Source organism: Sphingobium sp. LB126 (assembly GCF_002795205.1).
Taxonomy (GTDB): Bacteria; Pseudomonadota; Alphaproteobacteria; order Sphingomonadales; family Sphingomonadaceae; genus Sphingobium; species Sphingobium chungbukense.
Window position 1 is genome coordinate 797,483 of sequence record NZ_NETV01000001.1, and the last position, 111,456, is coordinate 908,938.

A 111,456-nucleotide genomic window follows, 5' to 3' on the forward strand; every position below is an offset into this window, starting at 1 on the left:
GCACAGCGGCATCGCCACCAGGAAGACGACGATGGAGGCCGTGAAGTCGCGGCTGAAAGTGCCGCCGGAAAGCGCCTTGATCATCGGCTTACTCCGCCGCCTCGGCATAGACCATGTCGGCGGCGAGACGCTTGGCATGGGGCAGCGCGACCGGCAGCGGCTGGCCTTCGCGCAGCGGCAGGAAGCGGCCGGTTTCCCCGTCCATGCCCAGGACCTGGCCGGCATGGATGTCGACATACCAGCCGTGCAGCGCGATCTCGCCGCGGGCGATGCCCGACGCGACCGACGGATGGGTGCGCAGATGGGCAAGCTGCACCACGATATTCTCCAGCGCCATGTTGCGCAGTTTCGCAGCGTCGCTCAGATCGTCGGGATAGCTTTCGCGACAGACCTTCTGCGCGGCATGGCTGTGGCGCAGCCAGGCGGCGACGTTGGGCATGGAAGTAAGGTCGGCATTGGTCGACAGCGCCTTCATCGCGCCGCAGTCGCTGTGACCGCATACGATGATGTCGCGCACGCCCAGCACCATCACCGCATATTCGACGGTGGAGGTGACGCCGCCATTCTGCGTGGCATGGGGAGGCACGATGTTACCCGCATTGCGGCAAACGAAAAGGTCGCCCGGATCGGCCTGCATGATATGTTCCGGTACGATCCGCGAATCCGCGCAGGAGATCATCAGCGCCTTCGGGCTCTGACCGTCGCTGGCGAGGCGGTTGTAAAGCGCGCTCTGGTTCGGAAAGACCTGGCTTTCGAAGCTGAAGACGCGACCGATAAGCTCGTTCATGTCACTGCATCCTTCTATGAGGTGGCCGGTCAGGGGGCAGACCAGCCTTGAGAATGAAGGATAAGGATGCGGTTTTGCTGCGGCGCAGCGGCTTTGTTAAATAATATGTCTGAGCGATGGAAAGCGCGGGACGTACGAGGAACCGCCGTATTTCCCAGCCGGATCAAGGCAATGGATAGCGGACAACCGGCTGCGCGAACGGGATTCAGCGCCGATCGACCACGGCACTGAACATATATCCGCCGCCCCGCACCGTGACGATCGGCGCAGACCGGCCGCCATGGCTGAGCTTGCGCCGCAGCCGGCTGACCAGCACATCGACGCTGCGGTCGGACGAAGGCGTATCGCGCACGCCCGCCAATTCCATCAGACGCGGGCGGGCGATCACGACCTGCGGATGATCGAGCAGGACGAGCAGCAGGGAAAATTCGGCAGCGGTCAGTTCCACCAGCCCACCGCCGGGATCGACCACCTCGCGCCGGGAGGAATCGACCACCCAGCCGTCGAAGCGCGCCTCGATCGGACGGCGCGTGCCCAGCGCCCGGTCATTGCGCCCACGGCGAAGCACCGCACGCAGCCGGGCGGCCAGTTCGCGGACAGAATAGGGCTTCGCCATATAATCGTCAGCGCCCAGTTCCAGCCCGACCACCCGATCGACCTCGCTGCTGTCCGCGCCGACCAGGATGATCGGCACGTCGCTGCGCTCGCGCACATCCCGGCACAGGTCCATGCCGTCCGGACCGCGCAGGGCGGCGTCCAGCACGACCGCGCCGACGGCCATGCTGTCCATCGCGGTCCAGATGTCGTTCGCGTTGGCGGCGGATAGGGCACGAAACCCGCTTTGCTCCAGTGACTGGCGCACTTCGTGTCGCACGTCCTGCCGGGCCTCCGCGATCAATATCAGCGGGGGACTCATCCGCCTGTCACGGCCCCTTTCACGGACAGGGCGTGAATGCCGTCCAGTTCATTGACCAGCACGGCGCGGTCCTGCCGCGCAACGGAGACGGCCGCGGCCGAGCGGGCGCTGTCGTGACGGGCGATTTCCGCCGCGATCAGACCGCGCGCGGCGCTGCAGCCGCCTGCATGGCTGCCGGAAATGGGCGCGAAGCGATGGATCGGCTTGGCAAAGGCAGCGACGGGCCGCCCCTGTGCGACCACATCCCGGTTCACGGCCATGTCGGCCTGCCAGCGGCAGACCGGGACTGACGCGCGGTTGGCGAAACGGGCTTCGACCTCATGGAAGCGGACGGTGGATTGCGTCTTGTAACTGGCCGTGTAGGCGTTGGACGCGTGCGCGATTTCGGTGCTGTGGATCGGCGTCGCAACGGCCAGGGCCGCCGCGCTGGACGCAAGCATGAGGAACATGGGCCTTCTCCCTACCGACCGGAAATGGTCGAGCGGGATTTAGGCCCCCTGAATGTCTCCGTAATTTGCCGAGCGTTACAAAATATTGCTGGCGCGAAATAGAATTCAGGTGAGACGCATCAACGCCCGATGCTCCACCACCGGCCGGGCGGATATATGATCCAGCAACGCCGACAGCCAGAGCGCGTCGCTCGCGGCCCGGTGGCGTTCGGCATGACGCGCATCGGCATAGGCGACGGCGGCGCCGATCCGCTGCTCGTCGGCGCGATGTTCGTCCAGCAGGAACGAGACATGATCGATCAGAAAGGGTGTCGGCTGTCCCGCCGCATCGGCCAGCGTATCCAGCCAATATTGGTCGATCATGCTGTCGGCCACCATGCGCCGCCCGTCGCAGGCGGCGGCCAGTTCCGCCAGCACGGTTTCTGCGGGCAGCCCTTCGCGATTCACCTGGTCGAGACTGAGGCCATGCAGCGCCTCCGCTTCATCCGACCAATACCAGCCGGCCCAGTCGTCATGCGGGCGGATCAACCAGCTTCGCGCTTTCCCATCGCATGCGATGCCGACTTCGATCGGGTAGGACAGGCCGTGCCGGGGCAGGCACGACGCCTCGAAATCGATCGTGAGGATCGTCAACTCCACTCTCCATATTTCAAGGCCATGTCCGCCCCTCTTCAGACCGGCCAGCCTGCTTTTCGATGCTCCCTTCCTAGAAGGGGACTATTGCAGTCCCAAGTCAGCCGCGCCAGAAATGATGCCGGCGGCCTCTTTCCGGCGACCAGCCGAACAGGGTCGTTTTCCGGGAGAAATCCGGACATGAAAGGGCAAGTGCCGGGCAAATGGCGCTTGGCATCAGTGGAAATGGCCTTAAATCGCGGGACAATATCAACTGTCGCGCACGAGGATGGAACATGGCAGGAACCGCACTGATCACCGGAGCAACCGCAGGCATCGGCGCGGCGTCGGCGCGGCGTTTCGTCGCGGCGGGATGGAAGGTGATCGTCACCGGACGCCGTGCCGACCGGCTGGAGGCGCTGATCGCCGAACTGGGCGCGGACAAGGTGCATGCGATCAGCTTCGACATGCGCGACGAGTCGGCGATCGACACGGCACTGGCGGGTTTGCCGGCCGATTTCGCCGACATCGACCTGCTGATCAACAATGCCGGGCTGGCGCTGGGCACCGCCCCGGCGCAGCAGGCGGACCTCGACCAGTGGCGGCAGATGATCGACACCAACATCACCGGGCTGGTGACGATCACCCACAAGCTGCTGCCCCGCCTGATCGCGCGCAAGGGCGCGATCATCAACCTGAGTTCGACCGCGGCGACCTATCCTTATACCGGGGGCAACACCTATGGCGGGACCAAGGCCTTCGTCACCCAATTCTCGCTCGGCTTGCGGTCGGACCTGCACGGTACAGGCGTCCGCGTCACCTCGGTCGAGCCGGGCATGGTCGAAACGGAGTTCACCCTGATCCGTACCGGCAGCCAGGCCGCGTCCGACGCGCTCTATGGCAACGCCAATCCGATGACGGCACAGGATATCGCCGAGACGCTGTTCTGGGTGGCGAGCCAGCCCCCGCATTTGAATGTCAACCGGATCGAGTTGATGCCGGTCACCCAATCCTTCGCCGGATTCCAGATCGCGCGGGAGGGATAAGGGCGCCTATCCCTGCGCCTTCTTGTCCTGCGTCATTACGGCGCCGATGGCGGCAGCGATGACGCAGGCAAGCGCCATGCCCTGTCGCCCGGTCAACGTCTCTCCCAGCACCAGATAGGCCGCCAAGGCGCCGATCGCCGGGTCGGCGCTGAGCACGACGCCGAAACTCCGTTCGGGAATATGCCGGAGCGCCACCATCTCCAGCGAATAGGGCAAGGCGCTGGACAGGACCGCGACAACCAGCCCGAGCAGCATCGCATGGGGGTTCAGCAGCCCCAGCCCATTGACGGCCAGGCCGACCGGCAGGACCGCCAGGGTGGCGAAGGCCAGCCCCACGGCCACGGCAGCGCCCGGCGGGAGATGCGCCGCCTTCTTGCCGAAGACGATATAGAGCGCCCAGAAAAACGCCGCGCCCAGTGCGAACAGGATGCCGATGGGATCGAGCGTGCCCTTGACGTCGGCAACGGGCAACAGCAGCGCCAGGCCGGCCACAGCGACGCCCACCCATAGAAAATGGATCGCCCGGTGCGAGTTCATCAGGGCGACGGTCAACGGCCCCAGCAATTCGATGGCGATCGCCAGCCCCAGCGGAATGGTCCGCAGTGCCATGTAGAAACTCAGATTCATGAGCCCCAGCACGATGCCATAGCGGGCCACCAGCATGAATTCGGTGCGGGACCATGACCTGCGCCAGGGCCGCCACATCGCCATCAGCAGCATCGCGCTGAAGCCGACGCGATACACCGTCGTCCCCGTCGCTCCCATGACGGGGAAGAGATGCTTGGCGAAGGAACTGCCGGTGGCGAAGGACGCCATCGCACCCAGGAGCGCGAGATAGGGCCAAAGCGAGCGATTGTCCCTGCGCGTGGCGACGCGCCATGTCACGGCCGCACGGTCAGGAATTGCGACACCGCGCCGATCGGCCCCTCCAGATCATGGATGATCGTCTGGGTCAGCCCCATTCCCGCCGGCCCGATCGAAACCGCACTTTGCAGGCCAAGCCATGGGCCTGCCGGCTCCCGGAAGAAACAGGCGGTCAGATCGAGATTGGGAAAGGCCACGTCCAGCGGCGACACGAGCGGAGCCATGCCATTGGCGACGTCCACCAGTCCCATGACGCGCGCTGTTGCGGAAACATCCTCCCCCGCGACAAGAGGCAGGCCGGCGCGCAACCATCCATTCGCCCGCCCGGGCCCTATGGCCTGACGCCGGGCCTCCAGGCTTTTCAGGAAGCCACCCGGCCATGATGCCGTGATGTCGAATGGGGCCATCTCGTCAGGCGGCGCGATCGACGGCAGCGCCGTCGCTGCAATGGCGTCGGTCGCATAGGCCTGAACGAACCAGCCACGCAACAGGATCGCCGTCCGGCCGGCGTGACTGAGACGTGCCTCCACCAGTTCGATCGTGCGGCCGGCCCGGATCACCTCCACGTCGATGCGGATCAGATCGATCGGAAGCGTGCCCATAATGTCGTAGGACAGGCGACCAAGGCGCAGGGGATCGCCGCCGCGACGGGCCAGATGATCCGTCTCGAGCATATGCGCCATAAGCCCGAGTGCCGGAGCGACGTGCTGCTCCGCAACATTCCACGCGCCGCCGACATGATCGCTGGGTTGAAAATTCCTGTCATCAACGCGTTCGAAATAAGCCATCTTCATTCCATATCCGTTTGAGCATGAGTCAATGCGATGGCCGCTCCGGTCCCATCTTGATGTTCGGGCGACCCGCACATTTTTCTACGCCTTACCCCTCATCGCAACCGCGAAGCGTTCAAGGATGCGGGGTGACCTAACAGCTTGCGATGCGCAATTCGACTCCGCTCATGGCCCGGCGCAGGCACCGGCATGGTCGCATCGTCCGGTTCAGGGATGGCTGGGCGCCCAGGACATAGCATAAGCCGCTCGCACCAATCTGTTCATGCATCGCAAGAGCCTCTAATTTGCGCCCGAATCATTTGCGTGCGGTGCAATGATTGAGGGGGATCTGCAATTGCTCGACGAGGGGAGATATTGGGAAGGAGACGGCCGCGCCGCGGCTGATCCGGGCGATCATGTTCCGGGGTGCCGGAGATGAGTCGATGAGCGTGCCCGATGTATCGCGCCTTACCGACAAGCAGAAAGAATGCCTCCGGCTCGTCGCTCAGAATTTGAACACCAAGCAGATCGCCCGCAGGATCGGCAAGTCCGATCACGCGGTCGACCAGCGCATCCGCCAGGCATTGCGGGCGCTGGGCGTTGCAGATCGCTTCGAAGCGGCGCGCATTCTGGCCGAGGCGGAGGGCCGCCAGACATATCAGCCTTTGATATATCAAACGGATGGTCTTGCCCCGGCCCCGGAAATGGCGATTTCTGGTGGGCAGGAAGCGTCGGCCGCCGACCCCATGCCACCGCATGGCAAGACGCCGCGCTTCCCGCCACTGGGAGGTCGGGACAATGATCTAGACGCGGTTCAACGCATCAAGCTGATCCTGAGCCTGGCGCTCATGATCGGAGGAACGATCGCCGCCCTTGTAGCGGCAGGCCTATGGGTCATGTCCTTCTTTTCCGAAGGGGCATGAATTTCGAACAATCCGACTTTTTTAGGTGACGTCCGTCGCCAAAGGAGATCCTATGCCCAAAGCAGATCATCGTATGCCCCTCAACAGGAACACCGCGCAGGCCGTGGTCGTGGACCTGAACATGGCCTATGCCAAACTCGACGACGTGCTCGCCCATACCTTGCGGGCCAGCGCCAACATGATCGAGGTCGGCCGGACCATGGGGCTGGACCCCCTGAGCGGCCAGAAAATCTATTCGGACCTCACACGCTGCACCAATGCCATGCTGGAAAGCCGCCAGAGCTTGGTCGAGGCTCATGCGAAGGCCCATCGCATCCGCAAGCGTTCGATCGTCGCCGATGAAGATTTCTTCGGTTGTCCGCGCGACAAGCCGACCGGCAAGGTCAGCAGCGCTCCGATCCTGAGGGAAATATCAAGCCGCGCTGTCGCCTGATCGCCGGTCGCGCTGGTGCGCGCTGCGTCCAATCAGGCGCGGACCGCGTTCTTCGGTTTTTTGTTTTCGCATCGTTCATGCGATGCTCTAGTGCAGGCTCGTAATGGACCTGTCCGATGCCTTCAACGCAGCCCTGATCTGCATCACCATTTATGTCTGGCTGCAAGGCGGATGGGTGGGCAAGGCCGGTGCCGTTCTGGTGATCGCCGCGACGGTGGCCACCTATGTCGGCATGGGCCTCCCCCATCCCTTCGGGGGACTCAATCTGGCGGTGTTCGGGGGCGACCTGCTGCTGTTTGCAGGTTTCCTCTATCTGGCGCTGGCGTCACGCCGATGGTGGCCGATCTGGGCAGCCGCGCTCCAATTCAACGGAGTCTGCTCCCATCTGGTCGCCTGGGTCGCGCCAAAGCTGGTTGCGGATGTCTATTACAACATGACGACGGCCTGGGGCGTTCCCATCCTGGTCGTCATGGCTGTGGGCGTGGCCATGGACCAACGAGCTGCACGAACAATTGCACATAGGGAGTCATCACATGACTGCGATGTTCGGCCAGCGGGCGGCGCTGCTGCGGACGGCTGATCTTGAAGCGATCGAAAATGACCTGCTTCGGCTGAGCGAAGCCGTTCGAACGCTGACGATTGCGTCCCAGATCAGCCTGGTCCCCACGGAGGCAGGCTTGTCGTCGCCCGCCGGGACCGCCGAAGAAAAGATGCTTGGCATGCTGGCAAGACGGCTTTTGCGCGAGAGCGAAGCGCGTCAGGCGGTGCTCCCGTTCGACGTCACGGTCGACCCCGCATGGCTGATGCTGCTGGACCTCTATGCTGCCGAGGCTGAGGACAAGCAGATTTCCGTCAGCAGCGCGTGCATCGCTTCGGGCGCGCCGCACACGACGGCGTTGCGCTATCTCAATCTGCTGTGCGACAAGGGCGCGCTGGTACGGTTGCAGGATGCGGCCGACGGCCGACGCATCCATGTCAGGCTGACGGCCGAATATCGGACGCGGATGACCCAATATCTGATGCTGGTGGCGGCGAGCAGGGAATAGCCGCCGGGTCTGTGCCGATGCTATTTGGCGACCATGTTGATCTTGAAGAAGACAAGGGAGCTATTCTCAGTCCCGCTCCCCTTTTTCTTGCCGGAGGGGACATCCCGTCTCCCCCCGGCTGGACCATCAGAATAATTTGCCGCTGTTCAGCTTGACCCCGGCATACCAGAAGCGGCCGACACCCGAAATGGGATAGCTCAACTCCCCAAGGTCCGGCTTCTGGTCGGTGAAATTGTTGACCCCGACATAGAATTGGAACTTTTCGCCCACATCATAGGCCAGGCGTGCATCATGCTGCTTGAGCGATTTGTACCAGACATATTGCGGATCGACGAGATCGGGATTAGCCGCCAGTTGTTCCGTCGTGTAGCGGCGGGTCTTGCTGAAATAGTTGAACGAATAGTTGGCGGTAAGCCCTTTGAGCTTCCACGTCAGGTCCAGCGTACCGCGCCAGCGCGGATTGAAGCCGTCGCCCAGGCCGGGGCCTTCCAATATGTCGTTGTCCAGGTCGGCGCCGGGCGTTGCGATCTCGGTCTTCTTGGCCAGATAGCCGCCCACCAGGGCGATGTTGAACGATCCAAAATCGCCCGGCGTGAAATTGTAGGTGATGGTGAAGTCGGCACCCGCCGTACGTATGGCCGCGACATTGGCCGGCTGGACCCTGAAGCCGACCTCCCCGACATTGCTTCCCAACACCTCGCCATCCGAACCGCGGAAGATATTCTGGCAGAAGACATTGTCGATCGTGGGCTGGTCGACGCACAGCCCGGCCAGTTCCGTGACGGAGGGGGTTCGGACGGCATTTTTGATCTTGATGTCGTACCAGTCGAAACTCAGCGTCAGGCCCCGGATGAAGCGCGGTTGCAGGACGACGCCGGCCGTCCAGGTCTTGGCCGTTTCTTCGGTCAGGTTCGGATTGCCGCTCGCCAGACCGCGCAGGTTGGTGATGCCCGCCGGGCTGAAACCGGCGATCTGGCTGGGTGACAGGCCGAGGCCGGACAGGATCGTCGTGCAATTGGCCTGCCGATATTGGGTTCCTTCATTCAGCCGGCGGACATCGCAGGGATCGTCGACGAAACTGAAGGTTCCCGAGACCGGCTGGAACAGTTCGCCGATGTTCGGCGCGCGCACCGCCTGCGAATAGGAGCCGCGGAACCGGATGTCCGGAATGGGCGCGTAGATGCCGTCGAGCTTCCACGTCGTCGTCTTGCCGATGGTGGTATAGTCGGAAAAGCGGACGGCGCCGGATAGCGAAAGCAGTTCGGCAAGGCGCATGTGCGAGAGGATCGGCGCGTTCACTTCCGCGAAGAACTCCTTCACGCTGAAGCGGCCGCTGCTGGGCGCTACGGCTTCGAAATCGCGGAAATCGCCGTTCTGGATCAGAAGATCGGGGGTGTCCCGGCTTTTTTCCCGGCGATATTCGCCGCCCAGGGCAAATCCGAAGGAGCCGCCGCCGGGAAAGGTGAAGGCGCTGTCCAGATCGCCCGAGACGGAACCGGACACCACTTCCTGCGAGATTTTCGAGCGGCTGAGATTGTCGGCCAGGACGAATGCAAGGGCAGCGGGGTCCGCCACGCCATTACCCAATATGTTGAGGGGGCGGCATGCGCTGCCTGTGCCCGGCGTGAAGGTCGTCGCCGGCCCGTCGAAATTGATCGGATCGATGACGCCGTCATATTCCAGTGTCGACCGGCAGACGATGTTACCGGTGGCAGGATCGCGCACGGCATCGAGCGCGGCAAAATAGCGGTCGCCGATCAGATTGGCGGTCTGGCGATAGCGAACCTTCGTCTCGCCATAGACGTAGGAAATATCATAACGCAGATGGTCGCTTATCTCCCCGTCGAACCCCAGCACGATGCGTTTGGTTTCACGCTTGACGGTTTCGCCACGGATGCCGAAGTCGAAATTGTCCCGCGTGACCAGCGCGCCATAGGGCGCCGTCCCCGCGCCGAAGCGATCGATCAGATAGGCATTGTCGGGCTGAAGATAGGTGAAGAAGTCGAAACTGGGCTGGGACACCGAATAGGCGCGCGTGGCCGCATATTTGCCCTCGGCATAGAAACGCAGGGCAGGCGAGAATTCATAGCTGGTGAGCGCATTGACCACATGGCGGCGTGTGGACGGCTGAAGATCGCCATAATAGCCCGCGACCGGCGTGTTGGAACCGCCCACCGCACGTCCGTTGCTCCCCTCCAGCACCAGCCCCCGGTCGTAGGGCAGGCCGCTGCCGGTGAAATCGGGAATTTCGTCGAAGTCGACGTCGACCGCCCCATCCGGCGAACTGTCGGCCCAGGTCAGATTGGCATAGGGGATGCGATCGGGAACGTTGGGATCGTCGTTCAGATCATCCTGATTTTGCAGGATCTGTCGATATCTGGCCGGATTGCCGGTGAAATCGCGAGCGAAGGAACTCAGGCGGTCGGCCTTGTTATATTCGTAGGAGACGGCGAAATTGCCGCGTCCGTCCGCGAAATTCCGGCCGGCGGTGATGCTGAAATAGCGGTTGGCGGCGTCGCCCTTCGACGAGATGCCCGACTGGGCGCGCGCGGCAAGCCCCTCGAAATTCCGCTTCAGGACGAAGTTGACCACGCCCGAAACGCCGTCCGCGCCGTAAATGGCCGAAGCGCCGCCGGTCAACACGTCGACACGCTCGATCAGATCCTGCGGGATCGAATTGATATCGACCGCCGCGCTGTTGGCGATACCAGCGACATGCCGCTTGCCGTTGACCAGCACCAGCGTCCGCTGCGTGCCGAGATTGCGCAGGTTGAGCAGATTGACGCCGGTTTCGCCGAAAGCCGCGTCCGCGCCGCCGGCGAGCGAACTGCCGGTGGAGGCGGTCAGGGCCGGATTGCGCAGCAATATATCGACGATGTTCGTGCGGCCGGTCTGCTCGATCTGCGCCGCCGTCACCGCGACGATGGGATTGGCGACGTCCAGTTCGGGCCGGGCAATGTGCGATCCGGTGACGATGATGACATTGTCTACGGGCTGGGAGGCATCGTCCTGCGCCTGTGCGAGGGCGCTTCCGCCCGCCAGCGCGACAATCAAGGCGACCGGCGCCGCGCCGGCACGCCAAGGCAGGAATTTTCCATTTTCGCTCATGCGATCCAGTCCCCTGATCTGGCATTAAGGATGGAAATTCGCGACGATAAAGACCCCACGATCGCGCTTCCGGGCGGCGACGCTGGAAAACTGCTCGGGTGAAGTAAAGCCTAGTATTTGGAAAGACGCGATTTTATCTTTTGCCTGTTGCATATATGCCATCCCGTGCCATGACGGACGTCGGACGGCCTTTCTGAGCTACGGCCAAAAGGATGCCCTGCCCGCACGTCGCATCCAGCGACGGCCGGAAGCCTATCGCCGGCCCAAGGGGCTGATGCGGCCCGACGGCGCACAGCGATCGCCTTCCATCTCGATATGCCTCATACGGAAACTTCATCTGCTGCGCCGTCCGCGAGCGGAGCGAGAGACGTCTCGCCGCAGCCTGTGCTGAGGGCGGCGGCAAACTGAAAATATGCAGAAAGCAGGAGCGAAGTGCTGGCAATGACCAGAGCCGTCGCAAGGGGCGCCTGCACCCCCTGCGCTTCAAGCAGATCGCTTGCAAGGCCGACGATGAAGGGGCCGCCCCCCTGGCCGACGATGATCGCGATCAACAGCATTGTCGCACCGGCGAACGCCCGGCTTTCCCCAGGACTTCGTTCCTGGAACAGCGCGATGGTCGGCGCATAGGTGGCACCGGCGGCAAGCCCGAAGATCGCGAACAGCGTCAAAGACAGCGTTCGATCCGCCACCAGGAATGCAGCGGCGCTGGCCGCCGCCGCACAGACCGCCAGCAGGCCGCACAGATGGAGCGCCAGAGGCGCGCTCCTTACGAGCATTCTGCCGACGACGATTCCACCGATGATGATCCCCAGGAGCGCGCCTCCCGAAGAACTGATCGAGTAGGTGGCGCCGACCTCCTTCATGCTCATCCCATGCGTGCGCATGTAGAAGGTCGGCGCCCATTGGGCAAAGCCGGTATAGGCGAAACTGGCCATCGCATAGGCCCCGACCAACGAACGGCGCAGCGGGTCGGCGCCGATGGCCTTCGCCGTCGCCAAGGCCGAAGGCATCTGCATTCGAGGTCCACCGGCGGACTTGGCGGGTCGCTTCACGGTCAGCGCAAAGACGAACGCGAGCAGCAGCCCCGGCGCCGCCATGATCATCATGGTAGGGCGCCAGCCATATTCGGACCCTAGCCATCCGCCCACGGCGACACCCGTTCCGATACCCACCGTCGCTCCTGCGGAAAAGATCGCGTAGGCGATCGGCCGGGCGCGATCTGAAAAGGCGGTGTGGATCAGCGCGAACGACGCAGGCGATGCTCCGGATTCCCCGATCCCCAAGCCCAGGCGGACGAAGAACAGCTGCGTAAACGACCGGGCATAGGCGGTGAGGACGCACATCACGCTCCAGGTCGCGACGGCGGCGACCAATATTCGGGCATGGCCATGGCGATCCGCCCAGCGAGCCAGGACCAATCCCGAGAGGCCGTAGGTCAGCGCAAAGGCGATGCCCGTGATTGCGCCGACCTGGGTGTTGCTGAGATCGAGTTCCTGCTGGATCGCCGGCGCCAACACGGATATCAGCGTCCGATCGGCATAATTCACGATATTGATCGCGACCAATAGCGCGAGGACGTAGCTGTTGCCAAAACGGCTCAATCGCACAGGGCCGGAGAAGGCCGTCACGACTCTCCGCCCATCGTCCCGAGCAACGGCCAGATGACGATATTAGCCATGGTTGAACCACATGGTCTGCCGGCGCTGGTATGTTTCAAGCCCGGCAACGCCGCCTTCCAGCCCGATGCCCGAGAGGCCAGCCGGCTCGCCGGAGAATGCGAAGCCCGGTCCGGCGCTCCCCACCGCATCCGCATTCACGACCGTCACCGCGGTCTGCAATGCGTTCGCGACCCTGAACCCGGTTGCTGCATGGGTCGACCATATATAAGCGGCGAGGCCATAGCTGGTTTCGTTCGCCAGGCGGATCGCATCCTCGGCATCGCTGAACGGAAGCACGGCCACCACCGGCCCGAATATTTCTTCCCGCGCAATCTGGCTATCGGCCCCGGCGTTGGTGACGATCGTCGGCTCGATGAAGAAGCCGCCGGTCTCCTTCAGGATACGCCTCCCGCCATAGACGACTTCCGCGCCCTGGGTCCGTGCTTGCGACAAGAACTTCTCGACCCGCTGCATCTGCCGCGACGAGACGAGCGGACCGTAGGTGGTGGAACTGAGCTGCGGATCGCCCGCGACGATATCCGCAAGACGTGCTGATATCCGTTCGACCAGAATATCGCACAAGCTTTCTTGGACCAGAAGGCGCGATCCGAAGCTGCACACCTGCCCTTGATTGGTAGCGATCGAGCGCGCGATATAGCCGGCGATCACGTCGGGATCGATTCCGTCGTCGAACACGATCTGGGGCGACTTGCCGCCGCATTCCGCGCCGACGACCTTCATATTGGACGCGCCGGCATATTGCATGATCAGTTTGCCGACGTCAGAGGATCCAGTGAACGTCACCATGTCGACGTTCATATGCTCGGCCAGCGCACGGCCGACGGTCCCGCCGCTGCCCGGCACGATATTCAGCACGCCGGGCGGCAATCCGGCTTCATGCGCAAGCCGCCCGAGCATCATTGCCGATTGCGAGGCGAACTCGGAAGGCTTGAGCACGACGCTGTTGCCGGCGGCTAGCGCCGGCGCAATTTTGAGGACGCTATTATAGGTTGGAAAATTCCAGGGAATGATCGCCGCAACAACTCCGCGCGGGCCTCGAGTCTGGATCACGGTGGAGAGGCTGTCACTGCTCAGCACATCGCCAGAAACCTTGTCGATCGCCTCGGCATTGAACCGGACGAGGCCCGCCGCGACCATGGCGTTGTAGACCTGAAGACTGACCGGCTTGCCCATTTCCAGCGCATCGAGCGCATCGAGGCGGACTGCATTCTGCGCGATCAGTTCCGCCCATCGCAGCAGGACCGCCTTTCGCTCGCCCGGCGGAGCCTTGCTCCAGTCGCGCCTGTCGAAGCTCGCCCGGGCCGCCCGAACCGCTCGGTCGGCGTCTTCGGCGGCGCCGCGTGGAATCGCCGCCAGCCTTGCGCCGTTGGAAGGATCGTAGGTTTCCAGCTGGTCGGCCGAGGCCGATGGCAACACTTTCCCGTCGATCAGGGGCGCGACGCGCTCGAGGTCTTCGGCCATGAGTCGGCGCGGAGCGGTAGGAGTGGCTGTCATCTGCTGAGCCATTGGTAGTTCGTCCTTGGTTCGTCGGTTCCGGCACAGGCTTATCAAAAGCCGTGTCGGCACGTTCGGCAGCGCGTCAGTTCGTTTTGGCCATCAGTTCGCGATTGCCTGCCCATGACGCGGCATATTGGTCCGTCGCCTCGATCAGCCGATCGGTGATTCCGGGTTCGGAGAACACATGTCCCGCGCCTTCGACCAGATGGAGCCTCGATCGTGCCCAGCGCCTGTGCAGTTCCCAGGCGTTGCGCGCCGAACAGCAGATATCGTACCGGCCGTGCACGATTGTGCCGGGAATGTCGGCGAGAAGATGCGCGTCCTCAAGCAGCTGTCCGGGCCTGAGCCAACATTTGTTCGCGAAGAAATGCGCCTCGATCTTCGCCACGGCGATCGCATAGTGGGGGTCCTGCGCGCTTCGTTCGCGCGCTGGGTCCGGCAGCAGCGAGACGGTCGCGGCTTCCCATTGGCTCCAGATACGCGCGAGGCGCAGCTGCGCCGCACCCTCGAGCGTGGTCAGGCGCCGGTCATAGGCCGCGACCAGGTCGTGGCGCTCCTCCGGCGGGATGGCCGCGCAGAAGGCCTCCCACTGATCCGGGAAAATTTCCGAAGCGCCGAAGGAATAGAACCAGTCCAGGCTCGCCTGATCGCCCAGGAATATCCCGCGCAGGACCAGCTCGGTGACATGTGACGGATAGGCCTGAGCATATGCGAGCGCCAGCGTAGAGCCCCACGAACCGCCCAATAGGAGCCACCGTTCGAAGCCGAAGCTCGTCCGCAGGCGTTCGATATCGGAAACGAGGTGCCAGCTGCTGTTGCAGTCGACCTCCGCATGCGGCCGCGATCTCCCGCAGCCACGCTGGTCGAAGAGGATGAGATCGTAGCGGTCGGGATCGAACAATCGCCGGTGCAACGGCGAAATGCCGGCACCAGGTCCCCCGTGCAGGAACACCCCCGTGGCTCCACCGGAACTGCTCGCCGGCAGCGATGGACGCCCCCGCCCGAACATATTCGGGATCGCTCCCATCCGTACACAGTCCCGCCTTTGTAGCAGGACTTTGTAGCAAACGCCCCGCCACGGTTCCGGCGTCGTCTGAAAGCCCGGTTTGGCAGTATGTTAGGAAAAACTTGGCTGGGGCGGCAGGAGCCTCATCCAGGTTTTTGCGCCCCAGCAAAACCGCCGCAGTGGCTTGATCGGAGGACGTCGCTCGCCTGTCACTGAAACGCTCGGCAAATGTCGCGGCCTGGCTCCCGCCCGCATTCGCCTCAGATGCACCCAAGAGGGCCGCCTTCTGCGCCATGAATTCTTCGTCGGTTAAGACGCCTTCGGCCTTGAGCTGAGCGAGGCGTTCGAGCCCCGTGATCCGATCCGTCATTCGTTGCCCCCCATGTCCATTCGGGGCAACGGCCGAAGCCGGATGTTGGAAACACTGGCACAGCACAGCGCGCATGCGCCTTTACCGGCAAGCCGGCTGGACATGCGCGCATGCCACCCGGCCGAATATCGACCGAGGTGCTGCGACAAAGAGGTTTCCACGCCCCGCTCCCGAGTATTGCGGGAGCGAGACAACCCTAGTGGATCAATGTTAGAAAATGCAAGAGCTTGGCAGGCCGTCACGCTACGATCCTGCGCGCATAGCGGGCCTCGGCGGCGTATTCTGAAATCGGTTTGCTGCCGGTGAAGGCGGTATCCCGTTCGATAGGTAGGCGCAGGGGACCACGAACGGCAGCCAGTTCGCCCAGGCTCACATATCCCAGTTCGGGCTCCCCAAGCCCGAGATCGCATAGACCAAATGCCCGATCATAGTCCGCAGGGTCGATTTCAGTGAGCAGCCAAGTCGCCCCGGCGTCCGGGGTAAAGAGCTTCACCACCGGCATCGGATCACGGTCCGCGCCCCTTGCGCTGCCCCGACCGTGTTCCAGCATCAGTTCGAAAGCGGCCTGATCGATGAAGGACGGCCTTATCATATCAGGCCGCCTTCCCGATGAGGGTCAGGGGAGCGGACGGCGGCGGCGCGATATGCCAATCTTCGATCTTGGCTCGAAGGCAGGCTTCGACAGCATCAATGACGACACCCCAGTTCAGATAGCGATCGAACAGGGCGTAAGCCTCGTCCCTCGCGCCAGCCCAGCCAAGCGCCTCCACGAGCTGTTCCAGTTCGACATTCAGGAAGGAAGCCTGCTCCGGGCCGGGCGACGCCACGAATTTGCGGTAGAGATCCGCCCCCTGCTGGACGTTCGTATTATGGCGCGGCGCGAGCAGCATGAAGTGCGTTTCCGCCCAGTCGCCGCGCATCATCGCCGCTTGGGCGAGCAGGTGCTCCCGGAACAACTGCTGGAGAGGGTTCACCCGCAAGGCCGCGTGCATGGGTTCCTTGAAAAGGCCCGATGCCGGGGCGAGTTCATCATAGCGGGGGTTCAGTTCCGCAGGAGCGGGCTCAGCCAGGCTCTCCGAATATTTGACCTCGATTCCGATCAGGCCGGTCGCGCCGTCGCTGCGCTGATAGACGACTGCAACGTCAAAGGCCGTCCGGTCGCCGGTCAGGTCCACTTCCCGCCGCCCCGGCGAATGCTCGAACCAGACGTGACGAACGGCTGCAATGTCGACGGTCGGTGCAATCGCCCGCATCACCTTAGCGGCCAGCGCCAGATCGAAACGAAGCGGCGCAAACAGGTTGAATGCCAGCGGCATGGAACTCAGCAGATTGCTGTAGAGTCGCTGTCGGTCGATCAGTGCACCCGCTTCCTGATAGATGACTTCGCGCCGCGCGAGATGCGCCACGGCCGGTCCCAGGAAGTTGCGGCCAACGGCAGCCGCACTCGTGCTGAGCAACGAACCGACCTTCCGTTTGCGTCCGTCGCGTCCCTGGAAGCTGCCGATTGGCAGACCCTGCCGCTCACGCCACAAGGCTTGGAGCAGGCGCGCGCAGGCGCGGAAACGGGTGTCGAATTTCTCCTGGACGAAGTGAGCCTTGAGCAGCTCATCCGGCATGAGGGGAAGCTGGCCGATGGCCTGGCCTGACTCTGGCGTCATGAATCCTCCTTCTTTTGCCGGGTTGCGTCCGGCAGAGAGGATTCACTGAGGCGGCAGATATCTATGCAGCGCCTTGCCCGTCTCCATGTTCGCGGAGAATCAGGAGTAAGGCGTCGATGCCTTTCTGCCGAAACGAGGCCGGAGCGCCATCACGGAAAATTTTGCCGGTCGTTGGATAATAGTTGAAGCCGAGGGGAAGCTTGAGCTGGAAAGGCGCACCCTCCGGACGTCGGACATCGACCCCCTCGACGAATAGCCGATCGATCGCGGCCACCATCGCTGGCCCGTCGCATGGTTGGATTGCGACGACCGGCATATTCTCAAATCTCATATCTTCCTCTTTTGAACCTTCATTGGTTTGGGGAGAGAAAGGGAGGAGGAGAAAGGTGTGGGTATAGGGAAGGTAGATAAAGGGGAAGGCAGTGTAGAGGGGGGAGGTATGGCGCTGGAGCGCCAGAAATTTATGCGCCGTCGCGACCGGCCTGTCCAGCGTTTCGGACGGCAACTCCCCCAGCGTTTCGGCCATTTTTTCATTTTAGAAGCACCTCTCGCTGCCGACCGACCATCAGCATGGCTGGCAATGCGAGGGAGGCTGCTTGTGCTGGGCAGGAGTGGCGGGTTTGACCAGGCTATCTCCTTCAGAAAGTCAGACGCTGGATCGCCGAGCGAGGCTGCACGGAGGTTAAAGTACCCCATTACACCTATAGATATATATAAAACTATTACTGATGGTTGAATGACATATAACTAGCGTTCTAATATATCTACGAAATAAGTAAGCATGTTCCCAATTTGGAACAGTTGAAATGAAGACCTTCTAATCCGTAACTTAACAACCTATTAACTCCCCGATCGGGCGCGAATCATTCAACTTGGTTCGACAGTCATGGCGATCTTAAGCGGCATGGTGCAATCTGGGGGAGTTTCTGCATGTCTCAAAATAAGTTTCTTGTCGCGGCCGTAATGTGCGGAACCGCCTTTTCGGCAATTGCCAGCACTACAGCTTGGGCGGACACCGTTCCGACGCCCAGCGCTCAGCTCGCGAGCCAGGACACGCTTGCGGCCATGCAGGACCAATGCGACATATTGGCCGCCGCCCACGAGACCGGAAATGGTGACAAATGGACCGGCGAAGTGGTCACCGGAGCCGCGACCCTGGTAAGCGGTCCGACGGAAACCGGTTCTCGCGATATTGACGAAGGCACGATTCAGCATGCCGGGACCTACGTTCCCGCAGTGCTCGAAATCCGTGGTAATCCGTTCCGCGTCGGCGGCAGCGTCAACATGTTCGGAGATCAATGGTCGACTGCCGGATACTGGACTGACAGCACTTACAATTTCACGGCAGACTTCACCTCGACGTTCCAGCACGCCTTCAGCTGCAACATCAATCAGGAAGTCTATCATGCCGAGCAGGTGATCCATCACGACGCTGAAGGCCAATATGTTATCGATCCTGAACTGATCGGAACGCCGCAGGCGAATGCCGCCCTGAATGCCTGCAACGCTTTCAACGCCGCGCATGCCGCTGGCGCAAACCAGGGCTTCTGGGGTCAGTCTCCGCAGGGCAACTGCGTTTTCGAAGGCACTCAGGCCTATGACGAGACCATTCCAGAATATTGGGACGGTCCGGTTCTGAAGTTCACTGTGGCCGGAACGCCGGTGAGCCAGGAACAGATCGACAGCATTTACGCGTTTGAAGATCATGGAGGCCCGGTGCAGGTCACGGGCGAATATCATGTTGGCCAGGTGGTCATCTGCATTTCGCCGAACAAGCCCGCGCCGGGCGGCACCTGGCGCACCCAGAATGGCTATACCGGCACCAAGTGCACCACAGACTGGTTCAAGGTCGCGCCCTGGGGCGCTGGCACTGAAGGGAGCAACGGTACCTATATCTCGGTACCGAACTACTCCTTGTAAGTCACTTTTGGACCTGAAGATTGTCTCGCCAGCAGCGTCTGGCGAGACATTCCTTTATTGCTGAGTTCAACCAGATGCCCTCTACCTCGCTTCTGCGCCGGGCTTTGATCGGCGGCTGTTGTCCGGTTGCGATGATGGCAGGCATGACATCCAGCGGGTGGGCTCTGGAGAATGTGGGTACTGCCTCGACGGAAGGGAGCGCGACATATAGCGCCGACCAGACGCTCATCATTGTCACGGGCACGCGAGCGATCGTCGCCGCTCTCCAGGATGTGCCGGTCGAGCAGACATATGACGAAGACAGCGTCGCGTCCTACAATGTCAGCACAACCGGGGAACTGCTCGACGAAATCCGGAATGAGAACGGGGATAGCGATCCTGCGATTCTCGTTAACGGCCGCCCCATTACAGACCCAAGTAACATTTCGGACATACCGGTCGAAGCGATTGCGCGGGTCGAAACGCTGCCTCGCGGCTCCGCCCAGCGCGTCAATGGCGCAGCCGGTCAGCGGACTTATAACATCGTGCTGCGCAACCGCGTCAGGAGCGCCACGCTCACCGCCAGCCGGGAAACGGCAACTGAGGGCGGCTGGAACAACAACAAGGGAGAAATGCTGCTCACCTATATCAAGGGGCAAGACAGAATAAACCTTACTATCAGGGGAGCTCGATCGGGCGATTTGTTCGAATCAGAGCGGGATTTCATTCCCCGCCAGGAGAGCATTCCCTATTCTGTCTGGGGCAACATCACTCCCGTTTCAGGCTTGGAAATCGATCCGCAACTGAGCGCTCTTGCGGGCCAGCGGATCAATTTTCTCGCGCTGCCTCATGGGCAGACGTCATTTCAACTGTCTGACCTTGTAGCCGGAGCCAATCAACTCAATCCAAGCAACCAAAGCTTCTATCGCACTCTGCGCGGTTCCTCTCGTCCGATCGACATCGCCGCCGCCGGCAATAAGGAACTCGCGCCTTGGTTGTCACTCCAATTCAGCGGCAGAGTGAACTGGACCGATACGGAGAATTACAACGGCTTGCCTTCGGCTCGCTTTCTGATTCCTACCAGCAATGCGTTCACCCCCTTTTCCACGCCGGTCTATATCGCGCTCAACGATCCTGACCGGCCGTTGCGCAGCGCGAGCAGTACCAAGAGCCATTCGGTTTCTGCCGCGTTCAACGCCGCATGGGGTGGCTGGCGCGCGATCCTGTCAGGCCGGTGGGATTATCGCCACTTGGCATACCGATCCCAATTGACGGGATCACTTGTCGGCGGATCGACCGTTGCATCCACGCAAAATCCTTTTGACGGATCGCTGGCCGGACTGATCCCGATTGGCACTCGCAGTACGCGGAGCCGGAACAGCACTCCCCAGGTCACGCTCGATCTGGACGGCCCTCTTTTCCAGAACTGGGCAGGAACCGTTCGGGTAAGTGCGGGCTTGGGCGCGACCTGGATCAACTATGACGCTGAAGATAGCTCAGGCGAGCGTGCTTTCAGTCGCCATGAATATCTCGCGAAAGCAGGAATATCGATCCCGCTCACCAGTCGGGAAGAAGGATTTCTGCCGATACTGGGGGACATCGACCTCGCCCTGGATGCAGGTACCGTTGATCTTGGGCGGTATGGTAATTTGAAGCGGCGCGGCATCGAACTGGATTGGGAGATGCTCGACTGGTTGCGTTTCAGCGCTGGCAGCGTCCGGACCGAGCGTGCAATCGCCCCTGAGTTGCTGGCTGCGCCCGAAGTGATCAGCCCCAACGTGCCATATTTCGATCCGCTGACGGGAGAGACCGTCGATGTGACGCTGGTCTACGGCGGCGCTGCTTCGCTGCGGAATGAGAGCCTGAGATCGCGCACCCTTGCTTTGACGGCTAACCCGCTCCGTAAGTATAATTTTCAGTTCGACGTCAGTTATTCAACCGATGATCTGCGCAACCAGTTGGGTGCGCTGCCCTCGCCCAGCACAGCCATCGTTGCTGCATTCCCTGACCGATTTCAACGGAATGCTTCAGGCACGCTGATCCTCGTTGATAATCGCTCCGTCAATTTTGCCCGTCAACAGACCGAGCAGTTGAGGTTCGGGCTACGTTTCGCAATCCCTCTGACGCGTTCCACGCTCATGCCCGGCAAAACTGGCCTTGCGTCCAGTCGACGCACGCCGCCGCTGAAATTGCAGGTCACGGCCTCACATAGCATTCTGCTCAAGAACACCACCGTCATTCGCGAAGGCTTGCCCGAGATCGATTTGCTCAAGGGAGGCGCGATCGGCATCGCCGGAGGGCAGCAGCGGCATGCAACGAACGCAAGCGTCGCATTGAACAGAGGTGGCACGGGGCTGCGCTTTGACTTACGGCGACGCGGGGCAAGTTATCTGAGTGTCGGCTCGCCAACCGATCCCGACATGCTTTCATTCGCGCCTCTGACCACGGTCGATTTTCAACTCTATGCCGATCTCGCGCAAATTTTCCCAAATGGGCGCATGGCGAAAGGTGCCAAGATCACTGTCGCATTTGACAATATTTCAAATCAGCGTCAGCGCGTGACCAATCTTCTCGGGGAAATCCCGCAAGCCTATCAACCTGTGCGAAGAGACCCCATCGGCCGTACCGTCATGATTGAACTGCGCAAGATTTTCTAACCTCGGCGCACTGTTATTGATGGAGAGCAGGCATCTCTCGCGGATGGCAGACAATCTGATCTGCCGGTCTCGGTGTGGAGGTCGGCACATGGTCAAAACCCCTGTGAGGCTTCACCCCAGCTATTTCGATCATCCGTTTCCAAACATTTAACGAGCCATACTTCACCCGGTTTACGGTGATGCACAGCTTCGGCCTGTCCATTGCTAGCCTCATTAAACTTAACCGTTTCGATACCCGTCGGCGGTTAATGCAGCAGAGAGAGAGACCCTCCTTTTTAGCATTATAACTCGCGATAGATGGGCGAATCACCGGCAGCGGCTTAAGATTTGTCGGCGACCCAAATTGGCCCCGTCCGAGGGCGGGGCATTTTCTTTGTCCCTGGAGCCCTCAGGCATCGGTTAAACCGATGTCGGACGTCGTTTCAGCTACCGCGCTGGTGAGGGAGGGGCAGCAGCCACTATAGTCGAGGAAATGGAGGTAGCCGTTGATTTTAAGGATCGGTCGGTCTCCCAATCAGTAATTTTTCTCTCATCACAGTCTGAGATATGGAAATCACATGATCGACGCCTTCAATGGTGATTGCCAACGTTCCGTGCTCAGTGATTTCAATTAAGCTTTTTGCTTTTAAATACCACAGATGAAACTCAAAATGCTCATCTGAACAGTTCAGCATTTTTTGCACGAAATATCGACCTACGCCCGCGTCCTGCGCACTCTCTCTTCGTCTTTTATATAGAAATAGAAGAATTTTCGAGTGAGCGTCTGCATCATCGTATGCCGTTTGTTCGCCATCAACTTCATCATCCGCATGGAACCTGAAGCCTGTCCGGGCAGCGTAGAGAAGGTCGTACTGCGCCCGCTGGTCTGAGTTCCTTAGCGTCTTATACGCCTCGATCACTTCATTGAATTTCGTGACGTCGGCCGTTGCGGCATGGTCGGGATGGTACATCTTTGCAAGCAAACGATAGGCGGTTTCTAGGCCTCTCGCGTCACAGTTGGGGCTGACTTGCAGAATCTTGTAGTAATCAACAAATGCTTGCCCATCAGCCATCACAGCGCCCCCGACCCGTGCCTATCTCCGTATGCCTGCTCGGATAAATTCCAGCAACAACTCTGATGCCCTGAGATCATCGTCCTCAGTGGCGAGCGAGACAACGAAGCGGATCATAGGACTCCCCGATTTACGGGTTTGCAGGAGAGCCCGCCCACGGACATGCAGCCGGCCGCTATCCAGAAGAGGTTACTCGGCGTGCGCCCGGCATCATCGTACAGTCCTGCGGGCCAGCGTTTTCAGGTATATTGATACAGACGCGAAAGATCGACCCCTATGTCGATCTTGTCGACGGCTTCCTTCAGATTTGCGATAGTCAGCCCTTTGTTGTAGCGGGCCGTTTCTCCAGCTGTCTCGTGCCCAGTCACTTCATCGACTACTGAATCGGGCACATTGGCACGCTTCATAAACGTGATCGCATTATGGCGGAAAGAGTGGAAATCCATCCTTTTGACATAAAGCGCCGTGTCTCGCCGATACCGGGTAAACCATTTGGAATAATTATGGCCCAGCCGGTTATCCGCTCCACCCGGATTTAGATCCGGGAACAACAGATTGCCGGGCCGCGCCCGCATCTGATCGGCATAGTCGAGTAGGCCCAGCCGGATCAGGCTATGATGGATGGGGGCCTTCCGGATTGCATTTCTGTTTTTGAGTTGGCGCCCCTCGCCCTCCTTGATGTCGAAAATCCAGATGCCTTCCGCTTTCCGCACATCGTCGAGGCGCAACTGGCAGATTTCCTCCTGGCGCATTCCAGAGAAAAGCGCGATCAGCGGAAGCCAGAATTTATCGTCCCGAATGATATGCGTTCCCGGCTTCGAACGCCGATGTTCAGATTGGCATCCTGCCCAAATTGGCGTCTTGAACAACGCCTGAAGCAACTCAATCGGCCACATCTGCCGTTGGTCGCGTGCTCGCTTCGCAGCAGCGAATTTCCAGTCGTTGAAGATGTTGATAGCCGCCGCGCCTTGTTCGATCGCGCTGTCCCAAAGGGTCGACAAAGCCGCGAAATGCCGCTGTACCGTGCGCGACGACAGACGGAGGACATCCTGTTGGCGAGTCTGCTCCACAATCTGCTGCGCCGTCAGGCCACGGAACTCCACAGCTTTGCTGTAGTTGGCCGGGAGGTCCTCCAATAACGCTTTGAAGCGACCGGCATCGGCGCGAACATAATCACCAAGAGGTCGGTCGCCAGCGAAGTCGCAAAAGATCGAATAGGTCGCCCGCGCCTGAAGGTATGTCTGGCGCTCCCATTTTTTACGGCGCAGTTGCTCTTCTCTGAATGTTTCTGCCGCCTCGGTAAATGTAGGACCTGCAACAATCGGCGGCATTTCGGCAGCGGCAGTGATGGGCACCGAGGCTGGCAGCTCTGGCCTCTCACGAAGAGCCTCCACAAGCAACTTATCTTGCGGCTCATAGTTGAAATCACCCTCGGCCCTCGCGCGCAGAGTTTCGGCGACCTCGACGCCCGCCCGAAGCATCGCATGGCTAACTTTCCGAACGCTCAGCTTGTCGAACTTCGCATCCAGCCCGTAGCGGCGGGCCAGCATAGCGGAGGTGATCTGCCGCACAGTCGCATAGGCATTCTCGGCAAGATGTTCCTTCGCGCTTTCCGCCAGTTGCCGATAGTGATCGGCTCGCGCTGCCCGGAACTGATCTGGCGCGTCCGCCATCAAACGGTGATGATCGTCCTTAGCCAGGATCGTGGAGTAAAAATCCTTCACCAGCGCCGCGATCTCCTCATCGCTCAGCATGGGCGCGCTCTCGACCTCCACGAACAATTCCTCCGACCGCAGATACAGGCAGCGCGACAGGAACCGCGCTTCTCCTGCTTGGTGCGTATGGAGGCTGCATGTCAATTCGCTCCGTGCCAACCGTGCCCGGAGCCCCACCGGAACAGCTCGCCGGAAGTGATAGACGCCCCCACGCCTGACAGTATTCGGGATGCCTCCCATGCCCCCAAAGCCCCAACTTTGTAGCAGGGTTCTGTAGCAAACGCCCCACCACGGTTCCGGCGTCGTCCGAAAAGGCAGCTTTGGCAGTATGTTGGGAAAAACTTGGCTGGGGCGGCAGGATTCGAACCTGCGAATGGCGGCATCAAAAGCCGCTGCCTTACCGCTTGGCGACGCCCCAGCAGAGTGCCGGCGTCGCCGGCGCGGACCGCCATATAACGGCTCCCGCGCGAAAGGAAAGCCTAGTCATTATTTTCCTTAGGCGCCAATATGCCGATCCGTCCGCCACTCATATTGGAACAAGCCGGCATGCCCGTTCAAAGCTCTCCACCGGCCGCTTCACCTTCGCAGATCGCGCCCGCTTCGCCGCTCTTCCTGCGCGAGGATGAAATTCGCCGGGGGATAGAGATGCTCTATTTCGGCTATTCGGCGCTCACCCGGTCGATCGACGAAGGGCTGGTCGCGCAGGGGCTGGGGCGTGCCCATCACCGCGCGCTCTATTTCATTTCGCGCCAGCCCGACCTCACCGTCAAGGATCTGCTGCGACTGCTGTCCATCACCAAGCAGTCGCTGGGCCGGGTCCTCAACGACCTGATCGAGCAGGGCTATATCGAGACCCGGCAGGGCGCGAACGACCGGCGCCAGAAATTGCTGCGGCTGAGCCCCGCCGGTATCGCGCTGGAGGCCGATCTGTTCCGCGCGCTGCGGGAAAAGATGGCGGCCGCCTATGCGCAGGCGGGACAAGGGTCCGTCACCGGCTTCTGGCGGGTGCTGGAAGGGCTGATCCCGGATCAGGACCGGTCGATGGTCTTCGGATTACGCGGCCGCTGACACCCCCGGCGCAACCTTATCGGCTGTGCAACGGTTATTACGGCTCCGTTGACGGCGATGAGGATGAACCATGCGCAAATCATTTCTGGCTGCCCTGTCGGTGCTGACCGTGCTGGGCGTGTCTGCCTGTTCGGAAAAGGCCACGGAAAATCTGGAGAATGCCGGCTCCGCGATCGGCAATGACATGAGCAATGCCGTCGACCAGGCGGGCGACCGGATCGACAATGGCCTCGACCATGCGGGCAATGCGATCGACGAGGGCACGGACCGGATGGGCACCACGATGGACAATGCATCCCGTGATGCCGAACGCACGGCGCGCGATGCCAAACACGACATGGGCGCCGCCATGGAACGCGCGGGCAACGACATGAAGAAGGACTGACCGGGCGCCGCCGCCTCTTTCCGGAAGAGGCGGCGCTTGACCTTGGCATCCAACGGTCGCACCAGCTTGCGTCATGCACGGTGCGGCTTCTTCGACTCCCTCCCCTTCCCGGCTGATGATCGGCCGGCCCGAACTGGCGCTGATCGGCATCACCTTTCTGTGGGGCGGCACCTTCCTGATCGTGCATCAGGCGATGCGGCACAGCGGCCCCTTCTTCTTCGTCGGCCTCAGGTTCGGGACGGCCGCGCTGATGGCCTTGCCCCTTGCCCTGCCGGTGCTGCGCGGGGTGACGCGGCGCGAATGGCTGGCGGGCGGCATGATCGGCCTCGGCATCTTCGCGGGCTATTCGCTTCAGACCTGGGGGCTAAGGACCATTCCCAGCAGCACTTCCGCCTTCATTACCGCCGCCTATGTCCCGCTGGTGCCGATATTCCAGTGGCTGATCCTGCGTCGGCCGCCCCGGCTGGCAAGCTGGGCGGGCGTGGCCCTTGCCTTCATCGGCCTGCTGCTGATCGCGGCGCCCAGGGAAGGCCTGTCGCTCGGCCGGGGCGAGGCGTTGACGCTGATCAGCACGCTCGCCATCGCGCTGGAGATCATCTTCATCAGCCTGTGGGCGGGCCGGGTGAATGTCGCGCGGGTGACGTTGATCCAGCTCATGGTGACCTCGATCCTGGCCTTTTCCAGCATGATACCGGCGGGCGAAACCGTGCCGCCCTTTTCCTGGACGGTCGTGCTGTCGGCCTGCGGCCTGGGGCTGATGACCGCGCTCATTCAACTGGTGATGAACTGGGCGCAGCAAAGCGTCTCCGCGACGCGCGCCACGCTGATCTATGCGGGCGAGCCGGTCTGGGCGGGGATCATCGGCTGGATAGCGGGCGACCGCCTTCCCGCGATCGCCCTGCTGGGCGGCATATTGGTGGTCGCCGCCGTGATCGTCAGCGAAATCCGGTTCGGGAAGACCGATAACAAGGTTCCATGAGCATGACCCATGGCACCTCGGCAAAGCCCGCGCAGCGCCTGAGTATTTCAAGCTGCTGACGCGTCAGCATCACGGCACCTTGGTAGAGCGCCTGAAAACCGGGGCACGTTTTTCGAAGAAGGCCGAAAAGGCCTCCTGCGCTTCGGCGGACTTGAGCGCTTCCCGGAAGAGTTGCCCTTCTTCCTCTATCCGCTGGTTCAGCGTTGCCGGATCGCCCTTCATCAGACGTCGCGTGGCGGCCAGCGCCTGGGGCGGCTTGGTCATCAGCACGGCCGCCTTCTGCCGCGCATGGTCGAGCAGGTTCTCGGCGGGAACGATCGCCGTGACGAAGCCCCCGCGATCCGCGGTTTGCGCGTCCATGGGTTCGCCCAGCAGCAGCATCGCGGCCGCCTTGGCATAGCCGAGCGTCGCCGGCGCGAGCAGGCTGGACGCCGCCTCCGGCACGATCCCCAGATTGACGAAGGGCATGATGAAGCGCGCATCCGGCGTTGCATAGACAAGGTCGCAATGGAACAGCATGGTCGTGCCGATGCCGACGGCCAGCCCCTGAACGGCAGCGATCATCGGCTTGTCGAAGGCAGCCAGCGCACGAATGAAGTCGAACGCCGCCGCGCCGCCTTCGGGGCCTGCCATGAAGTCCTTGATGTCGTTGCCCGCGCAAAAGGCGTCGCCCCTGCCCGCGAAGAGAACAGCGCCGATCTCGGGACGCGCCGACGCATCGGCGAGCGTCGCCGTCATCATGCGGTACATGACGGCGGTCAGCGCGTTCTTCTTGTCCGGCCGGTCGATATGGATTTCGATGACACCGGCATTCTCGACAATCGCGACATCTTCGCTCACGGTCGGTCTCTCCCTTGCTGTACTCCGCGCGTGTTGGCGGATCGGCGGCGGCGCGTCTATCCTTTTCCCGTCATCCTGCCTAAAGGCGATGGCATGAACCGGCTGCGCGACCTTCTCGATCCCTTCTTGCTATTGCTGATCTGCACCGTCGCGCTGGCCTCCGTCCTGCCCGCGCGTGGAGAAGGCGCGCGGATTGCCGGAGCGGCCGCCGATGCGGGGATCGTGCTGCTCTTCTTCCTGCACGGCGCGAAACTGTCGCGCGAGGCGATCTGGAACGGAGCCAGGGCGTGGAAACTCCATCTGGCGGCGCTGACGACGACCTTTGCCATCTTCCCGCTGATCGGCCTGGCCACGCAGCAGGTGACGGCGATCTCGCCCGCGATGCGCGCAGGCCTGCTGTTCCTGACCCTGCTGCCGTCCACCGTGCAATCGTCCATCGCCTTTACCGCCATTGCACGCGGCAATGTCGCGGCAGCGGTGGTCAGCGCGTCCTTTTCCAACCTGCTGGGCATCGTACTCACCCCGCTGCTGGTGGCGCTGCTGATGGAGAGGAGCGGGACCGCCAGCCTGATCTCCCTCTCCTCGATCGAGAATATCGTGCTGCAACTGCTGCTGCCCTTCATCGTCGGGCATATGGCGCGGCCATTGATCGGCGGCTTCGTCGCGCGGCACAGGACCCTGGTCGGCCGGGTCGACCGGGGATCGATCCTGCTGGTGGTCTATACCGCCTTCAGCGCGGCGGTGGTCGAGGGGCTTTGGCACAAGGTATCGCGGGGCGAATTGCTGCTGCTGGCGCTCCTGTGCATCGCGATGCTGGGCGCGGTGCTGCTCTTCACGCTGATCCTGGGGCGCCTGATGGGCCTTGCGCGGGAGGATGCGATCGTGCTGCAATTCTGCGGCTCCAAGAAGAGCCTGGCATCGGGCGTGCCGATCGCCGGCGTGCTGTTCCCGGCCAGCGCGGTCGGGCCGATCCTGCTGCCGGTCATGCTGTTCCACCAGATCCAGCTCATGGCCTGCGCCGTCCTGGCACGCCATTATGGCGCGGCGGCGGAAACCGGCCCCCGGCTGGCGGCGGGCTGACGCCATGGACCAACCGAAATTGACGCCCGTGACGATGGAGACCTTTCTCCATCAGATCGATACACTGGTCGGGGCGATCGGGACTTCGGGATGGCAGGCGGACTATCTGGTCGGCATCGGGCGGGGCGGCCTCGTCCCCGCAACCTATCTCAGCCATGCGATGGACATCCCGATGCTGTCGGTCGATCTCTCGGCGAAACTGCCCGATTTTGGCGAGACGCTGCTGGCCAGGCTCCAGGCGCGAGGAGCGGCGGGCGAGCAGTTGCTGTTCGTCGACGACATCAACGACAGCGGAGGGACCATCAATCTGGTGCGGCGTGCCATGGCGGGGGTGGTTTCGATCCGTTTTGCCGTGCTGATGGACAATATCCGCTCCGACGCGCGGGTGGACTATCGCGCCGAAACCATCGACCGGACCGTGACCAAGGACTGGTACGTCTTCCCCTGGGAAGCGGTGGCCAGGCGGGAAAGCATCCTGGCCGACTGGAGCCATGTGCCCGGACGGACACGGTAATCGGTTCGGCATGCGGCACCTGGCGGAAAATCTGCGTGCCATCCTTATTGTCGCGCGCGGGATTGTCGCGCACGGGCCTTTGTTATACGGTCGTACAAATTTTCTGCGTGGGCGGGGCGCGCGATAATGGGCGAAAACGGGCAACGGCATGATCCTGGGATGGGACCGCAGACGGACGGCGGCGGCCGGCTTGTGGAAACAAGCACCCATCGATCCGTCCGGTCCGTGCATTTCCCGCCGCCCATACCGCATTTGGGGGATGAGCCGCAGCGGCTTTGGACCTATCCGAAGCTGTGCCCCTATACCGCTTCGACATATATCTCCTCCCAGGCGGCATTCACGCGATCGCCGCTCCGCCGGCGCGCGAGGCTCCCTGTGCGATCGCTGAAAGGCGACGGAAGATGAAGGACGCGCGCTCCCTCCATCGACGCACATCCCGACAGGCCCGGCTGCGCGGGCAACCGGCGGCGGGATGGAGCCGCGCCGCATGACCAAACGCTATGACGCGGTCATCATCGGTGGCGGTCATAACGGCCTGGTCTGCGCCTTCTATCTGGCGCGGGCGGGCTACAAGGTCCGCATCCTGGAGCGGCGCGCGGTCGTCGGCGGCGCCGCCGTGACCGAGGAATTCCATCCCGGCTTCCGCAATTCGGTGGCCAGCTATACCGTCAGCCTGCTCCATCCCAAGGTGATCCGCGACATGCGGCTGGCCGATCACGGCTATCGCGTGATCGAGCGGCCGATCAGCAATTTCCTGCCCCAGCCTGACGGGCGCTATCTGAAGCTGGGCGGCGGGATCGAACGGACGCAGGCGGAATTCGCGAAGTTCAGCGCGAAGGACGCCGCCGCCCTCCCCGCTTATTATGACGCGCTGGAGATCGTCGCGGAACTGCTGCGCGACATGACGCTGAAGGCACCGCCCAATGCCGGGGACGGACTGGCGATGGTCATGGCCGCGCTCCGGCAGGGTCGCCGCATCGGCATACTGATGCTGGAACAGCAGCGCGATGTGCTGGAACTGTTCACCAAATCGGCCCGCGCCTTCCTGGACGGCTGGTTCGAAAGCGAGGCGGTGAAGGCGGCCTTCGGCTTCGATGCAGTGGTCGGCAACTATGCCTCGCCCGATGCGCAGGGCAGCGCCTATGTGCTGCTGCACCATGTCTTCGGCGAGGTGAACGGGAAGAAGGGCCTCTGGGGCCATAGCGTCGGCGGTATGGGCACGATCACCCAGATCATGGCGCGGGTGGTGCGGGCCCTGGGCGTGGAGATCAGCCTGGAAGCCGCCGTCGCCAGCGTGCTGGTCGACGGGTCCCGGGCCGTCGGCGTCAGGCTGGAGAATGGCGAGGAGGTGATGGCCAAAAGCGTCATCGCCAATGTCGGCCCCAAACTCCTCTATGAGCGGCTGATGCGCCCGAGCGACCTGCCGCAGGATTTCCTGAAACGCATCCGGGGATTCAAGACGGCTTCGGGCACCTTCCGCATGAATGTGGCGCTCTCCGCGCTGCCGGACTTCAGCTGCCTGCCCGGCGTGGGCGAACATCATCAGTCGGGGATCATCATCGCGCCGACGCTGGCCTATATGGACCGCGCCTTCATGGACGCGAAGCGCGAGGGCTGGTCGCGCGAGCCGATCGTCGAGATGCTGATCCCCTCGACCGTGGACGAAAGCCTGGCGCCCGCGGGCGCCCATGTGGCCAGCCTCTTCTGCCAGCAGTTCGCACCGGTCCTGCCCGATGGCCGAAGCTGGGATGACGAGCGCGAGGCGGCGGCGGACCATATCATCGCGACGGTCGACGCCTATGCGCCCGGCTTCGCCCGGTCGGTGATCGCGCGCGACATCCTCTCCCCGCTGGACCTGGAACGCAAGTTCGGGCTGGTCGGCGGCGACATCATGCATGGCAATATGACGCTGGACCAGCTCTGGTCGGCCCGCCCGGTGCTGGGCCATGGCGCCTATCGCGGCCCGGTGAAGGGCCTCTACATGTGCGGCGCGGGCACCCATCCGGGCGGCGGCGTGACCGGCGCGCCGGGCCATAATGCCGCGCGGGAGGTGATGCGGGACGGCGCGCTGCTGGGGCGGTGGCTCGGACGCGCCTGAACCGGTCTTTCGATCTGGCCTTGCCGGCTTGCCCTCTTCCCCACCCTCGCCTAAAGCGTCGGTTCATGCCCGATATCTCCGTTCCATCCGCCCAGCCTGACCTGACCGGCCGGGCGTTGTTTCCGCATCGGCATCTGCTGTCCATCGCCGACCTCAAGCCCTGGGAAATCCGCTTCCTCCTCGATGAGGCGGAACATTGGGCGAGGAGCAACCGGGGCGGCGCGCGCAAGCATGACGACCGGCTGGCGGGCATGACCCAGATCAACGCCTTTTTCGAGAACAGCACGCGCACGCTGCTATCCTTCGAGATCGCAGGCAAGCGGCTGGGCGCGGACGTGGTCAACATGGCGGCGGCCACGTCCAGCGTGAAGAAGGGCGAGACGCTGATCGACACCGCCATGACGCTCAACGCCATGGCCGCCGATGTCATCGTCATCCGCCATGCAAGCTCGGGCGCGGTGGCACTGATCGCGGACAAGGTCGACTGTCCGGTACTGAACGCGGGCGATGGCTGGCACCAGCATCCGACGCAGGCCTTGCTGGACGCGCTGACCATAAGGCGGCGCAAGGGCGGGTTCGAGGGGCTGATCGTGGCGATCTGCGGCGACGTGCTGCACAGCCGGGTGGCGCGCTCCAACATGCTCTGCCTCGCCGCGCTGGGCGCGCAGGTGCGGGCGGTGGCGCCGCCGACGCTGATGCCGCCCGAGGTGGAGATGCTGGGCGCCACACCCTATCATCGCATGGATGAGGGGCTGGACGGCGCCGACGTGGTGATGATGCTGCGGCTCCAGAATGAGCGGATGGATGGGGCCTTCATCCCCTCGGCGCGCGAATATCACATGCTGTACGGGCTGACCCCGGAACGGCTCGCCATCGCCAAGCCCGACGCACTGGTGATGCACCCCGGCCCGATGAACCGCGGCGTCGAGATTTCAAGCGTGGTGGCCGACCATCCCGAACGCTCCGCGATTACGGAGCAGGTGGAAATGGGAGTCGCCATTCGCATGGCCTGCCTGGACGTGCTGACCAGAAGAGCGCGTGGCATGGAGGGATGGGCATGAGCGGACTCGCCATCGTCAACGGCAAGCTGGCCGACCCGGCGGGCAAGGACCTCGCCGCCGGCGTCGTCCTGATCGAGGATGATCGCATCGTCGCCTCGGGCGATGTCGCCATACCCCGGGACGCCGAAACGATCGACGCCGCCGGACTGGTGGTCGCGCCCGGCCTCATCGACCTCGGCGTCTTCGCGACCGACAAGCCCGCCTTCCACTTCGGCGGCATCACCCGCGCCGCGCTGATGCCCGACCAATCCTCCCCGCTGGACGACGCAGGCCTCATCCGCCAGGCCACCCGCGCCGGAAAACCGGATTTCTGGGTCCACCCCATCGCCGCCGCGACGCGGGGCCTCAAGGGCGCCGAACTGGCCGAGATCGGCATGATGCAGGCAGCAGGCGCCAAGGCCGTCGGCACCGGGCGCCAATGGATCGCGGACTCGGGCGTCATGCTGCGGGTGCTCTCCTACGCCTCCGGCCTCGGCCTCACCGTCATCACCCATGCCGAGGATGGCGGCCTCGCGGGCAAGGCCGTCGCGACCAGCGGCGAAACGGCGACGCGCCTTGGCCTGCCGCATGCCCCCGCCTGCGCCGAGGCTATGGCGATCGCGCGCGACATCATGCTCGCCCGCGTGACCGGCGCGGCGATCCACGTCCGGCTGGTGACGACCGGGGCGGGCTTCGACCTGATCCGCGCCGCCAAGGCCGAAGGGTTGAGGGTCACATGCGGCATCAGCCCCGCCTATCTCTTCCTCAACGATCAGGCGGTGACCGATTTCCGCACCTTCGCCCGCCTCTCCCCGCCCCTGCGGTCGGAGGATGACCGCAAGGCGTCGATCGCGGCAGTCACGGACGGCACGGTCGACGTCATCACGTCCAGCCATGACCCGCGGGGCCGGAGGACAAGCGCCTTCCCTTCGCCGACGCGGCCCCCGGCATGGCCGGCGCGGAAACGCTGCTCGCCCTCTCCCTCAATCTGGTGCGGGAGGGGCATGTGTCCCTCAATCGCCTGATGACCCTGCTCAGCACCAATCCGGCGAAGATTCTCGGTGTCGATGCGGGCGGCTTCGCGCCGGGATCGGCGGCCGACCTCATCTTCATCGATCCCGACATGCCGTGGATCGTCGATTCGACGAAAATGGCGGCGCAGGCCGGAAACACGCCGTTCAATCGCGTCCCGGTGCAGGGCCGCGCGCGCCGGATCATGAAGGGCGGCGTTCTCCTCTGATTTCCCCCCTTGCCCTACCCGGCGGCCCACGCTAAAGCGCCCTCCTTCGCTGGCTCCGGCCAGTGCAGGAGTGTAGCTCAGCTGGTAGAGCGTCGGTCTCCAAAACCGAATGCCGGGGGTTCGAGTCCCTCCACTCCTGCCAAGCGAACTGGCCGCGAAGCCTTGTATTCACAGGGTTTCGCGGCTAAGTGCGCTTGAAGAAATATGGGTCGCGAAGCGCGGCCGCACCCCCGGACGCCAGACAGGGCGGGATCGGGAGGGCGGACTGTTGCTTCGCGCTTTGGTGTTTGTTCGAAGGATTTGGTACAGGCGATGGCGAAGGTTTCTCCGGGCGAATTCGTCAATCAGGTGCAGACCGAGGCGAAGAAGATCGTGTGGCCCACCGGCCGCGAAACGATCATGACCGGCGTGATGGTCGTCATCATGACCTCGCTGCTGGGCCTGTTCTTCTTCGGCATCGACACCTTCTTCGGCGCGGTCGTTCAGTGGTTGCTGAGCATCGCGGCGGGGCAGGCCTGACAGGCCGAGTTTTTTTGATTGCCGCGATTTCCCAGTAAATCGCTTGGTTTATTGATTGCCGCGATTTTCAAGTAAATCGCTAAGATCGGGAGTTTGAGACGGTAACATGGCGCGCTGGTACATCATCCACGCCTATTCGGGCTTCGAGAACAAGGTCAAGGAATCGATCCTGTCCGAAGCCGAGCGCATGGGCCTCTCCCAACTGGTCGAGCAGGTGGAAGTCCCCACCGAGACCGTGACCGAGGTGAAGCGCGGCAAGAAGGTGCAGGTCGAACGCAAGTTCATGCCGGGCTACGTCCTCGCCAAGCTGGCGATGAACGACGACATCTACCACCTGGTCAAGAACACGCCCAAGGTGACGGGTTTCCTGGGCAGCTCCGGCAAGCCGCAGGCGATCAGCGAGGCGGACGCCGCCCGCTATTTCGGCGCCCAGAAGGAAGCCGAGGCCGCGCCCAAGCACAAGGTCAGCGTCGATTACGAGATCGGCGACAGCGTCAAGGTGCTGGACGGCCCCTTCGCCAGCTTCAACGGCACGGTCGAAGAACTGGATTTCGAAAAGAACCGGGTCAAGGTGTCCGTGTCGATCTTCGGCCGCGCCACACCGGTCGAACTGGACTTCGAACAGGTCGAACTTTCGAAGTAATTTTCACGTCATCCCAGCGGAAGCTGGGATCTCGTGCCTCAGGCCGTTCCCTTGCGGCCTGAGATCCCAGCTTCCGCTGGGATGACGTTCAGGGGAGCTAGTGCGGGAGGCGGATTTTAAGTCCGCCGTCAATACCGCTAAACTTGAACCGGGCGCGTCTTCGGACACGTCCAGCAACAGAGTGAGTGACAATGGCCAAGAAGATTACGGGCTATATCAAGCTCCAGGTGCCCGCTGGAGCCGCCAACCCCTCGCCGCCGATCGGTCCGGCGCTGGGTCAGCGCGGTGTGAACATCATGGAATTCTGCAAGGCGTTCAACGCCTCGACGGAAAAGATGGAAAAGGGCACCCCGCTGCCGACCATCATCACCGTCTATGCGGACCGTTCGTTCAGCTTCGTCACGAAGCAGCCGCCCGCCACCTACCTGATCAAGAAGGCCGTCAACCTGAAGTCGGGTTCCAAGGAACCCGGCAAGGTCGTCGCCGGCAAGATCACCCGCGCCCAGCTCGCCGAGATCGCCCAGGCCAAGATGGTTGACCTGAACGCGAACGACATCGACGCGGCGACGAAGATCATCGAAGGCTCCGCTCGCGCGATGGGCCTCGAAGTGGTGGAGGGCTAAGACCATGGCAAAGCTGACGAAGAAGGCCAAGGTCCTGGCCGCTGCCGTTGACAAGGACAAGCTGCACGGCGTCGATGAGGCGCTGGGCCTGATCAAGACCCACGCGACCGCCAAGTTCGACGAAAGCGTCGAGATCGCGATCAACCTGGGCGTCGATCCGCGTCACGCCGACCAGATGGTCCGTGGCGTCGTCACCCTGCCCGCCGGCACCGGCAAGGACGTCCGCGTCGCCGTGTTCGCCCGTGGCGACAAGGCTGAAGCCGCGACCGCCGCTGGCGCCGACGTGGTGGGCGCTGAAGACCTGCTGGAATCGATCCAGGCCGGCAATATCGACTTCCAGCGCGTGATCGCCACCCCCGACATGATGGGTCTGGTCGGCCGTCTGGGCAAGGTTCTGGGTCCCAAGGGCCTGATGCCGAACCCGAAGCTGGGCACCGTCACCCCGAACGTCGCCGAAGCCGTGAAGGCCGCCAAGGGCGGCCAGATCGAATTCCGCGTCGAAAAGGCCGGCATCATCCACGCCGGTCTCGGCAAGGCGAGCTTCTCGGCTGCCGACCTGCGCAAGAATTTCGACGCGTTCGTCGACGCGATCGTCAAGGCGAAGCCGTCGGGTTCGAAGGGCAAATATGTCCGCAAGATCGCCCTGTCGTCCTCGATGGGCCCGGGCGTGAAGGTCGACGTCGCGGAAGTCGCTTCGGTCTGACCTGACGGATTAAACTGATAGGGGAGCCTCCTTCCTCCACGCGGGGAAGGAGGCTTTCGCTTTTTATGTTATGCCGTGCTCCTGCGAAGGCAGGAGCCCAGTTCGATGCTCTGAACTGGGCTCCTGCCTTCGCAGGAGCACGGCATTTCCCAACACCGTCGGGGATACCTCAGCAACGGTGTGAACTTCGGGGCGCGTGACCTTGCGCCCCGGCTCCGGCACGCCTCCGGAGAGCGACAGGTCATCATGTATCCGTCGGGAATGGCGGGTCGCTTCACCGATGGAAAATATAATGTCTTTCGAACATCTCCCTACCCTCCTCTCCGACGCGCTGACGCGAAAAGGCTATGAAAGCCTGACCCCCGTCCAGGCCGAAGTCACCCAACCGGACGCCGAAGGGCGCGACCTGATCGTCTCGGCCCAGACCGGATCGGGCAAGACCGTCGCCTTCGGCCTCGCCATGGCGAAGGAATTGCTCGGCGAGGGCAACCGCCTCCCCGCCCCCGGCCTGCCGCTGGCCCTCGCCATCGCACCGACCCGCGAACTGGCGCTGCAAGTCGCCCGTGAACTGGAATGGCTCTATGGCGAAGCCCGCGCCCGCATCGCCACCTGCGTCGGCGGCATGGACGCCGCCAAGGAACGCCGGGCACTTTCCCACGGCGCGCATATCGTCGTCGGCACGCCGGGCCGCCTGCGCGACCATCTGGAACGCGGCGCGCTCGACCTCTCCGGCCTCAGGACCGTGGTGCTGGACGAAGCCGACGAAATGCTCGACATGGGCTTCCGCGAGGATCTGGAAGAAATTCTCGACGGCGCGCCGGAGGAACGGCGCACCCTGCTCTTCTCTGCCACCATGCCCAAACCCATCGTGTCGCTCGCCAAGCGCTATCAGAAGGACGCGCTGCGCATCTCCACGGTCAGCGACGAGCGTGGCCATGGCGACATCAGCTATCAGGCGGTGACGGTCGCCCCCGCCGACATCGAAAACGCCGTGGTCAACCTGCTGCGCTATCATGAGGCGGAAACGGCGATCCTCTTCTGCGCCACCCGCGACAATGTCCGCCACCTCCATGCCAGCCTCACCGAACGCGGCTTCGCGGCGGTGGCGCTGTCGGGCGAGCATAGCCAGAATGAGCGCAACCACGCCCTGCAAGCGCTGCGCGACCGCCGGGCACGGGTCTGTGTCGCCACCGACGTCGCCGCGCGCGGCATTGACCTCCCCAATCTCAGCCTGGTCGTCCATGTCGAACTGCCGCGCGACGCCGAAACCATGCAACATCGATCGGGCCGTACCGGGCGCGCGGGCAAGAAGGGTACGGCCGTGCTGATCGTCCCCTATCCGCGCCGCCGCCGGGTCGAATCCATGCTGCGCGGGGCGAAGATTCCCGTCGAATGGGGCACCCCGCCGAGCAAGGAAGCGATCCAGCAGCAGGACAATGCGCGCCTGCGCGAGAAACTGATGGAGCGCGCCGAACTGGACGAGCAGGACTGGGCATTGGGCGCGGAGCTACTGGAGGCAAAGTCCGCCAAGGAAATCGCCGCGATGCTGGTGAAGAGCGCCCGCTCCGCCCTCCCCGCGCCCGAGGAACTGCTGGACGCCAGTGAGGCGCCGCAACGCCGCGATGGACCGCGTCCCGGCTTCGAGGACACGGTCTGGTTCCGCATGGACATCGGCCGCCGTCAGAACGCCGATCCGCGCTGGATACTCCCGCTGATCTGCCGTCGCGGCCATGTGTCGCGGCAGGACATCGGCGCGATCCGCATCGCCGCCAATGAGACTTTGTTCGAAATCCCCAGCGCCATCGTATCGCGCTTCATCGGATCGGTTAAGCGGACCGGCGAGGCCAACGACGAGGGCGCCGACATCGCCTTCGAACAGGTCGAAGGCACGCCACGCGAAGCCGCCCGCGAAAATCGCCGCGAAGGCCCGCGCGGCAAGGGACGACCCAATGGCGATCGCGGCCCCCGCCCACCCGCGCACAGCCCGCGCCCGTTCAAGGGCGGCCCCAAGCGGGGCGGACCGCGCAAGGCCCGATAATATCAGGAGGGCCGCTCTTCAACGGAGCGGCCCTTCCTCCGAAGCAGAGCATGTTCCGATTGGATTGAATCGGTACATGCTCTGATTTCCTTTGTTTGCCGTAATTTCCGAGCCGTGGGACGTTCGATTCCACTCGCAATCACTCTACCCCGCCCCGCACAGGGTCAGCATCTTAGCCGCCAGTTCCCGTTCGCCCATGACGACATGGGGCACGCCCAGCCCTTCCAGATGCACGACCTCCGCGTCCGAATGGGCGCGGGCGATGACCTGAAGGTTGGGGTTCAGATGGCGCGCATGTTCATGAATGGCGCCGCCTTCGAACCCCTCCGGCACGGCGATCAGCATGCGGCGGGCTTCACAAATACCGGCGGCGAGCAAATGGCGGTCCTCCAATGCGCTGCCGCGCACAACCGACAGGCCCGCCTCCTCGGCTTCCTCGGCGCGGTCGGAATCGGCCTCCATCACCACGAAATGCACCTTGCGTTCCGTCAGGCGCTCGCCGATCAGCTTGCCCACCCGACCATAGCCGACAAGGATGACATGGCCCATGCGCGGCTGTTCGGGCGCCTTTTCCGCTTCCTCTTCCCGCTTGTTGCCACGCACGATAACAGAGAAGATCAGCGGATTGAGAAGGATCGATACGATCGCCCCAGCCAGGATGAGGTCGCGCGCCTCGGCAGGCAGGACGCCCAGTCCCGTACCCAATGAAGCAAGGATGAAGGAAAACTCGCCGATCTGTGCCAGGCTAGCGGCGATGGTCAGCGCAGTGTCGCCGGGATGCCCAAAGGCGCGGACGATGGCGAAGGCCGCGATCGACTTGCCGACGATGATGATCGCCACCGTGGCGAGCAGGGGAAGCGGCTGTTCGACCAGCACCGACGGATTGAACAGCATGCCGACGGAAACGAAGAAGAGCACAGCGAAGGCATCCCGCAGCGGCAGCGTTTCCTCCGTAGCCCGGCGGCTGAGCGGCGTTTCCCCCAGGATCATCCCGGCAAAGAAGGCGCCCAACGCGAAGGACACGTCGAACGCCACCGCGGCGCCGAAGGCCACGCCCAACGCAATGGCCAGCACGGCAAGGCGGAACAGCTCGCGCGAGCCGCTATGGACGACCCAGTGCAGCGCCCAGGGGATGACCCGGCGCCCGACCACCAACATCAGTGCGACAAAGCCCGCGACCTTCAACATGGTGCTGAACAACGGCGCGAGCAAGGCCGCCGCGCCGCCCGATGCATCGGCATTGTTCATCACGCCGGCCAATGCGGGCAGCAGCACCAGCGCAAGGACCATCACCAGATCCTCGACGATCAGCCAGCCGACCGCGATTCTTCCCCGCCGGGTTTCCACAAGATTTGCGCCTTGCAGCGCGCGCAGCAGCACGACCGTGCTTGCGACCGAGAGTGCGAGGCCGAAGACCAGCCCTCCCATCAGTGGCCAGCCCATATAATGCGCCAGCCCCATGCCCATCAGCGTCGCGACCGCGATCTGACCGATGGCGCCGGGCACGGCGATATTCTTGACGGACAGCAGGTCGCGCAAGGAGAAATGCAGGCCGACGCCGAACATCAGCAATATGACGCCGATCTCCGCCAGTTCATTGGCCAGTCCGGCATTGGCGACGAATCCGGGCGTGAAAGGGCCGACGATGATGCCGGCAACCAGATAGCCGACAAGCGGTGACAATTTCAGGCGATGGGCGATGGCGCCCATGATGAAGGCAACGACAAGGCCCGCGACGATCGTTCCGATCAGGGGCGTGTGATGGGGCATGGAGTGTCTTTCCCTGGCCGCCGGTGGGGTATGTGCGCCACCGGCAGCTTATCATATTTTCATTCAGCGACAGCCAGCACGGCCGCCGACAGCAGCGCACCGGCCGCGCCCAGTCCTGCCATGACGGCGGGCATGAACCACCAGGGCGGGCGGCGCCGGGACGATCCGTCCTTGCCGCGTCGCGATCTTCTGCGGGTCATGAGGAAATTCCTTTTTCCTTGGTGACGGTCCCGACAAGACCGCCTGAAGGCAATGCGTCAGGAAAAGGCAGGCGGCGCACGGGCACGCGGACGGGAAAACAGATGGAAAGACGGGAAGGACAGGAACGGAGCAGGGAATCGAAGGGCGAGCAACGCCGACACGAGCCCCGGCAGCAACGCCATGACCGGCAGCATCCAGATCGCGGCGGGCGCCAATAGAGGCGCCCGCCCAACGCCATCCGGCTCCGCCGCTCCCACGACGGTCGGATTGGCGTGAGCGCGCGCCTTCAACACGACACTGGTGGTCGCCGGATTGAACGCGGAGCCGGCCCATAGGCTGGAAGGAGGCCCCAAAGGCGCCAGGGCACTCAACAAGGCGACGCCGAGCGAAAGCCACAGCGACAGGATGAAGAGCAGGCTGCCCTGCGTCGCTTCATTCCTGTATGGCACCGGCCTCATGCGTGATAATATCCCTTCCGCAATCGAAGATAGGAACGATCAGGGCCAAAAACCAGCCCTGAAAGCGGGTCGGATGATGGTCGCATTTTCGAACCGAATGACGGCTTTGCCGCCAATCTGAAAATGCTCTTGCCGGTTGACAGAAGCGAGTCATTCCAGTAGCGGGCCACATTCCCGCGCGGGTCCAACAGGGCATAGTCCCTCGACGATCTGCGTAAAGCAGATTTGAACGAGAAGAGAAGAGCCATGTTCGCAGTCGTGCGCACGGGCGGCAAGCAGTATCGCGTCGCCGCCGGAGACAAGATCGTCGTCGAGAAGCTGGCCGGTGAGGCCGGTGACAAGGTGACCCTGGACGACGTCCTGTTCGCCGGTGAAGGCAGCGACGTGAAGGACGCAGCCAAGCTGACCGTTGCCGCTGAAATCGTCGCGCAGGCGAAGGGCGAGAAGGTCATCGTTTTCAAGAAGCGCCGCCGGCACAACTACCGTCGCCGCAATGGCCATCGCCAGAATCACACGATCCTCAAGATCGTGTCGATCGCCTGAGCCGCAGCACATTCTAGGAGTTTGAGTCATGGCACATAAGAAAGCTGGCGGTTCGTCGCGCAACGGTCGCGATTCGGAATCGAAGCGCCTTGGCGTGAAGAAGTTCGGCGGTCAGGAAGTGATCGGCGGCAACATCATCATTCGTCAGCGCGGCACGCGCGTCTATCCGGGCCGCAATGTCGGCATGGGCAAGGACCACACGCTGTTCGCGCTGGGTGAAGGCCGCGTGGTATTCCACACCGGCAAGCTCGGCCGCAAATATGTGTCGGTCGACGCCATGGCCGAAGCAGCCGAATAACGGACGATCGATGACGGATCGTCCCTCGCAATCGGGGCGATCCTCCTGGTGGAAAGACTCTTAGGTCAACCGCCAGAGCTAGAGGGAAACAAGGGGCGCCCCATCCGGGAGCGCCCCTTTTTCCGTTCGTCGGCGTCTTCCCCCTATTTCCCTCAAATCGCTGGAACCCGGACCCGTTTCACGCGTCGTGCGGACGGGGCCCAGCCAGAGAATATAGTCGTCAAGCCGTAACCTTTTGCGGCCATTGGCGCGCCGGAGATCAGGAGACTGTCGATGTTCGCCCGTACCCCCCGTCTGTTGCTGCGGCCCGGCTGGATGGAAGATGCACCTGCCCTTGCCGAAGCGATCGGCGACGCCGCCGTTCTGCGCAATCTGGCCCATGCGCCGGCCGAGTACAGCCAGACCGATGCAGAGGTCTTTCTCGCTCAGCCACAGGACCCGCGCCTGCCCAGCCTGCTCGCCTTCACCCGTACCAAGGGCGCGCCCCGCCTCGTGGGCGGCTGCGGCATCCATCTGGCGAAGGATGGCATGGCCGAACTGGGCTATTGGATCGCCCGTCCCTATTGGGGATTGGGTTTTGCGACGGAAGCGGCCCAGGCCGTCATGCACATGGCGCGGGCGTCCGGCGTGCGCCATGTGCATGCCGTCCATTTCGCGGACAATCCCGCATCCGGCAATGTCTTGCGCAAGATCGGCTTCCGCTACACCGGACGGACCGAAAAACGCTTCAGCCTTGGCCGGGGCAGCGTGGCGGATTGCCTGGTCTTCGAAGAAGGAGAGGCAGCGCGCATGGTGACCGACTCCTCGATGGATCTTTACGGGGATTCGCGACCCGCCCTGGCCGCCTGATCGATCCATGCGGGAGAGGCGGTACGGGCGCCTCCCCGCTCAAATGCCTCTGGCGCGTTCGAACAGCCGGATCGGGTGCGTTCCCAGCACCCGCTCGGCCAGATATGTGAAGCCGAGCTTCCCCGCCACCGCGACGGACGAAGCGTTGTCCGGTTCGATGATGCAGCGGACAACGGGGCTGCCGAGATGATGATCCGCCCAATGCAGCACGGCCTGCATCGCCTCGACCGCAAAGCCCCCGCCCCATGCCGCCGGTGCGAGAACCCAGCCGGCCTCGGGCACTCCCTCCAACTCGGGAAGGCCGCGGGCGCTGCTCAACAAGCCCGCTTCACCGAGGAAGGCGCCGGTGGTCCGATCCTCCAGCGCCCACATGCCATAGCCCAGCAGCGACCACATGCCCGCATAGCGTAGCATGCGAAACCAGACGGCCTGTGCGTCCTGCACCTGGCCGCCGATATGACGGACAACGGCGGGATCTCCCCATAGCAGGCGGCAGGCAGGAAAATCCTCCACCCGATGCGGGCGCAGGATCAGACGATCCGTTTCAAGAACCGGGGCATCGGCCATGGCGAAGCTATGGCCCCGCGCTTATTGGCCGGTCAAGCCATCGAAGCTAGTCGTGCATCCGCATAATCGCTGTCGGCCCGGTCGATCAGCGCACGGTCGTCAACATTCCACGGGTGGAAACCAGGCAGGAAATAAGCCAGCCAGGGCAGCACCACCCGCCGCAATATCCCCGGCCGGACCAACGCATAGCGCAGCAGCCCACCCCAGGCGCGGACGCCGGTAATGCCGTCCTGCCGCATCAATATCATCATCCCGCGCGCCCGATGGTGCACGAAATGGCGGGTGACGATCAGCATCATGAGCGATCTCAACCACCAGCGCCTGAACGGATGCCAGCCGCGCGTGGCATGGACCCAGGTGTCATGGGCGACGCCCTTATGCTCGATTTCCTCGACCGCATGCCAGCGCCAAAGCGCCGCCGCTTCGGGATCGGCACCCGCCAGATATTGCGGATCGCTCAGCAGTTCATGGGCCAGAAGGGCGGTGAAATGCTCCAGCGCCATGGTCGCGGCAAGGCTGACGATCGGGGTACGCTGCCTGGCGAGGTCCAACACCTTGATCACGTCCGCTTCCAACAGGGTCACGTCGTAACCCTGATCAGTCACATGCCGGTTGAAGGCCAGATGCTCGCGGGTATGAACGACCTCCTGCCTGATGAAGGCCGCGATCTCCCCCGCCAGCCGATCGGGCACATCGTCGCGAAAGGCTCGCACGCTCTCGATAAAATAGGCTTCGCCACGCGGAAAGGTGACCGAGAGCGCGTTGAAGAAGGCGGTCGCCACCGGATCGCCGTTCAACCAATGGCGCGCGACCGGCCCGCCGCGCGTGAAGCGGCGGTCGCGGGGAACGATGGCAAGATCGGCCGGTGTCGTCATCGCAGCGTCGTCATTTCGGACTCGTCATTGCAGGCTCTTCCTGCATCGTTTACTGACAGCGGGGTCAATAAAGAGTTACTTACATCAATGTCAATAAGGCGCACACGCCTCCGCCCGGATGAAAGTCGCCTCGTCGCGCTCGAAGCCGCGCGGCTGCTGCTGATCGAGGCGGGGCCGCAGGCGGTGACGCTGAAGGCCGTGGCGGCGCGGATCGAGCGGACCCATGCCAATCTGCTGCACCATTTCGGGTCGGCGGCGGGATTGCAGAAGGCGCTGGCCGCTCATCTGGGCGAAACGATCACGGCGACGATCGGGGACGCTGTGGATGCGGCGCGGCGCGGCGAGGTGGAACCGCGCCGGATCGTCGACATGACCTTCGACGCCTTCGACCGGGACGGCGCGGGCGCGCTGGCGAGCTGGATGCTGGCATCGGGCAATGAGGATGCGCTCGATCCGGTGGTGGACGCGATCCACAGGCTGGTGGACAAGCTCGCCGCGACCGCGCTCTCCCCTCATTTGGGCGAGCTGATCCGGGAAAATACACTGATGCTGGTGTTGCTGGCGCTGGGCGATTCGCAGGTGGGTGGACCGATGGCGGCGGCGCTGGGATTGCCGCGCGAAAAGGCGCGGGACATCGCCACGCGGAGGCTGGTTTCGGCGCTGGTGGAAGAAGCAGCGGCTTTTGCGGCGCACACGGTTTAATTCCACCGCATAAAGCGCTATGGGCGCGCGATGCATTTTCTGGATCAAGCGAAGATTTACATCAAGTCCGGCTGGGGCGGTCCCGGCGCGGTCAGTTTCCGACGCGAAAAATATGTCGAATATGGCGGCCCGGACGGCGGCAATGGCGGCAAGGGCGGGGACATCATATTCGAGGCGGTGGCGGGGCTGAACACCCTGATCGACTTCCGCTACACCCAGCATTTCAAGGCGCAGCGCGGCATGCCCGGCATGGGCAAGAACCGCTATGGCGCAGGTGGCGAGGATCTCGTCATCAAGGTGCCCGTGGGCACGCAGATCCTGTCCGACCCCACGCCCATTGACGGGACCGAGGATGAGGACGGCGCCATGGAGTATGAGCAGGAACTGCTCGCCGACTTCACCGAGGTCGGGCAGCGCATGGTGTTCCTGCGCGGCGGCGACGGCGGGCGCGGCAACCTGTCCTACAAGACGAGCACCAACCGCGCCCCGCGCCAGCATGGCACGGGCTGGCCGGGGCAGGAAATGTGGGTGTGGCTGCGGCTGAAACTGCTGGCCGATGTCGGCTTGGTCGGCATGCCCAATGCGGGCAAGTCGACCCTCATCAACCAGGTCACGAACACCAAGGCGAAGGTCGGCGCTTATGCTTTCACCACCACCAAGCCGCAGCTTGGCGTGGTGCTGCATCGCGACCGGGAATTCGTGTTGGCGGATATTCCGGGCCTGATCGAGGGCGCGGCCGAGGGCGCAGGGATCGGCGACCGTTTCCTGGGGCATATCGAACGCTGCCGAGTGCTGCTGCATCTGATCGACGCGACCGGCGACGATCCGGTCGAACAGTTCCGCATCGTGCAGGACGAGCTGGCGGCCTATGGCGGCGGGCTGGACGAAAAACCGCAGATCGTGGCGCTCAACAAGGGCGACCTGCTGGGGCAGGAACTGATGGACGACATTGCCGGACAGCTTCGGGAAGAAGCTGGCGTGGAGGATGTGTTCATCATCTCCGGCGCGACGGGCGAGGGCGTACCGGCTTTGCTCGACGCGGTATTGCCGCTGCTCGACCAGCCCGTCGAAGATGAGGAGGATGAGGCGGGCGAGGAAGGCGGCGGGCCGTGGTCGCCGCTCTGAACCGGCACCCCAGACCCGCTTCGCCCGCCCCCTCCCCCAACCCCTCCCTGAACGGGAGGGGAGGACAAGCTCGATGACCCCTTCCCTCTCCGGTTTCCCGCCGTCTCAAATCCGCCGCCTGGTCATCAAGATCGGGTCTGCGCTGCTGGTCGACCCGCAGGGGCAGGTGCGTGAGGCCTGGCTGCGCACGCTGGTGGCCGACGTCGCGGCCCGCAAACAGGCGGGGCAGCAGATCATCATCGTATCTTCCGGCGCGATCGCTCTGGGCGCACGGCGATTGAAGCTGCCCAAGGGCGGACGCGGTTCGCTGGAGGACGCGCAGGCCGCCGCCGCGACGGGCCAGATCGCGCTGTCGCAATGCTGGGCCAGCCTGCTGCACGAAAAGGGCATCACCGCCGCGCAGATGCTGGTGACGCTGGACGATCTGGAGAACCGGCGGCGCTATCTCAACGCCTCCGCGACGCTGGAGCGGTTGATGGCGCTCGACGTCGTGCCGGTGGTGAATGAGAATGACAGCGTCGCCACGGCGGAGATCCGCTTCGGCGACAACGACCGGCTGGCGGCGCGTATCGGACAGGCGGCACGGGCTGACGCAGTTGTGCTGCTGTCGGACGTCGACGGGCTTTACAGCGCCAATCCACATGTCGATGCGGACGCCATGCTGATAGAGACAATCGAGCGCATCGACGCGCGCATTGCCGGGATGGCGGACGGCGGCTCCGCCTCCGGCATGGGATCGGGGGGCATGACCTCCAAGATCGAGGCGGCGCGCATCGCCACGGGGGCTGGCGCGCATCTGGCGATCATCTCCGGCAAAGTGGATTCGCCGCTGTCGCACTGGGCGAACGGTGGCAAAGGTTCGATCTTCCTCGCCGCGCAGGCCAAGGGCGCGCGCAAGGGCTGGCTCGCCGGGCGGCTGACCGTGCGCGGGCGCATTGTCGTCGATGCCGGGGCCGAGGCGGCATTGGGGCGCGGCAACAGCCTGCTGCCTGCTGGCGTGGCGCGGATCGAGGGGATTTTCGCGCGCGGCGATGTGGTCGACATATTGGCGGAAGACGGACGGGTGATCGCGCGCGGCCTGATCGAATATGACAGCGAGGAAGCGGCGCGGATCGCGGGCAAGCGCAGCGAGGATATCGCCGCCTTGCTGGGGCACCTCCCCCGTTCCGTGCTGGTCCATCGCGACCATATGGCGATGGTCTGATCCATGTCCCTGCGCATCGCCATGACGGGCGCGACGGGTTTCGTCGGCGCCGAGACATTGAATCAGGCCTTGGCGGCGGGACATCATGTCTCCGCCATCACCCGCCGGGCGCAACCGCCGCGCGCGCACCTCAAATGGGTGCCAGGCGCGCTGGAGGACCGGGCGGCACTCAACACGCTGGTGCGCGACGCCGATGTGGTGATCCATATCGCGGGCGTGGTGAACGCATCGGACCGCGAGGGGTTCGAGACCGGTAATGCGCGCGGCACCATGGCCGTGGTCGACGCCATGCGACAGCGTGGGGTCAAACGGCTGATCCATGTCTCCTCACTCTCGGCGCGGGAACCGGAGCTGTCGGACTATGGCTGGTCGAAGGAACTGGCCGAACGCCATGTGAAGGCCAGCGGGCTCGACTGGACCATCATCCGGCCGCCCGCCATTTACGGCCCAGGCGACCGGGAGATGCTGGAACTGTTCCGCATGGCCAGGCGCGGCATCATGCTGATGCCGCCGGGCGGACGGCTCTCGGTGATCGAGGTGAGCGATCTGGCGCGGCTGTTCCTGACGCTCGCGGTCGAGAAGGACATGAGGAGCCTGACCCATGTCTATGAGGTGGACGACGGTACGCCGAGCGGCTGGGATCATCTCGATTTCGCGCAGGCGATCGGGCGCGCGGTCGGGCGGCCGGTGCGGACCTTCGCAACGCCGGCCTGGGCACTGGGCATGGGCGCGCGGCTGGACCGGATCGTGCGCGGGAAGAAGGCCAAGCTGACCCTCGATCGGGTGAGCTATTTCTGCCATCCGGACTGGGTGGTGAAGAAGCGCAAGCAGCCGCCCAAGAAGCTGTGGGTGCCCAAGGTGCCGACCGAGGAAGGGCTGAAAGCCACGGCGGAGGCCTATCGCGCGAAGGGATGGTTGTAGGACTGACACCCGCCGCTTGGGATGGGTGACGGGCATGGCATATCCGCAAGCGGCGCACCGCGGCACATCCGCGCCAGACCTGCTCGAAACTCGACAGGCCGTTGCCGATAGGCCATGGGCGCGGGCATGATTGTCGCCCTGGCCTCCGCCCTCTTCGTTCTGATCTGGTCCACCGGCTTCATCGTCGCGCGTGCTCTGGTGCCGCATGCCGCGCCCGAGCTGATCCTGGCGATACGGCTGACCCTGACGACGCTGCTGCTCTTCGGCGCGGCAGTCTACGCACGACAGGCCTTGCCCCGTGGGCGGCGGTTGGGACTGCATCTGGCAGCGGGCGCGATGCTGCACGGTTTCTACCTGACGCTGAGCTGGTGGGCGGTGAACAATGGCATGCCCGCCGGGATCATGGCGCTGCTGGGCGCACTTCAGCCGCTGATGGTGGCGGTGGCGAGCGTCGCCTTTCTGGACGACCGGCTGCCGGGCCGCGCCTGGGGAGGCCTGGCGATCGCGATCATCGGCGTCGGCTGCGTACTGTTTCCGGCAATCGAGCGATCCGGCATCGGATCGATCACCATCTGGCCCGCGCTGGCCGGGATTGCCGCGGTGCTGGGCATGGCGGCAGGAACGCTGATCCAGCGCGGCGCGATTGCGGGCGATGGCATCGCGATTTCCGGCGCGGTGCAGAATGCGGGCGGCGCGCTGGTGGCGCTGACGGCGACATTGATCGTCGGCGATTATCGCTGGGACGGGAACCCCGTCCTTTGGATCGGCCTCGGTTGGGCCGTTCTGGGGCTGTCGGTCGCGGGACTATCGCTGCTGGTCTGGCTGGTGCGGCACCAGGGACCGACGCGCATGTCGATGCTGCTGCTGCTGGTCCCGCCACTCGCCGCCACGGAAGCCTGGCTGCTGTTCGGGGAGAGACTGGGGCCGGTCCAGCTTGTCGGCTTCGCACTGGCTCTGGGCGGGGTGATGCTGGGGCGGTCGACCCGGCCCTCACCCCATCAGGAAATTGCCGAACCGGCCTGACGCTCAGCCCTCGCGCAGACGCTCATGATGGCGGATCACCTCGTCGATGATGAAGCGCAGGAATTTCTCGGTGAAGTCAGGGTCCAGATTGGCGTCGGTGGCCAATTGACGCAGGCGCGCGATCTGCCGCTCCTCGCGCCCCGGATCGGCGGGCGGCAGGTCATGGGTCGCCTTATGCTCCCCCACGGCCTGGGTGATCTTGAACCGCTCGGCCAGCATGAAGACGAGCGCCGCGTCGATATTGTCGATACTCTCGCGATAGCGCTTCAAAGTCTCGTCCACTCTGGTCCTCCGGTCAATTCGCGCGCTTTTTGCCATTTCCGGGCATTCGCGCAAGCTATTCCCGCTTGCCTTTAGCATTTGGGCCCGCCACATGGCGCTTGTCATGACAGCATCCGCCACCGGCAATGTCCACCCCATCGGCCGCGCCAGCAGCGCGCCTTCGCTCACCCCCATGATGGCGCTGGTCGCCGAGGGGATGAACCAGGTGAATGCGGTCATTCTGGACCGGATGCAGTCGCGCATTCCGCTGATCCCCGAACTGGCCGGCCACCTGATCGCGGGCGGCGGCAAGCGGATGCGGCCGATGCTGACCCTCGCCTGCGCCGATCTGGTCGGCTATGCCGGGTCGCGCCACTACAAGCTGGCCGCCGCGGTCGAATTCATCCACACCGCCACGCTGCTGCATGACGATGTGGTCGACGGATCGGGGCTGCGCCGAGGCCGCAAGACCGCCAATATCATCTGGGGCAACAGCGCCAGCGTTCTCGTGGGCGATTTCCTCTTCTCCCGCTCCTTCGAGCTGATGGTCGAGGCGGAGTCGTTGAAGGTGCTGAAGATCCTTTCCAACGCCTCGGCCGTGATCGCGGAGGGCGAGGTCAACCAGCTCACCGCGCAGCGCAAGATCGATACCAGCGAGGAACAATATCTCGACATCATCGGCGCGAAGACGGCAGCCCTGTTCGCCGCCGCCTGCCGCATTTCCGCCGTGGTCGCCGACCGCAACGAGACGGAGGAGCAGGCGCTCGACGTCTACGGCCGCAACCTCGGCATCGCCTTCCAGCTCATCGACGACGCCATCGACTATGAATCGGACGGCGCGACCATGGGCAAGGACGCCGGCGACGATTTCCGCGATGGCAAGGTGACGCTGCCCGTGATCCTCGCCTATGCGCGGGGCTCGGAGGAGGATCGTGCCTTCTGGAAGGCCGCGATCGCAGGCAACCGGGTCAGCGACGAGGACCTCACCCATGCCACAGGCCTGCTGCGCAGGACGGGTGCGATCGCCGACACCCTCGCCCGCGCCCGCCACTATGGCCAGCGCGCGATCGATGCGCTGGGCATGTTCGACAATGGCAAGGCGAAAGCGGCGCTCACAGAAGCGGTCGAATTCGCCATTGCACGGGCCTATTGAGGGTTTTGCGGGCGGGATCGTTTGAAAAGGCAAAATCCGACTTGCCCTGCACCGCATGATCCCTTCCCCTGAAACCATCGCCTTCCTGATGGCCGCCGCGCTGATGGCGGGATGTATCGATGCGATGGCGGGCGGTGGCGGCTTGATCGCATTGCCTGCCCTGCTCGCCGCCGGTATTCCGCCCGTGCCCGCGGTCGCGACCAACAAGCTGCAATCCGCGCTCGGGACATTCGGCGCCTGCATCGCCTATGCGCGCGCCGGACATATGGACCTCAAGACCTATAAATGGCCGGTGGTCGCCGCCTTCAGCGGCTCGATCGGTGGCGCCTGGCTGTTGCAGCGGGTCGACCCTTCGATATTGGCGGGCCTGATGCCCGCATTGCTGATCGCACTCGCGGCCTATTTCACCTTTTCGCCCCGGATCAGTGAAATGGACCGGCACCAGCGTGTCGGTATCGTCGTCCTCAGCCTGCTGGTCGGCATCATCGGCTTTTACGACGGCTTTTTCGGACCAGGCGCGGGCGCCTTCTACACCACCATCTTCGTCGCGCTCGGCGGCCTCGGCCTCGTGCGCGCCACGGCGCAGACCAAGGCGGCGAATTTCGCCAGCAACCTCGCCGGACTGCTCACCATGATCGCGGGCGGGCATGTGATCTGGATCGTCGGCCTCGCGATGGCGGTGGGCAGCATCACCGGCGGGCAGATCGGATCGCGCCTCGCGATGCGCTTCGGCAGCCGGTTGATCCGTCCGCTGCTGATCATCCTGTCGCTGACGCTGACGGCCAAGATGCTGCTGGACCCCAAAAACCCGATTCACGCGTTGCTGTTCGGCTGATCCTTGCGCTCGGCCGGGAATGGCGCGAGAGGGACAGCAATGACCGCTCTGCCCATCCCTCTGCCGATCCACGCCGTACTGCCCGACCTTCTCGCCGCCTTGCGCGAAAGGAGCAATGCGGTGCTGGTCGCGCCGCCGGGCGCGGGCAAAACGACCGCCGTGGCCCCTGCCCTGCTGCACGAGCCCTGGTGCACGGGCCAGATCCTGTTGCTCTCCCCCCGGCGGCTGGCGGCGCGGGCAGCGGCGGAACGGATCGCCGAACTGATGGGCGAGGATGTCGGCGGCACGGTCGGCTATGCGACGCGGATGGACACAAAGGCATCCGGGGCCACAAGGCTGCTAGTACTGACGGAAGGCATTTTCGTCCGGCGGATTCAGGATGATCCCGAGCTTTCGGGCGTGTCCGCTGTCCTCTTCGACGAAGTGCATGAGCGCAGCCTGGACAGCGATTTCGGCTTGGCCCTGGCCCTTGATGCCCAAGGCGCGCTGCGGCCGGACCTGCGCATCATACCCATGTCGGCTACGCTGGATGGCGCGCGCTTTGCCGCGCTGTTGGACGGCGCTCCGGTCGTGGAGAGCGAGGGCCGCATCCAGCCGCTGGAACTGCGCCATGTCGGGCGCGCGGCGGAAAAGCGGATCGAAGATGAGATGGCCGCGACCATCCGCCGGGCGCTGGGCGAGGAGGCCGAGGGCGATCTGCTCGCCTTTCTACCCGGCGTGGCGGAGATCGAGCGAACCGCCGAGCGACTGGAGGACGCGGCCGTGGAGGTGCACAAGCTGCACGGATCGCTCGACCCGCCGGCGCAGCGGGCGGCAATCCGGCCTTCGCGGGAGGGACGGCGGAAAGTCATCCTTGCCACTTCCATCGCGGAAACCAGCCTGACCATCGACGGCGTGCGGATCGTGGTCGACAGCGGGCTGGCCCGGCGGCCACGCTACGACCGGGCAGCGGGCGTGACCCGCCTAGTGACCGAGCGGGCGAGCCAGGCAGCGGCGACGCAGCGGGCAGGTCGTGCTGCGCGCCAGCGGCCTGGCGTCGCCTATCGCCTGTGGGAAGCGGCGGCAACGGCGGGGATGCCGCCCTTCGACCCGCCGGAGATGTTGGAGAGCGATCTTTCCAGCCTGATCCTCGACTGCGCGCTCTGGGGGGTGAATGATCCGGCAGACCTGCGATGGCTGGACCCGCCACCGGCCGCTGCGGTGGCGGAGGCGCGCAAAAGACTGACGGTGCTGGAGGCGCTGGATGCGGACGGGCGGATCACCGCGCATGGCAGGGCGCTGGCGAGCCTGCCGCTGGAGCCGCGCATCGGCCATATGCTGGTGCGGGCCGGCGAAATGGGGTTGGCGCAAGCCGCGGCGGAAGTCGCCATGCTGCTGGGCGAGCGCGGCATTGGCGGGCAGGACACCGACCTGTCGCAACGGCGGATACGCTGGCGACGGGAAAGCGGGAAGCGTGCCGATGCAGCGCGGGGCCTAGCCAGACGGTGGTCGAGGCTGGTCAAGGCGGGTTCTCCTGCAACGGCCACCGACCATGCGACGGGGATTTGCCTCGCCCTCGCCTTCCCCGATCGCCTGTCCAAGCGCCGCTCGGCCGATGGTGCAGACTGGGCCAGCGTCGGCGGGCGCGGTTTCCGGCTCGATCCGCTCAGCCCGCTGGCACGGGAGACATGGCTTGCGGTCGGGGAGGTCCAGGGCACCGCCGCCGGTGCCCGCATCCTGTCCGCCGCGCCGATCAGCGAGGCGGAGGTCGTCGCCCTGTTCGGCGCCCGCATCTCCGAGCACCGAACCGTCCGCTTCCGTGCCGCCAATGGCGGGATCGAGGCACTGCGCGAACGTCGTCTGGGTGCGGTAAGGCTCTCCTCCGGCTCCGACGACCGGCCCGATCCGGATGCGGTGGCGGCCGCCCTGACCGAAGGGATACGGCAGGGCGGACTGGACCTGCTCCCCTGGTCGGACGCGGCGCGATCACTCAGGATGCGCGCGGAATTCGCCGGGGTGACGGCCCTGTCCGACGCCGCGCTGATGGAGACGCTGGACGAATGGCTGCCGCCGCTGCTGCAAGGCAGGCGCCACCTCTCCGACATCGACCGGTCACAGCTTTCCGGGGTGCTGGAAGGGCTGATCGGCTGGGACGGCAAGCAGCAGATCGACCGGCTCGCGCCGCCCGATTTCCGTTCACCCGCCGGCAGTAGCCATGAAATCGACTATGCCGCCGAAGGCGGGCCGCGCGTCGAACTGCGTGTGCAGGCGCTGTTCGGCCTCAGCGAACATCCGGTGGTGGGAAGCCGGCGCATTCCGCTGGTCCTCTCCCTCACCTCGCCCGCCGGCCGCCCGATCCAGACAACGCGCGACCTGCCCGGCTTCTGGTCGGGGAGTTGGAGCGCGGTGGCCAAGGAGATGCGGGGGCGCTATCCGAGGCATCCCTGGCCCGACGATCCGGCGGCGGCCAGCGCCACTTTGCGCACGAAACGGGCCGAGAGGGATTTCAAGTAAAATAGACTATTTTGCGGCTCGGAAATCCCGGCGAACAAGGAATTGCCAAGGGCAAGCCTTGACTTCCGCGCGCCCGCTGGTGCAACGCAGCACCAAATTCCCTCAGGAGTCTCTATCGCGATGAGCGCGCGCATCTATCAGATCCAGAAGAACGCCCTGCAATCCGGCAAGGCGCTGACCCATAAATGGGTGCTGGAATATGTGCCCGCAGAAGCGAAGCGACCCGATCCGCTGACCGGCTGGGCGGGTTCGGGCGACATGAAGCAGCAGATCAAGCTGACTTTCTCGTCGGAGGAGACCGCGCGTGCCTATGCGGAGCGGGAGGGGATTGCGTACAGCGTGATCGCAACCGCGCCCAAGACGCTGAAGATTCAGGCCTACGCCGACAATTTCCGCTAACCGGCGGATTTCTAACGCCACCCCAGCGCCACATCCACGACCAGCGTCGCGAAGCTCGTTACCACGCCGGTCAGGAACAGCCGGTAGGCATAGCCCAGCCAGCGATATTTTCGCCGCTGGAGCACCTGCCCATTCTGATACATGTCGCGTAGCATGGCGCGGCAAAGCGCCTCGTCATCCGATACCAGCAGCATCATCCGATCGCTGAACTCCGTCTCGCTCAGGTTGGTAAAGACACCGAAGAACAGCAGATTGTCGTGCTCTCCCACGCCGCCGCGCGACGGGCCGACACGGGATGGACCGACACTGGGCAGAACCGCCAGGATCGCGCAGGTCGCGGCCAGGAACACCCCTACCGCCAGCACCGCCACCGGCCAGACCAGCGCCCCCGCCCGCAACTGCGCGACGCACAGGGTGAAGATCACCATCGACGCGCCGATCAACATATTCGCCTTCTGATCGGCCATCTGGCTGAGTTGCATATTGGTCTGCACCGCCGTGCGGAGCAGGTGGATCGCATTGGGCACCGGAGCGCTGATCGCCTCCATCATCTTTTCCCCTCCCCTTTTTCGCGACACTCATGCCCGATTGCCGCCTTATTCCCTTGCCAAAGAGCGACGCTTGAGGGCAAAAAGCCGCTCTTTCACGGAAAGCACCACGGATAATGACGGATCGCCAGCCAATTTTCGACAGCGTTTTGAGCCAGATCGACCCCTTCAACAAAAAGGGCGTGGAACTGACCGAGGCCACCACCTTCGCGGGCGATCTGGAGTGGGACAGCCTGACCGTGATGGATTTCGTCGCGGCGATCGAGGACGAATTCGACATCATCATCACCATGAACTTGCAGGCAGAGATCGAAACGATCGGCCAGCTCGTGGATGCCGTGGCGAAGCTGAAGGGCTGAACCGCCCGTGCCGATCTCCGGCGCTGGCGACAGCGCCAACCTATTTGCGTAGCGTCCGGCCTTGCCCGGATGAACGGCTATTGGGACCATATATGACCAGCAATAACCGCGACCTTTTCTCCAAATTCGATTCCCTGATCGCCGAGCGCGAAGCGCTGCTGGCGACTGGTGTGCGCGATCCCTTCGCGATCGTGATGGATGAGGTGAAGTCCCCGACCCAGGCGGTCATCAAGGGCAAGGACACGATCCTGCTCGGCACCTATAATTATATGGGCATGACCTTCGATCCGGAGGTGGTCGCAGCGGGCAAGAAGGCACTGGACGATTTCGGCGCGGGCACCACCGGCAGCCGTGTGCTGAATGGCACCTATCAGGGCCACAAGGAAGTCGAGGAAGCGCTCAAGGATTTCTACGGCACGTCAAGCGCCATGGTCTTCTCGACAGGCTATCAGGCCAATCTGGGCATGATCTCCACCTTGGCGGGCAAGGGCGACTATGTGGTTCTGGATGCAGACAGCCACGCCTCCATCTATGACGGCTGCTTCCTGGGCGACGCGGAGATCGTCCGCTTCCGCCACAACAGCGTGGAGGATCTGGACAAGCGTCTTGGCCGTCTGCCCGCCGACGCGCTGAAGCTGGTGGTGCTGGAGGGCGTCTATTCGATGCTGGGCGATGTCGCGCCCCTGCCTGCCATGGTCGCCGCCGTGCGCAAGCATCCCAATTGCATGATCCTGGTCGACGAAGCCCATGGCATGGGCTTTTTCGGTCCCAATGGCCGGGGCGTCTATGAAGAGCAGGGCGTCGAAAAGGAGGTCGATTTCATCGTCGGCACCTTCTCCAAATCGGTCGGCACGGTGGGCGGCTTCTGCGTGTCCAACCACCCGAAGTTCGAGGTCCTGCGCCTTGTCTGCCGTCCTTATGTCTTCACCGCCTCGCTGCCGCCCAGCGTCGTCGCCACCGCTGCGACTTCGATCCGCAAGCTGATGCATGCGGGGGAGAAGCGCGCCCATCTATGGAAGAACAGCCAGCGGCTGCACAAGGGGCTGACCGATCTCGGCTTCAAGCTGGGCACCGAAACGCCGCAGTCCGCGATCATTGCCGTCATCCTGACCGACCAGGCCCAGGCAGTGGCGATGTGGCAGGCGCTGTTGGAACTCGGCCTCTACGTCAACATGGCGCGTCCCCCCGCAACGCCAGCGGGCACCTTCCTGCTGCGCTGCTCGCTCTGCGCGGAACATAGCGATGAGCAGGTCGAACAGATCATCGCCATGTTCGAAGCGGCGGGGAAGGCGACAGGCGCGATCTGCTGATCGCGTCTTCAGCGCAGCAGCTCGGCCAGACGGTCGATTATCGCGACGGAAGCCCACGCGAAATCGGAACCTTTCACCTATGGCATTTCTCGCGTAAAGCTGTTCGTCTAGTGTAACTATCGATGGCGGACGGCTTTTTCATGGATGAGCAGGCGACCGGATGGCGAGCGGGGGCGCGCCGCTTTCTGCCGCTGGTGCTTGTGGTGTTGCTGATCGGGTCGCTGGGAACGTTGCTCTACAGCGCCAGCAATGCGTCGCGTGATCACCAGCAGGCCCTGGATGAGCAGCGTCGTAGCTATGAGATCATCGCCCTCGCCCGCGCATTCGAAGCGAAGACCGCGCGTGCCGAGGTGACGCTGGCCCGGTATGTCATCAGCCTCGACCCCGATACCGGGCGCCTGTTCCAGGACCAGTGGCGCACCGCCGCCAGCCAGCTCAAGGCGATGAGCTACGCCACGCGCGAGGCGGGTTGGCAGCGGCACAACGTCCAGGCTCTGCAGGTCGCCTTCGACCAGCGCGGCAAGACATTGAGCGAAATCGGGCTGCGCACCACCTACGACCAGAAGATGACGGCGCTGGCCAAATTCCACCAAGCGGGAAAATCGGAGGATCTGCGCCAGATCACCATGCTGCTCGACCGCGTGATCGAGGCGGAAAACGCCCGGTTGCAGGAACGCAGCCAAGCGGTTTCGCTGGCTGGCGACCGCACCGAATGGGTGGGCAAGACGTCGCAGCTGTTCGGGCTGGTGCTGCTGGTCTGCGTGCTGTTCGCCCTTTGGTTGGCCAATGCCGCCTATTCGGAACGGCGCAACGCCCGGCGGCAGGCGGACACGGAGGGCGAGCGCGCCGACAGGATGGAAGCAGCGGTGGCGGCGCGGACGGTGGAACTGTCGGACGCCTATGAACGGCTCAAGAAGGAAACCGCAGAGCGCGCTGCGGCCGAGGAAAATCTGCGCCAGATGCAGAAGATGGATGCTGTCGGCCAACTTACCGGGGGCATCGCGCATGACTTCAACAATATGCTGGCGGTCGTCGTCGGCGGGCTGGAACTGGCCAAGCGCAAGCTGCGCCTGAAACCGCAGGAGGCGAGCCGTCATCTCGACAATGCGATGGAGGGCGCCAATCGCGCCGCCGCGCTGACCCGCCGCCTGTTGGCCTTCGCCCGCTCCGAACCGCTGCTGCCCAGCGCGGTCGATCCCGATGGGCTGGTGTCGGGCATCAGCGAACTGATCGACCGATCGATCGGCGACCAGATCACCATGGCCTTCGACAATCAGGCGAAGGGATGGCGCATCTTCGTCGACCAGCATCAGATGGAAAATGCGATCCTTAACCTCTGCGTCAATGCCCGCGACGCGATGGAAGGGCGCGGCCAGCTGGTAATCCGGACCGGCCAGGCGCATCTCGCAGCGAACGAGATCGGTGAGTGCGCTGGGGGCGACTATGTAACGCTCACCGTCAGCGACAATGGCTGCGGCATGACACCGGACGTGCTGTCACGGGTGTTCGAGCCTTTCTTCACGACCAAGCCGGTCGGCAAGGGCACGGGCCTGGGCCTCAGCCAGATTTTCGGCTTCGTCCATCAGTGCGAGGGCGAGATCCGGATCGAGTCGGAGGTCGGCAAGGGCACCAGCGTCCACATCTACCTGCCCCGCCATATCAGCGCGGAGGGCGAGGAACCGGCCGGTGCCCATGCGCCGGAGCGGGAGCCCGTACTCCAACCGCCGACGCGCATATTGGTGGTGGAAGACGATCCCCGCGTGCTCAACCAGACCATAGCGGCGCTGGCGGAACTGGGACATCTGCCCGTCGCCTGCGACCATCCGTCAAAGGCGGCCAAGCTGCTGACGAGCCACAGGGACATTGGCCTCATCATGAGCGACGTGCTGATGCCCGACATGACCGGGCCGGAAATGATCCGCACGCTGCCCGCCGCCTATGCCCATGTGCCGGTGCTGTTCGTGACCGGATATGCGGGCGACACCACCGGAAGCGCTGATTTCGCGGGACATGAGGTGCTGCGCAAGCCCTATACGCTGATGGGCCTTTCCCATGCGCTGTCCCATGCACTCAGCGGATCGCACCACCCCGGAACAGCCGCGGCAGCAGAGTGAGCGCACCGAGCAGCGGCCAGCGCCGCTGCCAGGGCCTGATCTCGATCTGCGTGCCGGCGTGGCGGTTGATCTTCCACGCCAGATAATCGATGCCGCCCGCATAGGTGAAGCTCGCCTTGGCGAGACGAATGACCGACAACCACTTGCCGCGCCGTTGCAAACGGCGCCAGCGGCTGGCGGCTTCCTCCGGCATGGGTGATGGCGGCAGGCCCTGCGCCAGCGCCGCCTGTCCGAAACGGCGATAACGGTCCGGATCGGCCTCGACGATGGAGAGCGAACGCCCCTTCCTTTCCGCACGCAATTCGGCGCCGTAGGTCAGCGTGAAACCCGTCTTCCAGAGCGTCAGAGCATCCTGCGCATGCGCGAGGGGCCGGGCGAGCGACAGCAAGGTCGGCGCCGCGTTGGCAACGGCGCCGATCGCGCGCTGGCGCGCGAGGTCGTCCGCCGCCCAGAGCAGTCGCGCCGGCTGAGCGAAACGCGCCCAGACCGACACATTGTCGGCAGCAGGGCCGTTGAGCCGCGCAAAATCCGCCTCCGACAGAACCGCATATTTGCCGATCAGACCGTTATGCTCGAAGGGGAAGACATTGGGCGGGATCAGCCGGTTGGCGGCCGCCAGCCAGCGCTTGCCATAGGCGGCGCGATAGTCCGACACGATCAGGTAGAAATCCAGCATCAGGCCATCGAGATTCTTTTCCCGCAGACAGGAGCCGTAGAACAGCACCGCGCGCGAGGCGTCGGGATATTGGGCGGCCAGCGCCCCCGCCATCGCCGCGGCGCGCGGATCGGCCGGTGCGGAAAGTTCGGCGGTGACGAGGGAGATGAGGTTTTGCGGCATCTTCTCTGTTCGGGCACGCCGTACTCCCGCGAAGGCAGAAGTCCAGTTCCGGCATCCAATCCGTGCTCCTGCCTTCGCAGGAGCACGGCACGGTTTCAAGGCCGACGTCTGAATATCAACGACAGATTATGGGCAGGCATGCCGATGAGGTACTGGAAAGCCAGCCCTTCATCGTCGGCGGCTGCGATCACATCCTCCACCCGGCGCAAGCCCCATTGCGGATCGCGCGCTCTGAGCGATGCATCGAAGGTCAGATTGCTGGGCGCCGTTTCCACGCCGTCCCGGACATAAGGTCCGTAGAGGTAGAGCAAACCGCCCGGCGGCAGCACTCTGCCCGCCCCCCTCAACAAGCCGAGCGTCGCTGTCCAGGGGCTGATGTGGACCATGTTGATGCACAGGATCGCGTCGGCCCTGTCCATCGGCCAATCGGCCTCCGCATGGAGCCTGATCGGCGACCGGACATTGGCTAGGCCGGCTTCGGCACGCCATGCCTCGATGGAGGCCAGTGCCGCCGGATCGGGATCGCTCGGCTGCCAGTCGAGCGCATGCAACGCGGCAGCGAAATGGATCGCATGTTCGCCGCTGCCGCTCGCTACCTCCAGCACGAGTCCGGAGGGCGGCAGCACCTCCCGCAACACGGCAAGAATGGCATCACGATTGCGCAGCGTCGCGGGAGCGAAACGCTTATTCCCGCCAACGGGGCCGGAACCGGGTTCCCACGGTTCCGGCCGGTCCGTCATTCGGCGGCCTGCGCCAGCGCCGGTTCGGTCCAGGTCAGGACCGGCTTGCGCGCGGCAAGCGTCTCGTCCAGGCGGCGGCGTGGGGCGAAATAGGGAGCGCCCTTGAGCGCTTCATCCCCCGCCTTGGCACGTTCGGCGAGGTTCCGCAGCGCCATGATGAACTGGTCGAGCGCGGCCTTGCTTTCCGTTTCGGTCGGTTCGACCAGCATCGCTCCATGGACGACCAGCGGGAAATACATGGTCATCGGGTGGAAGCCTTCGTCGATCAGCCCCTTGGCGATGTCGAGCGTGGTGAAGCCCTCGGCGAGCCCCTTGTCGCTGAACAGCGCCTCATGCATGCACGGACCGCTGCCGCCGAACGGCGCGTCGAGCACATCGTCCAGGCTGCGCAGGATGTAATTGGCGTTCAGCACCGCGTCGCTCGCGACCTGACGCAGACCGTCCGCACCGTGGCTGAGGATATAGGTCAGCGCGCGGGTGAACATTCCCATCTGACCGTGGAAGGCGACCATGCGACCGAAGGTCTGGCCGTGATGCTCCTCCGCCGTTTCCTCCTCGACCAGCACGAAGGCGTCGCCCCGGCGTTCGACGAAGGGCAGAGGCGCGAAGGGAGCGAGCGCTTCGGACAGCACCACCGGCCCCGAACCGGGACCACCGCCGCCATGGGGCGTCGAGAAGGTCTTGTGCAGGTTGATGTGCATCGCGTCGACGCCCAGGTCGCCGGGACGGACCCGCCCGACGATGGCGTTGAAGTTCGCACCGTCGCAATAGACGAAGGCCCCGGCGGCATGCACCGCGTCGGAGATCGTCTTCATGTCGCGCTCGAACAGGCCGCAGGTGTTGGGGTTGGTGATCATCACCGCCGCCACATCAGCGCCAAGGCGGGCCTTGAGCGCTTCGAGGTCAACCCGGCCATCCGGGGTCGCCGGAATATCCTCCACCTTGTAACCACAGAAGGCGGCGGTGGCCGGGTTGGTGCCATGGGCGCTTTCCGGGACGAGGATGACACTACGGGCGTCGCCGCGCGCTTCCAGCGCGGCGCGGATCGCCAGCAGGCCGCAAAGCTCGCCATGCGCGCCCGCCTTGGGGCTCATCGCGACCGAATGCATGCCGGTCAGCGTCACCAGCCAGGCGGCCAGTTCATGGATCACCGCCAGCGCGCCCTGCACCGTCGATTGCGGCGCAAGCGGGTGAAGGTCCGCGAAGCCGGGCATCCGCGCCACCTTCTCGTTCAGGCGCGGATTATGCTTCATCGTGCAGGAGCCGAGCGGAAACAGCCCCAGGTCGATGGCGTAATTCTGGCGGCTGAGGCGGGTATAATGGCGCACCGTCTCCTGCTCCGACAGGCCGGGCAGGCCGATGGCATCGGTGCGGACAAGGTTGCCAAGGCGGCTGGCGACCTTCGGCGCTTCCGCGAAATCGACGCCGGTGGTGGCGGTCGAGCCGATCTCGAAGATCAGGGCTTCCTCCAGCATCAGCGCGCGGTTGCCCGTGGCGGTGGCCGTGCCGGCTTCAGCTACAGCTTGCGGCGCGGTGGGGCGGCCTTCCTTCAGCATGGTCATGCCAGTTCCTCCTCAAGCGCCTTGGCAAAGGCCTCGATGTCCTCGCTCGTCACGGTTTCGGTGACGGCGACGACCAGACCGTTGCCGATCTCCGGCGCGTCCGGGAACAGGCGGCCCAGCGATACGCCGCCCAATACACCCTTGTCGGCAAGGTTGCGCACAACGTCGCGGGCGTCCTTCGACAGCACCAGCGTGAATTCGTTGAAGAAGCTGTCGTTGAGCAACTTCACGCCCGGAACCTGCGCCAGACGGTCGGCGGCCTGACAGGCAAGCGCATGGTTGAGACCCGCCAGTTCACGCAGCCCCTTCTCACCCAGCAGCGTCATGTGGATGCTGAATGCCAGCGCGCAGAGACCGGAATTGGTGCATATGTTCGACGTGGCCTTTTCGCGCCGGATATGCTGCTCGCGGGTCGAGAGCGTCAGGACGAAGCCCCGCTTGCCCGCGGCGTCCACCGTTTCACCACAAAGCCGCCCAGGCATCTGGCGGACATATTTCTGTTTGCAGCCGAAGAGGCCGAGATAAGGGCCACCGAACTGGAGGCCGACGCCGATCGACTGGCCTTCGCCGACAACGATGTCCGCGCCCATATGGCCCGGCGCCTTGATCGCGCCCAAGGCGACAGGCTCCGTCACCACGGCGACCAGCAGCGCGCCTGCCGCATGGGCGGCCTCGGCCAGCGGCGTCAGGTCGTCGATGCGGCCGAGAATGTCGGGATATTGGACGACGACACAGCTCGTATCCTGGTCGATCCACGCGATCAGCGCGTCGATATCGGTCGCCGCGTCCAGCGTCGGCGCCTGATGCACCAGTGCGTCGCCGGTGAATTTCGCCATGGTGTTGGCGACCGAGACATAATGGGGATGCAGGCCCGCTGACAGGATCGCCTTGCCCCGCCTGGTGATGCGGCGGGCCATGCCGATCGCTTCCCAGCAGGCGGTCGAACCGTCATACATGGACGCGTTGGCCACGTCGCAGCCCAGCAGCCGCGCGACCTGGGTCTGGAATTCGAACAGCACCTGCAACGTGCCCTGCGCGATTTCCGGCTGATAAGGCGTATAGGCGGTCAAAAACTCGCCGCGCTGGATCAGGTGATCGACGCTGGCGGGCACATGATGCCGATAGGCGCCTGCGCCGAGGAAGAAGGGCGCCTCCCCCGCCGACAGATTTTTCCGCGCCAGCGCCGCCATATGGCGCTCGACCGCCAGCTCGCTGGCATGATCGGGCAGGCCAGCAATTTTGTCGGAAAGCCGGGCCTCAGCGGGAACATCCACGAACAGGTCGTCGATGGAGGTCGCGCCGATGACGGACAGCATCTCCTGCCGGTCGGTGTCGGTAAGGGGTAGGTAGCGCATGATATTTTCCTGCGGCGCCATCCCCGGACGACCGGAGATGGCGGTGATCAAATCAAAGCGAAGCCACGAACTTCTTGTAGGCGGCTTCGTTCATCAGGCCTTCCAGTTCGCTCGCATCGGCGATGCGCAGCTTGAAGAACCAGCCATCTTCCTCGGCGTCGCTGTTCACCAGCGCGGGTTCGTCCTCCAGCGCGCTGTTGGTTTCGACGACTTCGCCCGAGATCGGCGCGTAGACGTCCGAAGCGGCCTTGACCGACTCGACGACGGCGGCGTCGTCGCCCTTTTCGAAGCTGGTGCCCTCGGCGGGCAGTTCGACGAACACGATGTCGCCCAACTGCTCCTGCGCATAGTCGGTGATGCCGACGGTGGCGATTTCGCCCTCGACATCGATCCATTCATGTTCGTCGGTGAAATAACGGCTCATGGTTGTTCTCCCCTCGGAGTGATTTGCTTGAAAATCACGACCAACAAAAAACAAAAGAAAAATTACGCCTTGCGGCGGTAACGGTGCGGCACGAACGGCATCGGCGCAACGGTGGCAGCGATGCGTTTGCCGCGTACCTCGATCTCCAGCGCCTCATCCAGCCCGGCATGCGGCAGGCTGACCCAGCCCATGGCGATCGGCGCGCCCACGGTCGGCGCGAAACCGCCCGAAGTGACCTCGCCCACCAGCACATCGCCGGCATAGATGGCCGCGCCTTCGCGGGCCGGCAAACGCCCTTCGATCTTCAGGCCCACGCGCCTGGAACCCGGCCCGTCTGCCAGTTCCTTCATCACGCGGGCATGGCCGATGAAACCGCCTTCCTCGCGGCGGCGCTTCTGGATCGCGAAGCCAAGGTCGGCGCCGATGGTGCTGACGGCGGGCGTCAGATCATGGCCGTAAAGCGGCAGGCCTGCCTCCAGACGCAACGAGTCCCGCGCGCCAAGGCCGATGGGCTTCACCTGCGGCAATGCGCAGAGCGCGTCCGCCAGCAACACCACATCTCCAGCCGGAACGCTGATTTCAAAGCCGTCCTCGCCGGTATAGCCTGAACGGCTGATCCACAACGGCACGCCGCGCCAGACGAACGGGCCGGACTGCATGAAGACAAGGGCGGCGGTTTCGGGAATAAGCGTCGCCAAAGCCTCGCCCGCCTCAGGCCCCTGGAGCGCAAGCAATGCTTGCTCGTCCATATGATTCATCACGACTTCGTCGGGCAGATGCTCGATCATCCAGCCGATATCGTCATATTTCGTCGCGCCGTTGACGACCATGTAGATGTCCGCGCCGTCAAAGGCATCGCCGCCAATACGCGAGACCATCAGGTCGTCGAGAATGCCGCCCTCTTCGTCCAGCAGCATCGAATAGCGCTGGCGGAAAGGCTTCAGCCCCTTGATATCGCTCGGCAGCAGATGCTCCAGCGCCTCGTCCACGCCTTCGCCGGAGAAGGTGAGCTGCCCCATATGGCTGACGTCGAACAGCCCGGCATGTTCACGGGTCCAGCCATGCTCGGCCATGATGCCTTCATATTGAATCGGCATATGATAGCCCGCAAAGCCGACCATCCGCGCGCCTTTCGCCCGATGCCAGGCGTCGAGCGGCAGGTCCTGCAACGGCAATTCTTCTTCGATATGGGCGATGTCGTCATTGCCTGACATGGGGTGGCCTTTCCGTGCGGGTTACTGGCGACACACGCCTGAGTCCGGAATCGGACTCGCCGCGTCTGCCACCCCCTCTGTCACGGAACCTGAGAGCTTTGACCACCGGCCAATCGACCGGATGGCTTACCCCTTCGGTGGGACGGCGATCAAACCGTCCGCTTTCCAGAGTGCCTGCCCATGATGCGGTCCTTTGGCCTGAGAGATTCCGGGGCGGTTGCTCCTTCGGCGACGGGGTGGCCTGAAAGGCTTCCCATGCTCTCCCGCATCAAGTCCGGAGTCGAATCCTCGACGCCGGAGACCTTCTCGCATTGCGTCAAACGCGCTCGCGCGTCAATCGGGCAATCTTCGGGCCGGCGCCGTTTCAGGCCATCTCCAGCCTGCCGAAGATTTCGGCATGACATTTCTCAGCATAGCGGTCCGTCATCCCGGCGATGAAGTCGCCGATATGGCGGCTGCGCTGCGGTTCGGACGACAGGCAATCGGCGCGCCATTCCACCGGCATCAGCATCGGGTCGGCCTGATAGGCGCGGAAAAGGTCGGTTACGATCACCCGCGCCCGGTCGGCCGCGGCGAGTTGCGAGGGATGATGGTAGAGCGTTGCATACATGAAACGCTTGAGTTCGCGCTCCTGCGCCGCAAGTTCGGGCGAGAAGGCGACGAGGGTGCGCCCGGCCCGGCGAACATCCTCCACCGTCTCCACGCCGGAATCAGCGATGTTGGCGCGCGTAGCGGCGATCAGGTCGTTCGCCATGGCGCCGATCTGCTCGCGCACCAGTTCACGCAGCAGCCGGTCCTCGGCTATGTCGGGATAGCGGGCACGCACACGCTCCCAGCAGGTCTTGACCAGCGGCACGGACAGAAGCTGGTCCAGGGTCAACAGCCCTGCCCGCAACCCGTCATCGATATCGTGATTGTCATAGGCGATGTCATCGGCGATCGCGGCCAGTTGCGCCTCCAGGGAAGCATGGCTGGACAGGTCGAGCGGGAACAGCGCGTCCACCTCCCCCATCGCCCAGCCGGGCCTGGTGACGGGGCCATTATGCTTGGCCAGCCCCTCCAGCATCTCCCAACTCAAATTCAGGCCCCGGAACAGCGGATAGGGACTTTCCAGCAGCATCAGCGTACGCAGCGTATGCGCGTTGTGATCGAAGCCGCCATGGGAGTCCAGCGCCGCTTCCAGCGCATCCTCCCCCGCATGGCCGAAGGGGGGATGGCCGATATCATGGGCCAGGCAGAGCGCTTCGGTGAGGTCTTCGTTCAGCCCCAGCGTCCGCGCGGTCGTTCGGCCGATCTGCGCCACCTCCAGGCTGTGGGTCAGGCGGACGCGGAAATGATCGCCGTCGGGCGACACGAACACCTGCGTCTTGTGCCGCAGGCGGCGGAAAGCGATGGAATGGATGATGCGGTCCCGATCACGCTGGAACAGGTCGCGCGGTCCCCGCATCTCGCCGCCCGGCTCGGCGTGGAGGCGGCCCCGGCTCCGGTCGGGATGCGAGGCATAGGAAGCAAGCAGCGTCATGGAAGTCGCCCTACTTGGCCGGAAGCCGTTCGACCACCTCTCCGGCATCGCTTTTCCAGGCGAACACATCCGCACCCGCCGCTTTCAGCTTGTCCTCCAGCGCCTTGGCCCGGGTGAAGCTGGCGAACGGCCCAACCAGCAGACGGTTGGTCCGGCCCCAGCCCGCGACCCAGGCGTCCTGGGGTTCGAGCGAATCATATTTCTTGCGCAGCCCCTTCATGGTGAAGGCCAACGCGCCCTTGTTCGCCCCCGTACCGACCTGAAGCCAGTTGCGCGAGGGATTGGCGGCCAGGCGCGCCTTTTCCTCGGCGGCCTTCTTCTTTTCCTCGGCCAGTTGCTTCGCCTTGGCATCAGCTTCAGCCTTGGCCTTGGCGGCGGCCGCCTTCTTTGCCTTGTCCGCTGCCGCCGCGGCCGCAACTTCGCGCTCGGCCCGGCGCGCGGCCTGCATCTGCGCGATTTCGGTCAGGTCGACCGCGACAACGCTCGACTGGCGCTCTGATTCCGGCACGTCGATGGCATGGATGATATCGGCCAGCGATCGGGTGACGGCCGGGTCGATCTGTGGCTCCGGGGCGGCAGCGGCAGGCGCGGCTTCGACGACGGCAGACGGTGTGGCAACGGGCGTCTGGGCCGATGGCACGCCCTGCGGTTGCGGCGCTGGCGTGCGCGGCGCTGATGCCTGCGCCAGCGTGATCGCATTGAGCTGGCTGCCCGATGGGGTGGCGGTTGCGGGGGGTTGAACGGATTCGAAACCGGGCGCGGGCGGCCCCTGCACATTCTGCGCGGTACTTCCAGCCTGCTGGACCGGCCGGGGAGCGATCTGAACCGGCGCGGGAGATTGCGCCGGAACCGGACGAGCGACCACATTCGCCTGGGCAAGGGTGGTGCCATCCGTACCGTTGCGGCGCGAACGACGATCCTGCTTCGCCGGCTTGACCGGCTGCGGCGTCTCGGCAAGCGGTGGCCTGACGCTCGGCGCCACCGATGCGAAAGCGGGCGGCGTCGGCGTAATCGCGGCGATGCTGGTGCCGACATTGGCCGGAAAATGCCCGAAATGCACCGCCGCCGCTTTCTGGGCGGCGGTCAGATAGGGCATTTTCTGCATATAGGGCAGAATTGCGGTGGCGAGCTGCGACGGCATGGTCTGCTCGGCGATCTTCTTCGCATCGGCCTGGCGGTTGTTCATCGCTAGGATGAAGGCACGATAACGCCAGGCAGCCCGATCACTCTTGTAGAGGAGCGGCTTCAGCACCCGTTCCGCGGCGTCCACCTGCCCCGATATGCCCAGCGAGGCGGCATAGCGATGGGTGAGTTCCACATCATCGGGCGTCCGCTGGAGCGCCGCGTGATAATCCCGCTGCGCGCCAGCCTGGTCGCCGGTCATGTCCCTGGCGAGGCCGCGATCCGACAGCAGCGTCGCCTCGGGATAGCCCAGCCGCGTCGCCTGATCGAAAAGGCGCAGCGCCTCGGCCGGATTCTGGTTCTTCAGCATGACCCGGCCAAGGCCCGCCTTCACCTTCCCATTGCTGGGCGCGAGCATGTCGGCACGGGCGAAAAACCCTGCGGCCGCCCGCGCATCGTCCATGTCGAGCGCCGCTTCCCCCGCACCGATCAACGCCGTCACGTCACGTGGATTGGATGCCAGGCGCGCCAGATTATTGTTGAGATTTTCAGCGCTGGAGGGGCGGATCGCCTGCACCTGGGCGGGCTGTGCCAGAATGGGTTGCGCTGGCATGGTGCCCGCTAAAAGCAGCCCGCCGAGAATCCATATGTCATAACGTCTCACAGGGAGCCCTTTAGCGGAAGGAGGCGGGACAAGGGAATATGTCTAAAGAAAAAGCGCGCCCGGTTGCCCATGGCAACCGATGGCGCGCTTGTTCTGACGGGGCCGGGAAAAACCCGCGCCCGATTACTGGTTGCTCTGACGATTCAGGAAACGCGGGATGTCCGGAGCCGAAGCACCATCGTCACTGGCGGCAGCGCCCTTGTCCGCACCGCGGGTCAGACCTGCCATGCGCTCGAACAGCGTGCCCCCCGTGGCAACGCGCGGCGCGCCCTGCGGCGCAGGCGCTGGGGCAGGCTTGGCTTCGGCTTCCTCTGCACCCAACAGCAGTTCGTCCTGCGACGGGTCCTCGTCCGAGAAGACGGCGGCCGGACGCGGCGGCGCCAGCGGCGCGGACTTGGGCTGTTCCGCGGTCGGTGGAGTCAGCGGCGCAGGCGCAGGCGCGGCCGGCACGTCCAGTTCCAGCGTTTCGGGCTCCGGCTCCGGCGCAGCGACCGGGGCAGGCGCGGGCGCGGCAACGGGTGCGGGCTTGGGCGCGGCCGCACTGGGCACGGCAACCGCCGGACGGCTGGTGAAGCTGAACGGCTGGGTCAGCGGCGCCGCGGCACCCGACGCATCGCTGTCGATGCCGGTGGCGACCACCGACACGCGGATCTTGCCGTTGAGACCGTCGTTGAAGGCCGAACCCCAGATGATGTTCGCATCCGGATCGACCAGTTCGCGGATATGGTTGGCGGCCTCGTCCACTTCCATCAGGCGCATGTCGTCGCCGCCGACGATGGAGACGATCACGCCCTTCGCGCCGCGCATCGACACGCCGTCGAGCAGCGGATTGGCGATCGCCTTTTCCGCGGCTTGCAATGCGCGGCCGTCGCCTTCCGCTTCGCCGGTGCCCATCATCGCCTTGCCCATCTCGCCCATGACGGAGCGGACGTCGGCGAAGTCGAGATTGATGAGACCCGGCATGACCATCAGGTCGGTGATGCCGCGAACGCCCTGCTGCAACACCTCGTCCGCCATCTGGAAGGCTTCCTTGAAGGTGGTGTTGGGGTTGGCGATCAGGAAGAGATTCTGGTTCGGGATGACGATGAGGGTATCGACATGCTTCTGCAGTTCCTCGATGCCGCTCTCCGCCGACTTCATGCGGCGATTGCCCTCGAAGGTGAAGGGTTTGGTCACGACACCGACCGTCAATATGCCCCGATCGCGCGCCGCCTTGGCGATGACGGGCGCCGCGCCGGTGCCGGTGCCGCCGCCCATGCCCGCCGCGATGAAGCACATATGCGCGCCGTCCAGCGCCTGCTCGACGGACGCGATGGTCTCCTCAGCGGCGGCCTTGCCGATTTCGGGACGCGAACCGGCGCCCAAACCCTCGGTGATCTGCGGGCCAAGCTGGATGCGCCGTTCCGCGGGCGAGGCGTTCAGTGCCTGCGCATCGGTATTGGCGACGATGAAATCCACGCCCTCGACCGAGGCGGCGATCATGTTCGCGATGGCGTTGCCGCCCGCGCCGCCGACGCCGATCACCGCGATGCGTGGCTTCAATTCGTCCACATGCGGTGGGCTGATTTCAATGCTCATAAATTCTAGCTCCCTCCAGCTTCGATGTCGTGAGCGAAACTGTCATCGAAGGTTAATGCAACAGATGATGGCGTATTTCACCAGGTAATTTCGTCTATCGACGTTTATTTCAATAGTTCGTCTTCATCGCCTTCACCATTCTCTGCCACCATGCAGGCGCGCCGATACGATGAACCGTCTGAGGAGCGGGTGCTATCGTTCTAAGATCAACCGGGTTCGAAGCGCCGTAAAGCGCAAGACCGGCGAGTGTCGCAAAGGCCGGACCACTGTGCGCCTCGGGCAGTGCGGCAAGGCCACGCGGCCGACCGATGCGCACGGCACGCCCCAGGGCCCCCTGCGCATAATCCGCAATGCCCTTCATTTCCGCGCCGCCGCCGGTCAGCACGACCTGCCGTCCGGTCGGCGTGTTGAAGCCCATGCCCGCCAGCGCCGCATTGACCTCGACCATGATCTGGTTCAGCCGTTCGCAGATCACCGCCACCAGCGCGGCACGGGTGATCTTGCCGCCATCGGCATTGGGCCCTGCGCTTTGCCCGGGAATGGCGACATCGCCATGGGGCGCGGCGATTTCGATCATGTCGCGGAAATCGCGGCGGTTCTGCATCGCGGAACCGTAAAAGCATTTGATCCGCTCCGCCTGGCTGCGGCGAATGCCGAAGGCGGAGGCGATGTCGTCGGTAATGTCCGAGGCGCCGATGGGAATGCTGTGCAGGCCCACCAGCATTCCGCCGGCATAAAGCGAGACATTGGTGACGCCCGCGCCCAGTTCGACGAGCGCGACGCCCAGGTCCCGCTCCTCTTCCGACAGGCAGGCGAGCCCGGTTGCGATCGGCGAGGCGACGATCGAATTGACGTTGAGATAGGCGCCCCGCACGCACAGGTCGAGATTGGCCAGCGGAGCCCCGTCGGCCAGCACCACATGGATGTCGACGCCCAGCAGGTCGGCATGCATCCCCAGCGGCTTTTTCACCGGCACCCGGCCGTTGATGGTGAAACAGGTCGGCTGGGCATGCAGCACCACCCGGCCGTCGGGATCGATCCCCTGCTGCCCCGTGGTGAGCAGATCGTCGATATCCGCCTGTTCGACGCGATAGCCGCCCATGTCGCGCTCGACCGTGACGACGTCACTGACCAGGCTGCCGCCCGAAAAGCTGACCCAGACATCCTCTATATTGGTGCCGGCGACCCTTTCGGCCTGCTCGACCGTTTCCCGCACCGCGAGTTCGGTGCGCTCCATGTCGGCGATGAAACCGCGCCGCACGCCCCTGCTCTCGCGCTGGCCGGTGCCCAGGATCGCCAACTCGCCATTTTCGGTGCGCCCCGCGATCAGCGCCGACACCTTCCACGATCCGATATCGATCGCGGTGACGAGCTTGTCGACCTTGGGCTGGGCCATGAAGCTTAACCTTCCTCACCCTTTGCGGGCGCTTCCGCGCTCGCAGCGGGCTTATCATCCGATGCGCCGGTCGCCTGGCCTTGCGGCAGACGCAGCACGAAACGGTCCGGGTCACGCATGTCGAATTTGACGATGCCTCGTCCGAGCAGACGGTTCACCCCGTCCATGCGCGCGAAATTGACAAGCGCGGTCGCGGAGGGCTTGTCACCCTCTGGCAGCGACAGCGTCTCGCCCGACTGGAAGCGCAAATCCCAGCGTCGGTTCCCGACCCAGGTCGCGCCGGCCAGCATCGGCTTCAGCGCAGGCGCATTCTCCATAAGCTTGTTGAGGCCCGCGGTCTGGAGATTGGCGTTCGGCCCCACCACCAGCGGCAGGTCGGGCATCGCACCCGCCGACACCGATTGCAGCACCACACCCTGCACGTCGATCAGGTGGAGCTGGCCGTCATGCTGCCAAACCGCCACCGGATCGCGCTCCACGATATCGACCACCAGCGTGTCGGGCAGGCGGCGGGAAATGCGCGCATCCTTGACCCAGCCCAGTTTCAGCATGTCGCCACGTACCTTGGGCAGATCGAGCGCCAACATGGAGCGGCTCACCTGACCCAGGGCGATATTGTAGATGGGCAGTTCGTCCATTCGCTCGACGCCGCGCACTTCGACCTTTTCGACCTCGAAACCGGCCTTGGCGGCAAGTTCCGACGCCTTCTGTCCGGCCATGGCGGGAACGCCCATCACCATGGCGATGCCGACCACGCCCGCCAGCACGATGCCGACGATCGTCCAACTCGCCGCACGTTGCAGCGTCTCTTCGCTGAAGGGCAGCAGATCGAGCAGGCCGTCCACCCAGCTCCGCCGCTTGGCCGTACGGCCCCTTGCCCCACTGCGACCGCGCGCGCCGGTCGTGCGCGTCAACCGCGCCGTTCCGCCACGCCGGATGCGTGCTTCAGCCATGTTTCGCCCCCCTTGCACCTTGCAGTGCGTCCTCGACTATACGCTCCACCAGTTCCGCATAGTCAATGCCCAGCTTCGCCGCCTGTTCGGGCACAAGGCTCAAGGGCGTCATGCCCGGCTGGGTGTTGACCTCCAGCAGGAACAGGCCCTCGACCCCCTGATTGTCGTCCCAGCGGAAATCCGACCGCGAGGCCCCTTTGCAGCCCAGCAACTGATGGGCACGCAACGCGATCGCCTTGCAAGCCTCCCCAATCTCTTCGGGAATCTCCGCCGGACAGACATGCTCGGTCATGCCGTCGGTATATTTGGCGTCGAAATCATAGAAGCCGCTCTTGGGCCGCAATTCGGTCACCAGCAGCGCTTCATCGCCCAGCACGGCCGTCGTCAGTTCCCGGCCGCGAATATAGGGTTCGGCGAGCAGTTCATCGAAATGCAGCCACGGCCCCTCGACATCGCGGCCGATGGGTGAGCCATAATTGCCGTCCTGTGTCACGATGGCGACACCGACCGAACTGCCCTCATTGACCGGCTTCACCACATAGGGGCGCGGCAAGGGATCGGCTTCGAACAGGCTCTCGCTGCTCACGATATGCCCGCCGGGCATGGGGATGCCGTGCGGCACCAGTGCCTGCTTGGTAAGCTGCTTGTCGATGGCGATGACCGAGGTGGCAAGGCCCGAATGGGTGTAGGTGAGCCCCATAAGGTCCATCATGCCCTGCACCGTGCCATCCTCGCCGGGGACGCCATGGAGGGCGTTGAACACGACATCGGCCTTGGCTTCGGCAAGACGCGCAGCGACATCGCGGTCCATGTCGATCCGCGTGACCTTGTGCCCGCGCGATTCCAGTGCCTTGGCGACGCCTTCGCCGCTCGACAGCGAAACGGGCCGCTCGGCCGACCAGCCGCCCATCAGGACGGCAACATGCCAGGGACCACGGCTCATTTCGACAACCTCACTAGATTTTCCTGATTGGCGTCGTCGGCAAACAGGCCGACACGCTGAATTTCCCATTCCAGTTCAACGCCGCTCTTTTCCCTGACGCGGCGGCGGACCTCCTCGCCCAAAGCCTCAATGTCCGCGCTGGTCGCATCGCCGAGGTTGAGGAGGAAATTGGTGTGCTTCTCAGAGACCTGCGCCCCGCCCAGTTGCAGGCCGCGGCATCCGGCCTGATCCACAAGGGCCCAAGCCTTGTGCCCTTCCGGATTCTTGAAGGTCGACCCTCCGGTCTTGCTGCGCAGCGGCTGGCTTTCCTCGCGCGCGGCGGCGATGCGGTCCATCTCCGCCTGGATCGCGGCCGGTTCGCCCGGAACGCCCCGGAAGACCGCGCTCACCACCACGGCGCCTTCGGGCAGCATGCTGTGGCGATAGGTGTAGCCCAGCGCGTCGAGCGGCAGCGTTACCCGCTCACCCGAACGCAGCACCACTTCGCACTCGACGAGAATATCGCAGGTCTCGCGTCCATAGGCGCCACCATTCATCCGCACGAAACCGCCGACCGTGCCGGGGATCGAACGCAGGAACTCCAGTCCGGCGATCCCGGCATCCCGCGCCGTCGAGGAAACGAGGATACCCGAAGCCCCTCCCCCGCAACGCAGCGACGTCGCGTCCACCTGCTCCACCCTGGCGAAGGGCTTGCCAAGGCGCACGACCACACCCGGAACGCCGCCATCGCGGACGATCAGGTTGGACCCCAGCCCCAGCGCCATCACCGGGATCGCCGGATCGCACAGGCGCAGAAAATCGGAAAGGTCTTCGGCATCCTTCGGCTCGAACAGCCATTGCGCGCGGCCCCCCGCCTTGAACCAGACAAGGGGACCAAGCGGCGCATCCGCCTTGAGCGAGCCGCGAACCGGAGGGAGGGAGTTCGCCGCCAGCGTCAATCGCACATCCCCCAAAGCCGCATCCAGCCCTTCATCGCCTTCATGCCAGCCTCACCCGCATCATGGGCGGCGAGCCCGACATCGACATTGCGCTGGGCCGCGTCGACCATCTGCTGCGCGACCTCGACGCCCTGCATCTGGATGTCGATCATCCGCTTCTGCATTTCGAGGCCAACATTGAACAACTCAAACATCAGACCGCCTCTTTCGCCGCGACCGCCGGAGCCAGCCCCGCCGCCCATTTGGTGATGTCGCCCGCGCCCAGGCAGATGATCATGTCATCGGCCTGCACATCGGCGGCAATCGCGCGCGCAAGATCGTCCGCGCTCTCGATGGTCGCAGCGTGGCGATGGCCGCGACGCTTGAGACCGGCGACGAGCTCGGCGCTGTCCACACCCTCGATCGGCTGCTCGCCCGCCGGATAGACCGGCGCCGCATAGACGAGATCGGCATCGTTGAAGGCCTGCTGGAACTCGTCCATCAGGTCGCGCAGACGCGTGAAACGGTGCGGCTGGACCACGGCGATGACCCGGCCTTTCGCACCTTCGCGGGCAGCGGCAAGCACGGCCTTGATCTCGACCGGATGGTGGCCATAGTCGTCGATGACGGTCGCGGTGCCGCCGCCAACGGCGATTTCCCCGACCTTGGTGAAGCGGCGCTTCACCCCGCCGAACTTGGCGAAGCCGGTCTGGATGGTCGCGTCGTCGATGCCCATTTGCAGCGCCACGCCGATCGCCGCCATGGCGTTCAGCACATTGTGGCGGCCCGGCATCGGCATTTCGATGCCCTCGATGCGGCGGGCGGAGCCGTCACGTTCGCGGATCTGCACGTCGAAGCGGTTGCCGCCGGGAACCGGTTGCACATTCTCGCCCCGAATATCGGCTTGCGCCGAGAAACCATAGGTGACGATACGCCGGTCCTGCACGCGGGGCAGGATGGCCTGAACCTCCGGATGGTCGAGGCAGAGCATCGCGGCGCCGTAGAACGGCACATTCTCGACGAACTCGACAAAGGCGTCCTTCACCTTGTCGAAGCTGCCATAATGGTCGAGATGCTCGGGATCGATATTGGTCACGACCGCCAGCGTACCGTCCAGCCGCAGGAAGCTGCCGTCGCTCTCGTCGGCTTCGACCACCATCCAGTCGCTCTTGCCGAGGCGGGCGTTGGAGCCGTAGCTGTTGATGATACCACCATTGATCACGGTCGGATCGACCCCGCCCGCGTCCAGAAGCGCCGCGACCATGGAAGTGGTCGTGGTCTTGCCATGCGTGCCCGCGACCGCGACGGTGGATTTGAGGCGCATCAGTTCCGCCAGCATTTCGGCGCGGCGGATGACGGGCACGCGCTTTTCCAGCGCCAGATCGACTTCCGGATTGCCCTTCTTGATCGCGGTGGAGGTCACGACCACGGCCGCGTCGCCCAGATTCTCGGCCTTGTGGCCGATCATCACCGCTATGCCCTTCTTGCGCAGCCCTTCGACGACATAGCCTTCCGCCACGTCGGACCCTTGAACCTTGTAACCCAGATTATGCATCACTTCGGCGATGCCGGACATGCCGATGCCGCCAATGCCGATGAAATGGATCGTGCCGATGTCGGTGCCGACACCCTTCATGCGGGAACTCCCTGGAGATTGAGGCTGGTCGGCGTCGGGCCGACCTTGAGCGGATCGTTCATGATCGGCGCGGAGCCGATGCTTTCCAGCAGATCGGCCATGTCGCGCGCCGCGTCGGGGCGGCCGCAGGCGCGGGCGCGCCTGGCAGCGTTCTGAAGCGCGCCGGGTTCCAGCGCCATTTTCTGCATCTGCTTGGCGAGTTCGACCGCGGTGAAGCGCGCCTGCGGTATCGTCCGCGCTCCGCCCGCCTCGGTCATCTCGCGGGCGTTGGCGGTCTGATGGTCGTCCATGGCGCTCGGCAGCGGGATCAGGATCGCCGGACGGCCAGCGCAGGTCAGTTCCGCCAGCGTCGAAGCCCCCGCTCGCGCAATCACCAGATGCGACCAGCCCAGCTTTTCCGGAACATCGTTGAAATAGGTCGCCAGATCGGCCGGAATCTCAAGATCGGCATAGAGCTTGCGTACCCGCTCGATATCCTCGGCACGGCATTGCTGCGTCACCTGCAACCGGCGGCGCAGGCTGAGCGGCAACATGCCGAGGCCATCGGGCACCACGCTCGACAGGATGGTCGCGCCCTGGCTGCCGCCGATCACCAGCACGCGAAACACGCTCTCGTCGGTCAGCGCGGGGAATTCCTCCTCGCGAAGCTGCTTCACTTCGTCGCGCACCGGATTGCCGATCAGATGGACCTTGTCGGCATAGCGATCCTTGAGCCGCTGCACGTCGGGATAGGCCGTCGCGATCGCATCAACCCGTCCCGCCAGATAGCGGTTCACCCGGCCCAGCACGGCATTCTGCTCATGGATCGCGGTCGGAATGCCGTCGGCCAGCGCGCCAAGCAGCGCCGGCATGGCCGGATAACCGCCAAAGCCGACCACGGCGGTCGGACGGAACGTCTCGTTCAAGCGCCGCGCCATCGCCCGGCCGGCCAGAATCGATTGCAACGCCCCCGGCCAACTCTTCGGATTCTTGGTCATCCGCCCGGCAGGCATGACATGGACCTGCGCCCGGCTTCCCGGCGCCTTATCGAAAATGCCGGGAATCTTCGCACCGCGCTCGTCCGTTACCAGCGCGACATGGTGCCCGCGCAGCATCAACTCTTCCGCAACGGCGTGCGCTGGAATCATATGACCACCCGTCCCGCCTGCGGCGAGGACGAAGTGTCGGGAAATGCTCATCGACCACTCCATTTGACGACCGTGTGCCGACCCATGAAGGGATTGCGCCGCGTGAACGCGAGCAGCAGGCCGACGCCGATACAAAGCGCCAGCATAGAGGAGCCGCCATAGCTGATAAAGGGCAGCGTCATGCCCTTGGAAGGAAATATCTGGGCATTGACGCCCATATTGATGATCGCCTGCAAGCCGAATTGGGTGGTGAGGCCTGCTGCTGCGAGGATGGTGAAATTATCATCCTCATCCAGCATCCGCAGAAACACGCGCACCACGATGGCCAGATAGACGCAAGCAATGCCGATACAGGCAAGCAGGCCGAACTCCTCCCCGATCACGGAGAAAATATAGTCGGTATGCGCCTCGGGCAGCCGGAATTTGGCCTGCCCGCCGCCCGGCCCGACACCCAGGAAACCGCCATGGGTGATGGTGCGGAAGGCCAGTTCGGTCTGGTCCGGCCCCATATCCTGCGCCACACCGATACCCAGGAAGTCGTTGATCCGCTGACGTCCATTCTCGTAGAACATGTACATCAGCACCAACCCACCCAGCCCGGCGCCGGCAAGACCGCCGATAGCCTTCATCGACACGCCCGACAGCAGCAGCAGACCACCCCAGCAGGCGAGGAAGATCACGGTCTGGCCGAAGTCCGGCTGCTTCATGAGGATCGCGGCGATCAGCGCCGTGGTTGCGCCGGTAAAGGGGATCACCGGCAGCGTCATGTCCTTGCCGCGCAGGGAAAGCAGCCAGGCCATGGTGACGACATAGACGGGCTTCAGGAACTCGGAGGGCTGGAAGCGGAAGCCCGGCAGGTCGATCCAGCGCTTCGCCCCGTTCACCACCGATCCCAGCACCGGCACCAGCAACAGCGCGATCGCAAAAAAGATGCAGAGCCCGACCGCCAGCCGACGCGCCTGGGTCCGCGGCAGCATGGAGATCACCAGCATGATCGGCAGACCGATGAACACCCACATGAGTTGGCGGTAGAAATAGATGAGCGGCGTTACCGAAACCGTGCTGGTGGAACGGTCGATCGCCGCGACCGGCGAGGCTGCCGCGACGGCGACCAACCCGATCGCCATCAGCGCGACGATCAGCGACAGCAACACGCGGTCGATTTCCCAGAACCAGATGGCCAGCGCCGTGCGCTCACGCGGGACGGTGCGGTTCCTGAACTCCTTGACCAGTTCACCAGCCCTGAACATGCAGCTTGCCCCTCTATTCCAGTGCAGCGACGGCGGCGGCGAAGGCATCACCCCTCGCCTCGAAGTCACGGAACTGATCGAAACTCGCACAGGCGGGCGACAACAGAACCACGTCCCCCGGCTGGGCCACCCGCGCCGCGCGGCGAACGGCGGCCGATAGCATCTCTGAGTCATCCACCGCCATAGAGGGACGCAACAGTTCAGCGAACATAGGCCCCGCTTCACCGATGGTATAGGCCTGTGCGACATTGCCGAACCAGGGCACGCACTCGTCCAGATTGTCCGTCTTGGCAAGGCCGCCGACGATCCAGTGCAGCCGCTTGCGGCCATCGACCGGCGGATAGGCGGCAAGCGCCGGCGCGGTCGAGGCAGCGTTGGTCGCCTTGCTGTCGTTGACATAGAGGACGCCGTGCAATTCCCGCACCCGCTGCATCCGGTGCGGCAGGCTGGCATAGGTCGCCAAGGCGGCCTTGATCGTAGTCGGATCGATACCGAGTGCAGCAGCCGTTACCATAGCGACGGCAGCGTTTTGGGCATTATGCGGCCCTTGGAGTGAGGGCCAGCTATGCTGCTCCACGGGATCAATGAACGAGGACAAAACCTCAACCACATCTTCTCCGCCGCCACGATGCTCGCAGACCGCAGCAAGTATGGAGCGGCTCGGATTATCTTCGGCCGCAATAATCGCGCGGTGCCCCATCGACTGCATTTCAAACAGCCGCGCCTTGGACGCCATATAGCCCTCAAAACCATTATAGCGATCCAGATGGTCCGGCGTGATGTTGAGCAGCACCGCCACGTCGCAATCCAGGCTCTGCGTCAGGTCGATCTGATAACTGGACAGTTCCAGCACATAGACGCCGCCTTCCGGCAGCGGAGCCTGCCCCAAAATAGGCAGCCCGATATTGCCGCCCATCCGCGTCGGGATGCCCGCCGTCTCAATGATATGATGAACCAGCGCGGTGGTGGTGGATTTGCCGTTGGTGCCGGTGATGCCGACTACGCGATGCTTGGGCAGCGCGGGCCGGGCCAGCGCGAACAATTCGATGTCGCCGATGACCGGCACGCCCGCCAGCTTCGCATGCATGGCGATGGGATGCTTGTTGAGCGGCACGCCAGGCGACACGACCACGCCATCAAAACCCTTGAGATCGATTTCCGTCGGATCGGCCAGTTCCGCCTTGCCCGCGACGACGGCGCGGGCTTCTTCGCGGCCATCCCAGGCGACAACCTCAGCGCCGCTCGCCGCAAGGCAATCGACCGTCGCCAGCCCCGACCGCGCCAGCCCCAACACCGCATATTTCTTGCCCGCGAAGACGTCCGAAACGATCCCCATGGCGCTCACCGCAGCTTCAGCGTGGCAAGACCGGCCAGCGCCAGCACGAAGGAAATAATCCAGAAACGGATCACCACGGTCGGCTCGGCCCAACCCAGTTGCTCGAAATGATGATGGATCGGCGCCATCTTGAATACGCGCTTACCGGTGCGCTTGTAGAAGAAGACCTGGATGATGACCGACATGGCCTCGACCACGAACAGCCCGCCGATCACGCCCAGCACGATCTCATGATGCGCAGTGACGGCGATCACGCCGATGGTGCCGCCCAATGCGAGGCTTCCGGTATCGCCCATGAACACGGCGGCGGGCGGCGCGTTGAACCAGAGGAACGCGAGGCCCGCGCCGATGATCGCGCCGCACAGGATGGTGAGATTGCCTGCCCCCGGTACATGCGGAATGCCCAGATAATGGGCGAAGTCCGCACGCCCGACCAGATAGACGATCGCCATGAACGCCATGCAGGCGATGATGACCGGCATGGTGGCGAGGCCGTCCAGCCCATCGGTCAGGTTCACCGCGTTGCCGAACGCCACGATCACGAAGGCAGCGAAGAGGAAGTAGAACGGCCCCAGTTCGATGGCGGGCCCATTGTAGAAGGGCAGGTAGAGCGCGGTATTGCCATGCTGGTTGACGATCAACCACGCCGCGAAACCCGCGATCAGGAATTCGAAGGCAAGGCGCATCTTGCCCGAAAGCCCCTTGTGACTGGCCTTCGTTACCTTGTCATAATCGTCCAGGAAGCCGATCGCGCCAAAGCCCAAGGTCACGAACAGACAGGCCCAGACATAGATGGACGACAGGTCCATCCACAGCAACACGGACGACATGACCGAAGTCAGGATCATCAGTCCGCCCATCGTCGGCGTGCCGCGCTTGGCGAGGTGCGTCTGGGGGCCGTCGTCACGGATCGGCTGCCCCTTGCCCTGCCGCACCCGCAGCCAGCCGATGAAACGCGGGCCTATGACAAGGCCGATGATCAGCGCGGTCGCGATCGCGGCGCCGGCGCGAAAGCTCAAATAGCGAATGAGGTTGAACACACCCGCGAAATCCATGGTCTGGGCAAGCCAGTAGAGCATCAGTTCTTCGCTTCCTGTAGCGCGGCGACCAGACGCGACAGGCCGATACCGTTCGAGCCTTTCACCAGAATCGCGTCGCCCGCGCGTATTTCACTTTGCAAGAGATGGGTCGCCTTCGCCGTATCCGGCACATGGTCGAAGGCCATCACGCCTTTCAGCGTTTCCGCCAGAGGCTGCATTTCATCGCCCACGAGGATGGCATAATCCACTGCTCCCGCCGTCAGCGGCTCGACCAGCCCGGCATGCAATTCCCGGCTGCGGTCGCCCAGTTCGCGCATCCCCCCCAGCACGGCGACGCGGCGCTTGGCCTGTTCCTGGCCCAATTGCTTGAGCGTAGCAGCCATGCTCAGCGGATTGGCATTATAGCTTTCATCGATCAGCAGCGCCTCACCGCCCTGGACCGGCACTATGCGCCGCTCGCCACGGCCGGGCAGCCCCGGCATCTCCGCCAATGCAAGACCAGCCGCCGCCAGATCGCCACCCAGCACCTCCACCGCCGCCAGTACCGCCAGCGCGTTGGATACCCAATGCTCGCCCGGCGCGCCGACGGTGAAGCACAGTTCCACGCCCGGCAGCGTCGCCGTGACCAGCGTGCCGCCACCCTCAGCCGGAACCATGTCGCGGGCGCGGACATCGGCAGCCGGATCGAAGCCGAAGGTCAGGATACGGGCCGCATGCTGCTCGGCCTTGGCGTAGAGCGTCGCAACATGCGGGCTGTCATAAGGGATGATCGCCGTGCCACCGGGTTCCAGGCCTTCGAAAATCTCCGCCTTGGCCTGCGCTATCTTCTCCTCGGTGCCGAAGAATTCGATATGGGCGGGTGCGATGGCGGTGACGATGGCGACATGCGGCCGGACCTGCCGGGTCAGCGCGGCCAGTTCGCCAGCATGGTTCATGCCCATTTCGAACACGCCATAGGCCGCATCACGCGGCATGCGCGACAGACTGAGCGGCACACCGACGTGATTGTTGTAACTCTTGACCGATCGATGCACCTCGCCGGGACAAATCCGGTCCAGCGCAAGGAACAGCGCTTCCTTGGTGCCGGTCTTGCCGACAGAGCCGGTGACACCGACCACCTTGCCCTGCATCCGTGCCCGCGAGGCCCGACCCATCGCCTCCAGCGCCTGCGCGCTGTCCTGCACCAATATATGGGGCTGGGCGATCGGCTCACTGACGATAGCGCCCGCCGCACCCTGGCCGAAGGCCTTGTCGACGAAGCGATGGCCGTCCGTCGCCTCCCCCTTCATCGCGACGAACAAGTCGCCGTCCGTCACCTCCCGGCTGTCGAACGCCACGCCAGAAACGGCGAAGGGCGCCGATGCGACGCCCCCTGTTGCCTGCGCGATCTCCTCGGAGGTCCAGAGCGCGCTCATCCGGCACATTCCCGCGCCACGGTCACATCGTCGAAAGGCAGCACACGGTCGCCTATGATCTGCCCCTGCTCATGCCCCTTGCCCGCGAGCAGCACGATATCATCCGCCCCCGCCTGCGCAATGGCGGCGGCAATGGCGGCGCGACGCCCGCCGATTTCCTCCGCCCCCGGCGCGCCCGCCATGACCGCCGCGCGTATGGAGGAAGGCTCTTCCGAACGCGGATTATCATCGGTCACGATCACATGGTCGGCCAGTTCGGCGGCAACCTTGCCCATTTGCGGGCGCTTGCCCGCATCGCGATCCCCGCCCGCGCCGAACAGCGCGATCAGGCGCCCACGCGTATGCGGCCGCAGAGCCTCGATCGCGGCACGAAGACCATCGGGCGTATGCGCATAGTCGACATAGACCGGCGCGCCCGCGCGGGTGATCACCGCCCGTTCCAGGCGCCCGCGCACCGGTTGCACCCGGCCGAGCAGTTCCAACACCCTGGCGACATCCTCGCCGCCTGCGATCACCAGATCGGCGGCGGTCAGCGCATTGGCAGCCTGATAGGCACCGATCAGCGGCAGATTGACCTTGTAGAGCTTACCCTCAACCTCGACCTCCAACGTCTGGCCCAACTGGGTCGGGGTGCGGTTGGCAAGGCGCAATGCCTGCCCCTGCACCCCGACGCTCAGCACACGAAGCCCCCGCTTCGTAGCCCGCTGGAGTACCTTGCCCGACCATGCGTCATCGGCCCAGACGACCGCCGTGCCTTGCGGAGCGACCACCTCGTCGAACAGCCGCATCTTGGCCTCGAAATAGCTGTCCATGTCGCCATGATAATCGAGATGATCGCGCGACAGGTTGGTGAAGGCCGCCGCCGACACCGGCAGGCCTTCGGTGCGATACTGCGCCAGACCGTGGCTCGACGCCTCGAACGCGGCATGGGTGATGCCCTCGCGCTTGAGACCCGCCATGTTGGACAGAAAGGTCACGATGTCCGGCGTGGTCAGCCCCGTCGACACCTGATCGACCGAGGTGGTGACGCCCAGCGTACCGATCGAGGCCGAATGATGCCCCAGCATCCGCCAAAGCTGGCGCGCCAGTTCCACCGTGGATGTCTTGCCGTTGGTCCCGGTGACGGCAACGGTCACATCGGGGAAGGGCGCAAAATAACGCGCCGCCAACTGCGCAAAGAGCCGGCGCGGATTGTCGGACGCGATATGGATCGCGCCCTCGACCCTCACCTCCGGCCGAGCGACGACCGCCACGGCCCCGGCCTGCACGGCGGCGGGAATATAATCCTCGCCATTCACCCGCATGCCCTGGAAGGCCCCGAACACGGTGCCCGGCGCAACCTTCCGGTTATCGATCGCAAAGCCCGACACCGGCACATCTAGCGATGCCTGCGTGTCGGGCTTTGCATCCAGCCCCTCGACAAGCGACCCGAGGCGCATCCTATTCTTTCTCCTTGTCGCCGTGCAGCAACGGCATGAGGTCGGAAATATCGACATCGCGCCGCTCGTCGGGCAGCACGCCCAGCATCGGCCCGGTGCGCTCCACCACCCGTTTCACGACAGGCGCTGCGGTCCAGGCCGCCGTGCGCAGGCCATATTGGCCCGTCGCCTCGTCCATGGTGACGAGGACCACATAGCGCGGATTGTCCATCGGGAAGGCAGAAGCGAAAGTCGTCACCAGCGAAGTCTTGTTATAGCGGCCCTCTTGTGGTTTTTCGGCCGAACCCGTCTTGCCGCCCACCCGGTATCCCTTGGCGTCGGCGCTGCGTCCTGTACCCGCCGCGACGATCATGCGCAACAGTTGCCGCATCCGCGCGCTGGTCGCGGCGGAGAAGACACGGCGTCCCTCCGGCACCTCATCGGCCCGCAATTTGCGCAGCGTAGCGGGCCGCCACAGGCCGCCATTCACGAGCGCCGCATAAGCCGAAGCGAGATGCAAAGGCGTTACGGCGATGCCATGGCCATAGGAAACGGTGAGCGTGGTGATGCGCCCCCAATTGGCAGGCCAGAGCGTCCCGGCGCGTTCGTTCAGTTCGATCGGCGCGCGCTGGTCGAAGTGCAACTCCCGGAAAAGATGCTGCAAAGGCTCCGCGCCCATCTGGTCAGCGATGCGCGCCGTGCCGATGTTGGAGCTGTGCACCAATATCTCCGGCACGTTGATCCAGCGGCCGAGCGGATGGTCGTCCTTGATCCGGAAACCGGCAATGGCGAGCGGCGCCGTCGCATCATAGGTCTTGGACATGGAGGTCACGACCCCCCGATCCATCGCCGCGCCGATCGACAGTGGCTTGAAGGCAGAACCGAGCTCATAGCGCGCCTGCACCATATGGTTGCAGAGCGGCGATTCGCTGCAGGTCTTGCCCGCATAATTTTGCAGCTTGTTGGGATCGAAGACGGGGATCGAGGCCATGGCGATCACTTCGCCGCTATTCACGTCCAGGATCACGCCGCCCGCGCCCTTGGCCCTGGTCTGCACCAACTGCGCATAAAGCTCGCTTTCCAGCGCGCCCTGCACCCGGCTGTCGATCGACATGGCGAAGGGTTGTCCGCGCAGGGCCGGATTGGTCAGGCGGTCGTTGAACGCGGCCTCGACCCCCATGCCGCCCTTGCCGTCGGCATTGGGCGCAAAGCCCAGAATATGCGCCGCCAGGGTGCGCTGCGGGTAGAGCCTTTCCTTCTCGCGCGGAAATTCGATGCCGATCTCGCCCAGCGCGTTCACCGCCGCAACTTCCTCGGGCAGCGCGCGGCGGCGCAGATAGGCCCAGCCCTTGCCGGTCAGCTTCTTGAGGAAAGCCGCTTCCGGCTCATCGGGAAAGATTTCGTGCAGCTTGCGGGCAAGGTCGGAAGGATCGCTGATCAGCTTGGAAGGCCGCACGGCGATGGAATAGGCGTCCATGGTCCGCGCCAAAGGCACGCCGTTGCGGTCGACGATATCGGCGCGCGCGGGCAGACCCGCCATGACGTCGCCGCCACGCCCGCCGCCCGCAAAAATCCCGACCCAGGTCAGACGCAGGATCACCACGCCGGTGATCAGCATGAACAGGATCAGCAGCAACATCAGCCGATTATGCGCGATCGCGGTCAGGTCGACGCGCTGCTTGCCCGCTCTCGCTCCTCCCGGCTGGACGATGATCGTCGCCATTTCAACGATCCCCCTTGCGGCGCTCGCGCTTCGCCTGCGCCGTCAGATCGCCCATGGTGCTGTCATCCAGCAACTTGGCGTCCAACATTGCCATCCGCTCCGCGCGGCGGGCGACAGGATTGGGCTTCGAGGTATCGGCGTCGTCCTTCGCCTTTTCCTTGGGCGTCCTGACCGGCACGGCCTTGGCGATCTTGTCGACATTATCCGCCGCATGGGCCTCGCGGATCACGGCGATGTCGCTGCGAATCTGCGTCGCGGCCGGGCTGGCCGGGACAGCCTGGGGGGCCGAGGGCAGGTCGGCGGGCGTCTGCACCATCGCCACCATCACCGGCGGCGCGACATAGTCCGGACCATTGGGCTGCACGCCGTCCAGATGCGCCAGAGCGCGCTCGCCCGCCAGATATTGTTGGGCGGTCGGCGTCGCATACATGAAATCGTCCTGATTCCAGCGCTCCAACTGGCGCATGTTGGCGCGGGCGCTGAACTCGGTCTCCAGATAGCGGATATCGGCCTTTGCCCGTGCGATCTGCACGCGCACCTTCATCAGTTCGTTGCGCTCGGTCGCGACCTTCAGCGACACCATATAGGCCCCCAGCGCCCCCAGTGCGACGAGCAGGATCCAGATCAGGCTCTGCAATCTCTTGACCGCGATCATGGACGGACACTCCGGGGAGAAACTGGGGCGGAAGTACGGATGGCGCTGCGTAGCGTGGCGGATCGGGCCCGGAGGTTGCGGGACAGTTCCGCCTCTCCGGGCCGCACCGCCTTGGCGGGCTTTTCGAAAGTGGGCGCATCGCCCGCCTTCTTTTCCGGCAGATGGCGCGAGCCGCCTCCTTCCCCGCCGCTCCGCTTGCGCAGGAACTGCTTGACGATGCGGTCCTCAAGGCTGTGGAAGGTCACGACTGCCAGACGGCCGCCTTCCTCCAAAATGGCCTCAGCGGCCTCCAGCCCGCGCTCCAGTTCCTCCAGCTCGCGGTTCACATGGATGCGGATCGCCTGGAATGTCCGGGTGGCCGGGTCCTTCTTGTCATGCGGTTTGTGGCCCAACGCCCGGCGCACGATGCTCGCCAACTGCGCCGTACGCTCCAGCGGACGCGCCTCGACGATGGCCTTCGCCACCCGGCGCGAGCGCGGCTCCTCGCCATAGAGGTAGAGGACGTCGGCGATTTCCTGCTCGGCGGCAGTGTTGAGGAAATCGGCGGCATTCATTCCGCTCTGGCTCATCGTCATGTCGAGCGGGCCGTCCGACTGGAAGGAAAAGCCCCGCTCCGGCCGGTCGAGCTGCATCGAGGACACGCCGATGTCCAGCGTCACACCCGCAACCGAGGTCACGCCACGCTCCGCCAGCAAGGCTTCCATTCGCGAAAATTCGCCCGCGATCAGAGTGATGCCATTGGCGTCGGCCAGCGCCTGCCCTTCCCGGATCGCATCGGGATCGCGGTCGAAGGCAAAGACCTTCGCGCCCTTGGCCGCCATCGCGCTGCTATAGCCGCCCGCACCGAACGTGCCGTCGACATGGACCTCGCCGGGGTTGATGGCGAGGGCGTCGAGCACTTCGTCGATGAGCACCGGAATGTGGCGATCATGATCGGAAGAGGCGCTCACTTGCCCCCTCCCGAGTCGCGCTGGTCCAGCCAGCGGCGGACCTTGTTGCGGATCAGTTCGGGCCGATCCTTAGAGTCGACCAGCGTTTCGGGCCTCCAGATCTGGATGTAGCGACCCACGCCGTAGAAGAAGACGGCATCGGTTATGCCATATTCATCCTTGATATCGGGATGCATGGCGAAACGGCCGCCCTCGTCGAAATTCACCTCCTCGATGGTTCCGAGGCGACGTTCCAGTTCCAGGTCGGCATTATAGTCGCGGCCAGCAGCGCGCGCTTCGCGGGCCAGTTCCTCGACCTCCTCGAACAGATAGCGGCGGTGCGATTCCCCAAAACCCGTGGCGCAGGGGTTGCCGCCATGGACCGAGAGAAACAGCTTGGTTTCATTGCCGCTGGAGAGCTTGACCTGCCGGCGCATCTCCAAGGGCAGCACGAACCGGCCTTTGCCGTCCGCGACGCTGAACGCGTTGCCCGTAAAGAGAATGACTTCCGACACTTTTGGACTGCTGCCCCTTTGGTTCGCGGGCGCAGGCCGTCGCCGTCCGGATACGCCATCGCGACCCGGGCAACAGGACTAGCAAAGCCTGACAAACCCCTATGGCCATTGAATACCAAGCCACAGGGTTCAAGAAAAGGGATATTTTGGGAGAAACCGGGAAATCCTGTTTTGTTCTGGTATTTAATCTCCCTTTTCGGGTTCTTGCCGGGCCAGACGTGGTCGCGCAAGGCTGAAACGAGCCCCATTCCATGGCCCGAACAGCACCGTTCCCAACGCCGCCCAGAAAAACCCGACCAGAACCGCCCAGCGCACCGCTCCGACCAGGGCATCTCCCGTGCGCACCCAGCGCCGTCCTTCGGGTAGCGGCTGGCCCAACAGCTGCGCGACGAATTGCGGTGTGTCGGCGGTCCATTGCGCGGGGTCGAGCGGCGCGCTGGGATCGGCGAGCCACAGGCGGTCGTCGATGAGGTCGGCATCAGCGACGATGGTCGCGCTTCCCCTTCCCACCACACAGCGCGCCACCCGCCTGCCCTCTATGATGCGGCAATCGGGAGAGGCTTTCCCGAGAACTGAAGCGGCGTAGAGGGTCAGCATCCGCCCATCGCCCAGAAAGTGACGCACCTCCCCTGCGTCCGCGTCGGGAAGCAGTTTCACCCCCAACACCTCTATCATGGCGGACAACAGGGTCACGGAGGGAGGCCGGCGCCGATCCCCCAAAGGCAGTACGAGCGGCCAGCGCAATTGCGGATCGGCAAGGATCAATGCCGTCCCGCCCCCGCTGATCCAACCATGAAGCGCGACCAGCTCATTCATCGAAAAGGCACGCGGTTGGGCAAGCAGCAACCGCTTTGCTTTGCCCAAACCCAGCGGACTATCGACCGGCTCCACCTCGAAACGCTGGCGCAGAATAGTGATGATCGGAGCATCGGCCTTGGCCGCCAATCCCTTTTCGCCTTCGCGCCAGAACAACGGAAGACCAGTGATAACGGCCAGTTCCGGCCGTTTTCCGGGGAAGGGTTTCAAGGGCGGCTCCTTGGCAAACGACCAAGCCGCGAGTGCGATCAGGGCGCACCCTATCCCCATGGCCCGCCGCGCTCCTGCGAAAGCCGGAATATGACGGTGGGCCAACCAAAGCCCCGCCAGGGTCGCGAGTAGCGCCACGCTCAGAAACCACAGTACCGGCTCGACCGCAGGCACTCGCCATGCCGCCAGAAAGGCGCAACACAATATCATCCCAGTCGCACCCGCGCTCGCCCAAAAGGCCGCGCCCACCCCCCGGCGCACCACCAACCAGGCTGCAACCGGCGCCAGCAGCAAAGCCGTCAGCATCCACCCGCGCGGATCGACCTGCCCGGTCGCCAGCAACCCCGGCAGTCCGCCAAGCAGCACCAGCACGCCCGGCAGCCAGAGCATCACCAATGTCCGAAGCCCTGCCCCCAAAGCCTGTCCCGACCGTTCAGCGCGAAGCCGGCGGAATCTCGCGATCCATGGGTTTCTTGAGATTCGGGTCCGGTTGCAGATCCGGCACGATCGGTGCCTGTTCCGGCGCGGGCTGCACACCCAGTTCCGCCAGCGGCTCCTTGGGCGCCACGGCATTCACGTCCAATGTCGGCACGGTCGGCGGCGGCGCGGCTGGATCATCGATCCGCGCCTTGTCGATCACGATATTCGCCAGACCCACGAGCAACACCACGCCCGCCAGCCCGGTGAGGCCGATCTGGACACGCTGCAACCCTTCCTGTTGGCGGGGTGTTTCAGCCATGAAGCGCTCTTTTTCTTTTACTGCCGAGACCCGTATCGGCGATCACCGAGTGTGCGCGAGCCAGGGGAAGACAGTCAAGCCCTTCGATTCCAGCCATTCGCGATTGTAGAGCGTTGAAAGATAACGGAAACCCGTATCACACAAAATCGTGACGATCCGCTTGCCCGGCCCAAGCTGCTTCGCCAGCGCCACCGCGCCCGCGACATTGATGCCCGACGACAGGCCCAGGCATAGCCCTTCCTCAGCCAGCAGACGCCTGACCCACAGCAGCCCTTCCTCATCGGAAATGCGGAACTGGGTATCGATCGGCGCACCCTCCAGATTGGCGGTGATGCGGCCTTGTCCAATGCCCTCGGCCACCGAAGACCCTTCCGCCTTCAACTCGCCATGGGCATAATAATTGTAAAGCGCCGCGCCATGGGGATCGCTGAGCGCAATGATGATATTCTCGTCATGCGCCTTCAGGCCAAGCCCGACGCCGGCGATCGTTCCGCCGGTCCCCGCCGCGCAGGTGAAACCGTCGATCTGCCCGTCCATCTGGGTCCAGATTTCCTCGGCGGTGCCGATGATATGCGCCTTGCGGTTGGCGATATTGTCGAACTGGTTGGCCCAGATCGCGCCCTCTGTCTCCTCCGCCAGCCGCCGCGAGGTGTGCACGAAATGGCCGGGATTGGAATAGGGCGCCGCCGGCACCGTCACCAGTTCCGCACCCAGAGCGCGAAGCGTATCCATCTTCTCCCGGCTCTGCGTCTCGGGCATGACGATGATCGACTTGTACCCCTTGGCATTGGCGACCAGCGCCAGACCGATGCCGGTATTGCCCGCCGTCCCTTCGACAATGGTGCCGCCGGGCTTGAGCTGCCCCTTTTCCTCGGCATCGTTGACGATGAACAGCGCCGCGCGATCCTTCACGGAGGCGCCGGGATTGGCGAATTCGCATTTCGCGTAGATATCACAGCCCGTCTCTTGCGAGGGACCGGTGAGGCGCACCATCGGCGTGTTGCCAATCAGGGCGAGGCTATCTTTCTGAACCAGCATGGCTTCCGCATAGCGGACCAAAGGCGGCCTTGCCAAGCAAGGGAATGATGCGCGCGCGAAAGTCCCGTTTGTCTCCTATATCCTTAACCTTTCCACCACCCTTCGTCCCAGATCGGAACAGGCCGGAATCGCGAGAGGAAATGGCTAAGCTTTTCCCTTATGGTCAATGCCAAGGCATGGATTCTCTTGGAGAAATGGTCAGTTGGCGAGCGGCGGAAAATGGGCAAGGCATGGCGCGGTCGCAGCGCTGGCGCTGGTTGCGCTTGCCGCGCCTCGCCTGATCACCGCTGCGCCGCTCGACCTGCTCGCCGCGTCGGAAACCCAGGACGATCCCGCCGAACAAGCGGGCGAGAATTTTCCCGGATCGGCCTTCTTCTTCGCGCAAGGTGCTTTTGATTCCGCTCCCGGCGCAGCCTCGCTCGACAGCGAGCATGTGCTGGGCCTCGACACCGTGCAGGCGGCCCCCGCCATCGCATTTCGCGGCCTGACCGCGCTGGACAGCTATCGAGCGCTTAATTGCCTGACCTCGGCCATCTATTATGAGGCTGGAAGCGAGCCGGAAGATGGCCAGCGCGCCGTGGCGCAGGTGGTGCTGAACCGCGTGCGCCACCCCGCCTGGCCGAAAAGCGTGTGCGGCGTCGTCTATCAGGGGTCGGAACGTACTGATTATCGCTGCCAATTCACCTTCAGTTGCGACGGCTCCATGGCGCGCATGGCCAACGCCCAGGACTGGGCGCGTGCGCGCCACATTGCCGCCCAGGCTCTTTCCGGCCTCGTCTACAAGCCTGTCGGCCTTGCCACCTACTATCACACGCTTGCGGTCCGTCCGGATTGGGCTGCGGCGATGCGTCCCGTCGCTGTGATCGGCGCGCATATCTTCTATCGCCCGCCCGGTATCGCCGGTACAGCCGCCGCGTTCCGTATCTCCTATTCGGGGCGGGAAACCCTATCGGGGCCCTCCCGTACCGCCTGGCCGATCAAGTCCACGCCATTCGACCCGGCGATCGGGCTGCCCGCCTCGCTTCGCCCGGAAACGCCCGCATCCGTCGCGGCAAGCGCTTCTCCGTTTCCTGCTGCGGAAACCGCTCTTCCTCAGTCGACGATCCGGCCCGAATATCGCAACAGCGGGCGTCCGCTGATCTGAAGGCGCCTTTTTTTGCGGATCGACGGAATATTTTACAGTTAACGCCGCAATTACCATGCAAGATGCTGAAAAATAAGGATATAAAAATCCGGCCATTTTTCGGAAGCAGTGGAACCTTATCCTCACACCGATAGTTCTGCACAGTGGATAGCAAATCTTTTGCCCCCCGCTCTTGCTATCCAAAAAAACATGAGCCCGGAACGCATCTCCCCCCCCCGACGCGTTCCGGGCTCAGAATTTTTTGGGCCTATCTCACGGAAATCAGAGATATTTTCGGTTTCGGAACGCTTTTCCGGACGGTGGGTTGTTCCCTGGTCACCGGCGAAAGTCCGGTTGAGGCGTTGAAGACAAAGGCTCTGAAAAAGGAGACGATGATGACCAGGAAGATTCTAGCCACGCTGTTGCTGACCGGTTCGCTGATGGTGGCGGCCTGCAACACGGTGGAAGGCGCCGGCAAGGACGTGCAAAGCGCAGGCCAGGCGGTCGAAAACGCCGCCAACTGATTGCGCCCGAAGAAAAAGCTCGCCTTCCCCGGCGAGCTTTTTTCGCTTTAGCCCGCAGCGTCGGCCGCCTCCGTCGCGGCCAGTTCCTTGGCCTGCTTCCGATCGGTGAACCATATGGCGATGATCGTGATTTCATACAGCGCCAGCAGCGGAATCGCGAGCATGAGCTGCGACACCACATCGGGCGGGGTCAGCACCGCCGCCAGAATGAAGGCGGCAACGATCATATAGCGGCGCAGGCCGATCAATTGCGCCCGGCTCACAAAGCCGGCGCGATTGAGCAGCATCAGCAGCACCGGCATCAGGAAGCTGATCCCGAAAGCCAGGATGAATTGCATCACCAGCCCCAGATAGGCGTCGGCACTCGGCAACGCCTCCACCTGCAAGCCGCTGCTGTTCCCCTGAAATTCCAGGAAGAAATGGAAGGCGGTCGGCATCACCACGAAATAGGCGAGGCTCGCTCCCATGGCGAACAGGAAGGGCGTGGCGATGATGAAGGGCAGCAGCGCCTTCTTTTCCTTCGCATACAGGCCCGGCGCGACGAAGGCCCAGAGCTGGTTCGCGATGATCGGGAAGGACAGGCAGAAAGCGCCGAAAACCGCGATCTTCACCTGCACGAAAAAGGCTTCGTAAAGCTTGGTATAGACCAGCCGACCACCCCCGTCGCCAAAGGCTTCCTTCAGCGGATGGACCAGGATCGCGAACAACTGCTCGGAAAAATAGAAGCAGATCGCGCCGGTGATGAACAGCGCATAGACGCATTTGAGCAGCCGTCCACGCAGCTCGATGAGATGGTCGAGCAGTGGCGCCTTGCTGTCGTCAATATCCTTCATGCGGCGGCATCGCCCTTGTGTGAATAGGCTGCGGCCGGCTCCTGCGCGACATAGGGCGGGCCGTCGGCCGCAGGCTGGACCTGCGCGGGAGAAGGCGGCGCATCGCTGACCGGCGCCGATTCGGCCACGAAAGGCGGCACGTCCCCAGCAGCCGTTTCAGCGCCTGGCGCAGGCAGCGCCTCCGGTTCCCCGGCGGTTTCGGGCGGATGCTCTTCCATGATCCGCTTGTTCTGCGCGGCCCATTTCTTTTCCAGTTCCTCCAGTTCGACTTCGCGAACCATCGCGTCGATGCCGGTGCGGAAATGGCGTGCCATGCCCTGCGCCTTCCCGACGATCTGCCCCACCTTGTAAAGCGCGCGCGGCAGGTCCTTGGGGCCGATGACGATCACCGCGATGATGACGATCACCAGAAGTTCAGACGAATCGATACCAAACATGCGTGCCTACCGCCCCGGCCGGAGGAAAATCAGGCCTTGGTCTTTTCGTCTGCCGAATTTGACGTGGCACCCGGCGCGTCCTGTTCCGGCACGCGATGGCCCTCGATACGCGTCGCGGGCTTGGCCGCCGCGACATCATCGTCATCGTCCGCCATGCCCTTCTTGAAGCTCTTGATGCCCTTGGCGACATCACCCATCAACCCGGAAATCCGGCCACCACCGAACAGCAGCATGACCACCAGGAGAACGATGACCCAGTGCATCAGCGAAAAGGAACCCATTTTAACTTTCTCCTGAAACTGCCGCCTATCTAAGCCTCTTCCTCGTCATTTTCCACAACGGATTGGGCGCCCAGACCCTCAAGTGCCAAATCGACGGGATCAAGCAGACCCGCAGCGCGCAGATCGTCGATGCCCGGCAGGTCGCGGCGGCTGCTAAGCCCGAAATGTGACAGAAATTCGAGGGTCGTCGCATAAATCAGCGGCCGTCCCGGTACTTCTCGGCGCCCGGCGGGGCGGACCCAACCGGCCTCCATCAACACATCGAGCGTGCCCTTCGCCACCTGAACCCCGCGAATGGCCTCGATCTCGGCACGGCTGACCGGCTCATGATAGGCGATGATCGCCAGCGTCTCCATGGCGGCGCGGGACAGCTTTCGGGTCTCGTCCTTTTCCCGGCGCAGGATATGGGCAAGGTCGGCCGCCGTCTCGAAATGCCAGCGCCCGCCGCGCTCGACCAGGTTGATGCCGCGCCCCGCATAATGATCGCTGAGCGTCGCGAGCGCCGAGGGCAGATCACCCGCCTCGCCCACATGCAGCTTCAATTCGGTCAGCGTCAGCGGCTGTTCCGACACGAACAGCACAGCCTCCACCGCGCGCAGGAAATCATCCGGTTCTTCCATCACAGTATCTTGGTTCACAACAGGCGCCCCGCACTCGGTTCCGGCACGGCGGCACGCAGGAATATGGGTTCGAAAATCCCCTCCTGCTGGATTTCCAGCCGTCCCTGCCGCGCCAGTTCCAGCGCGGCGACGAAGCTGCTGGCAAGCGCCGATCGGGCCATCGGCCCATCCTGCCCGGTCGGCAGGAAGGCTTCAAGCGCGGTCCAGTCGATCGCCGCACCGACCAACGTACCGACCCGCTGGATCGCCTCGTCCAGCGTCATCACCGGACGCACCGCGACCATGTGCACGACCGGCTGGGTCCGTGCGCGAATCTGGCCATAGGACTGGATCAGATCGAACAGGCTCGCCGCCCATTTCGCCTTACGGACAAGGCGCAGGCCTTCGGGTTTCTCCCGCACGAAAACGTCGCGGCCGATCCGGTCCCGCGCCATCAGCCGGGCGCCCGCCTCCCGCATGGCCTGCAATCGTTGGAGCCGCAATTGCAGCCGCAACGCCAATTCCTCGGGGCTGGGTTCGGGCTGCGCCTCCCTGGGCAACAACAGCGCCGATTTGAGATAGGCCAGCCAAGCCGCCATCACCAGATAATCGGCCGCCAGTTCCAGCTTCAGCTTCCGCGCACCCTCGATATAGGCGAGATATTGCTCGACCAGCGCGAGGATGGAGATTTCGCGCAGGTCGACCTTCTGCGTCCGCGCCAGCGCCAGCAGCAGGTCGAGCGGCCCTTCCCAGCTCTCGAAGCTGACGGTGAGCGTTTCGGGCCGGGGCATGGCCGGAGGCGTGAAAAGATCGTCCACTCTTTAGGCCATGACCGGCGCCAGCAGCGCATCGCGGGTCGCGAGCAATTCCTCCAGCGACGGTCCATCCATCAGCCGATGCGTAGACCCCATCGCCCGATCCAGCCGCGCCCTGGCTTGCCCCGTGATCTCCGGCAGCAGGTCTGCAATGCCTACCATATCGTCCATCCGGCCCCAGCAATTGAGCGCCAGATCGCACCCCGCCGCCACCGTGGCCACCGCCAGTTCAGGGATGCTGCCCTTCAGCGCCTTCATGTCAAGATCGTCGGACATCAGCAGCCCGTCAAAACCGATGCGTCCCCGGATGATCGTTTCGATCACCGAGGGCGACAGGCTGGCGGGCAAGTCCGGGTCCCATGCAGTATAGACGACATGCGCCGTCATCCCCATGGACGCGTCCTTCAACGCCTGGAACGGCGCCAGGTCGACGGCCAGCGCTTCCTCGTCGGCAGTGACGATCGGCAGTTCATGATGACTGTCGACCATCGCCCGGCCATGGCCCGGCATATGCTTGACGATGCCGACCACGCCGCCGTCTGCCAGCCCCTCGATCACCGCCCGTCCCAGTGCCGCGACACGCATCGGCTCGGCGCCCAGCGTCCGGTCGCCCATGATGTCGCTCGCTCCGTCCTGCCGGACATCGAGCAAAGGCAGGGCATCCACGCTTATCCCCACCTCCGCCAGAGTGGTCGCAATGGCCCGCGCATTGGCACGGGCGGCGGCGATGGCGCTGGACGGCGCGACCTCATAAAGCCGGTCGAACACCGAGCCGGGCGGGAAGCTGGGCCAGACCGGCGCCTGCATCCGGGCGACCCGCCCCCCTTCCTGATCGATCATGATCAGCAGATCGTCGCGGCCATGCAGCGCGCGCAGATCGTCGGTCAGCGCCCGAAGCTGGTCCTTGTCGACGATATTGCGCCGGAACAGGATATAGCCCGCGGGCTCCGCGGCCGCAAAGAAGGCGCGCTCATCCGCGGTCAGTGTCTCGCCGGAAAGGCCGAAGATAACGGGTTTCATGGGGCGAATGGTAGCGGCTCGACAGCCCGCTGCGAAGGGGTTTCGGACCCTTTAATTCACCACCATGCAGCTCTCGCCCGCCACCTTCAGCTTACCGCAGAGCGTGCTGGCCTGCCCGCCCGCCGCCGCGCGCAGGCGATAGACGGTGCTGCCGCCGACCTCCGCCTGTTCGATCGACATGGGCAGCGGCTCCAGATAGGTGAAGCGTTTGGACAGCCGCTTCCATGCATCCTTCGCGAAGGCCTGGTTGCCATAGGCGCCAAGCTGGATGGTGCCACCGCCGGAGGCGCGGGCCGCCGCCGCGACCGGTTTGATGTTGGTTTCGTCGGCCACCTTGGCCGTCACGCTCTGCGCGGGCTTGCCGGACATCGCGGCCTTGGCGCTGCCAGCCGCGCCCGTCGGCGTGATCGGCGCTTCCGGCACCCGAGTCGGATCGATTCGCCCGTCGCGCGCCACACCCTCGCTGGCGGCATAGCTGGCGTCGCCCTCACCATCGAACTTCTTGGCGTCGGCTTCCTTGGCCGGAATCTTGTACTCGCCGGCCGGAGCGGCGATCAGCTTGCCCTCACCGCTGGCGTCGCCGGAGTGATTCTGGATCAGCCACACGCCCGCGACGACCGCGCCGATCAGTGCCAGCCCGAACAGGATGAAGCCCAGCAGTCGCAATGGCGACAGCCCCTGCTCCTCCTCATCCTCGATGGCGGGTTCGAGCCAGGGCAGACGTTCATCGTCGTCCAGGTCCAGCCGTCCCCGCACATAGTCGCCCATCAGTCCAAAACTCCGCCGGTCATTGCATCTCATTCAGGGCCGCAACGCCCATCAGCGCGAGGCCATTGCGGATGATTTGCCCGATTCCCCGGCTCAAGAAAAGCCGCGCAGAGGTAGTGGCCGGATCATCCGTCAGAATGACCCGCGCCTGCGGGTTGTCGTTGCCCAGGTTCCACCAGCCATGGAATGCCGAAGCCAAGTCATTGAGATAGAAGGCAATACGATGCGGCTCACGTGCCGCAGCGGCCCCCTCCACCACGCGCGGGAACTGCGCGGCGAGCTTCACCAGCCCCAGTTCCTCCGTCCCAAGGCGGGACAGGTCGGGCGCAGGCAGGCCTATCCCGGCTTCCTCCGCCCGCCGTCCGAGCGAGCTGATCCGCGCATGGGCATATTGGACGTAGAAGACCGGATTATCTTTGGACGCCTCCACTACCTTGGCGAAGTCGAAGTCCATCTGCGCGTCGGCCTTACGCGTCAGCATGGTGAAACGGACCACATCCTTGCCGACCTCGCGCACGACGTCGGCCAGCGTCACGAAATTGCCCGCGCGCTTGGACATCTTCACTGGCTCGCCGTCGCGCAGCAGGCGGACCATCTGGATCAGCTTGACGTCGAAACGCGCCTTTCCCTCAGTCAGCGCGGCGACCGCCGCCTGGATGCGCTTCACCGTGCCGCCATGGTCGGCGCCCCAGATGTCGATCAACTGGTCCGCCGTCTGCGCCTTCTGGAAATGATAGGCCATGTCGGCGCCGAAATAGGTCCAGCTGCCGTTCGACTTCTTGATCGGACGGTCCTGATCGTCCCCGAATTTCGTCGAGCGGAACAGCGGCAGTTCGACCGGCTCCCAATCCTCCGGCGTCTCGCCCTTGGGCGCTTCCAGCACGCCGTCATAGACGAGGTCGTGCGCGCGCAGCCACTTCTCGGCGGCTTCGGGCTTGCCCGCCGCCTGCAACTCGGCTTCGGATGAAAAGATATCGTGATGGATGCCCAGCAGGGCGAGATCGCTGCGGATCATCTCCATCATCGCGGCGACGGCGCGGGTGCGGAACGGCACCAGCCATTCGCCCTCCGGCGCGCCGACATATCGGTCGCCAAATTCGGCCGCCAGCGCCTGCCCGACCGGCACCAGATAATCGCCCGGATAGAGACCTTCGGGGATTTCCCCCACGGCCTCGCCCAGCGCTTGCGCGTAGCGGACATGCGCCGACCGGGCGAGCACATCCACCTGCCCCCCCGCATCATTGATATAATATTCCCGGATGACCTTGTGTCCGACATGCTCCAGCAGCGTGGCGAGCGCATCGCCCACCACCGCGCCCCGGCAATGGCCCATATGCATGGGACCGGTCGGGTTGGCGGAGACATATTCGACGTTGACGGTCACGCCCTCGCCGCTGGCCGAACGGCCATAATCGTCCGCTTCCGCATGGATCGCGGCCAGTTCCGCCCGCCAGGTGGCATCGGTGAGATGGAGGTTGATGAAGCCCGGCCCGGCGATGGAGGCGCCCTCCACCTCGTCCAGCTTCTCCAGCCCCGCGACGATCTTTTCCGCCAGCGCGCGCGGATTGGTGCCGGCCGGCTTCGCCAGCACCATCGCGGCGTTGGTGGCCAGGTCGCCATGACTGGGGTCGCGCGGCGGCTCGACCGTCACCGGCTTGCGGTTGAGGCCGCCGGGAAGCGAACCATCGGCCTCCAGCGCGTCGAGTACGGCGTCGAGATGGGCGGTGAAGCGGTTATACAGGGACACGGAACGAACTTTCTAGCAAAGACCGTTCGTTCCAAGCCTGTCGAAAGGCTACCCTGTTCCTCAAGAAAGGGGCTTCGACCAGTCTCAGCCCGAACGGTAAAACGGGCTTAACGGGTAGCGTTGTAACGGAGCTGATCCGGGGTCAGGTTGAACCCCACGAGCAACTCGAAGCTGGTTCGCTGCAACGCCGCCTTGACGTCTGGCTGCGCGAAGGGATCGATCGCGGCGTCGGCATCGCCTGCCTTGCGCTTCTGCGTGATCATCGCCTGGATGGTTTCAGGCAGCGTCGCGGCGGCCTTGTTGACATAGGACCCGGCCTTGGCGTTCACGCTGGCGCGATATTGGCCGGCCGGGAAATCCAGCGTCACCTGGCCGATACGCTTGGCGACGACGGCATTGCCACCCCGCACCACGGCAGAGAAATAAGGCAGCGTCACCTGCCGAGCCGCGCTGGCATCGCTGCGGCGGGCGTTCACGGTGAAGGTCGCCTCGGTATACAGTTGCTCGCCGTCGGAACAGGTCGACCGCAAATTGGTGATGTCCGCCACAACGTCGATGGCGCGGGCGTCGGTGCTGCCGACCGGATTGAACAGGGTGACATCCCCGGTCTGGGCCGGGATCGCCGCCACCGGACAGGCCGATCGTACGGCCACGATACCGCCGGTCGGGTCGATTTCACCCCGCTGCGAACAGCCGGCGAGGGCCAGGGCAAGCATTCCGGTCAGCGCAATTCGAGAAAAGGTCACAGGCAATCCCTTGGGAACAGGCGTTGGGCTTCTTATCCATAGCCCACTCCCCACGCAACTCAAACCGCACGCGACCCAGAGGAAGCCGCTTTCCTCCCAGGCCACATTCGCCTAAGCCGCACGACATGACGTCTCCGATCCCTGCCCCTCCTGCCCTGAAACTGCTGATCGCCGCCCCGCGCGGCTTTTGCGCCGGTGTCGACCGCGCCATCGTCATCGTCGAGCGGGCGATCGAGAAATATGGCGCGCCGGTCTATGTCCGCCATGAAATCGTCCATAACAAGTTCGTGGTCGACAGCCTGAAGGCCAAAGGCGCGATCTTCGTGGAGGAACTCTATCAGGTGCCCGACGGCGTGCCGGTGGTGTTTTCCGCCCATGGCGTGCCCAAGGCGGTTCCCGCTAAGGCCGAGGAACGCGGCCTCTCTTATCTCGACGCCACCTGCCCGCTGGTGAGCAAGGTCCACCGACAGGCCGAGCGGCAGGTGGAGGCGGGGCGCCATATCCTCTTCATCGGCCATAAGGGCCATCCGGAGGTCATCGGCACTTTCGGCCAGGTCGATGCGGGCCATATGACCCTGATCGAGACGGTGGAGGATGCCGAAGCCTTCGCCCCCGCCGATCCCGCCAATCTCGCCTTCCTGACACAGACGACGCTCTCGGTCGACGATACCGCCGCCATCGTTGCGACGCTCCAGCGCCGCTTCCCGGCGATCCACGCGCCCAGGGGCGAGGATATCTGCTACGCCACCTCCAACCGCCAGGCGGCGGTCAAGGCGATCGCCTCCGCCTGCGACGCGGTCTATGTGATCGGCGCGCCCAACAGTTCCAATTCGCTGCGACTGGTCGAGGTGGCGGAACGCGAAGGCACCCCCGCCCGCCTGATCCAACGTGCCGAAGAGATCGATTTCGCCTGGCTGGAGGGCGTGCGTACCCTGGGCCTCACCGCAGGCGCGTCCGCTCCGGAAATATTGGTGCGCGAGGTCGTCGACCGGATCGGCGAACGCTTCGACCTGACGGAAGAGCAGGTGGAAACCGCGCGCGAAAGCATCTCCTTCAAACTCCCCCGCGGACTGGAGCCGGCGTAAATCCATGGCCGTCTACACCCATGTTCCCGCCGAAGAGATCGACGCCTTCCTCGCCCGCTATGACGTCGGCCACCTCGTGTCCGCCAAGGGCATTGCCGAGGGGGTGGAGAACAGCAACTACCTCCTCGAGACAACCGGCGCCGATGGCGCTTCTGCTTCCGGGAGGGGCCACCGCTATATCCTGACGCTCTACGAAAAGCGGGTGGATGAAGCCGACCTGCCCTTCTTCATGGACCTGCTCGATCATCTCGGCGCGCGCGGCTGCCTCGTCCCCCGCTTCATCGCTGACAGGGAAGGCAAGCGGCTCCAGCAGCTTGCCGGGCGCCCGGCCTGCCTGATCGAGTTCCTGACCGGCATTTCCGTCACCGAACCGACCGTGGGCCAGGCCCGCGCCGCCGGCGCAGCCCTGGGCGAGATGCATCGCGCCGCGCAGGGCTTCACCGCGCAGCGGCACAATGCCCTCGACCTCCCCGGCTGGCACGATCTGGCGGCAAAATGCGGCGGGGATTTCGACCGGATCGCTCCCGGCCTCGGCGCGCGCGTGGCGCAGGAACTGGCCTTCCTCGACGCGCACTGGCCCGCCGACCTGCCCCGGTCGGTGATCCATGCAGACCTTTTCCCCGACAATGTGTTGATGCTGGGCGATGAGGTGACGGGCCTTATCGACTTCTATTTCAGTTGCACCGACATCCGCGCCTATGACCTGGCCGTCACCCACAGCGCCTGGGTGTTCAGCAATGATGGCGCGACCTGGTTCGCGGATCGCGCTGCGGCACTGGGTGCGGGCTATGCGGCGACCCACGGCCTCAGCGAAGCCGAACGCGCAGCCTTCCCGGTCCTGTGCCGGGGTGCGGCGCTGCGCTTCCTGCTGACGCGCGCCTATGACTGGATCAACACGCCCGCCGACGCGATGGTGACACGCAAGGATCCCCTCGCCTATCTGCGCCGCCTCGATTTCTACGCCGGCGCCGATCCGGCGGACCTGCTCGGCGCATGAGCGAACTGCCCCAGGTCGAAATCTTCACCGATGGCGCATGCAAGGGCAATCCCGGCCCCGGCGGCTGGGGCGCGGTGCTGCGCTTTGGCGACAAGGAACGGGAAATTTCGGGCGGAGAGGCGCAGACCACCAACAATCGCATGGAAATGATGGCGGCGGTGCAGGCGCTGGAAACGCTGAAGCGCCCCTGCCGGGTGACGCTCTACACCGACAGCAAATATGTGATGGACGGTATCACCAAATGGGTCTTCGGCTGGCAGAAGAACGGCTGGAAGACCGCCGACAGGAAGCCGGTCAAAAATGCCGAAATCTGGCAGCTGTTGGTGAAGGCCGCCGCACGCCACAAGGTGACGTGGCAATGGGTCAAGGGCCATGCCGGCCATCCCGAAAACGAACGCGCCGACCAGCTTGCCTGCGCCGCGGCGGAAAGTTTTCGCGGGTGAGGAAGCGGGGTCGGGTAAACCCCCTATTCCGCCTCTTCGACCGCCGCGCCCGGCCCGTTCTTCAGGATCGAGTCGATCGCATTCTTCGCGCCCGCCTTGTTGGCATAGCCTTCGGTCCAGAAGATCGTTTCGCTATTATATTTGAACTTGGCGACGAACTCACCAGCTTTATTCTTCTCGATCACGAACTTGTGCGCCACGGCCGATCTCCCGGACTTGTTGCGTTACCGAAACCGGGACGGAGAATAGACTGCGGCATCTATGCTGGCAACCGCCTTGGGAAACGCCCCGCCACCGATCATGCCCGCAGCCAGAATCGCCGCCGCAGGCGACGTCTGGATGCCAAAACCACCCTGCCCCGCAAACCAGAAGAAGCCCGGAACCGCCGGATCGAACCCATAGACCGGCGCCCGGTCGCGGGAGAAGCTCCGCAGTCCCGCCCATTTACGCTCCACCGCCTCGACCGGCCAGTCGACCACCGCCTGGAAACGGGCGATCGCCTGCGCCACCGCCAGTTCCTCCGGCGCAGCATCGCAGGGGACCGACGGCTCCTCATCATGCGGGGTGAGCCAGACGCGCCCCTCACCCTCCGGCTTGAAATAGAATTGCGAGCCAAGATCCATGACCAGCGGTAGATCGGCCGACGGCATGGCGGGCACGCGCAACTGCACCACCGTCCGCCGCAGCGGCGTGATGCCGATCGGCGCCACGCCGCAGGTTTTGGCGACATCGTCCGCCCAGGCGCCGGCCGCATTGACGATCAGGCCGCAGTCGATCGCACCCTGATCCGTTTCGACCCGCCAGCCGCCGCCCCGCGCTTCGGCCCGCCGCAACGCCGTTCCCAGCCGCACCTCGCCACCATGCCGCCGGAACTGCCGCAACCAAGCCGCATGCAGCGCCGCCACGTCGATGTCGCAAACCCCCGGCTCCAGCACGCCCAGCGTCCAGTCCGGCCGCAATCCCGGCACCAGCACGGCCGGATCGACCGCGCGCAGGACCACCTTGCCGCCGAACTCCGCCATCAGCCGGTCCCGCGCCATCGCATCGCCCGCCCGTCCGACGTGCAATGTCCGGCGCGGCGAGAGGAACGACGCTTCTGAAAATTCCGGATCAGGCGCGGCCAGCATCGGTCCGGATGCGGTGGTCAAAGGCTGGACCGCCAGCCCGCCATAGGTTTCCTCCCAGAAGGAAACCGCGCGCCCCGTGGCGTGATAGCCCGCGCTCGACTCCATCTCCAGCAGCAGCACGCGCGCCCGCGCCGCCAGCACCGCACCCAGGCTCGCCCCGGCGATCCCGCCGCCGACGATGACGATATCGGGCCGGTTCATCGGGGCGCGACTTCATCCAGAAAGCCGTCGATCCGCGCCAAAGCATCCAGCCGTACCGGGTCCAACTCGCGCAATATCTCGTGTGCTGCCTCACGCCCATAAACATGCAGCCGCGCGCCCGGCACCCGCGCCGCCGTCCGCCTGATCGCAGGGGTCGATACCAGCCGGTCATTCCGCGCCGCCAGCATCAGCAGCGGCACCGCGATCCGTTCCAGCCCCGGTTGCGTCGCCAGGAGATGAGTCGAATGCAGCGCCTGTTCGACCCATCTCCAGCTCGGCGGCCCCAGCGCCACTTCGCGGCTATGGTCGCGCCACCACAGTTCATCGGCATAGCGTTCCGGATCATGGGTCAGCCGCTTTTGCCGCATATGCCGCTGCCGTTCCGACTCCTCCTTCTGCGTCCAGGCCTGTTTCCGGTCAAAACCCAGGGCGCACATCGTCTCGGCAATGGCCACGGCCAGCCAACGGGGCAGGGGCGCACTGTGCACGCCCATCATCGGTGCGACCGTCACCGCGGCATCGGGCGCAATCATCCTCTCGGCCCCCATCCCCTCGATCAGCGCACGGAGCAGCAAATGCCCGCCCATACTGTGCGCGACAATCGCCGTCGGCCCCTCCCCTTCCGCCCGCCAGTCGGCGGTAAAGGCGTTGAGATCGGCAATCCACTGGCCGAAATCCTCGATATGCCCGCAAAGCGGATCATCGGTCAGCCGCCCCGATCCGCCCTGTCCTCGCCAGTCGAAGCTGGTAACGGCCCAGCCGCGTTCGGCCCAATGGTGGATCACTTCGAGATATTTCTCGATCATGTCGCCCCGGCCGCCCAGCACCAGCATCCGCCCGCGCGCTCCACTGCCCAGCCGATAGCGCCGCAACGGCCAGCCGGATTCGTCTGGGCTGGAGGGCGCGTTCCAATAATCCAGCCGCCCATCCATGGGCCACGCGCGGCGGTCGAAAGGCGGGGTAACGAAGCGGGGCGAATCCATCGGCGGCATGGTTACGCTTTGGTAAGCCATCGGGTCTACAGTTTCGAACTCATGACGGGGGATATTTTCAGAATGGCGCTGATCGGCGCCCTGGCACTGCTGCTGATCGTGGCTTCGGTCACTGATTTGCGGGCGCGCATCATCTCCAACCGGCTGAACCTGACAGTGGCCGCGCTGGCGCCGTTCTGGTGGCTGGCCTGCGGCCTACCGCTGTGGCCGGGCATGGCGGTGCAGTTGCTGGTGGCGCTGATCGTGTTCGTCGCCTTCGCGCTGCTGTTCGCGCTTGGATGCATGGGCGGCGGCGACGTGAAGCTGCTGGGCGCGCTGGCGCTCTGGTTCCCATGGCAGGCAACCTTGACCATGCTGATGCTGATGGCGGTGCTGGGGGGCATCGTCACCATCGTGACGGTCGTGCACCATCGCATGACCCGGCGGCTGGGGCAGCCGCAAATCCCCTATGGCATAGCCATATCGGTCGCGGCGCTTTGGCTGCTTGGCGAACGATATATTAACCAATTTGCGTGAAACGAAGGGGCTCAGACGCAACTCGTCTGATTGAGGGAGGCGAATTTCATCATGGATGCCAAGAAGATCGTGCTGCTGGTGGGGGCGCTTATCATAGCGGTCACTACAGCCTTGCTTGCACGCAACATGCTGAGTTCGTCAAGCACACCGCAGGCGGGCGCATCGTCCATGCCGGTCGAGGCGGACCAGCCCCATGTGCTGGTCGCGACCAAGGCCCTGCCGGTGGGCACCATATTGGACGCTGAGAGCTTCCGCTTCCAGCCCTGGCCCAAGGATCTCATCGAACAGGCCTATTATCTGAAGGGCCAGTCCGATCCGCAGAAGCTGGTGGGCAGCGTCATCCGCACCGCCATTTCCGCCGGCCAGCCGATGACGCTGGGTTCGGTGATCAAGCCGGGTGAGCGCGGTTTCCTGGCCGCCGCCCTTGGGCCCGGCATGCGCGCCGTGACGGTTCCGGTATCGGCGCAGAATTCGGTCGCGGGCTTCGTCTTCCCGGGCGACCGCGTCGACCTGATGCTCACGCAAAGCGTCAGCGGCGGCGGCGACGGCGATCCGCTCAAGGTTTCCGAAACCATCCTGCGCAATCTGCGCGTGCTCGCCACCGACCAGCGCATGGACGCGTTGGGCGCGGACGGCAAGCCCGTCGTCCAGACCTATTCCAACGTCACCATCGAAGTGACGCCCAAGATCGCGGAAAAGATCGCGGTCGCCCAGACCATCGGTTCACTCTCGTTGTCGCTGCGTTCGCTGGCCGACAACAGCTCTGAACTGGATGCGGCCATCGCGGGCAGCGATGTCGACCTGTCCGCCGCCAGCAATCCCAATGCCGAAAAGAAGCTGCTCGCCAGCCTCTCGGCCCGTCCGGTCGACAAGGGCAGCACCTATTCCACAGGCGCCGACGTCTCGCGCTACCAGCGCAGCAGCGTCCCCGCCAAGCCTTTGCAGGCCATGGGCGCGGGCGGTGCCCCGGCGGTGGGCGTGCCCATCGGCGGAAGCATTGCCGGCCAGGGCCCAGTGATCCGCGTCGCTCGCGGCACCAGCGTGACCGTCGTTCCGGTCGGGGGGAAGTAAGATGAAGGGGTTCATAATCCACGCCGGCGCGGCCAGGCCGCTGCTCGGTCCGGCCATCGCGCTCGGCCTGGCGCTTGCCGCCGCCGCTGCGCCGACCACTGCGCTCAATGCGGCGCCCGCCTCGATGCAGGACAATGCGATCCTGATCTCGGTCGGCGGTACCAAGGTCATCAACCTGCCGGCCAAGATGTCGGACGTGGTGATCGGCGATCCCAATATCGTCGACGTCCATGTCCGCTCGCAGAACCAGCTCTATCTGATCGCGAAGGCGGCGGGCGAAACCACCGTCTTCGTCACGGCGACCAACGGCAAGGTTTTGTTCTCCGGCACGGTCCGGGTCGGCAACAACCTCACCAGCATCGATCAGATGCTGAAGCTGGCGATGCCGAACGCCGATATAGCGGTCAACAAGATGAACGGCATGGTCCTGCTGACCGGCACGATCGCCGCGCCGGAAGACGCGGCCGAGGCCGAACGGCTGACGCAGGCCTTCGTCGGCAAGGATGTGACGGTGGTCAGCCGCCTGCGCACCGCGACCCCGCTTCAGGTCATGCTCCAGGTCAAGATCGCCGAGGTGAGCAAGGATGTCGGTCACAAGATCGGCATGAACTGGAAATCGCAAGACTCCAGCGGAGGCAAGTGGGCGGGCGGTATCGGCGGCGGTACGCGCGATGCCCTCACCTTCAATGCCGGTGGAGGGGGTACATTCAACTTCACCGCAGATGGCGGTTACAGCATTGGCGGTGTCGCCCGCGTGCTGGGTCTGGATGTCGGCGCGGTGCTGGACCTCGCTGAATCGAGCGGCCTTGCCACCACCCTCGCCCAGCCCAATCTGACGTCGCTTTCCGGTGAAACCGCAAGCTTCCTGGCGGGCGGCGAATATCCCTACACCGTCAGCAACGGCACCCAGGGCAACAGCATCGAATTCAAGCAATATGGCGTGCAACTGGCCTTCACGCCGACCGTGCTGGCCGACGGCCGCATCTCGCTGCGTGTCCGTCCCACCGTGTCGAGCCTCGACTTCTCGGTCAGCTCCAGCGTTCCCGCGCTCAAGAGCCGTACAGCGGAAACCACGGTGGAACTGGGTTCGGGCCAGGCCTTCATGATCGCGGGCCTGCTCAACAACGATGCCGCGAACAACATCAGCAAGGTCCCCGGCCTCGGCAATCTGCCGATCCTGGGCAGCCTGTTCAAGTCGCGCAATTTCCAGCGCCATGAAACGGAACTGGTGATCGTCGTCACCCCCTATCTGGTGAAGCCGATCAACGCGTCCGACGTGCGCCTACCGACCGACGGCTTCCGCAACGCGAATGAAGGCCAGGGCCTGTTCCTGCAACAGGGCCATGACGGCGTCAGCGGCGTGCGCGCTCCCATGCCACGCCGCGGGTCCGACGGTCCGGCGCCTGCGCCCGGTCCGCAATCCTCGGCCGCGTTGCCGCCCCTGGCCGCCCGCGATACCGGCAAGCGTTCCAAGGACGCCGCGCCGGGCTTCAGCTTCTGATCCGAAGGACGAAAGACATGACTTTTGAGGCCCGCAAAACTATCTTTCGCCTCAGCGCTCTCGCCCTGATGGCGCTGCCGCTTGCCGCATGCCAGACCGACGGGGGCGCCAATCGCGGCGTCCAGTCGGTACACCAGCCGGTCGTCAGCCACACCGCCTTCACCTATGATGTCCAGGCCGGCCCGGACGGCGGCATGACCATCTCCGAGGCCCGCCGCCTGGACGACTGGTTCGTCTCCATCGGCCTTGGCTATGGTGATCAGGTCGCGATCGCGACCGACGCCGCCGGCGCCAGCCCCGCCCTTCGCGAAGGCATCGCCGATGTCGTCGCACGCCATGGCATGTTGGTGGCGGAGGACAGCTCGGCCGCTGCAGGCACCGCGCCGCAGGGCGCCGTCCGTCTGATCGTGCGCCGCGCCGTCGCCCGCGTGCCAGGCTGCCCCGACTGGTCAGACAAGCCGGAAACCGACCAGCAACTGGGCGCATCGACCAATTTCGGCTGCGGCGTGAACGGCACCCTCGCTGCAATGATCGCCAATCCGGAGGATCTGGTCCGCGGCCAGACCACCGACAGCGACCTGCGCACGGCGACCTCGAACCGCGCCATTTCCACCTATCGCGAAAAGGCGCCCACTGGCTCCGGCGACCTCAAGACCCTGTCGGGAGGCAAATAAGATGAACGCACCCTGGAGACCCGGCGCAACCGGTCAGCGCGACCCCTTCCACGCTTTCGTCTGCGACGATCACAGCTTCGACCTGCTGCGCGTCGTGGCGGCCGAAATGGGCTGGGCGCCTGAAAAGGTGAACAAGGGCGGCATGCGCAATGCGGTGCAAAGCCTGTCGGTCACCGCCTCGCCGCAGATCCTGTTCATCGACATGTCGGAAAGCGGCGATCCGCTGGGCGACATCAACAGCCTGGCCGAAGTGTGCGAACCCGGCACGGTCGTCATCGCGGCGGGCCAGGTCAATGATGTGCGCCTCTATCGCGACCTGCTGGCCAGCGGCATTCAGGATTATCTGCTCAAGCCCTTCGGCGCCGACCAGTTGCGCGACGCGCTGGCGCAGGCGCAGGCGGTGTTCTTCGCGCCCCGCGATGCCGCGCCCGAACATCCGCACATGACCACAGCCGTCATCGGCACGCGCGGCGGCGTCGGTGCGTCCAGTCTCGCCACATCGCTCGCCTGGCTGCTCAGTGAAAAGAAGAAGCGCTCGACCGCGCTGCTCGATCTCGACGTCCATTTCGGCACCAATGCGCTGGCGATGGACCTGGAGCCGGGCCGCGGCCTGACCGACGCCATCGAAAATCCCAGCCGCATCGACGGCCTCTTCATCGAACGCGCCATGGTCCGCGCCAGCGACAATCTGGCGATCCTGTCGGCCGAGGCGCCGATCAGCCAGCCGATGCTGACCGATGGCGGCGCCTTCTACCAGTTGCTGGAGGAATTCCGCGCCGCCTTCGAATGCAGCATCATCGACCTGCCGCGCGGCATGCTGATCCAGCATCCGCATCTGATGAGCGACGTGAACGTGGCCGTGGTCGTCACCGAACTGACGCTGGCGGCGGCGCGCGATTCGATCCGCATTCTCTCATGGCTCAAGACCAACGCGCCGCAGACGCGCGTGCTGGTCGTCGCCAACCGCGTCCATGCCGGCATGCCGGAAATCAGCCGCAAGGATTTCGAACAGTCGATCGAGCGCAAGGTCGACATCCTCATCCCCTTCGACCTCAAGGTGGCGGCGCAGTCGGCGAAGCTCGGCAAGACGCTCGCTGAAACGGCCAAGGGCAGCAAGGTCGGCGCGGGTTGCGCCGCACTGCTCGACGCCGTGCTGGGCGCGGCGGAAGAGAGCGAGGCCGACAACAATGCGCCCCCCGCCAAGAAGGGCGATTCCCTGCTCGGCAAGATCACCGATCTCAAGAGCATGATCCCCTCGCGCAAGGCCAAGACTTCGGCGTGAACTGACGGCCATCAATGGAAGCGGATTTGGAGCAGGCAGGCAGATGAACGGCAATATGATCCTGATAGCGGTGCTGCTCGCGGTCATGCTGGGCCTGGTCGTCATGGCCTTTTCCGGCCCGTCGCCGGAAAAGGCGCAGAAGCGCCGCATCGACCTGATCCGCGGCCGGCACAGCGATTCCACCGACGCGATCCTGGAAGCGCGCATGCGCAAGGCGATCTCCAATCGCCCCACCGGCACCGAATCCACCATGTTGGTGTCGTTGGTGCCCAATCCGGAAAATCTGGCGAAGCGCATCCGCATGACCGGCAAGAAATGGACGGTCAGCCAATATATGACCGCTTGCTCGGTCATCTTCCTGCTGCTCTGCGCGCTGCTGATGCTGCGTGGCTTCCCGCCGCTCTTCGCGGTGATGCTGGGGCTCGCCGCCGGTCTTGCCCTGCCGCATATGTGGGTCAGCCGCCTCATCAAGGGCCGTATCCAGAAGTTCAACGCCAAATTCCCTGACGCGCTGGAACTGCTGACGCGCGGCCTGCGCTCGGGCCTTCCCATCGCCGAGACTCTGAACGTCGTGTCCAGCGAAGTTCCGGGGCCGGTGGGCGAGGAATTCAAGCTGATCACCGAACGCATCAAGATCGGCAAGACCATGGACCAGGCGCTTCAGGAAACCGCCGATCGCCTCGGCACGCCGGAATTCCAGTTCTTCGTCATCAGCCTGGCGATCCAGCGCGAGACGGGCGGCAACCTCGCTGAAACCCTGTCCAACCTGGCCACCGTGCTGCGCCAGCGATCGCAGATGAAGCTCAAGATCCGCGCCATGTCCTCGGAATCGAAGGCGTCCGCCTATATCATCGGCGTGCTGCCGTTCCTGGTCTTCGGCCTGATCTGCTATATCAACTACAACTATATGTCGCCCTTCTTCACGCCCGATCCGGCAGGGGTATTCGGCCTTTCGACCATGCAGGTCATCGGCATCGGCGGCATGTGCTGGATGGCGATCGGCGCCTTCATCATGGCACAGATGATCAACTTCGAGATCTGACGAGGAAGCCGACCAGATGGAAAATGTTCCCGTCCCCGCCGGCACCCTGTTCGGTCTGACCGCCACCGATTTCGGCACGCTGCTCGCCGCGCTGGCGACGCTGGCGACCCTCTTCGCGCTCTATGCGGTGATGACCGTGCGCGATCCCATGGCCAAGCGCGTCAAGGCGCTCAACGAACGGCGCGAACAGTTGAAGGCGGGCATCACCGCCTCCACGGGCCGCCGCCGCGCCAAGCTGGTGCAGAAGAATCAGACGACGGACCGGATGCGGTCCTTCCTCTCCAGCCTCAAGGTGTTGCAGGACGACCAGCTCAAGGATGCGCAGATCAAGCTGGCGCAGGCGGGCATCCGGTCGAAGGACTGGGCCGTCGCGGTGATCTTCGGCCGCCTGATCCTGCCGATCGTGGTCGGCGGCCTGGCCGCGCTGCTGCTCTATGTCGTGGGCATCTACCCCGAATGGGGCGGCGCCAAGCGCTTCATGGCGTTCGCCGCCGCGCTGCTATTGGCTTACAAGGCACCCGACATATTCATCGACAACAAGATCGCCAAGCGATCCGCCGCGATCCGCAAAGGCTTGCCCGACGCGCTCGACCTGCTGGTGATCTGCGCCGAGGCGGGCCTGACTGTCGACGCCGCCTTCAGCCGCGTCGCCCGCGAACTGGGCAAGGCCTATCCCGAACTGGGCGACGAATTCCACCTGACGGCGATCGAACTCAGCTTCCTCACCGAACGGCGCATGGCGTTCGAGAACCTCGCCACCCGCGTCAAGCTGGACGCTGTGAAAGGCGTGGTCACGACCATGATCCAGACGGAGAAATACGGCACCCCGCTCGCCTCGGCATTGCGCGTGCTGTCCGCCGAATTCCGTCACGAACGCATGATGCGCGCCGAGGAAAAGGCCGCGCGCCTGCCCGCGATCATGACAGTGCCGCTGATTCTCTTCATCCTGCCGACTCTGTTCGTGGTCATTTTGGGCCCGGCCGCCTGTTCGATCAGCAAGGCCTTCTAAAAAAATTGAGAGAGGCGAAGGGACGCTGCCGTAGCGTCCCTTCGGAATCGGCCGGAACTCGGTGATTTTCGGCCTTGGCGGGGCGCCCGCTCCTGCCCTATCTCCTGCTGTAAAGACGCAATTTGGAGAGGTCCATGGTCGCCATCACCCGCATCGCCGCCCGCGCCGCGCTGTTCATCCTGCCCCTGGCTGCGGCCCTGCCCGCCGAGGCCGCGCAGCCCATCACCGGCCGTTGGGCCACGGTCGACGGCAAGGCCATCGTCCAGATCGCGCCCTGCGGCAAGACGCTCTGCGGCCGCATCGAAAAGATCGTGAAGCCCACCCCCGGCCGTCCGCAGACCGACATCAAGAACCCCGACCCGGCACTGCGCAGCAAGCCGCTGGCGGGACTGGCGCTGCTCACCGGGTTCCAGGATGCAGGGGACCTGTGGAAGGGGTCGATCTACGACCCGGAAAGCGGCAAGACCTATAACAGCAAGGTCAGCCGCAACGGCGACGGCACGCTCAAGGTGCAGGGCTGCATCATGTTCTTCTGCAAGACCCAGACCTGGACGCCGCTGCGATAGACATTGCCGTTATGGGTGGTTTCCCGCCTCTGGTCCGTCATCCCAGCTGTCGCCGGAATGACGGATGTTGTTGGCGCCCGCCCCTGGCCAAAACAGGCTCTTGAGCATCGTGCGCAAAAGTGGGAACCGGTTTTGCGCTTAAAGCGATGCGACAACAAAAGCTCAGAGCAGGCGGCTCGCGTACGATTTAACGCCGCGCGCTCTAGGCCGTAGTGACGATTTAATCATTTGATCCATAGCATGATGCTGGCGAGTTTGACGAAGCCGAGGAAGTTTGCGGCGAGCTTGTCATAGCGGGTTGCGATACGGCGCCACTGCTTGAGCTTGGCGAAGAAGCCCTCGATGCCCCAACGCTGCTTGTAGGCGATGCGATCGTAACGGTGCTGATATTTGCGATGGCGGCGAGGCGGAATGACCGGCTCGCCGCCTTGCTCGTAGATGAGATCGTGCAAACTGTCGGCGTCATAGGCCCGATCAGCCAGCACCTTGCCAGCCGGGATGCCGCGGATCAGATCGCAGGCGGGCGCCATGTCGTTTTGCTGTCCGGGGCCGAGGATGAAGCGGATCGGCAAGCCCAAGGCATCGACTACGGCATGGATCTTGGTGCCGAACCCGCCTCGCGAGCGCCCGAGAGCCTGGGCTTGAGCGCCCCCCTTTTTACCCGTGCCCCAGCCGCCTGGGCCTGGGCGCGGATCACGGTCGCATCGATCGCCAGCC

At 64.2% G+C, this 111,456-nt stretch carries 112 protein-coding genes, 2 tRNA genes, 1 pseudogene and 1 riboswitch (2 of these 116 only partly in view); of the genes and pseudogenes, 49 read left to right on the forward strand and 66 right to left on the reverse strand.

What is annotated here, in order from left to right; all coding sequences use genetic code 11:
* The 5 genes from CAF53_RS03805 to CAF53_RS03825 all read right to left on the reverse strand — a co-directional run.
* Positions 1-84, reverse strand: partial view of a SulP family inorganic anion transporter gene (locus CAF53_RS03805; RefSeq protein ID WP_046764672.1) — the start only. Its footprint begins 1,413 nt before the window's first position; only the first 84 of its 1,497 coding nucleotides appear in the window; it begins with the start codon at positions 82-84; its stop codon lies off the left edge, out of view.
* A 4-nt stretch (positions 85-88) separates the two neighbouring features.
* Complete coding sequence (locus CAF53_RS03810; RefSeq protein ID WP_046764673.1) at positions 89-787, reverse strand: carbonic anhydrase; 699 nt, start codon at positions 785-787, stop codon at positions 89-91.
* Positions 788-992: 205 nt separating this feature from the next.
* Positions 993-1,703 carry a response regulator transcription factor gene (locus tag CAF53_RS03815; RefSeq protein ID WP_100237379.1) on the reverse strand — a complete coding sequence of 237 codons (711 nt, stop codon included), beginning with the start codon at positions 1,701-1,703 and terminating at the stop codon, positions 993-995.
* A complete protein-coding gene (locus CAF53_RS03820; RefSeq protein WP_100237380.1) occupies positions 1,700-2,152 on the reverse strand; it encodes a hypothetical protein in 453 nt (150 codons plus the stop codon). The genes CAF53_RS03815 and CAF53_RS03820 overlap by 4 nt, the downstream gene beginning before the upstream one ends.
* A 105-nt stretch (positions 2,153-2,257) precedes the next feature.
* Complete coding sequence (locus tag CAF53_RS03825) at positions 2,258-2,785, reverse strand: hypothetical protein (RefSeq protein ID WP_100238679.1); 528 nt, start codon at positions 2,783-2,785, stop codon at positions 2,258-2,260.
* 275 nt (positions 2,786-3,060) lie between these two features.
* Between CAF53_RS03825 and CAF53_RS03830 the strand changes: the two genes are divergently transcribed.
* Positions 3,061-3,810: an SDR family NAD(P)-dependent oxidoreductase gene (locus CAF53_RS03830; RefSeq protein ID WP_046764915.1), complete on the forward strand. Its 750-nt coding sequence runs from the start codon at positions 3,061-3,063 to the stop codon at positions 3,808-3,810.
* Positions 3,811-3,816: 6 nt separating this feature from the next.
* Here CAF53_RS03830 and CAF53_RS03835 read toward each other — a convergent pair whose 3' ends face one another.
* Positions 3,817-4,695, reverse strand: coding sequence for a DMT family transporter (locus CAF53_RS03835; protein ID WP_242443380.1), 879 nt, complete (start codon positions 4,693-4,695; stop codon positions 3,817-3,819).
* Positions 4,692-5,468, reverse strand: coding sequence for a thioesterase family protein (locus CAF53_RS03840; RefSeq protein ID WP_242443381.1), 777 nt, complete (start codon positions 5,466-5,468; stop codon positions 4,692-4,694). The genes CAF53_RS03835 and CAF53_RS03840 overlap by 4 nt, the downstream gene beginning before the upstream one ends.
* Before the next feature lie 419 nt (positions 5,469-5,887).
* Here CAF53_RS03840 and CAF53_RS03845 point away from each other — a divergent pair, with 419 nt between their 5' ends.
* The 4 genes from CAF53_RS03845 (at position 5,888) to CAF53_RS03860 (ending at position 7,846) form a co-directional block, all read left to right on the forward strand.
* Positions 5,888-6,367, forward strand: a complete 480-nt coding sequence (locus tag CAF53_RS03845; RefSeq protein WP_157801215.1) for a helix-turn-helix transcriptional regulator — start codon at positions 5,888-5,890, stop codon at positions 6,365-6,367.
* A gap of 52 nt (positions 6,368-6,419) precedes the next feature.
* Positions 6,420-6,800, forward strand: coding sequence for a hypothetical protein (locus CAF53_RS03850; protein ID WP_157801216.1), 381 nt, complete (start codon positions 6,420-6,422; stop codon positions 6,798-6,800).
* A 103-nt stretch (positions 6,801-6,903) separates the two neighbouring features.
* Positions 6,904-7,380: a hypothetical protein gene (locus tag CAF53_RS03855; protein WP_052757464.1), complete on the forward strand. Its 477-nt coding sequence runs from the start codon at positions 6,904-6,906 to the stop codon at positions 7,378-7,380.
* The gene (locus CAF53_RS03860) at positions 7,334-7,846 is read left to right on the forward strand and encodes a hypothetical protein (RefSeq protein WP_157801217.1); all 513 of its coding nucleotides are present in this window, start codon (positions 7,334-7,336) and stop codon (positions 7,844-7,846) included. Before CAF53_RS03855 ends, CAF53_RS03860 begins: the two co-directional genes overlap by 47 nt.
* Before the next feature lie 126 nt (positions 7,847-7,972).
* On the opposite strand, the gene CAF53_RS03865 is transcribed toward CAF53_RS03860, so the two are convergent.
* The 7 genes from CAF53_RS03865 to CAF53_RS03895 all read right to left on the reverse strand — a co-directional run bounded on the left by CAF53_RS03865 (position 7,973) and on the right by CAF53_RS03895 (position 17,690).
* The gene (locus CAF53_RS03865) at positions 7,973-10,954 is read right to left on the reverse strand and encodes a TonB-dependent receptor (RefSeq protein ID WP_100237384.1); all 2,982 of its coding nucleotides are present in this window, start codon (positions 10,952-10,954) and stop codon (positions 7,973-7,975) included.
* A gap of 320 nt (positions 10,955-11,274) precedes the next feature.
* On the reverse strand, positions 11,275-12,582 hold the full coding sequence (locus CAF53_RS03870) for an MFS transporter (RefSeq protein WP_157801218.1): 1,308 nt from the start codon (positions 12,580-12,582) through the stop codon (positions 11,275-11,277).
* Positions 12,583-12,624: 42 nt separating this feature from the next.
* A complete protein-coding gene (locus CAF53_RS03875; RefSeq protein WP_197707359.1) occupies positions 12,625-14,094 on the reverse strand; it encodes an aldehyde dehydrogenase family protein in 1,470 nt (489 codons plus the stop codon).
* 118 nt (positions 14,095-14,212) lie between these two features.
* On the reverse strand, positions 14,213-15,157 hold the full coding sequence (pip, locus tag CAF53_RS03880; RefSeq protein WP_100237387.1) for a prolyl aminopeptidase: 945 nt from the start codon (positions 15,155-15,157) through the stop codon (positions 14,213-14,215).
* 587 nt (positions 15,158-15,744) lie between these two features.
* Positions 15,745-16,098, reverse strand: coding sequence for a DUF2958 domain-containing protein (locus CAF53_RS03885; RefSeq protein ID WP_100237388.1), 354 nt, complete (start codon positions 16,096-16,098; stop codon positions 15,745-15,747).
* Position 16,099: 1 nt separating this feature from the next.
* A complete protein-coding gene (locus CAF53_RS03890) occupies positions 16,100-17,164 on the reverse strand; it encodes a hypothetical protein (RefSeq protein WP_100237389.1) in 1,065 nt (354 codons plus the stop codon).
* Between the two features lie 61 nt (positions 17,165-17,225).
* Entirely contained in the window at positions 17,226-17,690 is a 465-nt protein-coding gene (locus CAF53_RS03895; protein ID WP_100237390.1) for a hypothetical protein, read from the reverse strand.
* A 404-nt stretch (positions 17,691-18,094) separates the two neighbouring features.
* Here CAF53_RS03895 and CAF53_RS03900 point away from each other — a divergent pair, with 404 nt between their 5' ends.
* The gene (locus CAF53_RS03900) at positions 18,095-19,084 is read left to right on the forward strand and encodes a hypothetical protein (protein ID WP_157801220.1); all 990 of its coding nucleotides are present in this window, start codon (positions 18,095-18,097) and stop codon (positions 19,082-19,084) included.
* Between the two features lie 20 nt (positions 19,085-19,104).
* On the forward strand, positions 19,105-21,720 hold the full coding sequence (locus tag CAF53_RS03905) for a hypothetical protein (protein WP_157801221.1): 2,616 nt from the start codon (positions 19,105-19,107) through the stop codon (positions 21,718-21,720).
* 491 nt (positions 21,721-22,211) lie between these two features.
* On the opposite strand, the gene CAF53_RS03910 is transcribed toward CAF53_RS03905, so the two are convergent.
* The 3 genes from CAF53_RS03910 to CAF53_RS03920 all read right to left on the reverse strand — a co-directional run bounded on the left by CAF53_RS03910 (position 22,212) and on the right by CAF53_RS03920 (position 24,905).
* On the reverse strand, positions 22,212-22,772 hold the full coding sequence (locus tag CAF53_RS03910; protein WP_100237393.1) for a DnaJ domain-containing protein: 561 nt from the start codon (positions 22,770-22,772) through the stop codon (positions 22,212-22,214).
* 239 nt (positions 22,773-23,011) lie between these two features.
* Positions 23,012-24,547 (reverse strand): site-specific integrase, encoded by a 1,536-nt coding sequence (locus tag CAF53_RS03915; RefSeq protein WP_157801222.1) that lies wholly within the window; start codon positions 24,545-24,547, stop codon positions 23,012-23,014.
* A 283-nt stretch (positions 24,548-24,830) separates the two neighbouring features.
* A tRNA-Gln gene (locus CAF53_RS03920) sits at positions 24,831-24,905 on the reverse strand.
* 128 nt (positions 24,906-25,033) lie between these two features.
* Here CAF53_RS03920 and CAF53_RS03925 point away from each other — a divergent pair.
* The 3 genes from CAF53_RS03925 (at position 25,034) to CAF53_RS03935 (ending at position 26,919) form a co-directional block, all read left to right on the forward strand.
* A complete protein-coding gene (locus tag CAF53_RS03925; RefSeq protein ID WP_100238681.1) occupies positions 25,034-25,555 on the forward strand; it encodes a MarR family transcriptional regulator in 522 nt (173 codons plus the stop codon).
* Positions 25,556-25,625: 70 nt separating this feature from the next.
* A complete protein-coding gene (locus CAF53_RS03930) occupies positions 25,626-25,940 on the forward strand; it encodes a hypothetical protein (protein ID WP_100237395.1) in 315 nt (104 codons plus the stop codon).
* A gap of 73 nt (positions 25,941-26,013) precedes the next feature.
* Positions 26,014-26,919: a DMT family transporter gene (locus tag CAF53_RS03935; RefSeq protein WP_100237396.1), complete on the forward strand. Its 906-nt coding sequence runs from the start codon at positions 26,014-26,016 to the stop codon at positions 26,917-26,919.
* A 69-nt stretch (positions 26,920-26,988) separates the two neighbouring features.
* On the opposite strand, the gene CAF53_RS03940 is transcribed toward CAF53_RS03935, so the two are convergent.
* Positions 26,989-27,759 (reverse strand): enoyl-CoA hydratase, encoded by a 771-nt coding sequence (locus CAF53_RS03940; RefSeq protein WP_100237397.1) that lies wholly within the window; start codon positions 27,757-27,759, stop codon positions 26,989-26,991.
* Between the two features lie 93 nt (positions 27,760-27,852).
* Here CAF53_RS03940 and CAF53_RS03945 point away from each other — a divergent pair, with 93 nt between their 5' ends.
* The 11 genes and pseudogenes from CAF53_RS03945 to CAF53_RS03995 all read left to right on the forward strand — a co-directional run bounded on the left by CAF53_RS03945 (position 27,853) and on the right by CAF53_RS03995 (position 38,257).
* Positions 27,853-28,839 (forward strand): bile acid:sodium symporter family protein, encoded by a 987-nt coding sequence (locus CAF53_RS03945; protein WP_100238682.1) that lies wholly within the window; start codon positions 27,853-27,855, stop codon positions 28,837-28,839.
* A 4-nt stretch (positions 28,840-28,843) separates the two neighbouring features.
* Complete coding sequence (locus CAF53_RS03950) at positions 28,844-29,353, forward strand: phosphoribosyltransferase domain-containing protein (protein WP_100238683.1); 510 nt, start codon at positions 28,844-28,846, stop codon at positions 29,351-29,353.
* A gap of 487 nt (positions 29,354-29,840) precedes the next feature.
* Positions 29,841-31,451 (forward strand): NAD(P)/FAD-dependent oxidoreductase, encoded by a 1,611-nt coding sequence (locus CAF53_RS03955; protein ID WP_046764923.1) that lies wholly within the window; start codon positions 29,841-29,843, stop codon positions 31,449-31,451.
* A gap of 65 nt (positions 31,452-31,516) precedes the next feature.
* Complete coding sequence (locus tag CAF53_RS03960) at positions 31,517-32,512, forward strand: aspartate carbamoyltransferase catalytic subunit (protein ID WP_100237398.1); 996 nt, start codon at positions 31,517-31,519, stop codon at positions 32,510-32,512.
* Positions 32,509-33,731, forward strand: a pseudogene (locus tag CAF53_RS03965) (amidohydrolase family protein). The gene CAF53_RS03960 and the pseudogene CAF53_RS03965 overlap by 4 nt, the downstream one beginning before the upstream one ends.
* Before the next feature lie 66 nt (positions 33,732-33,797).
* Positions 33,798-33,873: transfer RNA gene (locus CAF53_RS03970), tRNA-Trp, on the forward strand.
* A 170-nt stretch (positions 33,874-34,043) separates the two neighbouring features.
* Positions 34,044-34,250 carry a preprotein translocase subunit SecE gene (gene secE / locus CAF53_RS03975; RefSeq protein ID WP_046764693.1) on the forward strand — a complete coding sequence of 69 codons (207 nt, stop codon included), beginning with the start codon at positions 34,044-34,046 and terminating at the stop codon, positions 34,248-34,250.
* A gap of 106 nt (positions 34,251-34,356) precedes the next feature.
* Positions 34,357-34,893, forward strand: a complete 537-nt coding sequence (gene nusG, locus CAF53_RS03980) for a transcription termination/antitermination protein NusG (protein ID WP_037451561.1) — start codon at positions 34,357-34,359, stop codon at positions 34,891-34,893.
* A gap of 191 nt (positions 34,894-35,084) precedes the next feature.
* Positions 35,085-35,516 carry a 50S ribosomal protein L11 gene (gene rplK / locus CAF53_RS03985; RefSeq protein ID WP_007709087.1) on the forward strand — a complete coding sequence of 144 codons (432 nt, stop codon included), beginning with the start codon at positions 35,085-35,087 and terminating at the stop codon, positions 35,514-35,516.
* A 4-nt stretch (positions 35,517-35,520) separates the two neighbouring features.
* Complete coding sequence (gene rplA, locus CAF53_RS03990; protein WP_046764694.1) at positions 35,521-36,219, forward strand: 50S ribosomal protein L1; 699 nt, start codon at positions 35,521-35,523, stop codon at positions 36,217-36,219.
* A 292-nt stretch (positions 36,220-36,511) separates the two neighbouring features.
* On the forward strand, positions 36,512-38,257 hold the full coding sequence (locus CAF53_RS03995; RefSeq protein ID WP_046764695.1) for a DEAD/DEAH box helicase: 1,746 nt from the start codon (positions 36,512-36,514) through the stop codon (positions 38,255-38,257).
* A gap of 144 nt (positions 38,258-38,401) precedes the next feature.
* Here CAF53_RS03995 and ybaL read toward each other — a convergent pair whose 3' ends face one another.
* Genes ybaL through CAF53_RS04005 form a run of 3 tightly spaced genes read right to left on the reverse strand, consistent with a single transcriptional unit; the run spans position 38,402 to position 40,686 of the window.
* A complete protein-coding gene (ybaL, locus tag CAF53_RS04000; RefSeq protein WP_046764696.1) occupies positions 38,402-40,027 on the reverse strand; it encodes a YbaL family putative K(+) efflux transporter in 1,626 nt (541 codons plus the stop codon).
* 59 nt (positions 40,028-40,086) lie between these two features.
* Positions 40,087-40,227: a hypothetical protein gene (locus CAF53_RS27485; RefSeq protein WP_197707360.1), complete on the reverse strand. Its 141-nt coding sequence runs from the start codon at positions 40,225-40,227 to the stop codon at positions 40,087-40,089.
* Positions 40,228-40,284: 57 nt separating this feature from the next.
* Positions 40,285-40,686, reverse strand: a complete 402-nt coding sequence (locus CAF53_RS04005) for a hypothetical protein (RefSeq protein ID WP_046764697.1) — start codon at positions 40,684-40,686, stop codon at positions 40,285-40,287.
* Between the two features lie 246 nt (positions 40,687-40,932).
* Between CAF53_RS04005 and rplU the strand changes: the two genes are divergently transcribed.
* The 3 genes from rplU (at position 40,933) to CAF53_RS04020 (ending at position 42,376) form a co-directional block, all read left to right on the forward strand.
* Positions 40,933-41,229, forward strand: coding sequence for a 50S ribosomal protein L21 (gene rplU / locus CAF53_RS04010; RefSeq protein ID WP_007683601.1), 297 nt, complete (start codon positions 40,933-40,935; stop codon positions 41,227-41,229).
* A 28-nt stretch (positions 41,230-41,257) separates the two neighbouring features.
* Positions 41,258-41,527: a 50S ribosomal protein L27 gene (gene rpmA, locus CAF53_RS04015; RefSeq protein WP_007683600.1), complete on the forward strand. Its 270-nt coding sequence runs from the start codon at positions 41,258-41,260 to the stop codon at positions 41,525-41,527.
* A gap of 273 nt (positions 41,528-41,800) precedes the next feature.
* Positions 41,801-42,376 (forward strand): GNAT family N-acetyltransferase, encoded by a 576-nt coding sequence (locus CAF53_RS04020; RefSeq protein WP_100237399.1) that lies wholly within the window; start codon positions 41,801-41,803, stop codon positions 42,374-42,376.
* Between the two features lie 39 nt (positions 42,377-42,415).
* On the opposite strand, the gene CAF53_RS04025 is transcribed toward CAF53_RS04020, so the two are convergent.
* Both CAF53_RS04025 and CAF53_RS04030 read right to left on the reverse strand, forming a co-directional pair.
* Positions 42,416-42,943 carry a GNAT family N-acetyltransferase gene (locus tag CAF53_RS04025; protein ID WP_100237400.1) on the reverse strand — a complete coding sequence of 176 codons (528 nt, stop codon included), beginning with the start codon at positions 42,941-42,943 and terminating at the stop codon, positions 42,416-42,418.
* A 32-nt stretch (positions 42,944-42,975) separates the two neighbouring features.
* On the reverse strand, positions 42,976-43,818 hold the full coding sequence (locus CAF53_RS04030) for a metal-dependent hydrolase (protein WP_100237401.1): 843 nt from the start codon (positions 43,816-43,818) through the stop codon (positions 42,976-42,978).
* Positions 43,819-43,905: 87 nt separating this feature from the next.
* On the opposite strand from CAF53_RS04030, the gene CAF53_RS04035 reads away from it, so the two are divergent.
* From CAF53_RS04035 to CAF53_RS04055, 5 genes are all read left to right on the forward strand, one after another.
* On the forward strand, positions 43,906-44,520 hold the full coding sequence (locus tag CAF53_RS04035) for a TetR family transcriptional regulator (RefSeq protein WP_100237402.1): 615 nt from the start codon (positions 43,906-43,908) through the stop codon (positions 44,518-44,520).
* 30 nt (positions 44,521-44,550) lie between these two features.
* Entirely contained in the window at positions 44,551-45,645 is a 1,095-nt protein-coding gene (obgE, locus tag CAF53_RS04040) for a GTPase ObgE (protein ID WP_046764702.1), read from the forward strand.
* Between the two features lie 73 nt (positions 45,646-45,718).
* The gene (gene proB / locus CAF53_RS04045) at positions 45,719-46,849 is read left to right on the forward strand and encodes a glutamate 5-kinase (RefSeq protein ID WP_046764703.1); all 1,131 of its coding nucleotides are present in this window, start codon (positions 45,719-45,721) and stop codon (positions 46,847-46,849) included.
* Positions 46,850-46,852: 3 nt separating this feature from the next.
* Positions 46,853-47,770 carry an NAD(P)-dependent oxidoreductase gene (locus tag CAF53_RS04050; protein ID WP_046764704.1) on the forward strand — a complete coding sequence of 306 codons (918 nt, stop codon included), beginning with the start codon at positions 46,853-46,855 and terminating at the stop codon, positions 47,768-47,770.
* 126 nt (positions 47,771-47,896) lie between these two features.
* On the forward strand, positions 47,897-48,793 hold the full coding sequence (locus CAF53_RS04055; protein WP_100238684.1) for a DMT family transporter: 897 nt from the start codon (positions 47,897-47,899) through the stop codon (positions 48,791-48,793).
* A gap of 3 nt (positions 48,794-48,796) precedes the next feature.
* Here CAF53_RS04055 and CAF53_RS04060 read toward each other — a convergent pair whose 3' ends face one another.
* A complete protein-coding gene (locus CAF53_RS04060) occupies positions 48,797-49,075 on the reverse strand; it encodes a chorismate mutase (RefSeq protein ID WP_046764706.1) in 279 nt (92 codons plus the stop codon).
* Between the two features lie 103 nt (positions 49,076-49,178).
* Between CAF53_RS04060 and CAF53_RS04065 the strand changes: the two genes are divergently transcribed.
* The 4 genes from CAF53_RS04065 (at position 49,179) to CAF53_RS04080 (ending at position 53,934) form a co-directional block, all read left to right on the forward strand.
* Positions 49,179-50,207 (forward strand): polyprenyl synthetase family protein, encoded by a 1,029-nt coding sequence (locus CAF53_RS04065; RefSeq protein WP_046764924.1) that lies wholly within the window; start codon positions 49,179-49,181, stop codon positions 50,205-50,207.
* Between the two features lie 55 nt (positions 50,208-50,262).
* Positions 50,263-51,042, forward strand: a complete 780-nt coding sequence (locus CAF53_RS04070; protein WP_046764707.1) for a TSUP family transporter — start codon at positions 50,263-50,265, stop codon at positions 51,040-51,042.
* Between the two features lie 39 nt (positions 51,043-51,081).
* A complete protein-coding gene (gene hrpB / locus CAF53_RS04075) occupies positions 51,082-53,535 on the forward strand; it encodes an ATP-dependent helicase HrpB (RefSeq protein ID WP_100237403.1) in 2,454 nt (817 codons plus the stop codon).
* Between the two features lie 120 nt (positions 53,536-53,655).
* Positions 53,656-53,934 (forward strand): ETC complex I subunit, encoded by a 279-nt coding sequence (locus CAF53_RS04080; RefSeq protein WP_100237404.1) that lies wholly within the window; start codon positions 53,656-53,658, stop codon positions 53,932-53,934.
* An 11-nt stretch (positions 53,935-53,945) separates the two neighbouring features.
* Here CAF53_RS04080 and CAF53_RS04085 read toward each other — a convergent pair whose 3' ends face one another.
* On the reverse strand, positions 53,946-54,485 hold the full coding sequence (locus CAF53_RS04085) for a Pycsar system effector family protein (protein WP_100237405.1): 540 nt from the start codon (positions 54,483-54,485) through the stop codon (positions 53,946-53,948).
* Positions 54,486-54,598: 113 nt separating this feature from the next.
* Between CAF53_RS04085 and CAF53_RS04090 the strand changes: the two genes are divergently transcribed.
* The 3 genes from CAF53_RS04090 (at position 54,599) to CAF53_RS04100 (ending at position 58,265) form a co-directional block, all read left to right on the forward strand.
* Positions 54,599-54,841 carry an acyl carrier protein gene (locus tag CAF53_RS04090; RefSeq protein WP_100237406.1) on the forward strand — a complete coding sequence of 81 codons (243 nt, stop codon included), beginning with the start codon at positions 54,599-54,601 and terminating at the stop codon, positions 54,839-54,841.
* 92 nt (positions 54,842-54,933) lie between these two features.
* The gene (locus CAF53_RS04095; protein ID WP_100237407.1) at positions 54,934-56,151 is read left to right on the forward strand and encodes an aminotransferase class I/II-fold pyridoxal phosphate-dependent enzyme; all 1,218 of its coding nucleotides are present in this window, start codon (positions 54,934-54,936) and stop codon (positions 56,149-56,151) included.
* Between the two features lie 122 nt (positions 56,152-56,273).
* Complete coding sequence (locus CAF53_RS04100) at positions 56,274-58,265, forward strand: ATP-binding protein (protein ID WP_197707361.1); 1,992 nt, start codon at positions 56,274-56,276, stop codon at positions 58,263-58,265.
* On the opposite strand, the gene CAF53_RS04105 is transcribed toward CAF53_RS04100, so the two are convergent.
* The 28 genes from CAF53_RS04105 to CAF53_RS04240 all read right to left on the reverse strand — a co-directional run bounded on the left by CAF53_RS04105 (position 58,222) and on the right by CAF53_RS04240 (position 89,340).
* Entirely contained in the window at positions 58,222-59,103 is an 882-nt protein-coding gene (locus CAF53_RS04105; protein ID WP_100237408.1) for a hypothetical protein, read from the reverse strand. The genes CAF53_RS04100 and CAF53_RS04105 overlap by 44 nt on opposite strands.
* Positions 59,104-59,198: 95 nt before the next feature.
* On the reverse strand, positions 59,199-59,843 hold the full coding sequence (locus CAF53_RS04110) for a DUF938 domain-containing protein (protein ID WP_100237409.1): 645 nt from the start codon (positions 59,841-59,843) through the stop codon (positions 59,199-59,201).
* A complete protein-coding gene (gene gcvPB, locus CAF53_RS04115; RefSeq protein WP_100237410.1) occupies positions 59,840-61,405 on the reverse strand; it encodes an aminomethyl-transferring glycine dehydrogenase subunit GcvPB in 1,566 nt (521 codons plus the stop codon). The genes CAF53_RS04110 and gcvPB overlap by 4 nt, the downstream gene beginning before the upstream one ends.
* A complete protein-coding gene (gcvPA, locus tag CAF53_RS04120) occupies positions 61,402-62,760 on the reverse strand; it encodes an aminomethyl-transferring glycine dehydrogenase subunit GcvPA (RefSeq protein ID WP_100238686.1) in 1,359 nt (452 codons plus the stop codon). The genes gcvPB and gcvPA overlap by 4 nt, the downstream gene beginning before the upstream one ends.
* A gap of 52 nt (positions 62,761-62,812) precedes the next feature.
* Positions 62,813-63,184, reverse strand: a complete 372-nt coding sequence (gcvH, locus tag CAF53_RS04125; RefSeq protein WP_046764719.1) for a glycine cleavage system protein GcvH — start codon at positions 63,182-63,184, stop codon at positions 62,813-62,815.
* A gap of 62 nt (positions 63,185-63,246) precedes the next feature.
* Entirely contained in the window at positions 63,247-64,398 is a 1,152-nt protein-coding gene (gene gcvT / locus CAF53_RS04130; RefSeq protein WP_046764720.1) for a glycine cleavage system aminomethyltransferase GcvT, read from the reverse strand.
* A 176-nt stretch (positions 64,399-64,574) separates the two neighbouring features.
* A riboswitch (glycine riboswitch) is annotated at positions 64,575-64,674 on the reverse strand.
* Positions 64,675-64,762: 88 nt separating this feature from the next.
* The gene (locus CAF53_RS04135; protein ID WP_100237411.1) at positions 64,763-65,920 is read right to left on the reverse strand and encodes a deoxyguanosinetriphosphate triphosphohydrolase; all 1,158 of its coding nucleotides are present in this window, start codon (positions 65,918-65,920) and stop codon (positions 64,763-64,765) included.
* Positions 65,921-65,930: 10 nt separating this feature from the next.
* Positions 65,931-67,655 carry an SPOR domain-containing protein gene (locus CAF53_RS04140; RefSeq protein WP_197707362.1) on the reverse strand — a complete coding sequence of 575 codons (1,725 nt, stop codon included), beginning with the start codon at positions 67,653-67,655 and terminating at the stop codon, positions 65,931-65,933.
* A 174-nt stretch (positions 67,656-67,829) separates the two neighbouring features.
* Positions 67,830-69,284, reverse strand: a complete 1,455-nt coding sequence (gene ftsZ / locus CAF53_RS04145; RefSeq protein WP_046764723.1) for a cell division protein FtsZ — start codon at positions 69,282-69,284, stop codon at positions 67,830-67,832.
* 109 nt (positions 69,285-69,393) lie between these two features.
* Positions 69,394-70,680: a cell division protein FtsA gene (gene ftsA, locus CAF53_RS04150; RefSeq protein ID WP_100237413.1), complete on the reverse strand. Its 1,287-nt coding sequence runs from the start codon at positions 70,678-70,680 to the stop codon at positions 69,394-69,396.
* A gap of 5 nt (positions 70,681-70,685) precedes the next feature.
* Entirely contained in the window at positions 70,686-71,633 is a 948-nt protein-coding gene (locus CAF53_RS04155) for a cell division protein FtsQ/DivIB (RefSeq protein WP_100237414.1), read from the reverse strand.
* A complete protein-coding gene (locus CAF53_RS04160) occupies positions 71,626-72,576 on the reverse strand; it encodes a D-alanine--D-alanine ligase (RefSeq protein WP_100237415.1) in 951 nt (316 codons plus the stop codon). Before CAF53_RS04160 ends, CAF53_RS04155 begins: the two co-directional genes overlap by 8 nt.
* Positions 72,573-73,514, reverse strand: a complete 942-nt coding sequence (murB, locus tag CAF53_RS04165; RefSeq protein ID WP_084733218.1) for a UDP-N-acetylmuramate dehydrogenase — start codon at positions 73,512-73,514, stop codon at positions 72,573-72,575. Before murB ends, CAF53_RS04160 begins: the two co-directional genes overlap by 4 nt.
* Positions 73,511-73,708: a hypothetical protein gene (locus CAF53_RS04170; protein WP_100237416.1), complete on the reverse strand. Its 198-nt coding sequence runs from the start codon at positions 73,706-73,708 to the stop codon at positions 73,511-73,513. The genes murB and CAF53_RS04170 overlap by 4 nt, the downstream gene beginning before the upstream one ends.
* Complete coding sequence (gene murC / locus CAF53_RS04175; protein WP_046764729.1) at positions 73,708-75,129, reverse strand: UDP-N-acetylmuramate--L-alanine ligase; 1,422 nt, start codon at positions 75,127-75,129, stop codon at positions 73,708-73,710. Before murC ends, CAF53_RS04170 begins: the two co-directional genes overlap by 1 nt.
* Entirely contained in the window at positions 75,126-76,307 is a 1,182-nt protein-coding gene (gene murG / locus CAF53_RS04180) for an undecaprenyldiphospho-muramoylpentapeptide beta-N-acetylglucosaminyltransferase (RefSeq protein ID WP_046764730.1), read from the reverse strand. The genes murC and murG overlap by 4 nt, the downstream gene beginning before the upstream one ends.
* Positions 76,304-77,506: a putative peptidoglycan glycosyltransferase FtsW gene (locus CAF53_RS04185; RefSeq protein WP_046764731.1), complete on the reverse strand. Its 1,203-nt coding sequence runs from the start codon at positions 77,504-77,506 to the stop codon at positions 76,304-76,306. The genes murG and CAF53_RS04185 overlap by 4 nt, the downstream gene beginning before the upstream one ends.
* Before the next feature lie 13 nt (positions 77,507-77,519).
* The gene (murD, locus tag CAF53_RS04190; RefSeq protein WP_100237417.1) at positions 77,520-78,842 is read right to left on the reverse strand and encodes a UDP-N-acetylmuramoyl-L-alanine--D-glutamate ligase; all 1,323 of its coding nucleotides are present in this window, start codon (positions 78,840-78,842) and stop codon (positions 77,520-77,522) included.
* 5 nt (positions 78,843-78,847) lie between these two features.
* Entirely contained in the window at positions 78,848-79,921 is a 1,074-nt protein-coding gene (gene mraY, locus CAF53_RS04195; RefSeq protein ID WP_046764733.1) for a phospho-N-acetylmuramoyl-pentapeptide-transferase, read from the reverse strand.
* Positions 79,921-81,297 (reverse strand): UDP-N-acetylmuramoyl-tripeptide--D-alanyl-D-alanine ligase, encoded by a 1,377-nt coding sequence (gene murF, locus CAF53_RS04200; RefSeq protein WP_100237418.1) that lies wholly within the window; start codon positions 81,295-81,297, stop codon positions 79,921-79,923. Before murF ends, mraY begins: the two co-directional genes overlap by 1 nt.
* Positions 81,294-82,736 carry a UDP-N-acetylmuramoyl-L-alanyl-D-glutamate--2,6-diaminopimelate ligase gene (locus CAF53_RS04205; protein WP_100237419.1) on the reverse strand — a complete coding sequence of 481 codons (1,443 nt, stop codon included), beginning with the start codon at positions 82,734-82,736 and terminating at the stop codon, positions 81,294-81,296. Before CAF53_RS04205 ends, murF begins: the two co-directional genes overlap by 4 nt.
* A 1-nt stretch (position 82,737) precedes the next feature.
* Positions 82,738-84,438, reverse strand: coding sequence for a penicillin-binding protein 2 (locus CAF53_RS04210; protein ID WP_046764736.1), 1,701 nt, complete (start codon positions 84,436-84,438; stop codon positions 82,738-82,740).
* A gap of 1 nt (position 84,439) precedes the next feature.
* Positions 84,440-85,093, reverse strand: a complete 654-nt coding sequence (locus CAF53_RS04215) for a colicin transporter (RefSeq protein ID WP_046764737.1) — start codon at positions 85,091-85,093, stop codon at positions 84,440-84,442.
* Entirely contained in the window at positions 85,090-86,043 is a 954-nt protein-coding gene (gene rsmH, locus CAF53_RS04220) for a 16S rRNA (cytosine(1402)-N(4))-methyltransferase RsmH (protein ID WP_100237420.1), read from the reverse strand. Before rsmH ends, CAF53_RS04215 begins: the two co-directional genes overlap by 4 nt.
* Positions 86,040-86,537: a division/cell wall cluster transcriptional repressor MraZ gene (locus CAF53_RS04225; protein WP_046764739.1), complete on the reverse strand. Its 498-nt coding sequence runs from the start codon at positions 86,535-86,537 to the stop codon at positions 86,040-86,042. The genes rsmH and CAF53_RS04225 overlap by 4 nt, the downstream gene beginning before the upstream one ends.
* A gap of 183 nt (positions 86,538-86,720) precedes the next feature.
* Complete coding sequence (locus CAF53_RS04230) at positions 86,721-87,953, reverse strand: hypothetical protein (protein ID WP_242443382.1); 1,233 nt, start codon at positions 87,951-87,953, stop codon at positions 86,721-86,723.
* Positions 87,954-87,996: 43 nt separating this feature from the next.
* Positions 87,997-88,302, reverse strand: a complete 306-nt coding sequence (locus CAF53_RS04235; RefSeq protein ID WP_100237421.1) for a hypothetical protein — start codon at positions 88,300-88,302, stop codon at positions 87,997-87,999.
* Positions 88,303-88,344: 42 nt separating this feature from the next.
* Entirely contained in the window at positions 88,345-89,340 is a 996-nt protein-coding gene (locus tag CAF53_RS04240; protein ID WP_100238687.1) for a cysteine synthase A, read from the reverse strand.
* Positions 89,341-89,506: 166 nt separating this feature from the next.
* Here CAF53_RS04240 and CAF53_RS04245 point away from each other — a divergent pair, with 166 nt between their 5' ends.
* Together CAF53_RS04245 and CAF53_RS04250 are read left to right on the forward strand one after the other, a co-directional pair.
* Positions 89,507-90,484 (forward strand): cell wall hydrolase, encoded by a 978-nt coding sequence (locus CAF53_RS04245; RefSeq protein ID WP_100237422.1) that lies wholly within the window; start codon positions 89,507-89,509, stop codon positions 90,482-90,484.
* 374 nt (positions 90,485-90,858) lie between these two features.
* Entirely contained in the window at positions 90,859-90,987 is a 129-nt protein-coding gene (locus tag CAF53_RS04250) for an entericidin A/B family lipoprotein (protein WP_046764927.1), read from the forward strand.
* A gap of 47 nt (positions 90,988-91,034) precedes the next feature.
* Here CAF53_RS04250 and tatC read toward each other — a convergent pair whose 3' ends face one another.
* The 9 genes from tatC to CAF53_RS04295 all read right to left on the reverse strand — a co-directional run bounded on the left by tatC (position 91,035) and on the right by CAF53_RS04295 (position 98,203).
* The gene (tatC, locus tag CAF53_RS04255) at positions 91,035-91,820 is read right to left on the reverse strand and encodes a twin-arginine translocase subunit TatC (RefSeq protein WP_100237423.1); all 786 of its coding nucleotides are present in this window, start codon (positions 91,818-91,820) and stop codon (positions 91,035-91,037) included.
* Positions 91,817-92,257 (reverse strand): Sec-independent protein translocase protein TatB, encoded by a 441-nt coding sequence (gene tatB / locus CAF53_RS04260; protein WP_100237424.1) that lies wholly within the window; start codon positions 92,255-92,257, stop codon positions 91,817-91,819. The genes tatC and tatB overlap by 4 nt, the downstream gene beginning before the upstream one ends.
* Positions 92,258-92,286: 29 nt before the next feature.
* Entirely contained in the window at positions 92,287-92,538 is a 252-nt protein-coding gene (locus CAF53_RS04265; RefSeq protein WP_046764745.1) for a twin-arginine translocase TatA/TatE family subunit, read from the reverse strand.
* Between the two features lie 29 nt (positions 92,539-92,567).
* Positions 92,568-93,161 (reverse strand): SMC-Scp complex subunit ScpB, encoded by a 594-nt coding sequence (gene scpB, locus CAF53_RS04270; RefSeq protein ID WP_100237425.1) that lies wholly within the window; start codon positions 93,159-93,161, stop codon positions 92,568-92,570.
* 11 nt (positions 93,162-93,172) lie between these two features.
* Positions 93,173-93,955 carry a ScpA family protein gene (locus CAF53_RS04275; protein WP_046764747.1) on the reverse strand — a complete coding sequence of 261 codons (783 nt, stop codon included), beginning with the start codon at positions 93,953-93,955 and terminating at the stop codon, positions 93,173-93,175.
* Between the two features lie 3 nt (positions 93,956-93,958).
* Positions 93,959-94,972 (reverse strand): beta-N-acetylhexosaminidase, encoded by a 1,014-nt coding sequence (nagZ, locus tag CAF53_RS04280; protein ID WP_100237426.1) that lies wholly within the window; start codon positions 94,970-94,972, stop codon positions 93,959-93,961.
* 51 nt (positions 94,973-95,023) lie between these two features.
* Positions 95,024-95,740 (reverse strand): SPOR domain-containing protein, encoded by a 717-nt coding sequence (locus CAF53_RS04285; RefSeq protein WP_100237427.1) that lies wholly within the window; start codon positions 95,738-95,740, stop codon positions 95,024-95,026.
* Between the two features lie 19 nt (positions 95,741-95,759).
* Positions 95,760-97,487 carry an arginine--tRNA ligase gene (gene argS, locus CAF53_RS04290; protein WP_046764750.1) on the reverse strand — a complete coding sequence of 576 codons (1,728 nt, stop codon included), beginning with the start codon at positions 97,485-97,487 and terminating at the stop codon, positions 95,760-95,762.
* A gap of 107 nt (positions 97,488-97,594) precedes the next feature.
* Positions 97,595-98,203 carry a hypothetical protein gene (locus tag CAF53_RS04295; RefSeq protein ID WP_046764751.1) on the reverse strand — a complete coding sequence of 203 codons (609 nt, stop codon included), beginning with the start codon at positions 98,201-98,203 and terminating at the stop codon, positions 97,595-97,597.
* Positions 98,204-98,358: 155 nt separating this feature from the next.
* Here CAF53_RS04295 and ispH point away from each other — a divergent pair, with 155 nt between their 5' ends.
* The 3 genes from ispH to rnhA are packed head-to-tail and all read left to right on the forward strand — an operon-like array spanning position 98,359 to position 100,758.
* Positions 98,359-99,318 carry a 4-hydroxy-3-methylbut-2-enyl diphosphate reductase gene (gene ispH / locus CAF53_RS04300; protein ID WP_100237428.1) on the forward strand — a complete coding sequence of 320 codons (960 nt, stop codon included), beginning with the start codon at positions 98,359-98,361 and terminating at the stop codon, positions 99,316-99,318.
* A gap of 4 nt (positions 99,319-99,322) precedes the next feature.
* A complete protein-coding gene (gene thrB / locus CAF53_RS04305) occupies positions 99,323-100,315 on the forward strand; it encodes a homoserine kinase (RefSeq protein WP_100237429.1) in 993 nt (330 codons plus the stop codon).
* Positions 100,312-100,758: a ribonuclease HI gene (rnhA, locus tag CAF53_RS04310; RefSeq protein WP_046764754.1), complete on the forward strand. Its 447-nt coding sequence runs from the start codon at positions 100,312-100,314 to the stop codon at positions 100,756-100,758. The genes thrB and rnhA overlap by 4 nt, the downstream gene beginning before the upstream one ends.
* A 23-nt stretch (positions 100,759-100,781) precedes the next feature.
* Here rnhA and CAF53_RS04315 read toward each other — a convergent pair whose 3' ends face one another.
* The 3 genes from CAF53_RS04315 to CAF53_RS04325 are packed head-to-tail and all read right to left on the reverse strand — an operon-like array spanning position 100,782 to position 103,078.
* Positions 100,782-100,958 carry a DUF1508 domain-containing protein gene (locus tag CAF53_RS04315; protein WP_084733219.1) on the reverse strand — a complete coding sequence of 59 codons (177 nt, stop codon included), beginning with the start codon at positions 100,956-100,958 and terminating at the stop codon, positions 100,782-100,784.
* Between the two features lie 24 nt (positions 100,959-100,982).
* Complete coding sequence (locus CAF53_RS04320) at positions 100,983-102,086, reverse strand: FAD-dependent oxidoreductase (protein ID WP_100237430.1); 1,104 nt, start codon at positions 102,084-102,086, stop codon at positions 100,983-100,985.
* The gene (locus CAF53_RS04325) at positions 102,083-103,078 is read right to left on the reverse strand and encodes an alpha/beta hydrolase (protein ID WP_100237431.1); all 996 of its coding nucleotides are present in this window, start codon (positions 103,076-103,078) and stop codon (positions 102,083-102,085) included. Before CAF53_RS04325 ends, CAF53_RS04320 begins: the two co-directional genes overlap by 4 nt.
* Positions 103,079-103,120: 42 nt before the next feature.
* Between CAF53_RS04325 and CAF53_RS04330 the strand changes: the two genes are divergently transcribed.
* The 8 genes from CAF53_RS04330 (at position 103,121) to CAF53_RS04365 (ending at position 110,739) form a co-directional block, all read left to right on the forward strand.
* Positions 103,121-103,594, forward strand: coding sequence for a prepilin peptidase (locus tag CAF53_RS04330; RefSeq protein WP_046764929.1), 474 nt, complete (start codon positions 103,121-103,123; stop codon positions 103,592-103,594).
* Positions 103,595-103,645: 51 nt separating this feature from the next.
* Positions 103,646-104,665 carry a Flp pilus assembly protein CpaB gene (gene cpaB / locus CAF53_RS04335; RefSeq protein WP_100238688.1) on the forward strand — a complete coding sequence of 340 codons (1,020 nt, stop codon included), beginning with the start codon at positions 103,646-103,648 and terminating at the stop codon, positions 104,663-104,665.
* Position 104,666: 1 nt separating this feature from the next.
* Positions 104,667-106,166 carry a type II and III secretion system protein family protein gene (locus CAF53_RS04340; protein ID WP_046764757.1) on the forward strand — a complete coding sequence of 500 codons (1,500 nt, stop codon included), beginning with the start codon at positions 104,667-104,669 and terminating at the stop codon, positions 106,164-106,166.
* Between the two features lie 17 nt (positions 106,167-106,183).
* Positions 106,184-106,840 (forward strand): CpaD family pilus assembly protein, encoded by a 657-nt coding sequence (locus CAF53_RS04345; protein ID WP_046764758.1) that lies wholly within the window; start codon positions 106,184-106,186, stop codon positions 106,838-106,840.
* A 1-nt stretch (position 106,841) separates the two neighbouring features.
* A complete protein-coding gene (locus CAF53_RS04350; RefSeq protein ID WP_046764759.1) occupies positions 106,842-108,122 on the forward strand; it encodes a pilus assembly protein CpaE in 1,281 nt (426 codons plus the stop codon).
* Positions 108,123-108,165: 43 nt separating this feature from the next.
* Positions 108,166-109,164, forward strand: a complete 999-nt coding sequence (locus tag CAF53_RS04355) for a type II secretion system F family protein (RefSeq protein ID WP_100237432.1) — start codon at positions 108,166-108,168, stop codon at positions 109,162-109,164.
* Between the two features lie 16 nt (positions 109,165-109,180).
* Positions 109,181-110,173: a type II secretion system F family protein gene (locus CAF53_RS04360; protein WP_100237433.1), complete on the forward strand. Its 993-nt coding sequence runs from the start codon at positions 109,181-109,183 to the stop codon at positions 110,171-110,173.
* 134 nt (positions 110,174-110,307) lie between these two features.
* The gene (locus CAF53_RS04365; RefSeq protein ID WP_046764762.1) at positions 110,308-110,739 is read left to right on the forward strand and encodes a DUF2147 domain-containing protein; all 432 of its coding nucleotides are present in this window, start codon (positions 110,308-110,310) and stop codon (positions 110,737-110,739) included.
* Positions 110,740-110,963: 224 nt separating this feature from the next.
* Here the strand turns inward: CAF53_RS04365 and CAF53_RS04370 are convergent.
* Positions 110,964-111,456 (reverse strand): IS5 family transposase gene (locus tag CAF53_RS04370; RefSeq protein ID WP_100238421.1). Its coding sequence is split into 2 segments (ribosomal slippage): positions 110,964-111,400 and positions 111,400-111,456, totalling 762 coding nucleotides; it runs 268 nt beyond the window's last position; the frame shifts between segments, so codons are not numbered across the junction.

Bases quoted from the DNA above. Each gene is read 5' to 3' on its own strand.
- CAF53_RS03810 (WP_046764673.1), bottom strand. From the start codon at position 787: ATGAACGAGCTTATCGGTCGCGTCTTCAGCTTCGAAAGCCAGGTCTTT.
- CAF53_RS03815 (WP_100237379.1), bottom strand. From the start codon at position 1,703: ATGAGTCCCCCGCTGATATTGATCGCGGAGGCCCGGCAGGACGTGCGA.
- CAF53_RS03820 (WP_100237380.1), bottom strand. From the start codon at position 2,152: ATGTTCCTCATGCTTGCGTCCAGCGCGGCGGCCCTGGCCGTTGCGACG.
- CAF53_RS03830 (WP_046764915.1), top strand. From the start codon at position 3,061: ATGGCAGGAACCGCACTGATCACCGGAGCAACCGCAGGCATCGGCGCG.
- CAF53_RS03840 (WP_242443381.1), bottom strand. From the start codon at position 5,468: ATGAAGATGGCTTATTTCGAACGCGTTGATGACAGGAATTTTCAACCC.
- CAF53_RS03845 (WP_157801215.1), top strand. From the start codon at position 5,888: ATGAGCGTGCCCGATGTATCGCGCCTTACCGACAAGCAGAAAGAATGC.
- CAF53_RS03850 (WP_157801216.1), top strand. From the start codon at position 6,420: ATGCCCAAAGCAGATCATCGTATGCCCCTCAACAGGAACACCGCGCAG.
- CAF53_RS03855 (WP_052757464.1), top strand. From the start codon at position 6,904: ATGGACCTGTCCGATGCCTTCAACGCAGCCCTGATCTGCATCACCATT.
- CAF53_RS03860 (WP_157801217.1), top strand. From the start codon at position 7,334: ATGACTGCGATGTTCGGCCAGCGGGCGGCGCTGCTGCGGACGGCTGAT.
- CAF53_RS03865 (WP_100237384.1), bottom strand. From the start codon at position 10,954: ATGAGCGAAAATGGAAAATTCCTGCCTTGGCGTGCCGGCGCGGCGCCG.
- CAF53_RS03875 (WP_197707359.1), bottom strand. From the start codon at position 14,094: ATGGCCGAAGACCTCGAGCGCGTCGCGCCCCTGATCGACGGGAAAGTG.
- pip (WP_100237387.1), bottom strand. From the start codon at position 15,157: ATGGGAGCGATCCCGAATATGTTCGGGCGGGGGCGTCCATCGCTGCCG.
- CAF53_RS03885 (WP_100237388.1), bottom strand. From the start codon at position 16,098: ATGATAAGGCCGTCCTTCATCGATCAGGCCGCTTTCGAACTGATGCTG.
- CAF53_RS03890 (WP_100237389.1), bottom strand. From the start codon at position 17,164: ATGACGCCAGAGTCAGGCCAGGCCATCGGCCAGCTTCCCCTCATGCCG.
- CAF53_RS03895 (WP_100237390.1), bottom strand. From the start codon at position 17,690: ATGGCCGAAACGCTGGGGGAGTTGCCGTCCGAAACGCTGGACAGGCCG.
- CAF53_RS03900 (WP_157801220.1), top strand. From the start codon at position 18,095: ATGTCTCAAAATAAGTTTCTTGTCGCGGCCGTAATGTGCGGAACCGCC.
- CAF53_RS03910 (WP_100237393.1), bottom strand. From the start codon at position 22,772: ATGGCTGATGGGCAAGCATTTGTTGATTACTACAAGATTCTGCAAGTC.
- CAF53_RS03925 (WP_100238681.1), top strand. From the start codon at position 25,034: ATGCCCGTTCAAAGCTCTCCACCGGCCGCTTCACCTTCGCAGATCGCG.
- CAF53_RS03930 (WP_100237395.1), top strand. From the start codon at position 25,626: ATGCGCAAATCATTTCTGGCTGCCCTGTCGGTGCTGACCGTGCTGGGC.
- CAF53_RS03935 (WP_100237396.1), top strand. From the start codon at position 26,014: ATGCACGGTGCGGCTTCTTCGACTCCCTCCCCTTCCCGGCTGATGATC.
- CAF53_RS03945 (WP_100238682.1), top strand. From the start codon at position 27,853: ATGAACCGGCTGCGCGACCTTCTCGATCCCTTCTTGCTATTGCTGATC.
- CAF53_RS03950 (WP_100238683.1), top strand. From the start codon at position 28,844: ATGGACCAACCGAAATTGACGCCCGTGACGATGGAGACCTTTCTCCAT.
- CAF53_RS03955 (WP_046764923.1), top strand. From the start codon at position 29,841: ATGACCAAACGCTATGACGCGGTCATCATCGGTGGCGGTCATAACGGC.
- CAF53_RS03960 (WP_100237398.1), top strand. From the start codon at position 31,517: ATGCCCGATATCTCCGTTCCATCCGCCCAGCCTGACCTGACCGGCCGG.
- secE (WP_046764693.1), top strand. From the start codon at position 34,044: ATGGCGAAGGTTTCTCCGGGCGAATTCGTCAATCAGGTGCAGACCGAG.
- nusG (WP_037451561.1), top strand. From the start codon at position 34,357: ATGGCGCGCTGGTACATCATCCACGCCTATTCGGGCTTCGAGAACAAG.
- rplK (WP_007709087.1), top strand. From the start codon at position 35,085: ATGGCCAAGAAGATTACGGGCTATATCAAGCTCCAGGTGCCCGCTGGA.
- rplA (WP_046764694.1), top strand. From the start codon at position 35,521: ATGGCAAAGCTGACGAAGAAGGCCAAGGTCCTGGCCGCTGCCGTTGAC.
- CAF53_RS03995 (WP_046764695.1), top strand. From the start codon at position 36,512: ATGTCTTTCGAACATCTCCCTACCCTCCTCTCCGACGCGCTGACGCGA.
- ybaL (WP_046764696.1), bottom strand. From the start codon at position 40,027: ATGCCCCATCACACGCCCCTGATCGGAACGATCGTCGCGGGCCTTGTC.
- CAF53_RS27485 (WP_197707360.1), bottom strand. From the start codon at position 40,227: ATGACCCGCAGAAGATCGCGACGCGGCAAGGACGGATCGTCCCGGCGC.
- CAF53_RS04005 (WP_046764697.1), bottom strand. From the start codon at position 40,686: ATGAGGCCGGTGCCATACAGGAATGAAGCGACGCAGGGCAGCCTGCTC.
- rplU (WP_007683601.1), top strand. From the start codon at position 40,933: ATGTTCGCAGTCGTGCGCACGGGCGGCAAGCAGTATCGCGTCGCCGCC.
- rpmA (WP_007683600.1), top strand. From the start codon at position 41,258: ATGGCACATAAGAAAGCTGGCGGTTCGTCGCGCAACGGTCGCGATTCG.
- CAF53_RS04020 (WP_100237399.1), top strand. From the start codon at position 41,801: ATGTTCGCCCGTACCCCCCGTCTGTTGCTGCGGCCCGGCTGGATGGAA.
- CAF53_RS04025 (WP_100237400.1), bottom strand. From the start codon at position 42,943: ATGGCCGATGCCCCGGTTCTTGAAACGGATCGTCTGATCCTGCGCCCG.
- CAF53_RS04030 (WP_100237401.1), bottom strand. From the start codon at position 43,818: ATGACGACACCGGCCGATCTTGCCATCGTTCCCCGCGACCGCCGCTTC.
- CAF53_RS04035 (WP_100237402.1), top strand. From the start codon at position 43,906: ATGTCAATAAGGCGCACACGCCTCCGCCCGGATGAAAGTCGCCTCGTC.
- obgE (WP_046764702.1), top strand. From the start codon at position 44,551: ATGCATTTTCTGGATCAAGCGAAGATTTACATCAAGTCCGGCTGGGGC.
- proB (WP_046764703.1), top strand. From the start codon at position 45,719: ATGACCCCTTCCCTCTCCGGTTTCCCGCCGTCTCAAATCCGCCGCCTG.
- CAF53_RS04050 (WP_046764704.1), top strand. From the start codon at position 46,853: ATGTCCCTGCGCATCGCCATGACGGGCGCGACGGGTTTCGTCGGCGCC.
- CAF53_RS04055 (WP_100238684.1), top strand. From the start codon at position 47,897: ATGATTGTCGCCCTGGCCTCCGCCCTCTTCGTTCTGATCTGGTCCACC.
- CAF53_RS04065 (WP_046764924.1), top strand. From the start codon at position 49,179: ATGACAGCATCCGCCACCGGCAATGTCCACCCCATCGGCCGCGCCAGC.
- CAF53_RS04070 (WP_046764707.1), top strand. From the start codon at position 50,263: ATGATCCCTTCCCCTGAAACCATCGCCTTCCTGATGGCCGCCGCGCTG.
- hrpB (WP_100237403.1), top strand. From the start codon at position 51,082: ATGACCGCTCTGCCCATCCCTCTGCCGATCCACGCCGTACTGCCCGAC.
- CAF53_RS04080 (WP_100237404.1), top strand. From the start codon at position 53,656: ATGAGCGCGCGCATCTATCAGATCCAGAAGAACGCCCTGCAATCCGGC.
- CAF53_RS04085 (WP_100237405.1), bottom strand. From the start codon at position 54,485: ATGATGGAGGCGATCAGCGCTCCGGTGCCCAATGCGATCCACCTGCTC.
- CAF53_RS04090 (WP_100237406.1), top strand. From the start codon at position 54,599: ATGACGGATCGCCAGCCAATTTTCGACAGCGTTTTGAGCCAGATCGAC.
- CAF53_RS04095 (WP_100237407.1), top strand. From the start codon at position 54,934: ATGACCAGCAATAACCGCGACCTTTTCTCCAAATTCGATTCCCTGATC.
- CAF53_RS04100 (WP_197707361.1), top strand. From the start codon at position 56,274: ATGGCGGACGGCTTTTTCATGGATGAGCAGGCGACCGGATGGCGAGCG.
- CAF53_RS04105 (WP_100237408.1), bottom strand. From the start codon at position 59,103: ATGCCGCAAAACCTCATCTCCCTCGTCACCGCCGAACTTTCCGCACCG.
- CAF53_RS04110 (WP_100237409.1), bottom strand. From the start codon at position 59,843: ATGACGGACCGGCCGGAACCGTGGGAACCCGGTTCCGGCCCCGTTGGC.
- gcvPB (WP_100237410.1), bottom strand. From the start codon at position 61,405: ATGACCATGCTGAAGGAAGGCCGCCCCACCGCGCCGCAAGCTGTAGCT.
- gcvPA (WP_100238686.1), bottom strand. From the start codon at position 62,760: ATGCGCTACCTACCCCTTACCGACACCGACCGGCAGGAGATGCTGTCC.
- gcvH (WP_046764719.1), bottom strand. From the start codon at position 63,184: ATGAGCCGTTATTTCACCGACGAACATGAATGGATCGATGTCGAGGGC.
- gcvT (WP_046764720.1), bottom strand. From the start codon at position 64,398: ATGTCAGGCAATGACGACATCGCCCATATCGAAGAAGAATTGCCGTTG.
- CAF53_RS04135 (WP_100237411.1), bottom strand. From the start codon at position 65,920: ATGACGCTGCTTGCTTCCTATGCCTCGCATCCCGACCGGAGCCGGGGC.
- CAF53_RS04140 (WP_197707362.1), bottom strand. From the start codon at position 67,655: ATGCCAGCGCAACCCATTCTGGCACAGCCCGCCCAGGTGCAGGCGATC.
- ftsZ (WP_046764723.1), bottom strand. From the start codon at position 69,284: ATGAGCATTGAAATCAGCCCACCGCATGTGGACGAATTGAAGCCACGC.
- ftsA (WP_100237413.1), bottom strand. From the start codon at position 70,680: ATGGCCCAGCCCAAGGTCGACAAGCTCGTCACCGCGATCGATATCGGA.
- CAF53_RS04155 (WP_100237414.1), bottom strand. From the start codon at position 71,633: ATGGCTGAAGCACGCATCCGGCGTGGCGGAACGGCGCGGTTGACGCGC.
- CAF53_RS04160 (WP_100237415.1), bottom strand. From the start codon at position 72,576: ATGAGCCGTGGTCCCTGGCATGTTGCCGTCCTGATGGGCGGCTGGTCG.
- CAF53_RS04170 (WP_100237416.1), bottom strand. From the start codon at position 73,708: ATGTTTGAGTTGTTCAATGTTGGCCTCGAAATGCAGAAGCGGATGATC.
- murC (WP_046764729.1), bottom strand. From the start codon at position 75,129: ATGAAGGGTGTCGGCACCGACATCGGCACGATCCATTTCATCGGCATT.
- murG (WP_046764730.1), bottom strand. From the start codon at position 76,307: ATGAGCATTTCCCGACACTTCGTCCTCGCCGCAGGCGGGACGGGTGGT.
- CAF53_RS04185 (WP_046764731.1), bottom strand. From the start codon at position 77,506: ATGTTCAGGGCTGGTGAACTGGTCAAGGAGTTCAGGAACCGCACCGTC.
- murD (WP_100237417.1), bottom strand. From the start codon at position 78,842: ATGGGGATCGTTTCGGACGTCTTCGCGGGCAAGAAATATGCGGTGTTG.
- mraY (WP_046764733.1), bottom strand. From the start codon at position 79,921: ATGCTCTACTGGCTTGCCCAGACCATGGATTTCGCGGGTGTGTTCAAC.
- murF (WP_100237418.1), bottom strand. From the start codon at position 81,297: ATGAGCGCGCTCTGGACCTCCGAGGAGATCGCGCAGGCAACAGGGGGC.
- CAF53_RS04205 (WP_100237419.1), bottom strand. From the start codon at position 82,736: ATGCGCCTCGGGTCGCTTGTCGAGGGGCTGGATGCAAAGCCCGACACG.
- CAF53_RS04210 (WP_046764736.1), bottom strand. From the start codon at position 84,438: ATGGCGACGATCATCGTCCAGCCGGGAGGAGCGAGAGCGGGCAAGCAG.
- CAF53_RS04215 (WP_046764737.1), bottom strand. From the start codon at position 85,093: ATGATCGCGGTCAAGAGATTGCAGAGCCTGATCTGGATCCTGCTCGTC.
- CAF53_RS04230 (WP_242443382.1), bottom strand. From the start codon at position 87,953: ATGCTCTGGCTGCCGGGCGTGCTGGTGCTGCTTGGCGGACTGCCGGGG.
- CAF53_RS04235 (WP_100237421.1), bottom strand. From the start codon at position 88,302: ATGGCTGAAACACCCCGCCAACAGGAAGGGTTGCAGCGTGTCCAGATC.
- CAF53_RS04240 (WP_100238687.1), bottom strand. From the start codon at position 89,340: ATGCTGGTTCAGAAAGATAGCCTCGCCCTGATTGGCAACACGCCGATG.
- CAF53_RS04245 (WP_100237422.1), top strand. From the start codon at position 89,507: ATGCCAAGGCATGGATTCTCTTGGAGAAATGGTCAGTTGGCGAGCGGC.
- CAF53_RS04250 (WP_046764927.1), top strand. From the start codon at position 90,859: ATGACCAGGAAGATTCTAGCCACGCTGTTGCTGACCGGTTCGCTGATG.
- tatC (WP_100237423.1), bottom strand. From the start codon at position 91,820: ATGAAGGATATTGACGACAGCAAGGCGCCACTGCTCGACCATCTCATC.
- tatB (WP_100237424.1), bottom strand. From the start codon at position 92,257: ATGTTTGGTATCGATTCGTCTGAACTTCTGGTGATCGTCATCATCGCG.
- CAF53_RS04265 (WP_046764745.1), bottom strand. From the start codon at position 92,538: ATGGGTTCCTTTTCGCTGATGCACTGGGTCATCGTTCTCCTGGTGGTC.
- nagZ (WP_100237426.1), bottom strand. From the start codon at position 94,972: ATGAAACCCGTTATCTTCGGCCTTTCCGGCGAGACACTGACCGCGGAT.
- CAF53_RS04285 (WP_100237427.1), bottom strand. From the start codon at position 95,740: ATGGGCGACTATGTGCGGGGACGGCTGGACCTGGACGACGATGAACGT.
- CAF53_RS04295 (WP_046764751.1), bottom strand. From the start codon at position 98,203: ATGCTTGCCCTGGCCCTCGCCGGCTGTTCGCAGCGGGGTGAAATCGAC.
- ispH (WP_100237428.1), top strand. From the start codon at position 98,359: ATGACGTCTCCGATCCCTGCCCCTCCTGCCCTGAAACTGCTGATCGCC.
- thrB (WP_100237429.1), top strand. From the start codon at position 99,323: ATGGCCGTCTACACCCATGTTCCCGCCGAAGAGATCGACGCCTTCCTC.
- rnhA (WP_046764754.1), top strand. From the start codon at position 100,312: ATGAGCGAACTGCCCCAGGTCGAAATCTTCACCGATGGCGCATGCAAG.
- CAF53_RS04320 (WP_100237430.1), bottom strand. From the start codon at position 102,086: ATGAACCGGCCCGATATCGTCATCGTCGGCGGCGGGATCGCCGGGGCG.
- CAF53_RS04325 (WP_100237431.1), bottom strand. From the start codon at position 103,078: ATGCCGCCGATGGATTCGCCCCGCTTCGTTACCCCGCCTTTCGACCGC.
- CAF53_RS04330 (WP_046764929.1), top strand. From the start codon at position 103,121: ATGACGGGGGATATTTTCAGAATGGCGCTGATCGGCGCCCTGGCACTG.
- cpaB (WP_100238688.1), top strand. From the start codon at position 103,646: ATGGATGCCAAGAAGATCGTGCTGCTGGTGGGGGCGCTTATCATAGCG.
- CAF53_RS04340 (WP_046764757.1), top strand. From the start codon at position 104,667: ATGAAGGGGTTCATAATCCACGCCGGCGCGGCCAGGCCGCTGCTCGGT.
- CAF53_RS04345 (WP_046764758.1), top strand. From the start codon at position 106,184: ATGACTTTTGAGGCCCGCAAAACTATCTTTCGCCTCAGCGCTCTCGCC.
- CAF53_RS04350 (WP_046764759.1), top strand. From the start codon at position 106,842: ATGAACGCACCCTGGAGACCCGGCGCAACCGGTCAGCGCGACCCCTTC.
- CAF53_RS04355 (WP_100237432.1), top strand. From the start codon at position 108,166: ATGAACGGCAATATGATCCTGATAGCGGTGCTGCTCGCGGTCATGCTG.
- CAF53_RS04360 (WP_100237433.1), top strand. From the start codon at position 109,181: ATGGAAAATGTTCCCGTCCCCGCCGGCACCCTGTTCGGTCTGACCGCC.
- CAF53_RS04365 (WP_046764762.1), top strand. From the start codon at position 110,308: ATGGTCGCCATCACCCGCATCGCCGCCCGCGCCGCGCTGTTCATCCTG.